This is a genomic window from Pseudomonas sp. rhizo66, from assembly GCF_031931925.1.
Taxonomy (GTDB): Bacteria; Pseudomonadota; Gammaproteobacteria; order Pseudomonadales; family Pseudomonadaceae; genus Aquipseudomonas.
In genome coordinates this window covers 1-98,833 of record NZ_JAUJWZ010000023.1, presented here as the reverse complement: position 1 = coordinate 98,833, position 98,833 = coordinate 1, and the positions used below count along the sequence as shown (strand labels likewise).

Below are 98,833 nucleotides of genomic sequence, written 5' to 3'. Positions count from 1 at the left end.
TGGTGGCGTACACAGATTTTGCTCACGCTACGAAACCTGTGGGAGCTGGCTTGCCAGCGATGACAATTGCACAAGCGCCGGACATCTCCTTAATTAACGCACCGCCTCAAACAACCCCGTCGCGCCCATCCCGCCGCCCACGCACATGGTGACGATGCCATAGCGCAGATTACGCCGCTGCAGCTCACGCACCAGATGCCCGACCTGCCGCGATCCGGTCATACCGAACGGGTGCCCAATGGAAATCGAGCCGCCATTGACGTTGTATTTCTCGTTGTCGATCTCTAGCCGATCCCGGCTGTACAGGCACTGCGACGCGAACGCCTCGTTCAGCTCCCACAGATCGATATCCGCCACTTGCAAGCCCTTCGCCTTGAGCAGTTTCGGCACCGAAAATACCGGGCCGATACCCATCTCGTCAGGCTCGCAACCGGCCACGGTGAAACCGCGGAAAAACGCTTTCGGCTTGAGGCCCAGTTGCAAGGCTTTCTCCAGGCTCATCACCAGCGTCATCGACGCACCGTCGGACAGTTGCGACGAGTTGCCCGCCGTCACCGAGCCATCCTCGGCAAAAACCGGTTTCAAACCGGCGAGGCTGTCATAGGTGGTGTCCGGGCGGTTGCAGTCGTCGCGATCAACTACACCGTCGAGAACCTGCACTTCGCCGGTGTTTTTGTCCTCGACGCGATACTTCACCGCCATCGGCACGATTTCATCGTTGAACAGCCCGGCAGCCTGCGCCTGGGCGGTGCGAATCTGGCTCTGCAATGAATAGCGATCCTGCGCTTCCCGGCTCACGCCATAACGCCGCGCAACCACTTCGGCGGTCTGACCCATCGTGTAATAGATGCCCGGCGTCTGTTGTTTGAGCAGCGGGTTGATCAGGTGATCGGTGTTGACGCTTTTCATCGTCAGGCTGATCGACTCGACACCGCCGGCCACGATGATGTCGCTGCAACCCGAGGCGATCTGGTTGGCGGCAATCGCAATCGCCTGCAAACCTGACGAGCAGAAACGGTTGAGGGTCATGCCGGCGGTGCCGGTGCCCAGGCGCGACAGCACCGCGACGTTGCGGCCGATGTTGTAGCCCTGCGCGCCTTCGTTGGAGCCAGCGCCGACGATGCAGTCTTCAACGCTGGCGGGGTCGATGTCATTGCGCTCAAGCAGCGCATTGACGCAATGGGCCGCCATGTCATCCGGACGGGTCTGGTTGAACTTGCCGCGAAAGGATTTGGCCAGGCCAGTCCGTACGCTGTCGACGATCACCACTTCACGCATGGCATACCTCATTGTTGTTGTCGGTTGAGAGTGGACCGAGCATAAGTCCACCTCATTACCGACCGCGACAATCATTCACCCCGCGTATGCGGGTCCATCGGTTCAGTCCTTGTGTTTTTTTGCGCGCTTGTCGGATTTCTCGAAGGCCTCCTCCAGTGCACGGTTGATCGTGCGCAACACCTTCACCCGGGCCCAGCGTTTGTCATTGGCCTCGATCAGCGTCCATGGCGAGATCTCCGAGCTGGTGCGGTCGACCATATCGCCGACGGCAGCGCGATAGGCGTCCCACTTGTCGCGGTTGCGCCAGTCGTCTTCGGTGATCTTGAAGCGTTTGAAGGGGATCGCTTCGCGCGCCTGGAAACGCTCCATCTGCGTGTCTTTATCAATGGCCAGCCAGAACTTGACGACGATCACCCCGGCGTCGGCCAGTTGCTCTTCGAAATCGTTGATCTCGCCGTAGGCGCGCAGCCAGTCGGCCGGCGCGCAAAAGCCCTCGACCCGCTCTACCAGCACCCGGCCGTACCAGGACCGGTCGAACACGGTGAACTTGCCGCGCGCCGGAATGTGCCGCCAGAAGCGCCACAAGTACGGTTGCGCCCGCTCTTCTTCAGTCGGCGCGGCAATCGGCACGATGTTGTATTGACGCGGATCGAGCGCCGCCGCGACCCGGCGGATCGCCCCGCCCTTGCCAGCGGCATCGTTGCCTTCGAACACCGCCACCAACGCGTGGCGGCGCATGCGTTTGTCGCGCATCAGCCCGGACAAGCGCGCCTGCTCGGTGATCAGTTGTTCTTCGTAATCTTTCTTCTCCAGGCGCTGGCTCAGGTCGAGGCTGTCGAGCAGGTTCAAATGATCGACCGGCGTGCCCAACGGCGCGGCGCTGACATCGTGTGGATACACGTCCGGGCGTTTCAGCGCATTCTGCAAACCCTCGAGGAGAATCTTGCCAACCGCCAGACTGCGGTAGTTGGCGTCGGCGCCTTCGATCACATGCCACGGCGCGTAATCACGACTGGTACGGCGCAGCACGCGCTCGCCGTATTTGACGAACTTGTCGTAGGTCTGCGATTGCTGCCAGTCCAGCGGGCTGATGCGCCAGCTGTGCAACGGGTCATCAGCCAGCGCCTTGAGCCGCGCTTTCATCTGTTTCTTGGACAGGTGGAACCAGAACTTGAAGATCAGCGCGCCTTCATCGCAGAGCATCTTTTCCAGACGTTCGGCACCGGCAATCGCCTGATCCAGACGCGGATCCTTGAACAAGCCATGCACCCGCCCCTGCAGCATCTGGCTGTACCAGTTACCAAAGAAAATGCCCATGCGCCCCTTGGCCGGGAGCATTCGCCAGTAGCGCCACGCTGGCGGCCGCGACAACTCTTCATCGGTCTGCTGATCGAAGGTGCGCACCTCGATCAGGCGCGGGTCCATCCACTCGTTGAGCAACTTGACCGTCTCGCCCTTGCCCGCGCCTTCAATGCCGTTGATCAGGATGATCACCGGGAAACGCTTCTGCTGCTGCAATTCGAACTGAGCCTCAAGCAAGGCTTCACGCAATGCCGGGACGGCCGCATCAAAGGTGTCTTTGTCGATGGCGTGACCGATTTCAGCGGATTCAAACATGGGACGGCTCCTTCCAGGATTCAGCAAGACTAGCGGATTGGGCACAGCAGCGGCGCAGAAATTCCCGCGGGTGGCGGATTGTCCGTGAGTCACCGCACACAAGCCTTGCCATGGATCAAGCAGCCCCTGCGCGATCGGCTAGAATGGCGGCCTTGTCGTTGCCGAGCCTGCCATGAAACCTGTATTGCCCCACGCCCAACTCGACTGGGATGACCACGGACGCCCGCGCTCGCGAGTCTTCGATGACGTGTATTTTTCCGACCAGTCGGGGCTGGAAGAAACCCGTTATGTGTTCCTCGAACAGAACCGCCTGGCCGAGCGTTTTGCCGCGCTGCCGGCGAGTGGGCGACTGGTCATCGGCGAAACCGGTTTTGGCACCGGACTGAATTTTCTCTGTGCCTGGCAGTTGTTCGAGCAACACGCCGTGGCGGGTGCGCGCCTGCATTTCGTCAGCGTCGAAAAATACCCGCTGAGCCCCGCCGACCTGAAACGTGCCTTGGCCCTGTGGCCGGAACTCAAGCCACTGGCCGATCAATTGCTGACGCATTACGTGGCGATCCACGCAGGCTTTCAGCGCATCACCCTGGCCAACGGCCGCGTGACGCTGACGCTGTTGATCGGCGATGCACTGGAGCAGTTACCGCAGCTCGACGCGCAGATTGACGCGTGGTTTCTCGACGGCTTCGCCCCGGCGAAAAACCCCGACATGTGGACCGCTGAACTGTTTGTCGAACTGGCGCGACTGGCAGCGCCCGGCTCGACCATCAGCACCTTCACCAGCACCGGTTGGGTACGGCGTCTGCTCAATGCCGCCGGGTTCAAAATGAAGCGCACGCCGGGCATTGGTCACAAGTGGGAAATCCTCCGGGGCGAATTTCTCGGCTGGCCGGCGGAAGTTGCCCCGCCAGTGCCGGACAAGCCGTGGTTCGCGCGTCCTGCGCCGATCGCCACTGAGCGGCGTGCGCTGGTGATCGGTGCCGGTCTGGCCGGATGTGCCACGGCGTCCAGTCTGGCCGCACGCGGCTGGCAGGTCACTTTGCTGGAGCGCCATGAAACCGTGGCTCAAGAAGCCTCGGGCAACCCGCAGGGCGTGCTGTACCTGAAATTGTCTGCCCACGGCACGGCGTTGTCGCAACTGATCGTCAGCGGTTTCGGTTACACCCGGCGCCTGCTGGAAACCTTGCAACGCGGCACCGACTGGGGCGACTGCGGCGTGTTGCAACTGGCGTTCAATGCCAAGGAAGCCGAGCGTCACGCGCAATTGGCCGAAGCTTTCCCGCAAGACCTGTTGCAGTGGCTTGATCAGCCCGAGGCGCAGGCCCGTGCCGGGGTCGGCGTGGCTCATGGCGGTTTGTATTATCCCGAAGGCGGTTGGGTGCATCCGCCGGCGTTGTGTCAGGCGCAAGCGGCGCAACTGAAGATCGAACTGCTCAACCATTGCCAAGCGCTGCAACTGCGCAAAGTCGATGACCAGTGGCAAGCCCTCGACGGTGAGCGCTTGCTCGCCAGCGCGCCGGTCGTGGTGCTGGCCGGTGCCGCCGACATCAAATGTTTTGCACAGAGCGCCGAATTGCCGCTCAAGCGCATTCGCGGGCAGATCACCCGTCTGGCCGAAACCGCAGAAAGCCAGGCGCTGGCCACGGTGGTCTGCGCCGAAGGCTACGTCGCCCCTGCCCGTCTGGGCGAACACACCCTCGGCGCCAGTTTCGATTTCAACAGCGATGACCTGACCCCGACCATAGCGGAACACGTGGGTAATCTGGCAATGCTCGAAGAGATTTCCAGCGACCTGGTCACACGCCTGCACATCAGCGAACAGCCTGTCGAAAACCTGCAGGGCCGCGCAGCCTTTCGCTGCACCAGCCCTGACTATTTGCCGATTGTCGGACCGCTCGCCGACCGCGAAGCGTTCCTCGACACCTACTCGGTGCTGAGCAAAGACGCCCGCCAAGTGCCGGACATCGCCTGCCCTTGGCTGGACGGTTTATACGTCAACAGCGGCCACGGCTCACGCGGACTGATCACCGCGCCGCTGTCAGGCGAACTGCTTGCCGCGTGGCTGGACAACGAGCCGCTGCCGCTGCCACGCAGTGTCGCCGAAGCCTGTCACCCCAACCGCTTTGCGTTACGTCGGTTGATTCGCGGCAAGTGATCGCTCACACCTCGGGCAGCACACAAAGGCCCAGATCCACCTGGCGGATGGCATCGTTGGTCAGACGCCGGGTGATCGCCGCTTCCGCCTGTTCCCGTTCGAGCTTGATGGCGTCCATCTGGCTCAGGTAGTCGGCCGAACTGAGCTTGGTCGCCTCTTCGAATACAGCATTGAGCTTTGGCGAATAGATTGCGTCAACCCTGGCGAACTGGCGGGCAAATGTACGCTTCAGATAATCGCTCCAGAACGACTGGCGCTGCATGAATTCAAGCCATGCGGAGGACAACTCAGCCGTTGTGACCTGACTCTTGGCAACGTCCAGATCTGCCTCGGTTACCCCCGCCAAAGACCCGAAACGCATGTTGCGCGGCTGGCCCGGCAGGTCCAGGGCGTCGGCCAGTCCGATGCGAAAAGCGAGGCTGACCTCCAGCGGATCGGTTTTCAGATCCCTGGCTGCATATTCCCGGGCTATCCGGTTCAGTTGTTCGAGGCGAAACAGACCGCGCCCCAGTTCGAGTAACGGCTTGGCAGTGGGGATCTGGCCATCGGCGAGGTTAGTCACTTTGTCGACTTCCACGGCCACTTCAAGATGGCTGAAATTGACCGCTGCGTTGTCTGTGCAATGGATTGGATTGGCGGACAGCTCCAGCAACTGGTCACACAGACTGGCATCGCCATGCGCCGCCTCCAGCACCGACCACACCCGGCGCTGCATGTCCGCGTTGATCTTCTCCGAGTCAGCGGTGTTGCCCAACTCCGCCAGCAGGCGAAACAGCCCCTCCGCGCGTGGCTCCTCCTTGAACGCTGTCCAGATCCGGTTGCGTCGCTCCCAGTCCGCGCCAGCACCTTGCTCGAACCAGAGCTCGCGCGCCGATTGCTCGTCCAGGCGCGCCTGATCGTCGGCCAGAAAGCCCATGCCGATACCGACATTGCCAAGGTAGTTTTCCAGATGCGTTTGACTGGCTGGCGACAGCGGATTGCCGCGCAAGTTGAGCGCCTGACTGAAACGCCGCGTGGTCTTGAACAGCCACTGGGGCAGGTCCCTGATCTGGTTTCGACGCAAATCCACCCATTCCAGATTCACCGGATACGCAAGCCCGCCGGGCAACTCGGTAAGGCCGGTTTCGGCCAGTTGCAGACGTTTGAGGTCGAACATCTTGCCAACATTCGGCGTGGCGCCCAGCGGATTGCCGTTCAGGTCCAGGTACTTCAACGTGCGCAAACCGCTCAGCTTCGCCAGCGTCGCCTCGGTCAAGCGGATCTGGTTACCGGCCAGGCTCAGCCGGGTCAGGTTGGGCATGTGTGACAACACCTCGGGCAGGCGGGTCATGTGGTTGCCGCCCAGTTCCAGTGTCTTGAGCTGCTTGAACGACTTGAGGAAATAAACCATGTCGTCACCTTGCTGCATGTTCTTCATCGACAAGTCGTGGATGTGCTCGAAATTCAGCCCCGGCGGTAGCGTCGGCAACGGGCCGACGTGTATGCCGTCCAGGTTCAGTGCGTAAATCACTTTGCCGCCAGTGCCCTTGCGCCAGAAAAGCCGGCGAAACCCGCCCTCGATTTGCTCGGCCACGGCTTTGCGGCTGTAGCGCACCTCCTGCAATTCTTTACGCGCCGCCGCCCTCGCGACTTTATCGTCGGCGTGTGCCGAGTCCACTTGAGCCAGCTTGTCAGCCAGCGCTTTCATGGCGGTTTGATCTTCACTCCAGGTGCGCAGCGCTTCCCGCAGGTTCTGCAGATCCTGGCGCAACGCTTTGACCCGAGTCGCGCGACTCAGCGGGTCATGGCCCAACTGTTCGATCAGCTCAACGGCCTGTGCCTGGCTCAAACGTGGATAGAGTTTTTTCACCTTGCGCAGCAAGGCCCGTGGATGGGCGGCGGCAGGCGGCTGATCGCCCTGAACGCAGTCCGCTTCAATGACCGGCGGCTTACGGCCGGTGAGAATCCGCCCACTCTCCTCATGTGCCTGCACTGCCGTGTCGAGCAGTTTTTTGCGTAAGCGAGCTGCGTCGGCATCCACCGGTTCAGAAAAACCAACTGCGACCCGCTGGCGCGCTGGCAGCGCTTTGAGCACTGCTTGATACAGGCTGTCTGGCCCGGCGGCCACCCGGCCAAGCAACTTGCCGTCACCGTCAAACACTTCATAGCCAGTGCTTGATTTGACCAGCGTGCCGGTATGCAACGGGGCCGCGGTTTCATCGCCAATAGCTTCCAGTATCGGACCGGTAAGCGACTTTTCGCGCACGGTCAGCCGTATACGCGCATCCCAACCACTCAAGCGAGGCAGCAGCCGAATCGCCAGTTTTTCGGTATCGGCGTTGGCGATCGACGGCAGGTGAAACCCGGTCAGCGCGCGATCCAGACGCAGGTTGCCCAAGGCCACAGCGACCTTTTGCGCGAGCCTCAGCGGCACTCGTCCGGTTGTGCGCAACTGTACGCGCTCGACAGTTGGCGCTTGGTCGATCAGGGTTTGGCCCAGACGTGCCGGTATGTCCGGATAGACTTGGCGCAATTTCCCCACGTCGTCGAGGTCACTCTGGTCATATCGCTGATACATGCGTTCGAACGTAGCGCGATGATCAGCCTTGAGCGCAGCACCAAGTTTTTTCGCCAGTGTGGGGCCTTCGAGATTGCGCGCGGTTTTGCCACCCAGCAATGCGTCGACTTCGCGCTGATACAGGCCGTCGATCACGGTTTGCAGCAGTTTTCCATCAGCCAGGTGATCAGTGCTGACCACCACCCTCAGGGTTTCGCCCGGCGTGCGCTTGGCGGGATAGGTCGCGGTGATCGCACCCTCGCCATCGGTGACTTCGATGTAATGATCCGTCGGCCAGCCGGGCAATGTCGGCAGCCCGTGCAACTGCTCTTCGACCGGTTGGCCGGCAGGGGTTTCGCCGCGTTCAAGCGCACTGACCAGACCGCGCAGCTGCTTTTCAAGCCGGGCACGCTCGATGACGTCGCGCATTCGGGCCGGCAGCGGCAGGTTGTCGGCAAAAGCGCGATGCACCTGTTCATGTGAAGTAGCGCTGAGCTGGCGAAAGGTGTCCAGCTCCAGATCGCCGAACTCACTCAGGCGCGGGTCCATGCGTTTGAGGGTATAACCCATGCTGCCCCAAGCGTCGGCATCCTCGTGGGGCATTCGCCAGCCACCCTCGACGTGCTGCTGCAGTGTGGGGGCATACGCTTGCGGCCGCGCGGGATGCTCAAGACGCCAACCAGTGGCCGCAGAGTCGTACGGACCGGAAAGGATCCGGTTGTCGACACGACCGACATGCTTGTCACCGACCGGATAAAGCTCCGTAGCCCCCTCCTCCAGGGTCACGCCGGCTGGCAGTCGATGCTCAAAGGGCGCCAGATCAGGGTTCCACAGGCGCGGTTGGCCCGCCCGATTGCGGATGGCCGTGAATTGTGCAAAAAAATCCGGGTGCGAACGCAACAGCTTTCTGCCGAGCGCGCCCAACGCTTTTTGTCCCCCGGCAAACGCCGCCATCCCCGCGATGTTTTCCACCACACTGAACAGGTGCGACAGCGCTTGCTGGTGATCGCCACGGCGCCAATCCTCGACACCTTCATAGACCTCGCCGAGCAGTTGTCCCACGGCAACGCCCATCATCAATTGCCCGAGCACCGGCACGAAGAGCCCGGCCACTGAGGCCACGGTCACGCCCAGTTCGAGGAAATCCAGCAGTCTTTTGCGGCGCGCGTCCTCCTCGATATCGTCGGTCGGTACCGCCAGTTTGCGCGCGTCGAGCTGCAGCTTGCCGACGTGGCTCTGCACCATGAACTCGAACAGCGCCACGCTGATCGGCCACTGCCGGATGTGCCCCAGATCGGCGCTCTCGGCGAGGGTCTTGAAGAAGTCGGCCCTGGCGTCCTGATCCAGGCTGTTGGCAAAAAAGCCTTGGTAGCTTTTCACCTGCAATTGCTGCGCAAGGTGTCGCTGGAACGCGGTGAAACTCGAGTATTCATACAAGGGGCGCTCGGGTTCGCCGGGCATGTAGACCATGCACCATTGATTCGGGTACAGCTCCACCGAACGGACGGAAAACACCACCACGCCCCAGACGCAGCTGTCGAGCACTTCAATGCCCTGCATGATCAATGCGCGTTTGCCGTACTTCAGCGTTTTCTCTGACACACTGCCGTCGGCGTCGAGCAAGCCCTGTACCGTTTGCAAACCTGCCGGAGTGATATGCCCTTTGAGCGCCGCCAACTGTGCGTCCAGTTGCAGTTCATGCTTTTTCATCGCGGCGACGTGGCGGGTCATGGGGCTGGTCGCCACGACCTTGCCGTCATCTTCCCTGAGCCCGAACACCGCCTGGAAATGCGCCTGATACTGTTTGCCCAGATCCAGCTTGCGGCACAGCTTTGCGAACGCCGCCGGGGTCAATCCGTCGACGCCGGCCGCAGCACTCTTGATCCGCACCACACTGCCGTCGGGGAACCCGTCAGCCTCCTCCTCGCCAGCGCTGAAGTTCTGCATCGCCGCCTGCAACAGCGTTTGCGTAGCGTTTTCGACGGTTTCGATACCGGCTTGATCGACAGACGCCGGTTCGCAGCCACAATCGGCCCCCGGCACACTCAGCAGGTCCTGCTCGACGTTGTAAACCGCCGGCCATTTGAGGTTCAGGGCCTCCGTGAGCTTGTCGATGCAAAACGCCGACAAGGGTTTCAGCGCGGCCAGGTCTTTCTCGACAGTCTCTTGCAAAGTGATCAGGTCGCGCGAAGCCTGATCGAGCACGGCCAGCGTGGCGGGAGAGGCCTTGAGCAAATAAGCCGGCAGATTTTTTTGCAAGACTTCGGCGGTATCGAGGTCGCCCGTGGCGTCGAGCAGCGTGCTCAGGATCGCCTCTGGGGTGAGCTGTTTTTTCGGTGCTTCGATTGCCATCTGCAATAGTCCTTTATTGCGGGATCGGACCATTGACCTTATCGCTGCGCCGCCAGGCTCAACAACTCGAAAACCTGATCAAAACCCGGCAAAGCAACCAGTTTTCTCATCATTCAGATAACGTGTTACCGCCTTTTGCCAAAGGGCGGTACAGGGTTATACGACCCGATCAAAAAACCTTCACGGAACACCCTTGATCAAGAACAACTCATGTGTGCCACCACCACCGGAGCCTGCAAACGTTTCATGTTCTGTGATGACCTGCCAGCCGCCTTATAACTTATCGTTCTAAAACTCCACTTACCGACACGGGTCAGTTTCTGAGTACCCGCCCTTCTGGCGAGGTATGCCTTGACCCCTCCCCAACGGAAAAACCGGTAAGGACTTTATGTGCGGATTAGCTGGCGAGTTACGTTTTGATCAACAACCTGCAGACCTTGCAGCGATCGAGAGAATCACCCATCACCTGGCCCCTCGCGGCCCCGACGCGTGGGGTTTCCATGCCCAAGGGCCGATTGCCCTGGGCCACCGTCGCCTGAAAATCATGGACCTGTCGGACGGCTCGGCGCAGCCGATGATCGACAGCCAGTTGGGCTTGTCCCTGGCCTTCAACGGCGCGATCTACAACTTCCCGGAATTGCGTGCCGAACTTGAAGCGCTGGGCTATGCCTTCTACTCCGGTGGCGACACCGAAGTGCTGCTCAAGGGCTACCACGCTTGGGGCGAAGCCCTGCTGCCGAAGCTCAACGGCATGTTCGCTTTTGCCATTTGGGAACGTGACGCCAAACGCCTGTTCATCGCTCGCGACCGTCTCGGCGTGAAGCCGCTGTACCTATCGCGCACCGGCCAGCGCCTACGCTTTGCCTCGGCGTTGCCGGCGCTGCTCAAGGGCGGTGACATCAACCCGATCCTCGATCCGGTGGCGCTCAATCACTACCTGAATTTCCATGCGGTGGTCCCGGCACCGCGCACTCTGCTGGCCGGCATCGAAAAACTGCCACCGGCGACCTGGATGCGCGTTGAAGCCGATGGCACCACCGAGCAGAAAACCTGGTGGACTCTGCCCTACGGCCCACACGACGACGAGAAAAACCTGACGCTGGACGACTGGGTCGACCGCGTCCTCGACAGCACCCGCGAAGCGGTGGCGATTCGTCAACGGGCCGCCGTGGATGTCGGTGTACTGCTCTCCGGCGGTGTCGATTCGAGCATGCTCGTCGGTCTGTTGCGTGAAGTCGGCGTCGACAACCTTTCGACCTTTTCCATCGGTTTTCAGGATGCCGGTGGCGAACGCGGTGACGAGTTTCAGTATTCCGATCTGATCGCCAAGCACTACGGCACTCAGCATCATCAACTGCGCATCGACGAGAAAGAAATCATCGAGCAACTGCCCGCCGCATTCCGCGCGATGAGCGAGCCGATGGTCAGCCATGACTGCATCGCCTTCTACCTGCTGTCGCGCGAAGTGGCCAAGCACTGCAAGGTTGTGCAGAGCGGTCAGGGTGCTGACGAATTGTTCGCCGGTTATCACTGGTACCCGCAAGTCGACGGCGCGGCCGATCCGTATGCGGCGTATCGCAATGCGTTTTTCGACCGCAGCTACGACGACTACGCCGCCACCGTGCAGCCGAAATGGCTGACCGCGAACGATGCAGCCGGTGACTTCGTGAAAGAACACTTCGCCCAACCCGGCGCCGATGCCGCAGTGGACAAAGCCTTGCGTCTGGACAGCACGGTGATGCTGGTCGATGACCCGGTCAAACGCGTCGACAACATGACCATGGCCTGGGGCCTGGAGGCGCGCACGCCGTTTCTTGACTATCGACTGGTGGAACTCTCGGCCCGCGTACCGGGCCAATTCAAGCTGCCTGACGGCGGCAAACAAGTGCTGAAAGAAGCCGCGCGTCGAGTGATTCCAAGTGAAGTGATCGACCGCAAAAAAGGCTACTTCCCGGTGCCGGGCCTCAAGCACTTGCAGGGCGACACGCTGAACTGGGTACGCGAACTGCTGCTCGATCCAAGTCAGGATCGCGGCCTGTTCAACCCGGCCATGCTCGACAAATTGCTGACCGATCCGCAAGGCCAACTGACGCCGTTGCGTGGTTCGAAACTGTGGCAACTGGCTGCCCTGAACCTGTGGCTCAGTGAACAAGGAATCTGATTGATGAAACCCCACGCCACGGCCATCAACCAACGCCTGCTACGCGGTCAGACACCGTCCTATGAACGCTTGCAGGCGCGTCTGGCCGAAGACGGCAGCACGCTGGCCGCCGACCCGATTGCCGTACATTGCGGCTGGGGCCGGTTGCTGATCGGCCACACTTTTCCCGACCCGGCATCGCTGGCGCAGGAGTTGCTCAAAGAGCAGCCCGGCGAGCGCGACATCGCGTTGTACGTCGCTGCGCCGCAGCAGATTCTCGGCCTGGAACCGACGCAACTGTTTCTCGACCCGTCCGATACCCTGCGCCTGTGGTTCAGCGATTACCGGCAAGCCACCCGCGTGTTTCGCGGCTTTCGTATCCGCCGCGCACAAAGCGAGGCGGACTGGCAGGCGATCAATCAGTTGTACCAGGCACGCGGCATGCTGCCGATCGATGCCACGCGCCTGACCCCGCATCATCAGGGCGGCCCGGTGTACTGGCTGGCCGAAGATGAAGACAGCGGCGCGGTGATCGGCAGCGTCATGGGCCTGAACCATCAAAAGGCTTTCAACGACCCGGAAAACGGCAGCAGCCTGTGGTGCCTGGCGGTTGATCCGCAATGCTCGCGCCCGGGTGTCGGTGAAGTGCTGGTGCGGCACCTGATCGAGCACTTCATGAGTCGCGGCCTGAGCTATCTCGACCTGTCGGTGTTGCACGACAACCGTCAGGCGAAAAACCTTTACGCCAAGCTCGGTTTCCGCAATCTGTCGACCTTTGCCATCAAGCGCAAGAACGGCATCAATCAACCGCTGTTTCTCGGCCCGGGGCCGGAGGCGCAGTTCAATCCCTATGCGCGAATCATCGTTGAAGAAGCCCATCGACGCGGCATCGACGTGCAGGTGGATGACGCCGATGCAGGGCTGTTCACCCTCAGCCATGGCGGACGCCGCGTGCGTTGCCGCGAATCGTTGAGCGACCTGACCAGCGCGATCAGCATGAGCCTGTGCCAGGACAAAAGCCTGACGCACAAAGTGCTCAAAGGCGCCGGATTGAACCTGCCCTCGCAGCAACTGGCTGGCAATGCCGACGACAACCTGGCCTTCCTCGACGAGCACCAACGGGTGGTGGTCAAGCCGCTCGACGGTGAGCAGGGCCAAGGCGTGGCGGTGGATTTGCAGAGCATCGAAGAAGTGCAGCAAGCCATCGAAACGGCGAAGCAATTTGACAGCCGCGTGCTGCTGGAAAGCTTCCACGAAGGGCTTGATCTGCGGATTCTGGTGATTGGCTTTGAAGTAGTGGCTGCGGCGATTCGCAAACCGGCGGAAGTGGTCGGCGATGGCCAGCATTCGGTGGGCGCGTTGATCGAGGCACAGAGTCGGCGTCGGCAAGCGGCCACCAGTGGCGAGAGCAAGATCCCGCTGGATCACGAAACCCAGCGCTCCCTGCACGCGGCCGGTTATGACTACAGCAGCATTCTGCCGGCCGGCGAGCACCTGTTTGTGCGGCGTACGGCGAATCTGCACACCGGCGGCACGCTGGAAGATGTCACCGCAATCCTGCACCCGACGTTGGTCGATGCAGCGGTACGGGCGGCGCGGGCGCTGGACATTCCGATGGTCGGCCTCGACTTGATGGTGCCGGCGGCGGATCAGCCCGATTACGTGTTTATCGAGGCCAACGAACGTGCCGGTCTGGCCAACCATGAGCCGCAGCCGACGGCGGAGCGGTTTGTCGATTTGTTGTTTCCGCACAGTCAGCCGGTTGTCTCTTGATTCTCTAGAGACTGAACCGACGCCATCGCTGGCAAGCCAGCTCCCACAAGTTTTGCGATACACACAAAAACTGTGGGAGCTGGCTTGCCAGCGATGAGGCCCGATCAAGCAACACAAAACTTTCCTCATCGAAACCATCGGTGTGCTCAACCCATCAGGAGTTTCCATGACCACGCAAATCCCCGAACCGGATCTCAACTACCTGCAAAAAGTCTTGCTGGAAATGCTCGCCATTCCCAGCCCCACCGGGTTCACCGACACCATCGTGCGTTACGTCGCCGAGCGTCTGGAAGAACTCGGCATCCCCTTTGAAATGACCCGGCGCGGCACCATTCGCGCCACGCTCAAGGGCAAGAAGAACAGCCCCGACCGCGCGGTCTCGGCGCACCTCGACACCATCGGCGCGGCGGTCCGTGCGATCAAGGACAACGGCCGCCTGACCCTCGCCCCGGTCGGCTGCTGGTCGAGCCGTTTTGCCGAGGGCAGCCGTGTCAGCCTGTTCACCGATAACGGCGTGATTCGCGGCAGTGTCTTGCCGTTGATGGCCTCCGGGCATGCCTTCAACACTGCCGTCGATGAAATGCCGATCAGTTGGGATCACGTTGAACTGCGTCTGGACGCCTACTGTGCGACGAAGGCTGACTGCGACTCGCTGGGCATCAGCATCGGTGACGTGGTCGCCTTCGATCCGCTGCCGGAGTTCACCGAAAGCGGCCACATCAGCGCCCGCCACCTCGATGACAAGGCCGGGGTTGCGGCGCTGCTTGCGGCACTCAAAGCCATCGTCGACAGCGGTCAGGAACTGATGATCGACTGCCATCCACTGTTCACCATCACCGAAGAAACCGGCAGCGGCGCGGCGGCAGCCTTGCCGTGGGACGTCAGCGAATTCGTCGGCATCGACATCGCGCCGGTTGCTCCCGGCCAGCACTCCAGCGAACACGCGGTGAGTGTGGCGATGCAGGATTCCGGCGGCCCTTACGACTATCACCTGTCGCGACATTTGCTGCGTCTGGCCGGTGAAAACGAACTGCCGGTGCGCCGCGACCTGTTCCGTTATTACTTCAGCGATGCGCATTCGGCGGTAACCGCCGGCCACGATATCCGCACCGCCCTGCTCGCCTTTGGCTGCGATGCAACCCATGGTTACGAGCGCACGCACATCGACAGTCTGGCGGCACTCAGTCGCTTGCTGGGGGCTTACATCTTGAGTCCGCCGGTGTTCGCCAGCGATGCGGCGCCGGCGAATGCCTCGCTGGATCGCTTCAGTCATCAGATTGAACATGACACGCAGATGGAGAGTGATACGCGGGTGCCGTCGGTGGACAGTCTGGTGGGGCAGCGTTCCGACAGTTAATCCGGGTTTTGTAATGACAGGACTGGCCCCATCGCTGGCAAGCCAGCTCCCACAGTATTGGGGTGCCACACAACATTTGTGTGCACCGTCGATACGTGTGGGAGCTGGCTTGCCAGCGATGGGGTCGGCACAGGCGATACAAAACTGGCAGGCAAACCGCAATCGCCGTAGCATCGCGCCATTGATTCAGCCGAGGTGCCCATGCTCATTCCCCACGACCAACTTGAAGTCGACACCCTCACCCGCCTCATCGAAGATTTCGTCACCCGCGACGGGACCGACAACGGCGATGACACGCCGCTGGAAACCCGCGTGCTGCGCGTGCGTCAGGCACTGACCAAAGGCCAGGCGCTGATCGTCTTCGACCCGGAAAGCCAGCAGTGCCAGTTGATGCTCAAGCACGACGTGCCCAAGCACCTGTTCGATTGAACGCCTCAGCGCCGCTTTTCGGTGGCCTGCTTGCGCTTGATCCGGTCATAGACCTCCGAGCGATGCACATTGACCTTTTGCGGGGCTTCGACGCCAAAGCGCACGTTGGAACCGTTCACCGACAGCACGCGCAGGGAAATGTCGTCGCCGATTGAAATCAACTCACCAACGACACGGCTGAGTACAAGCATGAGATTCGTCCTTCAGGGTTAGCCAGCCCTGAAGATGCGCGGCTTGCTGCGGCTCCACAATGCGCGCCGAGCAAATCAGTTTTGCCTTACACCCTTGTTCGCGTTGAGCCGTCAGACGTTTCCCACAAACAGCCTTTAGGCAGCGGAAAAGCGTGGCCCGAACAGAATCACGCTGGCGCCGATTACGCACAGCGCCACGCCGACCCAGTCCGAACCCAATGGCCGCACGCGCTCGACCACCATCAGCCAGCCAATCGAAGCAACGATGTAGATCCCGCCGTACGCGGCATAGGCTCGCCCGGCATAGCTGGCTTCAACACGGGTCAGCAACAGGGCGAACAGGGTCAGGCTGAGCAGCGCAGGGATCACCCACAAAGCACTTTTGCCTTGGCGCAGCCACATGAAAAAGCCGAAACAACCGGCGATTTCAAACAGCGCCGCGAGAAAAAACCACAAGTAATTGAGCATTGATGCGTCTCGACAGGGTGACCATTGCGGCCACCCTAACGACGCCGTCTGCAACGGGCAAGGTCAGCCGTTGTTCTGTTTGGCTTTGGCGCGCATTTTTTCCGCCATTGAGGTCATTTCGTTGTAGAGCAGCTGCGGGTTCTTCTGCTTGATGGCCCAGGCCATGCGCCCTTGTTCGTGGGGCAGGATCATGAACTCGCCAGCGGCAACTTGCTGATAGATGTAGTCAGCGATGTCCGCCGCGGTAATCGGCGAACTTTCCAGCAACTTGCCGACCTGGGCTTTCATCGCCGGGGTCGGGCCACGGAACGAATCGAGCAAGTTGGTCTGAAAGAACGACGGGCACACCACATGCACGCCGACTTCCTGCTGCGCCAGTTCGATCAGCAAGCTTTCCGACAGGGCTACCACGCCGGCCTTGGCCACGTTGTAGTTGCTCATCGCCGGGCCTTGCATCAGTGCTGCCATGGAGGCGATGTTGATGATTTTGCCTTTGCTTTGTTCAAGCAGCGGCAGGAACGCCTTGCAACCCTTGACCACGCCCATCAGGTTGATCGCGATCTGCCAGTCCCAGTCTTCCAGCGACAGTTCACTGAAGAAACCACCCGAGGCCACACCGGCGTTGTTGACGATGATGTCGATGCCGCCGAGTTTTTCTTCGCAGGCCTGAGCGAACGCGGTGAGCTGGCTGTAATCACGCACATCGCAGCGCTGGGTAAAACCGTCGCCACCGGCCTCGCGGACCATTTTCAGGGTTTCCTGCAGGCCGGGTTCACTGACATCGGACAAGGCCAGTTGCCAGCCTTCACGCGCCCAGCGCAGCGCGATTTCGCGACCCAGGCCCGAGCCCGCACCAGTGATCATCATGCGATTTTGCATAGCAGACAGCCTTGTTGTTCCGGGGAAGATGCGCGGAGTGTAGCGAAGGATCGACGCGCGCCCACGCTCCATCAGATTGCTGAATGGAGGATCAAAAGGCCGCAGCCTGCGGCAGCTTCTGCACGCGTTCAATGTAGGAGCTGCCGCAGGCTGCGATCTTTTGATCTTGCGCTTTAAAAGAAATAAGCGAGCAATCCAAATACATTAAAAAAACATTGAATTTTCTTTCATGCGCACCGGTCGGAATTTATAAGCCGTCTGGAATTACTTAGTCTCCAGTCGCCCTTGAATACCAAGACTTCTCGAACACTATCAACAAGGAAATCGACATGGGCACAATTCTAATCATTATCCTGATCCTGTTGCTGATCGGTGGTCTGCCGGTCTTCCCGCACTCCAGAAGTTGGGGTTATGGTCCTTCGGGCATTATCGGCGTGGTGTTGGTAGTACTGTTGGTGCTGCTGTTGCTCGGTCGGATATAACGATTCAAATGCAAAAAAAAGAGGCCCTGTTCAGGGCCTCTTTTTTATTGCGCGGATTTTACTGTCGGCAAGCGATCAATCCGGCTTGCCGTGAATGACACCGGCAGTGTTGTCCATCAGGCTCTTTGTCGCTGTTTGCAGGAACGCTTCCAGCTTGAGTTTCAACTCGGCAGTGCGCGGTGCGTCCGGAACAACCTCGGCGTGCGGATTGGCACCCAACTGGTACTGCCAGATCTTCGGCCCCATGTCCTTGTCTCTCGGCAACACCAGGATCTGGTCGGCGGTGACGATGGCGGTGGTCTGCTCGCTGCCCGACGGCTTGATCACACCGAAACCGGTGTCGCCTTCCGGCAGGTTGAGCAGGTCACGGCCCCAGCACTGATGACGCACTTCGCCACCGAGCCGGCCCATGATGGTCGGCACGATGTCGATCTGCGTGCCCACGGTGTGGTCACGGGTGCCGAACTTCTCCTGGATGCCCGGCGCGATCATCAGCATCGGCACGTTGAAGCGGCCCAGGTCCATTTCGGTGATCTGGCGCTCGTTGCCGAAACCGTGGTCGCCGACGATGACGAACAGGGTTTCCTTGAAGTACGGTTCTTTGCGCGCCTTCTCGAAGAATTGACCCAGCGCCCAGTCGGAGTAGCGCATGGCGGTCAAGTGTTCGTTGAGCGAACCGCGATCGGTCACACGTTCGACCGGCAATGGCGTCGGCAAGGCGTACGGCGTGTGGTTGGACAGGGTTTGCAGCAGTGCGTAGAACGGCTTGCCGTTTTCCCGCGCCTTGAGTTCCTGCAGGCCACGGTCAAACATGTCCTGATCGGACACACCCCAGGTCGGATCGGAGAACACCGGGTTGACGAAATCGTTACGGCCAACGAAGTTGGTCATGCCCTGGTTGCTGAAGAAGCCCGACTGGTTGTCCCAGGCGAAGTCGCCGTTGTAGACATACACATCGTCATAGTCTCGGGCGCTGAGCAACTGCGGCAGACCGGACAGCTTATGGCTGCCTTCCGGGGTCTGCATCAGGTATTCGAAACCTGGCAGGTTCGGGAAGCAGGCCATGGTCGCGAACATGCCCTGGTGGGTATGCGTGCCGTTGGAAAAGAAGCGGTCAAACAGCAGGCCTTCCTTGGACAGCTTGTCCAGGTAAGGCGTGATGTTGCCCGGCGCGCCCAACGCGCCGACCGAGTGACCGGCCATGCTTTCCATCAGGATCACGACGACGTTCTTGATCGGCAGGGTCTTGTCGGCCGGTGGCGTGTAGTCGCGGCGTACGGCGGCAATATCGGCTTCGACCAGTTTGTCGTCCGGCACCAGCAGCATATCGCGCACAACTTTCTGTGCCTGTTCCTGCGGCAGTGTGGCTTTCCAGATATTGTCGCGATCCTCGCCCATACGCGCCTTGGCGGCGCCGATCAGCGACAGCGTGCCGTTGAGGCCGAGCTGGTTGGCGAAGTTGGAGTCGGTGGTGTAGACGTCACCCCAACGCATTGGCGGGCCTTGACGCAGGGTGCCACGGGCGGAAACAACGCAGATCATCAGGCAGACCACGAACACCGCCAGACGGGTGTACCACGGCGCGACTTGGCGAGTGCTCACGCTGCCGCCGCTGAACGGGCCGCGCGGCCGGGTGGCGCGGTCGGCGCCTTTGAACGCAAGCGTCAGGATCAGCGTGCCGATCACCCACGCCAGCAGGTAGCGCACCACCGGGAAACCGTACCAGAGCATGCTCATCACGGTTTTCGGGTCTTCTTTCACGTACTGGAACACCAGACCGTTGAGGCGCTGGTGGAACTCGCGGTAGAAGTCCATCTCCATCAGGCCGAGGAACAGCGCAATGCTTGAGGCGATGGTCAGCCACAGTCTGAAGAAGCCGCGTGCGGCCATGGCGCGGGCACTGAACAGCGCCAGCACCAGCGGAATGCACACGTAAACCACCAGGCGCAGGTCGAAACGCAGGCCGTTGACGAAGGCTTCGAGGAAAGTCGAAGCCGGGGTATCGAGGATCATCTCGCGGTTGTAGACCAGCAGCGCGAGGCGCAGCACGGAAAACATCACCATCATGACCAGCGCGCAAAGCAGCGTGTAGGCCAGATGCGATTTGACGGTCGGTTGCAGCAGGCGAGCAGAAGATCGCTGCTGATTCAGGGCGTCCGGGTTTGCCATGTCGTTTTAGGACCCATTGAAAGTTGAAGTTGCAAAAAATACAGCGGCGCCATGCCCTCTATTGGTCATTCCAGACCCCGGGGCTTGCGCGGTGCGCAAATGTTGCACGATCACCCGCACCATTGCCATTGATTACTGCCCGGCCGCCAGACACTTTCATTTAGAGCGGTGGTGAACCGCGACAGCGTGCAAACAGCGCGGGCGAATTGTCAGGAACACGTTGTGAAAATTTCGTGCAGCGCATATCTGGAAACACAATATAGATACAAAACAAAACGCCCCGAATCGATCGGGGCGTTTGCTGGAACGCGAGATTACTTCTCGGCGCGTTCTTTCAAGGCTTTGAGGGTGTTGAACGGCGCATCGACGACAAACTTGTTGGCAACCATCGCCGGCACGCTGCCGCCTGGCTCAGTATGCACCTGATAGGTCACTTCGACCTGATCACCCTTGGGCACGAATTTCCAGAAACCTTTGACCTGCGTGACCCGGACAAAACCTTTCTCTTCCGGAATGTACTTCGGCAGACCTTCGAGGTTACGGGTGAGGCTGCCATCGGCGCCTTCAACGGTGGTGATGTGCAGCACCGAATCACGCGAGGTCACTGGCCACGGCGTGTTGAACTGAGTGTAGGTCCAGCTCTGATCGCCCTCGTGCTTGAGCAGCTTCTGGGACTTGCATTCGTAGATCCAGGCGCAGGCACCGGAGACGTCTTCCTGCAGGGCGCGCAGTTTGGCAATGGTGGTCTTCATCAGGGTCACACCCTGGTAGGACTTGTAATCAGAGCCCGGCACTTCGGCCAGCGAGACCTTGATGCCATCCTGTTCCTTGGCGACTTTCCAGTCCTCAGCCTGAGCGACGGACGTCGCCAGCACAGCAGTCAAACCACACAACACAGCGATACGATGCAGCGAACCCATAGTCTTGTTCCTTATTGTTGAAGTTCCGTTCGTTTGACACATTACGCCGCCGTCATTTGCTCCCACCAGCCGATCAGTTTGATCGCTTCTTCCGAGCTGCTGCCACAGACTTCGACATCCGCCGCAAAGCCGGAACAGACGGCCGGGCGTTCAGGGCGGCCGAAAATGCTGCACAGGTTTTCGACCGAGAGTTGCACGCAACGTTCGCCGGCGGGTTTGCCATCAGGCATGCCGGGAATGGGCGAACTGATGGATGGGGCAATGCAGCAAGCGCCACAGCCTTCACGGCATTTCATGACGAACGTTTCCTCGCGACGGGCGATGTGTAAAAGGGACGCGGAACAGAGTAACCGCTAAAACGGCTGTTTCAAATTCCTCAACCGGGGTTTTTAGCGATAACTGAATGTGACTGACCAGTCTCCGACAAAGCGTCTGCTCTGCGGGTCACGGACGGTTTGGATTTACTGCTTGAATTCGAAATCCAGCGCCGCACCTTCGACTTCGCGGCGCTCTTCATTGCGCAGTTGCAACTGCATTTCATTGCTGAGCAGTCGGCCGTTGAGCTGGAAGCCGTTGTTCTTCTCACCAAACATCTGCGGCAGGATCGCCTCACGCTTGGGCAACTCGACCGTGCCCTGGGGCTTCAACTCCTCGACCATGTCCTTGGGCAGGCTCAGATCGAGTTTGGCCGACGGTAACCTGGTTTTTACCACTTCGCTGGCGGGTTTGGATTTGGAGGCGACTGGCTTGCGTTTCTTGATGACTTTTTGCTGGGTTTTCTTCGCGGGAGCTGCCTTCTGCGCTGGCGTGGTTTTTTTCGCCGGGCTCGTCGCCGCTGGTTTTTCCTGAACCGCAGCGGCCACGACACCAGGCGCATGACCGATCATCAGCAAACCCAGCAAAACCCAAGCGGCAGGAAAAATCGCTTTCATGGACCCAACGACACTAACGGCAGAGGGCCATATGCTCGCTTGTTGAACGCCACAAGACAAGCATCACCCACCGCTTGTTCAGAATCCGCCAGCGGTTTCCTGACACAGTTGTGTCGCCAGCAGACCGAGCGTCATCAACGCCCGCTCCGCCTCGCGGTTCCACGGAATCCCGCAATTGAGGCGGATACAGTGGTTGAACTGCTCGGTATTACTGAAGATCAGCCCCGGCGCAATGCTGATGCCCTGCTGCAACGCGCGCACATGCAATTCCTGGGTGTTCACCCTCCCCGGCAAGCTCACCCAAAGGATGAAACCGCCCGTGGGCCGGGTCATCTGCGTGCCTTCAGGGAAGTACTGCTGCACCGCCAACTGGAACGCGCTGAGGTTTTTCCGGTATTCCTGGCGGATGTACCGTAAATGCCGGTCATAACCGCCGTTTTCCAGATAAGCGGCAATCGCCATCTGCGTCACGCTGCACGCCGAATGGGTGCTGAAGGTCTGCAAGCGCTGGATTTCCTGCTGATACTTGCCCGCGATCATCCAGCCGATGCGCACACCGGGTGACAAGGTTTTGGAGAAACTCGAACAGTAGATCACCCGATCCAGTCGGTCATAAGCCTTGAGCGCTTTGGTTTTGCCTTGCTCGAACATCAGTTCGCCATAGATATCATCTTCGACAATCTGAATATCGAAATCCGAAGCCAAGCGCAGCAACTGCTTCTGCCGCTCTTCGGGCATGGTGCCGCCCAGCGGATTGCTCAGGCGCGTGGTCAGCACCAGCGCTTTGATCGACCATTGGTTGGCGGCGAGTTGCAGGGCTTCCAGGCTCATGCCGGTGGCAGGATCGCTAGGAATTTCGATGACTTTCAAGCCGAGAAGATCGGCCAATTGCAGCAGACCGTAATAGGTCGGCGACTCCGCGGCGATCAGATCGCCCGGGCGGGTCAGCACACGCAACGACATCTGCAAGGCATCGACACAACCGTGGGTGATCACCACTTCCGAAGGATCGACCACCACACCGGCATCGCGCATGCGGATCGCCACTTGCCGGCGCAGCGGTTCAAAACCGGGGCTGAACATGTAGCTGAAGGCGCGTGGACTATGGAAACGGGTGACCTTGGCCAGTTGCTGATGCAGTGCGCGCACCGGCAAGTAATCGACACTCGGTACGGCGGCACCGAGCGGGAACACACCCTCACGGCGCGATTCGACCAGAACCTGTTGAATGATGCTGCTGCGCGTGACCAGACCGGGACGTTCAACCCGGGCAATGTCCGGCGTCGGCGCGGTCAGCGCAGGCGTTTGGTGTACGTAATAACCAGACTGCGGACGTGCGCGGATCAAGCCTTGGTCTTCGAGATTGGCGTAAGCCTGCAACACCGTCGCATGGCTGACGTTGAGCTGCGAACTCATCTTGCGCACCGAAGGCACGCGCTCCCCCGGTTGATAGACACCACGGCGGATGTCTTCGGCCAGTTGCTGAGCAATACGTTGGTAGAGCAAGAGATTGGTCATGACGCAGCACTCGATTTCACGGGCATTTTATTCTTGTGTGAAACAATACCGGAACAGTTTAGAAGTGTACTGGGACAGTTGCCACATTACTCGACCATACAGTGCGGTGTCTGCCCCCGACTGTACGGATTTGCGAGCCATTCGACAGACGTAAAAAAGCCCGGCACTGCATGACAGGCCGGGCTTTCCAGAGACGCCAGCCTCAGCGGGCGGCGCCGAGCTGGCCTTTTTCATCGGAGAAGACAATTTCCACGCGACGGTTCTGTGCCCGTCCGCGCTCGGAAGCGTTGGCATCCACCGGGTATTCGTCGCCGTAGCCTTCGACCTGAATGCGCTTGTCGTCGATGCCCAGATCCATCAGCACATCCGCCACCGATTGGGCGCGATCACGGGACAGCTTGAGGTTTTCCTGTTTGCCGCCGGTGCTGTCGGTGTAGCCCTCGATGCGCACCACGCGTTTCGGGTTCAGTTGCAGGAACTGGACAATTTTCAGCACCACGCGGTTGGCCGAGTTTTTCAGCTCTGCTTCACCGGTGTCGAACAGCACGTCACCGAGGGTCATCACCAGACCGCGATCGGTCTGCGTGGTGGCCAACGCAACGATCTGTTCTTCGAGCCATTTACCCTGCTGCTGCACGCTCAGCAGTTTCGATTCACGCAGTGCCAGTTGCAGACGCTGACGTTCCAGTTCGAGCTTGGCTGCACGCTCTTCGTTGAGCATCTGATTGGTATGCTCACGGGCGATTTCGCTATAACGCTGGCTCAAGTAGGCGTAATGCACCACGTCCGAGCCGCTGCCCCAATAGGTCGACAGGCGATCGGCACGGGCCAGGGACTCACCGGCGCGGATCACGTCTTTCGGCGCGATGCGCAGCACGTTGGAGTCTTCCTTGACCTTCTGGAAGTCGGCGCTGGCTTCTTGCAAAGCCGATTCGCTGTGTTGACCGGCGCAGCCGTAGAGGCCGACGCAACCGGCGAGCAGCACACCGCCGAGGACTTTTGACTTGAGGCTCATCGGGCATCTCCCAGTTGCTTGCGCAGACGGACGATGCGGGTGTTGAGCACATTCACCTGTTCTTCACTTTTTTGCGTCAGCACTTTGGCTTCGGCCAGACGGGCATCCAGCTCGGCCTGTTCCGAACGCATACGCGCGTTGCGGTAGGACTCGTCAGCCATGTTGCCTTTGGCGCGGTTGTACTTGGTTTCGGCCAGTTTCATTTCCGGCACTTCGTCGGCGGTGGCGCCAACAGCCTTGGCCTGGGTGATGGCTTGCTCGGTCAGGCGCATTTGTTCATTGGGTGCCGGATCGGTCGCGCAACCGGCCAGGGCCAGAACGGCCACAGCCGCGAAAAAAGGTCGAATACTCACTAAGAATCCCTACTGTTTTGGGGCACTGACAGGTTGTGGCGGCTGTTGCTGCTGCGCCTTCCAGCGCTCGATATTGCGTTGCAGCGCGGCTTCCGTCAGTCCGGACGCGGGCAATTCTGTCATCTTTTTGGCCAACTGTCCGCGCAACCACGGATCGTTGCATGCCGAGTTATGCGAAACCGCGAGAAACAACCCCGGCCGGTCGACGGGTTGTTCGAATACCAGCAGGTCATTGGCCATGCCCAGCGCCTGCGCGGCGGCCATGCCCGAGTAGCGGCCGGCGAGTACATATTCCACTTCGCCCAAGAGCAATTTCTGTAGCGCTTGAGTGAGGTTGGCTGTCCGGATCAGGGTCAGATTCTGCTCGGCGAAAGTGCCGAATGCCTGGGTCATACGAGACTTTTCCGACAAAGCCCCGCTGTGGCCGTGCAGGTCTTTGGCCTCGCTGTAGACCAGCGTCGAGCCTTTGCGCGTCCACACCAGATAATCGTTTTCCAGTAGCGGCGGATGGATGTAGTCGAGGTTTTCCAGTTCATTGAGGGTCAGCGGCGCATCGGCGAGCATGTCCATGCGTCCGCTGCGCACTTCATCAAGGGCTTGCGAGCGTTTGCCGGCGTAGAGCAATTCGACCTTTATGCCGAGGTCTTTGGCGACTTGTTGCAACAGGTCAGCGCTGGCGCCGATCAGTTGCTTGGGGTTTTGCGGGTCTTGCCACAGGTACGGCGGCGCATCCGGGCTGCCGGTGACGACGAGGCGCTCGCACTTGCCAGCGGCCAAGGCCAAACCTGGCAACAGGGCCAATCCCAACAACCATCCGCAGCGCAGATCCATGGCAACACGCTCCCACTCAAATCCGAGACAAAAAAAAGCCCGACCAACAGGCCGGGCTCTTTATAAGTGAAGCAGCTGGATTAGACCAGCTTCTCCAGCTCAGGGACGGCTTCGAACAGATCCGCCACGAGACCGTAATCGGCCACCTGGAAGATCGGTGCTTCTTCGTCCTTGTTGATCGCAACGATCACTTTGGAGTCTTTCATACCGGCCAGGTGCTGGATCGCGCCGGAGATACCGACGGCGATGTACAGCTGTGGAGCAACGATCTTGCCGGTCTGACCGACCTGCATGTCGTTGGGTACGAAACCTGCGTCGACCGCGGCGCGCGAAGCACCGACGGCAGCGCCGAGCTTGTCGGCCAGGGCGTACAGGTGTTTGAAGTTGTCGCCGTTCTGCATGCCGCGGCCGCCGGAAACGACGATCTTGGCAGCGGTCAGTTCCGGACGATCGGACTTGGCCAGTTCTTCGTTGACGAAGCTGGAAGTGCCGGCGTTGTGCGCAGCAGCAACGGCTTCAACGGCAGCCGAACCACCTTCAGCAGCAACCGGGTCGAAACCGGTGGCACGCACGGTGATCACTTTGATAGCAGCGGTCGACTGTACGGTAGCGATGGCGTTACCGGCGTAGATCGGACGCTTGAACGTGTCAGCGCTTTCGACCGAGATGATTTCGGAGATCTGGTCAACGTCCAGCTGCGCGGCAACGCGCGGCAGGATGTTTTTGCCGTTGGAGGTCGCGGCAGCCAGAATGTGGCTGTAGCCAGCGCCCAGCTCTGCTACCAGCGGAGCAACGTTTTCCGGCAGCTGATGCGCGTAAGCGGCGTTGTCAGCGTTCAGGACTTTGCTCACACCAGCGATTTTCGCAGCGGCTTCAGCCACGGCGCCAGCGCCTTGACCAGCAACCAGAACGTGGATGTCGCCGCCGATTTTGGCAGCAGCAGCCACGGTGTTCAGCGTGGCCGGGGCCAGCACTTTGTTGTCGTGTTCAGCGATTACCAAGATAGTCATTTTTAGATTACCTTCGCTTCGTTTTTCAGTTTCTCGACCAGTTCAGCCACCGACTTGACCTTGATGCCTGCGCTGCGTGCAGCCGGCGCTTCGACTTTCAGGGTCTTGTTGGTGGAGGCGGTGGAAACGCCCAAAGCGTCCGGAGTCAGCACTTCGAGAGGCTTCTTCTTGGCTTTCATGATGTTTGGCAGGGACGCGTAGCGCGGCTCGTTCAAACGCAGGTCGGTGGTGACGATCGCTGGCAGTTTCAGGGAAACGGTCTGCGCGCCGCCGTCGATTTCGCGAGTCACGGCAACGCTGTCGCCGGAGACTTCGACTTTCGAGGCGAATGTGCCCTGACCGTAGCCGCTCAGTGCCGCGAGCATCTGGCCGGTCTGGTTGTTGTCGCTGTCGATCGCTTGCTTGCCGAGGATCACCAGCTGCGGCTGTTCCTTGTCGACCACAGCCTTGAGCAGCTTGGCCACGGCGAGCGAGGTCAGATCTTCAGCGGATTCGACGAGGATGGCACGGTCGGCACCCAGAGCCAGTGCGGTACGCAGCTGTTCCTGAGCGGTGGTCGGGCCGATGGAGACGACGACGATTTCAGTCGCAACACCTTTCTCTTTCAGGCGTACGGCTTCTTCCACTGCGATTTCGCAGAACGGGTTCATCGACATCTTGACGTTGGCGAGATCGACGCCGGAATTGTCCGCCTTGACGCGAACCTTGACGTTGTAATCCACAACGCGTTTGACAGCTACAAGAACCTTCATGGATTCCTCGTTACTCTCCGGTGAAAAGAAAGTCGCCTAGGCGAACCTGGCGGTTGATGCTCATCAGGCTAAAGGGCACCTCTAAAAACGCCGACTCGGGGGTCAGGTGTTGCACGGTGTGAAAACCTGCGACCGTTCGTCAGTGGTGACCAACCAGTCATGGATCTTCACGCGGTGTAAACTGCGCGCCGGACCTGCGCTGCGCATCACCTTCTACTGCCTGTGCCCTGTCTTTAGACGTGCTCTTGAAACCGCCAGTCTGCCTACGACGAGCGCAAAACCGCCCGTATCTTGACCGGAACGCCTATTCCGGTCAATACAGCAAAATGACCATTCATAAGCCGCGCTTCTTTGATTTCTCTGGGCTGGAGCCGATTCAAACAAACGTTTGTATTGGACGCTCAGAGTGGTGTAGATATAATGCGCCGCCTAGAGAGAAAGGTCGGTCTCCAATATTCCCCTTGACGTTAACGTAAAGGAATAGCGGATGCGACATCAAACCTCCAAATTAGAAAAAAAAACTGTTGAGCCTTGAGTAGGAGATAGCCTGTGGAACGCGAATACATGGAATTCGACGTGGTCATCGTCGGTGCCGGCCCCGCTGGCCTGTCCGCCGCCTGCCGTCTGAAGCAGAAGGCCGCCGAAGCCGGTAAGGAAATCAGCGTCTGCGTGGTCGAAAAAGGCTCCGAAGTCGGCGCACACATCCTTTCCGGTGCCGTGTTCGAACCACGCGCTCTGAACGAACTGTTCCCGGACTGGAAAGAACTCGGCGCCCCGCTGAACACCCCGGTCACCCGCGACGATATTTTCGTCCTGAAAAACGCCGACAGCGCGCAAAAGATTCCTGACTTCTTTGTGCCCAAGACCATGCACAACGAAGGCAACTACATTATTTCCCTCGGCAACCTGTGCCGCTGGCTGGCCCAGCAGGCCGAGAACCTTGGCGTAGAAATCTATCCGGGCTTCGCCGCTCAGGAAGCACTGATCGACGAGCAAGGCGTGGTGCGCGGGATCATCACCGGTGATCTGGGCGTCGACCGCGAAGGCAACCCGAAAGAAGGCCTGTACACCCCGGGCATGGAATTGCGTGGCAAGTACACGCTGTTCGCCGAAGGCTGCCGGGGCCACATCGGCAAACAACTGATCAAACGCTACAACCTGGACAGCGATGCCGACGCCCAGCACTACGGCATCGGCCTGAAAGAAATCTGGGAAATCGACCCGGCCAAACATCAGCCAGGCCTGGTAGTCCACACCGCCGGCTGGCCGCTGGACATCATGGGCACCGAAAACACCGGTGGCTCGTTCCTTTATCACCTGGAAAACAACCAGGTGGTGGTTGGTCTGATCGTTGACCTGTCCTACAGCAACACCTACCTGTCGCCGTTCGACGAGTTCCAGCGCCTCAAGCATCACCCGGTGCTGGCCCAGTACCTGGAAGGCGGCAAGCGTGTCAGCTACGGCGCTCGCGCCATCTGCAAAGGCGGCCTGAACTCGCTGCCGAAAATGGTTTTCAAGGGTGGCGCGCTGATCGGTTGCGACCTCGGCACCCTGAACTTCGCCAAGATCAAAGGCAGCCACACCGCGATGAAGTCCGGCATGCTCGCCGCAGAATCGGTGGCTGACGCACTGTTCGCGGAAAAGGACGGCACTGAAGAACTGACCACTTACGTCGACGCGTTCAAGAAGAGCTGGCTCTACGACGAACTGTTCGCCAGCCGCAACTTCGGCCCGGCGATCCACAAGTTCGGCGCCATCGTCGGCGGCGGTTTCAACTGGCTGGACCAGAACATCTTCGGCGGCAAACTGCCGTTCACCCTGCACGACACCAAGCCGGATTACGCCTGCCTCAAGCTCGCGGCCGACTGCAAGAAGATCGACTATCCGAAGCCGGACGGCAAACTCAGCTTCGACAAACTCAGCTCGGTGTTCATCTCCGGTACCAACCACGAAGAAGAGCAGCCGTGCCACCTGAAGCTGACCGACCCGAGCATCCCGATCAGCAAGAACCTGCCGCTGTACGACGAACCGGCTCAGCGCTACTGCCCGGCCGGCGTGTACGAAGTGATCACCAAGGAAGACGGCGAAAAACGCTTCCAGATCAACGCCCAGAACTGCGTGCACTGCAAGACCTGTGACATCAAGGACCCTTCGCAGAACATCACCTGGGTGACGCCGGAAGGCGCTGGCGGTCCGACTTACCCGAATATGTAAGTCGAACCGCTGAACATCAAGGCTCCCGAATCGGGGGCCTTTTTGTTGCCCAAAATTTACTGCATCACTTGACTCCCTGTGGGAGCTGGCTTGCCAGCGATGGCGGTGGATCAGGTGACATCTATGTTGAATGTGCCGGCCTCATCGCTGGCAAGCCAGCTCCCACAGGGATTGTGAAAATCCTCAGGCAGCGCGCTCGTCACCCGGGCTACGCTCGAAGTAGCGTTTGTACTCGCGGCTGAACTGCGACGTACTCTGATACCCTACCCGATGCGCGACCTGCGCCACCCCCAGACCTTCAGCCACCAACAACGTCTGCGCTTTCAACAACCGTAAACGCTTCAAATACTGCACTGGCGACAACAACGTGCTGCGTTTGAAATGCTCATGAAAGGTCGACACGCTCATGTTCGCGCAACTCGCCAGGGTCTCGACATTCAACGGCTCGGTGTAATGCGCATGCAGATGACTGATCGACGCCGCCACCCGTGCGAACTGCCCCTGTTGCTCAACCAATGCCCGCAATACATCGGCCTGTGGTCCGCGCAAGGCGACGAACAACAACTCGCGCACCCGCGCCGGCCCCAGAATCTGACACTCCAGCGGATCATGCAGGCAACTGAGCAAGCGCTCGACACAGCCGCGCATGCCATCGTCAAGCACCACCGAGGTCATCGACTCCGGCGTCTGCGCAGGGATATGCCGGCCCGGCGCCAGCCCCATGGCCAACACCAGTTCACCGAGCAACACCCGATCAATCGCCACCGAAACACCGAGCAACGGCGCATCCGGCAAGGCAAAGGTCTCGCACTCGAACGGCACCGGCAGTGCCTGAATCAGATAGTGCCCGGCGCCGTACTCCATGGTGCGCGGCCCGAGAAACGCCAGTTTGCTGCCCTGGGCGATGATCATCAGGCTCGGCTCATAAATGTGCGGTCCACGGGCAACGTCGCAACTGGCACGCAAAATCTGCACGCCGGGCAGCCCGGTCTGGCTGTAACCATCGCGCAGCGCCAGCGGTTCGATCAGCGAAACCAGCCGGGCATTGGCATCAAGATGACGGGTCAATTGCATCGAATTGTTCTTCACAAAAAAACACGAAAATAAGGGATGAAAGCATCATCGCAGATCCTTTTGCCAATGCGACCGATCAAACCTGCATGCCGGAGGATTAGGCATGAGACCCGGAGAAATCGTCATGGCCGGAGCGACAGTCGGCGCCCAGAATGCGCCGCCTCACTTGTTCCTGCTTTTGCGAGGTTTCATATGTACACCGCTATCGGTTATGCCGCCCAATCGGCCACCACTCCCCTCGCCCCGATGAAATTCGAACGCCGCAGTCCTCGTGCCGACGACGTAGCGATCGAGATTCTGTATTGCGGCGTCTGCCACTCCGACATCCACCAGGCGCGCAATGAATGGGGCATCGCTGTTTACCCCTTGATGCCGGGCCACGAGATCGTCGGAAAAGTCACCGCCGTCGGTGCGAATGTCACCCAACACAAAGTAGGCGATCTGGTCGGAGTTGGCTGTATGGTCGACTCGTGCCGCACCTGCGCCGCCTGCCAGCAGAACCTTGAGCAGTACTGCCTCGAAGGCCCGACCATGACCTACGCCACCCCGGATCGGGTCGATGGCAGCAACACCATGGGCGGTTATTCGGACAGCATCGTCGTCAGCGAGCACTTCGTCGTGCGCATTCCGGAGAAACTCGACCTGGCCAGCGCCGCGCCGATCCTCTGCGCCGGCATCACCACCTATTCGCCGCTCAAGCACTATGGCGTCAAGGCCGGCGACAAGGTCGGGATTCTCGGCATGGGCGGCCTCGGCCACATGGGCATCAAGTTCGCCAAGGCGATGGGTGCGGAAGTCACGCTGTTCACCCGCTCGGCGAGCAAGGCTGAAGAAGGTCGTCGTCAGGGCGCCGATCATGTAATCGTCTCCACCGACGCCGAGCAGATGGCCGCCGCCGCAGGCCGGTTCGACTTCCTGCTCGACACCATTCCGGTGCAGCACGACCTCAACCCGTACCTGCAAACCCTGCGCTTTGATGGCGTGCATATTCTGGTGGGGCTGATCGAACCGATCGACCCGCCGGTGCACGCCGCCAACCTGGTGCTGGGCCGCCGCGTACTGGCCGGTTCGTTGATCGGTGGCATTGCCGAAACCCAGGAAGTGCTGGATTTCTGCGCCGAGCACAACATCACCTGCGACATCGAAATGCTCGACATCCGCCAGATCAACGAGGCTTACGCGCGCATGATCGCCGGCGACGTGAAATACCGTTTCGTGATCGACATGGCGACGCTCAAGGTTTAAACCTTTAAACCCAGTTCCGCCGAGAGCCGGGCTGTGACCCCTTTGATCAGAGGAATCAGCTCGGCCATTTTTTCCAGCGGCATGTACGGCACGGTGCTGGCGATACTGATCGCCGCCACGATGCCCTTGCTCGCATCCCGAATCGGCGCCGCCACGCAGCGGATCGACGGTTCGTTGTCCTCCAGATCGAAGGCGTAGCCACCGGCGACGTACTCGGTCATGCGCTGCTCCAGCTGTTCCCAGGACTGCTGGGGATGCTGCGGCCAGAACTGACTTTTCCCACCCGCCGGCAGACTGATGTCGTACAGCCGTTGCCAATCTTTCGGCGAATCATCGAGCATCAACGCCTTGCCAATCCCGGTGCGTGCCAGCGGCATGCGATGGCCGACCCGCGAACGCATTTCCGGGCCGTTGCGCCCTGGGTTCTTCAGCAGATACAGCACTTCATCGCCTTCGCGAATGCCCAAGTGCACGGTGTCACCGGTCAACGCTGACAACTCGTCCAGATACGGCCCGGCCAAGGTCACCAGCGGCAACTCTTCGCGGGCCTGAAAACCCAGCTCGATCAGCTTCGGCCCGAGCAGATAACCGACTTGCGGTACCACGCGCAGATAGCGCTCGTCGACCAGGCAACTGGCCAGACGATGGGTGGTGCTGCGCGTGGTGCCGATCAGCCGGGCAATCTCCTTGAGATCGCGGGCGCCACTGGCCACCGCTTGCACCACACCGAGGCCGCGCAACAGCGTCTGCGTGCCGGTGGGCGCGGCGTCCTTGGTTTTTTCCGGAGCGTCTTCCTGCATATCCAGCCTTTTACCGTTGAGCGAGGGAACGGGCGGCATTATGGTCGCCCGACGCAGACCACTACAACTCGATACGCTCGACCTTGCCGACCAGCAACACGTAGGACAAGGCACCGATCAATGCGAGAACCGCGATGTAGGTGATCGCCGGCGCGAACGAATCGCCGCTGGCAAGGAAACCGATAACGATCGGCGTGGCAATCGCCGACAGGTTGCCGATGAAGTTGAACACCCCGCCGGTCAACCCCAACAATCGCGCCGGCGCCAGCGTCGAGACCAGCGACCACGTGATGGAGGCCAGACCGTTGCCGAAAAATGCCAGCGCCAGAAAGGCAATCACCAGCGGCGTCGACTCAACGAAGTTGGCGCCGATGATCGAAGTGGAAATCAGCAAGCCGCCAATGATCGGCAGCTTGCGCGCAAAGCCGACGGTGTAGCCGCGACGAATCAGGAAGTCGGAAAAGAACCCCGAACACAGCACACCAATGAACGCGGCGAGAAACGGTAGCGACGCCAACAGGCCGGACTTGATGAAGTCCATGCCGCGATATTTCACCAAGTAGGTCGGGAACCAGGTGAGGAAAAACCACAGCGTCGAGTTCAGGCAGAACTGACCGAGGTAGATGCCCCACAACTTGCGTTTGGTCAGGACGATGCCGAGATCGGTCCAACTGAACTTGGCTTTGACCTTGGCCGTCTCCTGCTGAATATCGACCAGACCACCGCCCTCGCGGATCAGGTCGATTTCTGCCTCGTTGGCGCCTTTGAAATCCCGTGGCTCGCGATACACCGCGTACCAGATCGCCGCCCAGAGAATGCCGACCGCGCCAGTGACGACGAACACCATGTGCCAGCCGAACTCATGCTGCAGCCAAGCCAGAACCGGCGTAAGGAATGCCAGACCGACGAACTGCCCTGAGGTGTAGAAACCGATCGCGGTAGCGCGTTCACGCTCGGGGAACCAGGTCGTCACCACGCGGCTGTTGATTGGATAAGCCGGTGCTTCCAGCGCGCCGACCGCCATGCGCAGCACGAACAGCGCAATGAAACTGGCGGCGAAACCGAGCATCACCGTCGCCAGCGACCACAGCAGCAACGCAACGCTATACAGAATGCGCGGCGGCACACGATCCACCAGCCAACCGCCGGGGATCTGCATGGCGGCGTAGGTCCAGCCGAATGCGGAGAAGATCAGACCGACGTGAATCGGATCGATGCCCAGCTCACTGGTCAGCGCCGGTGCGGCAATCGACAGGTTGCTGCGGTCGAGGTAGTTGATGACCACGGTGATAAACAGCAACACCATGATGAAAAACCGCTTACGGCTGGGCGTGACTAAAGACGCCTGCCCGGTGAGGGTTTGCGGTTGCATGGGGAGAGCCTCTTTTTATGTTTATTGAGGTCGGCCTGAGGCCTGCACTGCACTCTGTCTGATCGTTCCCACGCTCCGCGTGGGAATGCAGCCCGGGAAGCTACGCGTCCCAAAAGCGGACGCAGAGCGTCCATAGAGGCATTCCCACGCAGAGCGTGGGAACGATCTCATTGGGTGAATCAGAAGGGACTCACCACTCGGCAAAACTGCCATCGGCATGGCGCCAGATCGGGTTGCGCCAGCGGTGGCCGACTGCCGCACGCTCGATCACGTATTCCTCGTTGATCTCGATGCCCAACCCCGGGCCGTTGGGGATCTTCACGAAGCCTTTGTCATAATCGAAGACCCGCGGATCCTTGACGTAATCGAGCAAGTCATTGCTCTCGTTGTAATGGATGCCCAGGCTTTGCTCCTGGATAAACGCGTTGTAACAAGCCGCGTCCAGTTGCAGACACGCCGCCAGCGCAATCGGCCCCAGCGGGCAATGCAGCGCCAGCGCGACGTCGTAGGCTTCGGCCATGTTGGCGATCTTGCGGGTTTCGGTGATGCCGCCCGCATGGGAGGCATCGGGCTGGATGATGTCGACGTAGCCTTCGCTCAACACCCGTTTAAAGTCCCAACGCGAGAACAGCCGCTCACCGAGGGCAATCGGCGTGCTGGTCAACGGCGCCAGCTCTTTCAAGGCTTCATAGTTTTCGCTGAGCACCGGTTCTTCGATAAACATCAGTTTGTACGGATCGAGTTCCTTCATCAGCACCTTGGCCATTGGCTTGTGCACGCGGCCGTGGAAGTCGACGCCGATGCCGACGTTCGGCCCGACCGCGTCACGCACCGCAGCAACGTTGGCCAGGGCCAGATCGACTTTCTCGAAGGTGTCGAGGAACTGCAGCTCTTCGGTGCCGTTCATTTTCACTGCGGTAAAACCACGGCTCACCGCCTCTTTCGCCGCACGGGCGGTGTCGGCCGGACGGTCGCCGCCGATCCACGAATACACGCGAATTTTGTCGCGCACCTGGCCGCCAAGCAGATCACTGACCGAAACGCCAAGGGCCTTGCCCTTGATGTCCCACAGCGCCTGATCGATACCGGCCAGCGCGCTCATGTGGATCGCGCCGCCACGGTAGAAACCGCCGCGATAGAGCACGGTCCAGATGTCCTCGATATTGCGTGGGTCTTTGCCGATCAAGTAGTCGGACAATTCTTCAACGGCAGCCGCGACGGTGTGCGCGCGCCCTTCAACCACGGGTTCGCCCCAACCGGTCACGCCTTCGTCGGTTTCGACCTTGAGGAAGCACCAGCGCGGCGGGACGATGAAGGTGGTGAGTTTGGTGATTTTCATCTTTTTGTCTCTCTTGTAGATGCAGCGCTCGCAGCGCCAAAAGTCTTAGCGAAGCGCTTTCCAGGCGGCCACGTAGGCCTTGGCATTCACGGCCACTTGTTCTGGCGTCATGCCCGGTTTGAAAAGGCCGGAACCGAGACCGAAACCTTTTACGCCGGCATCGATAAACGCCTGCATGTTGTCCGGGGTGATACCGCCGACCGGCGCCAGCACTGTCCCGGATGGCAACACCGCGAGCCAGGCTTTGACGACCGCCGGGCCCATCTGCTCGGCCGGGAACAACTTAAGAATGTCCGCGCCCTCCGCCAGCGCCGCGAAGGCTTCGGTCGGCGTCGCGACGCCCGGCGACAGAAATAGCCCCGCCGCTTTCGCCGCTCGCAATACCCTGGCGTCGCTGTGCGGCATGACGATCACTTGGCCGCCGGCTTCTTTCACCAACTCGACCTGCTCCGGGGTCAACACCGTACCGGCACCGATCAGGCAATCGGCGGGCAAAGTCTTGCGCAGGATGCGGATACTTTCGTACGGCGAAGGGGAATTGAGCGGTACTTCGATGACGCGAAATCCGGCCGCATACAGGACTTCTCCGACAGCGGCGGCTTCCTGCGGATGCAGGCCACGCAGGATCGCGATCAGACCGTTTTGTGCCAATGCTTGCTTGAGCATGTCAGGCCTCCAGTCAGGGTTAACGGGATGAGGAATCAATCAGTCCGGCAGCCAGCGCCAGTTGCCACAGACCACGCTCGGTGGCCTGTTCGGCCAGCGTCACGTTGGCGAAACCACAGGCATCGAGGCCGCGGCTGTAGCGCGCACAGAGTTGCGCGTTGCCGATAAGGATGATCGAAGGGAGATTCGTGTTGTTGCGACGACGTCGCTGAACCGTGGCGAGCGCCGCCAGTTCATGGCCGATCATCAGGCCGGACAGATAATCCGCCTGCGCCGTCGGGCCGAGTTCGCCGGTCAGGCCCAGGGTCCGCGCGCTGAACAAGGTCGAAAGCACACCCAACTCGCCCTCCGCCGATTGTGCAATCTGCAAACCTCGGTCGAACGCCTGACTGTCGAATGTCGCACTGTGTTGTTGGGTACGACCGAGAATGCTGTGTTCGCTGAGCACGGCGAATACTTCGCCGGTCATGAACGTGTCGAAATGGGTGATGCAGCCATCGACCACCTCCACCCATTTCGAATGGCTACCGGGCAGTCCGATCAGCAGATCATTGCCCGCCTCGACCGGCAGATTCTGCAGCACGCCAAGCACTTGGGTTTCTTCGCCGCGCATCACATTCGGCAGACGCGAACGCTGGATCACGCCCGGCACGATATGCACCACGGTGCCGCGCAGGCTGACAACTGTTTGTAAGGAGTTTCCGAGATTGGCGACGTTCGCCGGCGTCTCGCAGTAGGCCGCTTCACGCCAGCCCTGCGCACTGCCGACCATACCGCAGGCAATCACCGGCAGATTTGGTTGCGCATCGAGCCAGTCGCCGCACGCCTCGTCGAACGCCAGTTCAAAACCATCGGCGCATTCGCGACCATTGATGATTCGCGGGGTCTTGGGCAACTGCATGATCCCGGACGACAGCGCGCGCTGCTCCAGCACCACACCGCCCGCCGCGAGTTTGTAAGCACGTAATGAGGTCGTACCCCAGTCGAGCGCGATCAATTGCGCCAGCATCGCTTCACCTGTTTTGTTTTTGGCAGTGAGTGCGACGGACTATAGACCTCCCAGACGGAAAATCTCAATATGTAATTTTACATCCCATATTTTGGGATTATCAAATCTACTCATCCTCCTCGAACAGATCCGTGATTCACCGTTATCAATATCACTACTGACGCTCTATCGCCTGAACGAATACACTGGCAGGAATATTCATCGATTTTGAGTAATACGGACCGTAAGCGTACGCAGCAGTCCTGAACTTACATGCCACGACCTGACGCGCGCTCAATACCATCAACAGTTGTTTTTTATTGAAGTACGTACTCAGCGTTCCACCGTCCGGTGTATGCACCGCAGAGACCTCAGCCGAATACACATATGGCCCCGCAGCAGATTCATTTAATACCGCGACGACCTCCCCTTCGAGATACCGGGTCAGGTCCTGTTTTGTTTCGAAGAAGCCACTCTCATCCAATGAACAGATCAAGGCATTGCCGACCTGATGTTGGCCGGCATTGATCTCGAAGAATCGCAACAGATCAGTCATTGAACTGAAGCGAACATCCAGAAGAGCACTGTCTCCAGGCTTGGTAACAGAAACAAATTCAATTTCGGTCGCTGGTAATGGCACTCTTTTTGCGCACGAAGTACACAAACAAAGAACTAGAATTGCAAGCAACACTCGCATGTCAAGACTCCAGATATTTGATCATTTTTTCAGCGATGAGATCACATGCGGACTGTTCGCCAAGAATCCTCGCCTTGAACATTACGCCTGCATCTTCGTGGTTGGTGTCTACCGCTTTATTGATATCAGGACCCGAGCTCATGACCCAGCGTTCTCCCATCTCGGCGACATCATCGGACTGATTGGGTTTCGCCGGTGCAGCCAATATATTGATCCAGTACTCTGCACCAGGCTTCGGGGTGGTGGCGTAAATGTCTGAAATCAGCCAGACACCCAGTCCGCCGCCCACTGGATCAAGCGTGACCAAGGACTTAACCGTAAATCCCTGTTCTTTGAGTATGGCTGCCAGATGAGCGCCGTTCCATCCTCCCAGACTGTGACCGACGATACTTATATAAATTGATTTATCACCTTTCAGATAACTCAGCACATACTTTTCTATGTCTTTCTTGCCGCGCACATCCTTATAACTAAGGTACACCGACTTTATTTTTCCAATTTGCGCGTCGCTGAATTTTTTAGGCAATAAAATCTGCGCACTGGTTACGTTACCGTGAGGTGGTTGATCTTGATAATACGGTTCCTTGTCTCCAGCACCGCCGATGAAAAACACGACGATTTTTTTGATTTTGATTGCCACAGCTTTTACAGTCTGGTCGGTTTTGCAAGTCAACTCATGACTCACCACCTCGTTTTTGCAATCTTTGAGTGCAGGGTTTGCGACTTCCATTTCGATCACTCTACAAACAGTTTTATAGTTTCGGCCAAATGAGAGCTGACCATATGAGTAAAGCCCTGCTCATTGGTGATCCCATGTTCCATGCTGCCATCGCCCCGTTGAATCACATAGGGATGATCGGGCACAGGCTCGCCAGTTGCTTCATTAACCACTTGCAACCTGTCCGTAAAATGCACCGGCATCGGCAACAACCCGCTAAAAGCCGCCCCGCCGCCACTCTGGCCAATAATTACCGTCCCCGACCCACCAACCACGACATTGCCGTGGCCTCCGGTGCTATCGAGCGTGGCCGCGTTCAGGCCGTTGATGAATACGGTGCCGGAAACCGCTCCGGTAATCGGACTGCCGCACGCCGATTTATCGGTCATGCGCGCGGCGGCGAGGCCGTCGAAGAAGACGTTCGGCGAGCCGGAGGCAATCGGGTTGGTGCCATGGCCTGGCAATGGGCAGGCGGTCGGGTCGGTGACGCGGGCGGCGGGTTTACCACTCAATTCAAAGCTCCTTGCTTCAGAGATTCCGGATGCGGCTGATGGATATCGATGTCGGTCGCGGCGAAGCGCCAGCGGTTGTCGACGGGGTCGAACAATGCGTGGCAATGCTCACGGCTGTCGGGTGATGCGGCGGTTTGCAGGTGCCGCCAGGCTTCGTCGGTTTGCCAGGCCAGTTCGGCCGGCGAGGCGTCGTCGAGTTCGTTGAGCCAGGCGTTGTAGTTGCGCAGGTGATTACGCTCGTAAGTCGATTGCAGCAGTTCGGCCATTTGCGTGCCGAGGTCGAGATGATGCCGGGCCGTCCACTCGCCGATCTCGGAATAGACGTACCAGCCCATCGGCATCAACCCGCCGTCCTTGAGCAGCGAATGCCCGGCAGGGGCGACGAAACCGCAACAGACGTGCAGCATCAGCCAGCCTTGATGGGCGTCGATAAACGCCGTCGGATCGAAGGTGCGCAGCGGTATCACACGGTACTCGGCGAGCCCGGCGCTGCGGATCATCAACTCGGCATCAAGGCGTGACACGAACGCGCGAATGGCGCTGCCGCCCGTGCGATTTGTCATGCACAGAATGTCGACCGGTTGACGCTGGGGGTTGTCGCTCAAGCCTGAGTTTTTCACCAGGCCATACAGACGCATTGACGCCCGTAGTCCGCTCAACGCTGGTCACTCATTGACGCAGCGAAGGCTCCACAGGCGTGGAGAAGTTGTGCCAGAGGCATTACAGGTGTCGTCCGTGAGCGCGCAAAAATGGCGCGTAGAATGCCGGACTAGAGCGTTGGCGACAATCGAATCAGCATGGCAATGCCATCATTGTGGTCAGCCCTCGGCAAACTCACGCAACACCTTGCCGTCCATGCGATAGCGCACCCACTCCTCCTGTGGTTGTGCGCCGAGGGATTTGTAGAACTCGATCGCCGGGGTATTCCACTCCAGCACGCTCCATTCGAAGCGACCGCAATCATTGTCGCAGGCGATTTTTGCCAAGTGCCGCAACAAGGTTTTGCCGGCACCGCCGCCGCGTTGATCCGGGGTGATGTAGAGGTCTTCGAGGTACAGGCAGTTGCTGCCCAGCCAGGTCGAATAGCTGAAGAAGAACACCGCGAAACCGATCGGCACGCCGTCGCGCAGGCAGATCAGGCCGTGGGCGGTAGCGCCTTCGCCGAACAGGCTGCGCTCGATGTCGGTCACGTTGGCGATGACTTCGTGGCGGGCCTTTTCGAAATCGGCGAGTTCAGTGATGAAGGCGAGGATTTGCGGAGCATCGCTGGGGGTCGCCGGGCGGATGTCGATCGTCATGGACGGGCCTTGTCGGAAAAGGAAAACGCCATACTAAGGTGGTGAGCGGCGCTCGTCACATGGCAAAACACACACTACCCTGCGTCATGTTGCAAACACTGCTCCCACGGGGACCTCGACAATCTGAAAGGATGCTTATGAACTTAGAGAGTTTTACGCCCCTGGAGGCACTCGCGTCAGCTCTGTTGCCACACGCACTGGAACCGTCCGACGACGGCGCTCATGACCTCGCCCACCTCCAGCGTGTCTGGCATAACGTGCGTACGCTGCATGCAGAAGAAGGCGGTGATCTGCAGGTGCTGCTCGCCGCCGTGCTCCTGCACGACTGCGTAGCCGTCGAAAAGAACTCACCGCTGCGCGCACAAGCCTCGCGTCTGGCAGCGGAGAAGGCTTCGGCAGTACTGGCCACGCTGGGCTGGCCAGACGAAAAAATCAGCGCCGCGTTTCATGCCATCGAAGCCCACAGCTTTTCCGCCAACATGACCCCGCGCACCCTCGAAGCGAAAATCGTCCAGGACGCCGACCGTCTCGACTCACTGGGCATGCTTGGTGTTGCTCGTACGTTCTACGTCGCCGGACGCATGGGCTCGGCGCTGTACGACCCGCAGGATCCCGAAGCGAAACAACGCGATTACGATGACACGCGTTATTGCCTCGATCATTTCCAGACCAAACTGCTGCACCTCGCCGACGGTTTCCAGACCGCCGCAGGCCAGCGTCTGGCGCAAGTCCGTCATCAACGCCTGAAGGGTTTCATGGAGCAGTTCAAGGAGGAGATCGGCCTCGCCTGAGGCTCCTGTGGTTCGACCGTTCGTCGTTCATCAGGCACCAATCCGCTCAGAGGGCAGACCAACAACAGGTAAGGATTCCAATCACTGGAGACGCCCTATGATCCCGTCAAGGTTGACCGCTTTCGTATTCAGCGCCCTGCTCTGTCCTGCAGTTTTCGCCGCATCCACCACCGCTGCGGGCACCGGCCCTACCGATCCGACCCCTCCGCGCGCCCCCGCCATCAACAGTGCTCCCGGTATGAATACCGATGGCTCGGGCGTGCCGTTGATCAATCAGCCGCCCGCCACCGGTACTGATCCGCGCACTCAGGGCAGTGACCCGGGTCGTCAGGGCGGCATGAACACCCCTGACTCCCCCGCCACACCTGACAACGCCGGGCCCGGCGTTGGCTCTAAAACCACCACCGGTGGTTCGGGCTCCGAAGGATCCGGTCAGTAGTTCGCCGACGCGAGCGTCCTATTCAATCCAATGAAGAGGTAACCATGAACGTCGATAAAAACCTGGAAAAAGAAGTCCTCACCCGCCTGCTGCATGCCCATCCAAGTGGCCTGGGCAAGGAGGTGCTGGACAATTACCGGGGCGAGAAAGTCGTGGCCAGCGCCCTCGCCGCCTTGCAGGATCGCGGACTGATTCATCACGGTCATGTGACCTGCAATGAAGCCGGCGAACATTCGTTGAACCTGCCGATCAAGCTCAGTGCCGCTGGCGTTGAAGCGGCGCGCAAGCTGGATCTGCAGTAGTCCTGAGGCCGCTCGCTGCCGACGCGGCGAGCGGCCAATTCAAGTTTTGACTTGATGCTGATGGCCTCATCGCTGGCAAGCCAGCTCCCACAGGAACCGGGGTGAACACCAATGTGTGTTCACCACAAAAACCTGTGGGAGCTGGCTTGCCAGCGATGGCGGTAGATCAGGCGCCGCTGGACTCTCGGATAAAAGCATCCACCTCAGCCGCCCCAGGCGAAGTAGCCGGCCCCCAGCGCGTCACCGCCAGCGCCGCTGCCGCATTCGCCCGCCGCGCTGCTTCATGGGCAGACAGGCCCTGCGCCAACCCTGCGACAAACACGCCAGCATGAGCATCACCGGCGCCGTTGCTGTCCACGGCTTTCACGACAAACCCCGGCACATGTCGACGCTCGCCGGCCTGATGAATCCAGCAGCCCTGCGGCCCATCGCGAACCACCATCAGCACCTCTCTGGATAGATGCTCAGCGAGACGATCCAGCGCCGCACCAATGCCCTCAGCCCCGGTAAACCGCAGCGCTTCGACGCTGTTGCTGGTCCACACATCAATGCGCGGCAACAGCGCCTGCATCATCGGCGAATCCGGCGATTCCACTAAAGGGCCCGGATCGAACACCACGTTGATCGACTCCGGCAATGCCAATGTCCAGTCGAGCAACGCCTGCGCCTTGCCTTCGTGCAACAGGCTGTAGCCACTGAGATAAACGTAATCGCCCGCCTCGGCGGCAACGCTGTTCAGATCCTCTTCGGTCACCTCACCTTCAGCGCCGATATAGGAAATGAAACTGCGCTCGGCCGACGCATCGGTCAGCGCGACACACAACCCCGTGTCACGCTGCGCAGGTTCGCGAATACCGATGTGAATGCCTTCGTCATTCATCGCCTGACGCGCCAGATCACCGAAACGCCCGCTGCCATGCCGGCCGAGATATACCACCGGCAGGCCGTTACGCACTGCCGCCGCCATCACGTTGAACCCGCCACCCGCTTCAAAACCGGCCGACTGCGCCAGCACATCACCGCCAACCTGCGGCAGTTTATCCACGGCCATGACCAGGTCGATGATGACCTGGCCGGTGTGCAACATCTTAGGCATGAGCATTCTCGGCTTGCGCGGCGCGGCGGTCTTTCGCTCCGCCGAGGACCAAGTAAATGCCACCTGCCACGACGAAGGTCACGATCCAGCCGAGGCCGTTGTGGCCCAGCCACGAGTCGGACAAGAAGCCTTTGAACCAGACGTTTTCAGCGGTGGTGCCGATGGTGGTGAAGCTGAAGCCCAAGACGATGGCAATCGCCCACGCACCGAATGCGCGCCATTCGATACCGCCGTGATACCAGTAGGCACTGCTCGGGCTGACGTCGAGCAGGTCTTGCGGGCTGTAGTAGTGACGGTGGATCAGGTCGACGACGAAGATCCCGACCCACGCGGTGATCGGCACCGCCAGCAGGGAAATGAAGGTGATGAACGGGCCGTAGAAGCTATCGGCGATCAGCATGAAGTAGATCGAACCGGCGAAGATCGCGACGATATCGACCACCACCGCATAAACGCGCTTGACCTTGAGGCCGAGGGTCAGCGTGGTCAGACCGGCGGAATACACCGACAGGTTATTCGACAGCAACAGGCCACCGAACGCGGTGATCAGGTACGGCACGGCCATCCACGTCGGCAGCATGTCGCGAATCGCCACGATCGGGTCAGTCGCCGATGCGAGGTCGTTGTTGCCCACCGACAGCAAGCCGCCGAGGGTGATCAGCAGCACCAGCGGAATGCCCGCGCCGAACGCAGCGGACGCAACCAGTCGCACAGCCTTGACGCTGCGATGCTGATAGCGCGACATGTCGGCGCCAGCGTTGGCCCAGCCGATCCCGGTGCCGGCAGCCATGGTGCCGATCCCGATGATCATCGCGCTGATCGGTGCTGGCGTAGCGTTGAACACCGCGCTCCAGTCGATGGTCGCGCAAAGGAAACCACCGACGAGGATGTTCAGCGCGCCGAACACGTAAGTCGCCCACTTCTGGATCACCAGCAGGGTCGCGTGGCCGAGGCCGGACACCGAGAGGGTCAGCAGGACGAAAATCGCGATGAAGATCAGCGTGAGTATCGGCGCACTTTTCGCTTCCACTGGCGAGCCGAACAGGATCGAGCACAGCGACAGCAATACGAATGCAGCGGTGGTGGTGTTGACCGTTTCCCAACCCAGACGCGACATCAGCGAGACCAGCGTCGGGCCGATATTGCCGCGCACGCCGAAGATCGCCCGCGACAAGGTCAGGCTCGGCGCGCGGCCCCGGCGGCCGGCAATCGAGATGATCCCGACCACTGCGAACGAACCAGCGGCGCCGATGATCGCGACGATGATTGCCTGCCAGATCGCCAGCCCGCGGAACGCCACCAGTGTGGCGCCCAGCGGCAGGCCGAGGATGGAAATATTGGCCGCGAACCAGACCCAGAACAGTTGCAGCGGATGCCCGTTGCACTCGGCTTCCGGCACCGGTTCGATGCCGCGGGTTTCCAGTTGCCCGGCGCTTTGCCCGGCGTTTGATGAACTCATGAAGGTGCTCCTGTTTGCCTTTTTTGTGGTTGTGGCAATGATGCAAAACGACAAGACGTCCCGGCCGTCCTCGGCCTGTCTGCGCGATCCATTGCGGGTGAATGACTCAAAAATCGTGGCGCGCCTATCGCTGGCAAGCCAGCTCCCACAGGGATCAGGGTGTACACAAATGTGTGGTCACAGCAAAAACCTGTGGGAGCTGGCTTGCCAGCGATGGCGTCAGTTCAATCAGCGCAAGACCAACAGCCCCTGCACCAACGGTTCCAGCTCCAAATGATTAACGGCCTTGACCGTCTCGATCATCTCGACAGGCCAGCTCTCAAGACCCAGGCAGGCCCCGAGCATGGCGCCGAGAATCGCCGCGATGGTGTCGGTGTCACCGCCAAGACTGGCGGCCATGCATAGCGCATCAAACGCGCTCATCTCACCGACGGCCACTTGCTGCGCCAGGGCGAACGAGACCACCACCGACTCCTGCGAAGCCACCGAAGTGCCGATCACGTCGTAGAGCAGATCCGCCAGCAAAGCCTTGTCGCTATCGACGCTGATGGTGCGCGCCCAACTGATTCGCGAGGCAATGCGCCCACCGGCCACCCAGTGCCCGTGCGCCTCGGCTTGCTGCGCGATGTGCTGACCAAGGTTCAACGCCTCGCCCAGGTCCATGCCATTGATGCCGGCGGACACTACCGCTGCCACCGCCGCCGCACTGGCAATCCCCAACGTGGTGTTGTGGGTGACCTGGCAGGCCTGAACCACCGCCGCGATAAACCGCTGAGGGTCGGCAACATCCGCCGCGATGCCCACCGGGGTGATGCGCATCGCCGCGCCATTGGTGGTGCCGTAGCGTCCGGCCTCTTCTGGCGAATGGCCGGCGAGGATCATTTCGATGGCGCGCTTGGTCGACGGCCCGAGCAAGTCCTGCGAGCCCTTGGCCTGCATTTCGGCTTCCCACTCGATCAAGCGTTGCGCGAGGATCGCCGGTTCGATGCGGCCCTTGCCTTCGACCAGCAGCTCGCCGACCAGAATCGCCTGTTCGGTGTCGTCAGTGATCGAGCCTTTGGGCATGTTCGCGGCAATCGGTTGCAAGGGGCCTGCGTCCTGCAGATCGGTGATTGTGCCGAAGCGGGTCTTGATGGTTTCGCGGTTCAGCGATTGTGTCGGCATGCCCAGCGCATCACCGAGGGCCAGGCCATAGAAAGCGCCGAGGGCACGGTTGAGCGCGGTCATTTCGATTCTCCGAATTGCAGGTGCAGACGGAAATGCACCGGGTCGAGCAGGCTTTCGACCAGCTCCATGAAGCGGTTCTGGCGGTCGTAGGTGGTGCGCAACGCTTTGAGAAAAACAGTGCCGACCGGGCGGCCGAGCAGTTCGGCGTCTTCGGCATTCAACGGTTCGGCGCCGATCCATTGATCGCCGCGCTCGCCGATGTAGCCGTAGGCGGCCAGGGTGATGGTCAGGGAGTTATCGATCAGACCGACACGCGGCAGGCTTTCCAGGCCGCCGGTCGCTGGCATCAAAGAGCGTTCGAGGGATACCAAAGTGCCGTCGTTGGAGCGCCGACGACGGTCGAGGGTAATGAATTGGTCAGTGCCGAACCGCGAGAGCAGATCGGGCCGGGTCACGGCTTCCAGACGCAGCACTTCGGTGTTGATCAGCGCACCGCTGTCGGCCAGCGCCTGCGCCCAGCCGCTTCGCTGGTCGAGCGCCACACCGTCGAAGGTGACGATGGAGCCGACGCCGCTTTGCGTGGCGATGTAATTGCGCCGTTTCAGTTCGGCCAGCGCTTCGCGCAACGTGCCACGGCTGACTTGGAATTCTTGAGCCAACTGATGCTCGCCGGGCAACAGAAAACCGTCCTCCATGAGGCCGCTTTCGATGCGTCGGACGAGCTCGTCGACCACCCGTTGTTTCTTGTCAAATCGTACCTGTCTAATCATGTACAAATTGATACCCGAAACGGGTGCGGGCGGGCAAGGAATATTTCGGAGTTCGGACAGAAGGCGGGAGAATCAAAAGCCCCTCACCCTAGCCCTCTCCCGGCGGGAGAGGGGACTGAATGGGGGATGCTCAAGAGGTACGCCGACCTGAAAGTGCTTCGCCGAATCCACAATCGACCCGAAAGTGCTTTTCCGAATCCATAGTCGACGAGAACTTTCAGGTCGACGGATTGCGCAAGACACCTCGGTCGGCTCCCTCTCCCTTTGGGAGAGGGCTGGGGTGAGGGGCTCTTGATCTTAGCGCTGCTTCAGACGGTCGATGACCACGGCCAGCAAAAGGATCGAACCACGGATAACGTATTGGTAGAAGGTATCAATGTTCTTCAGGTTCATCGCGTTCTCGATGATCGCCAGAATCAACACCCCGGCAATCACATGCCGAATCATGCCGATCCCGCCGCTCAGCGACACCCCGCCCAGCACGCAAGCCGAGATCACGGTCAGTTCGAAACCCTGACCAATCATCGGCTGCCCCGAGGTCATCCGCGACGCCAGTATCACCCCGGCCAACGCACCAATCACACCGTGCACGGCAAAGATAATGATCTTGGTCCGGTCAACGTTCACACCCGCGAGCAACGCCGCTTCCTGGTTGCCACCGATGGCCATGGTGTTGCGCCCGTAGGTGGTGTAATTCAACAGCCAGCCAAAAAACAGGAAGCAAACAATGGTGATCAGAATCGGCACCGGCACACCGAACAACTGGCCATTGCCGAAGACGAAGAACGATTCCTGCGACACGCCCACTGCTTTGCCGTTGGCAAAAATGTAAGCCAGACCACGGACGATCTGCATGGTCGCCAACGTGGTGATCAAGGCATTGACGCGCAACTTGGCAATCACGATGCCGTTGATCAACCCGACAATCAGGCCCATCACCAGCGCCGCGCTGACACCGAGAAAAACGCTGTTGGTGTCGCGCATCACTACTGCCGCGACCACGCCGGCGCAGGCAATCACCGAGCCCACCGACAAGTCGAAGTGCCCCGACGCCAGGCAATACAACATCGTGCACGCGGCAATCCCGGTGGTGGAAATCGCCAGGCCCAGGCCACGCATGTTCAGCGGCGAAAGGAAGTTGTCGATCAGCAGCGTGCAGGCAATGAAGATGCCGATCGCCGCCAGCAGCATGACCCAGTCATCGAGGAAGCGACGCATGTCCAAAGGCTTGCGTGCGGTCGGCAGGGTTTCGTTTTGGGTTGTCATCATAGTCACCTCTCAGTTCGCCACGCCGTCAGCGCGGTGGCGCGGCAAAGCCAGTTGCAGCAGGTTGGATTCATTGGCCTGGTCGCGGCCGATTTCGCCGCGCAGGGCGCCTTCGCAGAGCACCAGAATGCGGTCGGAAATGCCCATCACTTCCATCAGATCGCTGGACACCACGATCACCGAAATGCCGTCGGCGGCAAGGTTATGGATGATCTGGTAGATCTCCGCTTTGGCGCCGATGTCGATGCCGCGCGTCGGTTCGTCAAGCAGCAAAACTTTCATCGGCATCGACAGCCAGCGACCGAGAATGGCCTTCTGCTGGTTGCCGCCGGAAAGGAACTTGATCTGCTGGCCGGCGTGCGGGGTTTTCACTTTCAGCGCTTTGATCTGTTTGTCGGCGTTGCCCTTTTCCCACAGACCGCGAATCAGGCAACCGAGGCCCGAATGGGCGCCGCGCGCACTGATGTTGATGTTCTCGGCAACGCTGGCCAGCGGGATAATGCCTTCCTTCTTGCGATCCTCCGGGCACAGCAGAATGCCCGCAGCAATCGCGTCGCGCGGTGAGCGTAATTTCAGTTCATGGCCACGCAGTTCAAGGCGTCCGGCGGTGTTGCGCTCCAGCCCACTGAGCAGGCGAAACAGCTCGGTGCGCCCTGCCCCGACCAGTCCGAACAGGCCAAGGATTTCACCTTTGTGCGCTTCGAAACTGATTGGCTCGCGCAGCCCCGGGCCAAGCAAACCGTCGACCTTCAGCGCGACGGCGCCGCGTGGACGATGGCGATAATCGTAGATGTCCTGAATGTCGCGACCGACCATGCAGGTCACCAGTTGATCGTGGGTCAACTGGCTCATGTCGTCGAAGGTGCGCACGTAGCGCCCGTCCTTGAACACCGTCACGGCGTCGCAGATGCGGAACACTTCTTCCATGCGGTGCGAGACGTAGAGCACGACTTTGCCCTCATCACGCAGACGGCCGATGATCGCCATCAAACGGTCGATTTCTCGAGCCGAAAGGCTGCTGGTCGGTTCGTCGAAAGCGATGACGTGAGCCCCGCGCGACAACGCTTTGGCGATTTCCACCAGTTGCCGCTGGCCGAGGGACAAGCGTCCGACCTTGGTTTGCGGATCGATTTCGTCGGCCAGGCCTTTCAGGCAATTCAGCGCTTGCTGGCGCAGCACGCCGCGATTGATCAAACCGAAACTGGCCGGCAGATGGCCGAGAAACAGGTTCTCGGCGACGGTCATTTCCGGCACCAGATGCAGCTCCTGGTGAATCACCGCGACGCCGCTGCCGATGCTGTCGGCGGTCGACTTGAACGCCATGGTCTGCTCGCCGATCTGCAACTCGCCGCTGCTCGGGATGTAAGCGCCACCGAGGATTTTCAGCAGGGTCGATTTACCGGCGCCGTTCTCGCCCATCAAGGCATGAACCTGCCCCGGATGCGCAACGAAACTGATGGCGTCCAGCGCCTTCACGCCGGGAAAGGTTTTGCCGATCCCGTTGAAGCGCAGGCTGCCGCTGGCGCTGTGTTGTTGTGTTTGTACTTGCGCGTGCATAAAGCCACCTCTTCACACCGAAAAACGGCCCGGCTGCCCGGGCCGTCGCTGCATCAGTTCCACAAGCCGATTTTTTCCAGCTCTTGCTTGAAGTTCTCGCGGGTGATCAGGGTGACGTCGTCCATCGCGGTGTACTTCGGCGGTTCTTTGCCGGTGGTGACCCACTCGTACATCATCTCGGCAGTCTTGTAGCCTTCGATGTGCGGGCTTGGCAGCATCGAGCCAAAGAAACCACTGTTAGGCTTTTTCAGTTCGCCGATGGCGTCGGTGCCGTTGATGCCGATGCCGATCACGTTGGCCGCCGCAAAACCGGCGGCTTCGGTGGCGCGTACGCCGCCGAGCACGGTGTTGTCGTTCATGCCGCCGATGATCAGGTTTTTTGCGCCGCTCGGCAGTTTCACCAGTGCCGAGTTGGTCGCGTCCATGCTGCCCGGTACGTCGAGGGTTTTCAGCGCGGCGAAGAGGATGTGATCCTTCGGCATGCCGGCGTCTTCGAGGGATTTCACCGAGCCGTCGGTGCGTTTCTTGCCGGTGTCGAGTTCGTTGTAGGTGTTGACCACCGCGTAGGTGTCTTTCCAGTCCCAGTTACGCTTCTTCGCTTCGGCGACCATAGCGCTGCCCTGCTTCTGGCCAACTTCGAACGCGGCCATGCCGAGGTACGGCACGTCTTCCATGAACTTGCCGTTGGCGTCGACGAAACGGTCATCGACGGCAATCACTTTCAGGTCATTGAGTTTGGCCTTGGCCATGATCGCCGGGCCGAGCGACACGTCCGGCGGGCAAATCACGAAGCCCTTGGCACCGTTGGCGGCGAGGCTGTCGATCGCCGACAGGGTTTTCTCACCGTCCGGCACGGCAATCTTGATCAATTCAAAGCCCTTGTCCTTGGCGGCTTTCTCGGCGAAGGCCCACTCGGTCTGGAACCACGGTTCTTCAGCCTGCTTGACCAGAAAACCGATTTTCACGGTGTCGGCAGCGAGCAGCGCACTGCTCAGGCTGAACGCGGTGACCGCCAGGGCGGTACTGCACAGGGTACGAATCCCGAAACGACGTTTCATAAGCTGACTCCTTGTTATTTTTTTTGAGCAATGTTTGAAAAGCGTTAAAGCGTGTTCTCAGTGAAGCGGTTTGAAAATAGTCATATCGTATGATGATTGGATTTCAAGCGTAGTTCAGCGCTCGAAATCTATTTATTCAGTCGTGGTACATCACCGAGCGGCCACCATCGATGGTGATACACGAGGCATTGATGAACGGCGCTTCATCACTGGCCAGAAACACCGCCGTCATCGCCACTTCAAGCGGCTGACCGATGCGTTTCGGCGGGTGCAGATCAAACGCGCGCTGACGCTCGGCACGCGGGTCGGCAAAACCGTTCCAGTAGTCGACGTTCAACTGTGTCTCGATATAACCCGGGGCGATGGCGTTGACGCGAATGCCCTTCGCGGCGTACTCGATACCGAGCGCGCGGGTCAGGCCGAGCAAACCGTGCTTGGCCACCGGGTACGGGAAGCAGCCGGGAATGATGTGGCTGGAATGGGTCGAGGCGATATTGATAATGCTGCCGACGCCCTGCTCGATCATCTGCGGCAGCACTGCCTTGCAGCCGAACCAGGCGCCATCCAGATCAATGGCGAAGCAGCGGCGCCAGTCTTCCTCGGTCATTGCCAGCGGATCACGGAACACGTTGACCCCGGCGCAGTTGACCAGCACATCGATGCGCCCGTGCAGTTCAACGGCGCGCTTGGCCATGGCCTGCAGATCTGGCTGATTTGAGACATCCACCTTCAGTGCTTGCACGTCACAGCCTTGCTCACGCCAGTGCGCGGCAACCTGTTCGACTTTTTCGGCCTGGATATCGCTGATCAACAGTTTCGCTTGCTGCGAGGCGCAGGCAGCGACGATGGCTTCACCGATGCCTTGCGCGGCACCGGTCAGCAGCACGACCTTGTTTTTCAGACGCTCGCCCTTCGGCGGTGCGGGCACCGGCGGCAGGGAAAGAGGTTCAGCCATGGATCAGGACTCCTGTTTCGCAAGCGCAAAAAAACCGGGCATCTGCCGATGTCCGGTCTGGAAGGCGGTTGGAACGAAACAGGCAGGCGCGGCCGACAGCTTGGGGCCGTTGCGAGACGCGGACTCCACACGGGAGTGCGATAGACATTCGCTGCATCACTTCACCTGTTTTGTTCTTTTTAAGTGTGAGTGCGTGTTACTGCTGGAGCCGACTATAAACCCGACCGCCGAATAATCTCAATATATAATTTTGCATCCCATATTTTGGGATTTAGCCCGCAAACCGCGTACAGAGTTTTCCTGCGACATCCACGCGCATCGACAGCACCGCGCCATCCAATGGATGGTTGTGCGGACTCTTGGCGCTGGTGACGTACAGGGTTTTCAGGTCTTCACCGCCGAACACACAACTGGTAGGACGGCTGACCGGCAGATCGATCCTGCGGTCGACCTTGCCGTCAGGCGTCATGCGCAGCAGGCAGCTGCCGTCCCAGCGGGCATTCCACACATAGCCTTCGGCATCCATCGCCGAACCGTCCGGGCCACCATTCTGATCAGGGCCGTACCAGGGAGTGGCCACATCAAGGCTGCCGTCGGCGTGAATAAAATAGCGATACAGCGTGTCATCGAGACTGTCACCGAACAGAACTGTGGTGCCGTCATCGCTCCACAGCAACGTGTTGGGAATGCCCAGGCCGCGCAGCAACGGCGTGACACGTTGATCCGGATCGATGCGGAACAGGCCACCGGAGCGCTGGGTGATCGGCAGATCCTCGCCCTGCTCGCCGATGTTGTTTTGCATGGTGCCGAGCCACAGTCGCCCCTGAGCATCGCAACGCGCTTCGTTGGGGCGATTGCCCGGTTGCGGGTCGGCGACGCAGAACAGCGTCAGGCGTGGTTCGAGGCCCGGGGAGTCGAGATCGAGGCGGTAGACGCCGCTGCTCAGGGTCACCAAGGCGTCGCCGCTGGCGCAAGGGATGAACGCGGAGACGTGCTCAGGCATCTGCCAGATCTGTACGTTCTGGCCGATCAAGCGCAGGGCCTGTTTGCCAGCGATATCGACCCAGTACAACGCCTGGGTCGGCGCATCCCAGAACGGGCCTTCGCCGAGTCGGGCGCGGTGTTGGGTCAGGGCGGTCCACGTCATATCAACTCCTCGGATCTTGTTGTTATTTAATGTGGGAGCGAGCCTGCTCGCGAAAGCGTCGTGTCAGTCGATGCATGATTTACCTGATACACAGCCTTCGCGAGCAGGCTCGCTCCCACAGGGGATCTCGTTATATTCAGCTCACTTTTTTGTCGGCCATGACTTTCGGGTAAAAGCGTTTGATCGCCAGGTCTGCGTTGTCGATCAAGGTCATGCACGCCCACACGCCGCGCGCGGAATCGCGGGCGGCGATGGCGTCGGCCATGTCCTTGTGGATCGGCAAGGTGCGGCGCAGTTCATCCGGATCGGCCGCAGAAACCTCGAACGACACGGCCAGCAACGCACCGAGGGCCGGAACCATTTGTTCGATGAATTGATTGTGGCTGGCGGCGAGGATGCATTCGTGGAAGACCTGATCGGCGCGGTTGTAATCGATGCCGCTGTCGACCGCGCGCTCAAGGGCGTTATAGGCCAGTTGCACCGCTTCAATCTGCTCCAGAGTCGCGCGCTCGCAAGCCCAGCGCACGGCCATCGGTTCGATGGTACGGCGCAGGTCGAGCAAGTCATCGACGAAATTTTCCGGCAGGCCGTTGCGCGACAGCCAACCGACCACTTGCGGATCGAACAGGTTCCAGCGCCTTACCGGCAGCACGCGAGTGCCGACTTTCGGCCCGACTTCGAGCATGCCTTTGGCGACGAGGGTTTTGATTGCTTCGCGAATGACCGTGCGACTGACACCGAGCTGTTCGCCCAGATCGGCCTCGACCTTGATGGTCTGCCCCGGCTTGACCTGGCCAGCGGCAATCCAGCTGCCCAGCCAGTCGACCGTGGATGCGTGAAAGCTGCTGGACATGAACACCTCAAAGCGGATCGCAATGGGTGATCAAGCTAATCATCATACGATTGACAGTCAATCAGGATTTTAAGGTGATCCACAAAAACAACGTGGGAGCGAGCCTGCTCGCGAAGGCGGTGTATCAGTCACCCTAAGTATTGACTGACATACCGCCTTCGCGAGCAGGCTCGCTCCCACAGGGATTTGTGTTTACGGTTCCAGGCCGATGCGGAAGAATTCGCCGCCGCTCCACACCCCGAGCCAGCGCTGGCCATCGATTTCACGACTGACCGCCAGCTCCACCAGTTGATAGAACACATTGCGGTGAATCAGCGCTTCAAGGTTGGTGCGCACATGCACGTAAGGCGCCGGCTCTTGGGTCGTCGGATCGATCTCGACCCGGATCGGATGTTCCGGCCCAGCCTCGGCGGTTTCCTCGACGTTGGTAGTGAAGCGCAACAGCTGCGTCTCCCCCTCGCCTTCAACCTCGACTGCAATCGCCACAAACGGCGCGTCGTCGACCTTGATCCCGACCTTCTCGACCGGGGTGATCAGGAAATAATCATCGCCGTCGCGGCGGATGATCGTGGAGAACAATTTGACCATCGGCTTGCGCCCGATCGGCGTGCCCAGGTAATACCAGGTGCCGTCGCGGGCGATGCGCATATCGATGTCGCCGCAGAAGTCCGGGTTCCACAAGTGCACTGGCGGCAAGCCTTTGGATTTGGGGATCTGTCCCAACAGGTCATTGGCTTTTTGCGGGCCACTCATGGCGTTCTCCTTGAATTATTGGTCGCCGACTCCCAACAGGCTGCGCGCATACTGGGCCAGCGGCGGGCCGATCAGGTCTTCGGGCTTGCTGTCGTGGAACGTCAGTAAACCGCCACGACTCTTGATCCGTGCAGTATCAATCAAATACTGGGTGCTGGTCTCGATCAACATGATCTGAATTACGCCGCCATCGATGCCGAGACGATCCACGGCTTCCTGATCAAGCCACTCATCGGAGTTGCCAATGCGGTCATCAGCCTTGGCAAAGCGCGTGTACAGCAGATAGTGCGCGCCGGCATCACGAGCTTCGCCCATCGCCTGATCGAGGCCTTCCGGCGCGCGGGCGCGGCGGACCATCGGGAAGTACTCGACGAAGCCTTTGAAGGCTTCTTCGGCGACCACGTTAGGGCGCGGGTAGGAACCGCCCGGCGGCGCAAACGCGCCCTGCGCAATGTAGATGAACGAGTCCGGCTGAATGCGGAAATTGTTCACGCGGCGGCTGTCGCTGTGATCCAGCAAGCCCGCGTCGCTCATCTGGTAGCGAGTGCCTTCGGCCATATCGCTGACAGTCATACAGCCGCCAAGCGCCAAAACGGCCAGCAGCAAAACCAGGCTACGCATCCTATTCCTCCAGAGGCCGGTGACGGAAAACCGGCGAATGGCCGTTGGATGCAGCTTTTGCGCCAGCTCTGGTTGTTCGTTGATGGTTAGATCGTATTCGCGAGCAGGCTCGCTCCCACAAGTGGAACGCATTCCAAGGGTGGGAGCGAGCCTGCTCGCGAAAAAGAGTTTTCAGCCGCCGATAATCTTCATGACGGTGGCACCGCCCGAGAACGCCACCTCCTGCTTGTCGCCCAGCGCTTTGACCAGCAAACGCTGGAGCGCCGGCAACGCCTGATGGCGTGGCTTGTCGAGCAGATCGCCGACATAGTGGCGGTTGCTGGACGACAGGCAGCCATGCAGCCAACCGGTCGACGACAGGCGCAAGCGCGAGCAGGTCCGGCAGAACGGCACGCTTTCGTTAGCGATCACACCAAAGTTGCCCAGGCCGGGAATCGCGTAGCGCACGGCAGTGGCATCTACAGGAGCGTCGGTTTGTGCGTACTCATATCGTTCGCCAATCAGTGCCAGCAATTGCTGCAGGCTGACGAACTGTTGCAGGAAGGCATTGGAGTCCTTGGCCAGATGGCCCATGCGCATCAGCTCGATGAAACGCAGTTCATAACCGCGTTCAAGGCAGTAATCGAGCAACGGCATCACCTGGTCGAGGTTCTGCCCGCGCAACGGCACCATGTTGACCTTGATCTTCATCCCCGCCGCTTTCGCCTGATCCATGCCATCGAGCACCGTGGCCAGATCGCCGCCACGGGCGATGCTGCGGAAAGCACCAGCGTCGAGGGTATCGAGGGACACGTTGATCCGGCGCAGACCGGCATCCACCAACAGCGGCAGTTTTTTTGCGAGGAGTTGACCGTTGGTGGTCAGGCTGATGTCTTCCAGGCCCATCTTGCCGACAGCGGTCATGAACGATTCGAGTTTGGGGCTGACCAGCGGCTCGCCGCCAGTGATGCGCAGCCGTTCGATGCCGGCGGCTTCGATCAGATACGCCACGCCACGGGCCATGGCTTCGGCCGACAGTTCATCCTGCGCAGCCACCAACCGCTTGCCGTTGGGCACGCAGTAGGTACACGCGTAATTGCAGGCTGAAGTCAGACTGATCCGCAAATTGCGAAAACGCCTGCCTTGACGGTCAACGATCATGATCACTCCGGCGATAGAAAATCGAGCCGCTAAAACTTGACTCACAAATCAAGTTTTAGCAAGCCCTATGCCTGAGTATATTCCTGCGTTACTGCGTCATGTAGGGAAATCATGGCACAATAAGGCTGCTGAATGGCTCAGCTGCTTGGCGTTTCCGGGTCGCGCTTGCGCTTGTTGCCCATGCGCACGCCGATGTCCATCAGAAACTGGAAGAAACCTTCCTGGTCTTCCAGCACATTGCTCCAGAACGGCGAGTGATACAGCGCCACAGCGCCATGCACCAGCGCCCAGGATGCGCAGTAGTGGAAGTATGGCGGCACGTCTTCGAGCTTGCCTTCGCTGATGCGGCCCTTGATCAGCAGGGTCAGGCGTTCGAAGTTCGAGGCACGGATCTTGTGCAGCTCCTCGACCATTTCCGGTACCTGATTGCCTTTGACGACCTTCTCTTCGAGACGGTCGAACAGGCGATAACGCTGCGGGTCGCGCATGCGGAATTCGAAGTAGGCGCGGGACAGCGCCTCCTTGTCCTTGTCGACATCGGCCGAATGCAGCAGCTCGTTCAAATCGCGCTCGTAATCGAGCATCAGGCGCAGATAGATCTCGGCCTTGGATTTGAAGTGCTTGTAGATCGTGCCTTTGCCGATACCCACGGCATCAGCAATCATCTCGACGGTGACACTGTCTTCACCTTGTTCGAGGAACAGCTTGAGCGCGGTATCGAGAATTTCTTGCTCGCGGCGACGAAACTCACGGACCTTACGAGGTTCTTTGTGCATAAGAAAAGGTCTGAAGGGTCAAAATTCGAAGCCGCGTATTATGCCTAACTTGCGCAAAAATGCACGGATCATCCGACCATATCTGTGTTTCATGTTCATTTTGAGAACGTTTTGGACGCAATGAGAACTCAACTGAAGCAAACGTATTCCAAATTTGTTTAAAAACCCCGACCGGCTAACTGGACTGCACGCCAGACTGATCAATACTTGAACTGTCGGGCGACATCTCCCCCAAGTGTCGCGCCGATAAAGGTACCAAGGGACCGCGTGCCTTTGTTTTACTCCTAATGGTCTTAACCCGGATTCACCCCCCAGAACCCGGGTTTTTTTTGCCTGCGATTTAACGCTTGGCCCAGCTACCTGCACATCACAACTGTAGGAGCTGCCGCAGGCTGCGATCTTTTGCCTTTGCCTGTCAAAATCAAGATCAAAAGATCGCAGCCTTCGGCAGCTCCTACACCGCAGATTTAACGGAGGCCAGCGGAAACAGACGCTTGAAATTCTCGGTGGTCTGCTCGGCGAAACGCTCGTAGTTTTCACCACGCAACATCGCCAGGAATTCCGCCACTTCGCGCACGTACTGCGGCAGGTTCGGCTTGCCGCGATAAGGGATTGGCGCCAGATACGGGGAATCGGTTTCCACCAGCAAACGATCCGCCGGTACTTTGCTCGCCACGTCGCGCAAGGCGTCGGCATTGCGGAACGTAACAATGCCCGACAGGGAAATGTAATAACCCATGTCCAGTGCAGCCTTGGCCATGTCCCAGTCTTCAGTGAAGCAATGCAGCACACCGGCCTGAGGCAACGCCGCTTCACGCAGCAACTCAAGGGTGTCGGCACGCGCGCCACGGGTGTGGATGATCACTGGCTTGCCAGTCTGCTGCGCCGCTTGCAGGTGCAGACGGAAGGACGCCTGTTGCAGCTCGGCGGCTTCTGGTTCGTAGTGATAGTCGAGGCCGGTTTCGCCGATCGCCACCACTTTCGGGTGATTGAGCTCGTGCAACAACCAGTCCAGCGCCGGTGCAGCACCGGGTTGCACATCAAGCGGATGCACGCCGACCGAACAATCGACATCGTCATAACGCTCAGCCAGAGCTTTGACGTCGGCGGCGTTGTCGGCACTCACGCCGATGCACAAGAAGTGCCCTACTCCGCGCCCACGGGCCGCATCCAGTGCAGCATCCAGCGAACCGTCATGGGCGGCGAGGTCGAGGCGATCAAGGTGACAATGGGAATCTACAAGCATAAAAAGACGGCTACTTACATCGTATGAGTGGGACGGTCGGATTTCAGCGCTCCGGCCAGATGGGTTTCGATGCGACTGCGCGCCGTGTTGTCGCCATCGTTGAACTGTACGCCGACACCGGCAGCGCGATTGCCTTGCGCCCCTTTGGGGGTGATCCACGCGACCTTGCCGGCCACCGGGATCTTCTCGGCCTCATCCATCAGGTTGAGCAGCATGAAGACCTCATCGCCCAACCGGTAACTCTTGTTGGTCGGGATGAACAAGCCACCGTTCTTGATGAACGGCATGTACGCGGCGTAGAGCACCGACTTGTCCTTGATGGTCAGGGACAAAATGCCGTTTCGCGGCCCGGGGCTGACGGGTTCATTCATGTTGACCTCCACTGCTGATGTTCAGAGTCTAGGTACACATTCTTATCTTTGAGCAGGCAATCCCGCCCATTGCACCAACAATGCTTCCAGCAGCAAGGCCGGATTGAGGTTGGCCTTGCTCAGGACTTTCTGGCGCTGGGCGAGAATCCAGTCCTGAATCTCCAGGACTTTGCCTTGCGCGCTTTTCTGCGCAAGGTATTGCACGACTTTGCGCATGTCGGTCAGACCGAGCCCTGCTTCATCCTGAGTCAACTGATAACGCAGGATCAGGCTCGACCAATCGCAGAACCAGTCAAACAGACGCAGCATCGGAATGCTTTTCCATTCTTCGGCCAATTGCGTCGGTGATTGCTGTTGCTTGAGCAACTTCTTCACGCCTTCGACCACTTGCGCGCGCTGTTCACGCACGCCCTGAGATTGCAGACTGACTGCCATCAACGGCGAGCCGGCTGCCAGCGTCAGCAATTCGACGCGCTCCTCTTCGGAGCAATCGGGCAACGCCTGGGCCAGCCATTGCAGGCTCATCGCCTCGCCCGGCAACGGACAGGCCTGCTGCACGCAACGGCTCTTGATCGTCGGCAGCAACCGGCTGGTCTGGTGGCTGACCAACAGCAACACGGTATCGCCGGACGGTTCTTCAAGGCTCTTGAGCAAGGCGTTGGCGGCGTTGATGTTCATCGACTCGACCGGCTCGATCAGCACCACTTTGCGTCCACCCAACTGCGCAGTCTGCACCACGAAGCTGACCAGATCGCGGACCTGATCGACCTTGATCGCCTTGTCGGCTTCTTCCGGCTCGAGAATGTAATTATCCGGGTGGCTGCCGGCCTTGAGCAGCAGGCAGGATTTGCACTCGCCGCAGGCTTCCGGCGTCGGCCGCTGGCACAGCAGACTCGCCATCAAGCGTTCGGCCAATGCACGTTTGCCGATGCCGGCCGGGCCATGCAGCAGATAGGCGTGGGCGTGCTGTTTACGCCCGGCCAGTTGCTGCCAGAGACTGTCCTGCCATGGATAGGCCTCAGCCACGGGCCAGCTCCAGCAAGTTCGGCAACAAGGTATCCAGCGATTGTTGAACCTTGGCCAATGGCTGACCGGCATCGATGCGCACATAGCGCGCGGGATCGGCTTCGGCGCGTTTCAGAAACGCATTGCGCACTGCCTCGAAAAACGCCCGACCCTCCAGCTCGAAACGATCCAGACGGCCACGGGCACTGGCGCGAGCCAGGCCGATCTCCACCGGCAGATCAAAAATCAGCGTCAGATCCGGACGCAGATCGCCCTGCACAAAAGTTTCCAGCGTGGCGATGCGCTCCAGCGACAAACCGCGACCGCCACCCTGATAGGCGTAAGTCGAATCGGTGAAGCGATCACACAGCACCACCGCACCACGGTTCAGCGCCGGACGGATCACTTCAGCCAAGTGCTGAGCGCGCGCGGCGAATACCAGCAAGAGCTCGGCGTCCGGGTTCATGACCTCGTCGGCCGGCGCCAGCAGCACATCGCGAATCCGCTCGGCCAATGGCGTACCACCCGGCTCACGGGTCAGCACCACCTCGATACCGGCGGCGCGCAGGCGCTCGGCAAGGTATTCGCGGTTAGTGCTTTTGCCGGCGCCTTCCGGGCCTTCCAGGGTAATAAACAAGCCAGTCACAGGCAGTCCTTAATCAACGTCATTGCGTGTTTTGGGGGGCAGCAGCTTCGGGAGCCGGCGCAGGCTCCTGAGGCGGAACTTGCGGCAACGATTCCGGGGCGGTATCCGGAGATGCAGCGGGAATCGCCTCCTCGGCAGCCGGACCGGCTTCAGGCGATGTCGTCGGCGCCGGGCTGGAACGGTAATCGGCACGGCGCTTGAGCTGGTACTCACGCACCGCATTATTGTGCGCATCCAGATCATCGGAGAACACATGGCTGCCATCGCCACGTGCAACGAAGTACAGGCTGGTGCCATCCACCGGGTTCAGCGCCGCGTGAATCGCTTCGCGCCCGACCATCGCAATCGGTGTCGGTGGCAGGCCGGGAATTACGTAGGTGTTGTAAGGCGTCGGCTCTTTCAAATGCGCGCGAGTCAGTTTGCCGTTATAGCGATCGCCCAGACCGTAGATGACGGTCGGGTCGGTTTGCAGTTGCATGCCCAAGGCCATGCGGCGCACGAAGACACCGGCAATCTGCCCCCGCTCCTGCGGCACACCGGTTTCCTTCTCGACCAGCGAGGCCATGATCAGCGCTTGATAGGGTTCGGTGTACGGTACATCGGCAGAACGACTTTCCCACTCTTTCGCCAGCACTTCATCAAGACGATCAAAGGCTTTCTTCAGCAGTTCGGCATCGGACATGCCACGCACAAAGCGGTAAGTGTCGGGGAAGAAACGGCCTTCCGGGAACAAGCCCTTATGACCAATCTTCGCCATGACGTCGCTGTCGCTCAAACCGTTGAGGGTCTGCTCGATCTTGTCATCCTTGGCCAACGCCGCGCGCACTTGATGGAAATTCCAGCCCTCGACCAGTGTCAGGCTGTACTGGACCACTTCACCGCGCTTCCACAAATCGATCAGACCGTTGACGGTCATGCCCGGCTGCATGCGGTATTCGCCGCTGTGGATCGGCGTACCGGCGAGGTTGAAGCGCCAATAGACGCGCAACCAGAATGCGTCATTGATGACGCCATCGGTTTCGAGGGAAAGGAATGTACGGGTCGGGGTGGAGCCTTTCGGCACATCCAGCAGTTCTTCCTGCGTGATGTTCAGAGGCTGTTCCAGTGCGCTGTGAATCTTCCAGGCGCTGGCGCCCATCAACAGCCCTGCCAGAACCAGTCCGGTTTCCAGCAGCAGCAAAAGTTTACGTCTCACAAATCAGGCATCCAGTAGGGCGCGGGCAATGGTTTGCAGTTTACGGGTGAGCGGGCCAACCGGCCAGCTCAGTGCAGCACAGGCGCGTACCGGCCAGACGCCATACACGCTGTTGCAGACAAACACTTCATCGGCCCATTGCAGCTGTTCGAGGCTGATGTCAGCGATCTGCGTGGGAATGGCCAGTGACTCAGCCTGAAACAATATTTCGGCGCGCATCACACCGGCGACGCCACAACGCTTCAGATCCGGCGTGATCAACACACCGTCACGAACGATGAACAGGTTGCTGAACACCCCTTCTATCACGCGCCCCACCTGATCCAGCATCAAGCCTTCGGCATGCTCGCTGTCCTGCCATTCGGCACGGGCGATGACTTGTTCCAGTCGATTGAGGTGTTTGAGTCCAGCCAGTAAAGGCTGTTTGGCCAGGCGCGTGTTGCAGGGAAACAGGCGAACGCCTTGTTCAGCATGCACAGCAGGATAAGCCGCAGGAGGGTTGCCTTGCAGAATGCGTCGGCCAGGCGCCGCCGGATCAGGCGCATAACCGCGCAAACCGTCGCCACGGGTGAGGATGAGCTTAAGCACGCCCTCGCCCATTGCTGCCGCATAGCTGAGCAGCTCATGGCGAATCAGCTCGATATCGGCGGCGATGGCCAGACGCGAGCAGCCATCGGCCAATCGCGTCAGATGCCGATCCAACAGGATCGGCTGACCACCACGCACGGCGATGGTCTCGAACAGACCGTCGCCGTAAGCCAGGCCGCGATCTTTCAGCGACAGAGCGTCAGCCGGTTGACCGTCGACCCAGCTGTCCATCAGCCTGCGAACCGACGGAACGCCAAGGTGCCGTTGGTGCCGCCAAAACCGAAGGAGTTGGACAGCACGACATCGATGTCCATGTTGCGCGCGGTGTGCGCCACGAAATCGAGGTCGCAACCTTCGTCCGGCTCATCAAGGTTGATGGTCGGCGGTGCGACCTGACTATTGATCGCCAACACGCTGAAGATCGCTTCGACGGCGCCCGCCGCACCCAACAGGTGACCGGTCATGGACTTGGTCGAGCTCACGGCGAGTTTGTAGGCGTGATCACCGAACACAGTCTTGATCGCATTGGCTTCGGCGAGGTCGCCGGCCGGAGTCGAAGTACCGTGAGCGTTGATGTACTGCACTTGATCGACGTTGATCTTCGCATCGCGCAGCGCATTAGTGATGCAGCGTGCGGCACCGGCGCCGTCGGCTGGTGGCGAGGTCATATGGAACGCATCGCCGCTGGTACCGAACCCGATCAGCTCGGCATAGATAGTCGCGCCACGCGCCTTGGCGTGCTCCAGTTCTTCGAGAACCAGTGCACCGGCACCGTCAGACAGGACGAAGCCGTCACGGCCCTTGTCCCATGGACGGCTGGCGCGGGTCGGTTCATCGTTGCGGGTCGACAGTGCACGGGACGCGCCGAAGCCGCCCATGCCCAGACCGCACGCGGCCATTTCGGCACCGCCGGCAATCATCACGTCGGCTTCGTCGTACATGATGTTGCGCGCCGCCATGCCTATGCAGTGCGTACCGGTGGTACATGCAGTAGCGATGGCGTAGTTAGGCCCCTGTGCACCCAGGTGGATGGACAGGAAACCGGAAATCATATTGATGATCGAGCCTGGTACGAAGAATGGCGAGATTCGACGCGGGCCCGTCTCATGCAGGGTACGGCTGGTTTCTTCGATGTTGGTCAGACCGCCGATCCCCGAACCCATGGCCACGCCAATGCGTTCACGGTTGGCGTCGGTGACTTCCAGACCAGCGTTGCGTACGGCTTGAAAGCCGGCAGCGAGACCGTACTGAATGAACAGGTCGAGCTTGCGCGCTTCCTTGACCGACAGGTATTCCTCGACATTGAAGCCCTTTACCGAGCCGCCAAAGCGGGTGGAATAGGCAGAAAGGTCGGTGTGTTCGATCAGACCAATGCCACTGCGGCCAGCCAGAATGCCCTGCCAACTGCTCGGCACATCCGTGCCCAGTGGCGACAACATACCCATACCGGTGACTACGACGCGTCTACGCGACACAGCACTCTCCTTTTTCAAATGACGATTTTGCATCAGGCCTAAAGAAAAAACCGCACGCCATGATGGCAGTGCGGTTTTTCCATGACAGCAAACAACGATTACAAACTATTACGCCTGGTGGCTAGTAACGTAGTCGATTGCAGCTTGTACAGTAGTGATCTTTTCAGCTTCTTCGTCAGGGATTTCGGTCTCGAATTCCTCTTCCAGAGCCATCACCAGCTCAACGGTGTCAAGGGAGTCGGCACCCAGGTCTTCTACGAAGGAAGCTTTGTTGACCACTTCTTCTTCTTTAACACCCAGTTGCTCGGCAACGATTTTCTTGACGCGCTCTTCGATGGTGCTCATACCTTGTTTTCACTCCTAATGGACAAATTCAGGCAGCTGGCCAGTGGGTAAGTGTATAGAAAGACTTTTCAGTTTTTCAACTGAAAGCTTCACTCCTCAAACCCTGCAGCCCTCTGCCTATAAATAGATTGCAGCTTTATAACGGATTTTAGACAGCTCGTATGACATTTTTTTGAAGCAATCCGTCACATTTTACTTACATGTACATCCCACCGTTCACCGGGATTGTAGCCCCGGTGACGTATGCCGCACCGTCGGATGCAAGAAAAGCGACCACAGACGCGATCTCTTGAGCTTGCCCCAGACGACCCAGCGGAATCTGCGTCTGCAAGGCTTCACGCTGTGCTTCAGGCAGCTCGCGCGTCATATCGGTGTCGATAAACCCTGGGGTTACCGAGTTGACCGTAATCGAACGCGAACCAACTTCACGCGCCATTGCACGGCTGAAACCTTCCAGACCGGCCTTGGCGGCTGCATAGTTTACTTGGCCTGCGTTGCCCATGGCACCCACCACCGAGCCAATACTGATAATTCGGCCCCAGCGCGCCTTGGTCATACCGCGCAGAACGCCCTTGGACAGGCGGAATAGACTGTTCAGGTTGGTATCGATCACGTCGTACCACTCATCGTCTTTCATGCGCATCATCAGGTTATCGCGGGTGATGCCGGCATTATTGACCAGGATCGCCACTGGCGCACCGAACTTCTCCTGAATGCTTGCCAGCACAGCGCTGACCGATTCATCGCTAGTTACGTTAAGCTCAAGGCCAGTGCCCTGAATACCGTTTTCCTTCAGGGTCGCGGCAATGCGCTCGGCGCCCGAAGCGGAGGTCGCGGTGCCAACAACGATGGCGCCCTGACGACCCAGTTCCAGCGCGATGGCCTGGCCAATGCCACGGCTTGCACCGGTGACCAGTGCAACTTTACCTTGCAGACTCATGCAAGTTTCTCCTGATTCAGGCTTGCGCTGCGCGAGCGGCAGCGAAAGCATCTGGGGTATTGAGGTTGGAAGTCGCCACGCCTTCAGCGCAACGTTTGTTCAGACCGGCCAGCACTTTGCCCGGGCCGCATTCGACCAGATTGGTCGCACCTTTGGCAGCGAGAGTCTGTACCGACTCGACCCAGCGTACTGGCTTGTACAGTTGTTCGAGCAGATCACGCTTGAGGGTTTCCAGATCGGCCGGCACTTGCGCACTGACGTTCTGTACCACCGGGATCTGCGGCGCCTGCCAGTCGATGGCGGCGATGGATTCGGCAAAGCGCTCGGCCGCCGGACGCATCAGTTCGCAGTGCGACGGCACGCTCACCGGCAGCGGCATGGCACGCTTGGCGCCACGCGCCTTGCAGCCTTCGATGGCGCGCTCGACGGCAGCCTTGGCACCGGCAATGACCACTTGGCCCGGCGAGTTGAAGTTGACCGCGCTGACCACTTCACCTTGCGCCGCTTCGGCGCAGGCAGCCAGCACATCAGCATCTTCCAGACCGAGGATGGCAGCCATGCCGCCCTGCCCGGCCGGAACCGCTTCCTGCATCAACTGACCACGGCGCTCAACGAGCTTCACCGCTTCAGCCAGTGTCAGGCTGCCAGCAGCGACCAGCGCGCTGTATTCACCCAAGCTGTGACCGGCAACAAAGGCCGGACGTGCACCACCTTCCGCCAGCCACAGACGCCACAGGGCGACCGAAGCGGTCAGAATGGCCGGTTGGGTTTTATCGGTTTGATTGAGCAGCTCTTCCGGGCCCTGCTGGGTCAGCGCCCACAGGTCATAGCCCAGAGCCTCAGAGGCTTCTTTGAAAGTTTCGAGGATCAACGGATATTCCGCGCCCAGCTCGGCCAGCATGCCGAGGGACTGCGAACCCTGTCCTGGAAAGACGAATGCGAGGGAAGCAGACATGTAACAAGCCCCTAATGATCTTGTCGTCGAAAAATGACGCCCCGCTTGGGGACGCAAGAAACTGACAGTTGGATGGCCCTTTGAACCGGGCGGTCACATTTAAGCATTGTCCGACGAAAACGCCTAAGACAACAAATCCTCCAGACGACCGTGGAGGCGCTCGGGGAGGTTCTCCTGAATCTCGATCAGCGCTCGCGAAATAGCACTCTGAAAGCCCTGAACCCCGGCCGAACCATGGCTTTTCACCACGATACCCTGCAAGCCGAGAAAGCTTGCGCCGTTATGTCGCGCCGGCGCCAGATCGGCCTGCAAACGCTTCATCAGCGGCAACGCCAAAGCCCCCACGACACGGGAAGCGAGATTTTGTTTGAACAGCGCTTCGATACGCGCAGCAATCATAGTGGCCAGCCCTTCACTGGACTTGAGCAGGATGTTGCCAACGAAACCATCACACACCACGACGTCAGCCTCGCCACGATACAAACCGTCGCCTTCGATAAAGCCGATGTAATTGATGCCACGGGCAGCCTGCAACAGCGTTGCGGCCAGTTTGACCTGCTGATTGCCCTTGATGTCTTCGGTGCCGATGTTCAGCAACGCGACACGCGGGCGATGGATACCCAGCGTCTGCGCCGCCACCGAGCCCATCACCGCAAACTGCAGCAAATGCTCGGCACTGCAATCGACGTTGGCGCCCAGGTCGAGCAACTGGCAATAACCCTTCTGCGTCGGAATAGCCGCCACCATCGCCGGCCGATCGATACCGGGCAGCGTTTTCAGCACAAACCGCGACAACGCCATCAACGCACCGGTATTGCCGGCACTGACACACGCTTGCGCCTTGCCATCACGGACCAGTTCAAGGGCGACACGCATCGACGAGTCCGGCTTGCCACGCAAGGCCTGGGTCGGTTTCTCGTCCATGGTGATGACTTCGCTGGCCGGGACAATCGTCAGGCGCGCGCGATCGGCAACCGACTGGCCGTTGATCAATTCTTCAAGAAGGGAGGGTTGACCGACAAGGGTCAGATGCAGCGAGGGCGTAGCAGAAAGGCAAGCAAGGCTGGCCTGAACAATGCTGCGGGGACCGAAGTCCCCGCCCATTGCGTCAATCGCGATGACTTGAGCGGACAAGTGATTACTCGTCAGCGCCCTTGTCGATCACTTTACGGCCACGGTATACGCCTTCTGGCGATACATGGTGACGCAGGTGAACTTCACCAGTGGTTTTTTCTACAGACAGAGTGCTAGCCTCGAGAGCGTCGTGCGAACGGCGCATGTCACGGGCAGAGCGGGATTTTTTGTTCTGCTGAACAGCCATAATTGATTAACTCCTAAACGTTTGGGTCACGCTTTAACTGCGCCAATACACTGAACGGGTTGGACCGCGTTACCTCGTCCTCGCTCGGTTCGGGCTCATCTGCTCCCGCCGGCTGCTGGCATTCTTCCGGATGATGAGCAGGCACAATGGGCAAGGCGAGCAGAAGCTCCTCCTCGATCAGTGACTGCAGATCCAATGGATCTTCGCCCAGTTCCAGCACGTCATAACCTTTCGGTAACGACTGGGTATTCGCACCCTCCTTCACAACAGCGTAACTGCATTCGCTGTGGATCGGCAGGGTGACCAGCTCAAGACAACGCTGGCAAACCATTTTGACTTCGGTGTCGATAAAGCTGTGGATCACCACAGATTTACGTTCATCTCGTTCAAAAACGAATTTCGCCTGCACCGTACCGACATCGTCGGAAAGCGGGTCGCAGAGTCTCTTCAAATCGGCCAGCAGCAGTTCACCTTGAAGGGTGGTGCCACGGTCAGCCAATTTGCGCGGGTCAACGTGAGGTGGAATCGGGTCATTCAACATAGGCGCAGCATTATAGGGATGCACCCACCCATGTCAAAGGAAATTGTGCCCTGTCCGTCACTTGCGTGCCTCCGCTAGAATTCGCACCTGCCTCAGGAGACGCGAATGCTGCCTTTATTACTCGCTTCAAGCTCGACCTATCGTCGGGAATTGCTCGCCCGCCTGCACTTGCCGTTCGTCTGCAGCTCGCCGGATATCGATGAAAGTCATCGCCCGGGCGAATCAGCAATCGAACTGGTCAAACGCCTCGCCGAACAAAAAGCCCGGGCACTGGCTGACAGCCACCCCGCTCATCTGATTATCGGCTCGGACCAGGTTGCCGTGCTCGGCGAACAGATCATCGGCAAGCCGCACACCTTCGAGAAGGCACGCGAACAACTGCTGGCGGCTAGCGGCGCCAGCGTGACCTTCCTGACAGGCCTGGCGCTGCTCAATAGCCAGAGCGGCGAATGCCAGGTCGACTGCGTGCCGTTTACCGTGCACATGCGCACACTGGATCAAGCGAGCATCGAACGCTACTTGCGTATCGAACAGCCGTACGACTGCGCAGGCAGCTTCAAGGCTGAAGGCCTGGGTGTGAGCCTGTTTAAGTCCACCGAAGGCCCTGACGCCACCAGCCTGATCGGCTTGCCGCTGATTCGCCTGATCGACATGTTGCTGGCTGAGGGTGTGCAGATCCCATAAAGCAAAAAGATCGCAGCCTGCGGCAACTCCTACACCGATCACTGTAGGAACTGCCGCAGGCTGCGATCTTTTGATCTTTACAACGAATCAGCGCAACGAAGGCCCGTGGAAACCCATCCACATCGCCAACTGCTCAGCCACGCTGGCACCGAGCTTTTTCGAAAAGCGATCAAACGGCGACTCTTGAACGGTGAAGTCCACCAACTCTTTCTCGCCAATCACATCACGCGCCACCGAACTGGCGTTGCCCAGACCATCGATCAAGCCCAGCGACAGCGCCTGCTCGCCTGACCAGACCAGCCCGGAGAACAACTCCGGATGTTCTTTGTCTTTCAGGCGATCGCCACGACCTTGCTTGACGCTGTTGATGAACTGCTTGTGCGTCGTGTCCAGCACCGTTTGCCAGAATGCCGTTTCATCAGGCTTCTGCGGCTGAAACGGATCGAGGAACGATTTGTGCTCGCCGGAGGTGTACGTACGACGCTCGACACCCAGCTTCTCCATGGTGCCGACAAAGCCGTAACCGGCCGCTGTTACACCAATCGAGCCAACCAGACTCGCCTTGTCGGCGTAGATCTGATCCGCCGCGCTGGCGATGTAGTAAGCACCGGACGCCCCCAGGTCGGAAATCACCGCATACAGCTTGATCTCCGGATGCAGGCCGCGCAGACGCTTGATTTCGTCATAGACATAACCCGACTGCACCGGACTACCGCCCGGACTGTTGATACGCAGGATAACGCCCTTGACCTTCTTGTCCTCGAACGCCGCCCGCAGACTGCCGACGATATTATCTGCACTGGCCGGCTCTTTGTCGGCGATCATGCCGGTGACGTCGATCAACGCGGTGTAATTCGGGCCGCGTGTGGCGCTCTTTTCCATGTCCATCAGCGGCGTGAACAGAATCAGCGCGACAAACAGATAAACAAACGTCAGCAGCTTGAAGAAAATCCCCCAACGCCGCGAACGACGCTGTTCCTGCACCCCGGCGAGCAGGGTCTTTTCCAACAGTTTCCAGCTTTTCTCGTCACCGCCGTCGGCACTTGCCTTGGCCGGTGCTTTCCATTCGTCGGTCATGCCATTCACCCCAGCAAAAACGTATTAAGCCTGCTTCTCCAGCCAGGCATGCAATTCGCAAAAACGGTCGATCGACAGGCGCGGCTCGAACTGCTGCAGCGACTCGATCGATTGCGCGCCATAGCTGACTGCTACCGAATCCATCCCGGCATTGCGCGCCATCAACAGATCGAAGGACGAATCGCCGACCATCAGCGCCTGCTCCGGGCGCACACCACAATGAGCGAGGATCTGTTCCAGCATCAGAGGGTGCGGCTTGCTGGCAGTTTCATCGGCGGCGCGGGTGATATCGAAATAATCTTCCCAGCCATTGGCCTTGAGCACCCGATCCAGGCCGCGACGATTCTTGCCGGTGGCCACCGCGAGGTGATAACCCTGCTCGCGAAAGGACGCCATCGACTCGACTACGCCTTCGAACAACGGTGAAGGCACAGCTTCGGCAGCGATGTAGTGATCGGCGTAATACTCGCGAAACGCGGTCATTTCGGCGTCACTGATCTCGGGATACAAGGTGCGGATCGCCTCAGGCAGGCCCAGACCGATAATGCCTTTGACAGCAAAATCATCACGCAACTCGAAACCGGAGCGCCCGGACGCCGAATGCATGGCCTCGACAATCCGGTGAATGGAGTCGGCCAGCGTGCCGTCCCAATCGAATATCAGCAGTTTGTAATCAGATGGGCGCACTCAATCGCTCCACGGTCTTGGCCCACATCTCGTCAACCGGCGCCTGCAGGGTCAGCTTGCCGCCATCAGGCAGCGGCACGGTCAGCATGTAAGCGTGCAGAAACAGACGCTTGCCGCCCAGATCGCGGATTTCCCTGGTGAAATCCTCATCGCCATACTTGCTGTCACCGGCAATGCAATGTCCAGCGTGCAGCGTGTGCACACGAATCTGGTGAGTACGGCCAGTCACAGGCTTGGCCTCGACCATGGTGGCAAAATCGCCGAAACGGCGCAGCACCTTGAACACGGTCAGGGCTTCTTTGCCCTCGTCGTTGACTTCGACCATGCGCTCACCGGAACGCAGGTTGCTCTTGAGCAACGGCGCACTGACTTGCTTGATCGAAGTCGCCCAGTTACCACGCACCAGCGCCATGTAACGCTTGTCGACGCCATCGCCACGCAGTTTCTCGTGCAAGTGGCGCAGCATGCTGCGCTTCTTGGCAATCATCAGCAGGCCGGAGGTGTCACGGTCGAGACGGTGAACCAGCTCCAGCTCCTTGGCATCGGGACGCAACTGACGAAAGGCTTCGATCACGCCAAAATTCAAACCGCTACCACCATGAACCGCAATGCCGGCGGGCTTGTTGATCACGATCAGGGCTTTGTCTTCGTAGACAATCGAGGCCTCCAGGCGCTGCAACAGGCCTTGGGCCAGCGGCACCGGTTCATCACGCTCAGGCACGCGAACCGGCGGCACGCGCACGATATCGCCGGCCTGCAGCTTGTACTCGGGCTTGATCCTGCCTTTGTTCACGCGCACTTCGCCTTTACGCAAAATGCGGTAAATCAAGGTCTTGGGCACGCCTTTGAGCCGGGCGAGGAGAAAATTGTCTATTCGTTGGCCGGCATACTCCGGCGAGACTTCAAGCAATTGAACGCCTGGAGTCGAAGGGGCAGTAGTTGTCATGCCGCGGATGATAACAATTTTTATGGAATTGAAGCACTTAATCATTGCTGCTATAGTCGCGAACGCCGCCAAAAGCGGCCTGGACAGAGGAACCACGGTCAAAAACCGGCCCTGACCAACGCAATTCACCAGGACGCGAGGCCGTCCTACGGGGCTTTCGCTACGTAACGGTGGAGTTTTCAGTTGTAACAAGCGCAGGTGACATGAGGCCTGAATTACACCGCCGAGCAGAGTTTTTACTCGCCTGGCAGGCACACATTCAAGGCCAGTTCACAAAGTGCAGTCAGCTGCAGATGACCCCGAGCGAATGTTTCGGAAACAACGCCTGAATTAGCCATGATGCGTGACCTCCCCTTTCGGAGCTCACGGTAAATGCCAACCCGCTGCGGATTCTGCGCGCGGCAGCACCCGAATTATCAGGGATACGTGTAGGGTGGAGATGCACAACCGCTGGACTGTGTAGCAATAGGCTTTATCAAGACGCTTCATCTCGTCCACAGCCGCTGGTTGATTCCTCCTCCTGACTGAGTGCTTAAGTAGCCACAGCAAGCAGGACGCGTACGTCGCTATATCGGCCCAATTGGCCGCATATCGCTGGACACGGGAATGGCCAACCACTCCCGACGCACCTGACACCGACCGTGAGAAGTCGTGTGTGCCGAACGCCGTTTCCGGCAGCCCGGAAACCGACGGTACTACATGAAAAGAATGCTGATTAACGCAACTCAACCCGAAGAGTTGCGTGTTGCACTGGTAGATGGCCAACGCCTCTACGACCTGGACATCGAATCCGGTGCACGCGAGCAGAAAAAGGCCAACATCTATAAAGGCCGCATCACTCGCATCGAACCAAGCCTTGAGGCTGCCTTTGTCGATTTCGGCTCCGAGCGCCACGGCTTCCTGCCCCTCAAAGAAATCTCCCGCGAATACTTCAAGAAAGCCCCTGAAGGCCGCGTCAACATCAAGGACGTCCTGAGCGAAGGCCAGGAAGTCATCGTTCAGGTCGAAAAAGAAGAACGTGGCAACAAGGGCGCCGCCCTGACCACCTTCATCAGCCTGGCCGGTCGTTACCTCGTGCTGATGCCGAACAACCCGCGTGCCGGCGGTATCTCCCGTCGCATCGAAGGCGAAGAACGCAATGAACTGCGTGAAGCGCTGAACGGTCTGGTTGCTCCAGCCGATATGGGTCTGATCGTGCGCACTGCCGGCCTGGGCCGCAGCAGCGAAGAAATGCAGTGGGACCTCGACTATCTGCTGCAACTCTGGACCGCCATCAAAGAAGCCTCGCTGGATCGCTCCGCGCCATTCCTGATCTACCAGGAAAGCAACGTGATCATCCGCGCCATCCGCGATTACCTGCGCCAGGACATCGGCGAAGTGCTGATCGACAGCGTTGAAGCCCAGGACGAAGCCCTGACCTTCATTCGCCAGGTGATGCCGCAGTACGCCAGCAAGATCAAGCTGTACGAAGACAGCGTTCCGCTGTTCAACCGTTTCCAGATCGAAAGCCAGATCGAGACCGCTTTCCAGCGCGTCGTTGAACTGCCTTCCGGCGGCTCCATCGTGATCGATCCGACCGAAGCCCTGGTGTCCATCGACATCAACTCGGCGCGCGCCACCAAAGGCAGCGACATCGAAGAAACCGCTCTGCAGACCAACCTTGAAGCCGCCGAAGAAATCGCCCGTCAGTTGCGCCTGCGCGACATCGGCGGCCTGATCGTCATCGACTTCATCGACATGACCCCTGCCAAGAACCAGCGCGCCGTGGAAGAAAAAGTCCGCGAATGCCTGGAAGCCGACCGCGCTCGCGTGCAGATTGGCCGCATCTCGCGCTTCGGCCTGCTGGAAATGTCCCGTCAGCGCCTGCGTCCATCCCTGGGCGAAAGCAGCGGCATCGTCTGCCCGCGTTGCAATGGCACCGGCATCATCCGTGACGTTGAATCGCTGTCGCTGGCGATCCTGCGCCTGATCGAAGAAGAAGCCCTGAAAGACCGCACTGCCGAAGTGCGCGCCCAGGTGCCGATCCCGGTCGCCGCGTTCCTGCTCAACGAAAAACGTAACTCGATCACCAAGATCGAACTGCGCACCCGTGCTCGCATCGTCATTCTGCCGAACGATCACCTCGAAACGCCGCACTTCGAAGTTCAGCGTTTGCGTGACGACAGCCCGGAAGCCGCGACCAACCAGTCGAGCTACGAAATCGCCGCTGCCGCTGCCGAAGTCGAAGAAGTCCAGCCAGCCGCGGCGACCCGCACCCTGGTTCGCCAGGAAGCAGCCGTTAAAACTGCACCGGCCCGTGCCAACGCTCCGGTTCCGACCGAAGCCGCTGCACCTGCCGCTCCGGCTCCGGCTCCGGTTGCCGCGCCAGAGCCAAGCCTGTTCAAAGGTCTGGTGAAATCGCTGGTCAGCCTGTTCGCCACCAAAGAAGAGCCAGCCGCGCCGGTTGTGGTTGAAAAACCAGCTGCCGAGCGTCCGGCCCGCAACGAAGAGCGTCGCAACGGTCGTCAGCAGAGCCGCAACCGTAACGGTCGCCGCGATGAAGAACGCAAGCCGCGCGAAGAACGTGCTCCGCGTGAAGAACGCGCCCCACGTGAGCCGCGCGAAGAGCGTCAGCCACGTGAAGCCCGTGAAATCCGCGAGCCTCGCGAAGCCCGCACCGAAGCACCGGTAGCCCGCGAAGAACGCGCACCACGCGCTCCGCGTGAAGAACGTGCTCCGCGTGCACCGCGCGAAGACCGCAAGCCACGAGGCGAGCGTGAAGAGCGTGTACGTGAACTGCGTGAGCCACTGGACGCCGTTCCAGCCGCTGCAGCCGCCGTTGCCGTCACTGCTGAAGAGCGTCCAGCCCGTCAGCCACGTGAAGAGCGCGCACCGCGTCCGCCGCGTGAAGAACGTCAACCGCGCGCCGAACAGGCCGCTGCTGCCGTCGCTGAAGAAGAAGTGAACAGCAACGAAGAGCAACTGCCGGAAGACGGTTCGGAGAACGCCGAAGGCGATCGTCCACGTCGTCGCTCCCGCGGTCAGCGTCGTCGCAGCAACCGTCGTGAGCGTCAGCGTGATGCCAACGGCAACGTGATCGAAGGCTCGGAAGAATCCGAAGCCGGCGAGAACACTGAAGCGCCAGACTCTGCCGGCCTGGCTGTGACCGCCGCTGTTGCCAGCAGCGTGATCAGTGCACCGGCCGAAGCACAAGCCCACGAGCAAGCTGAGCGCGCTACCGCGGCTGTTCAGGAAACCGCTCCAGTAGAAGCGCCGGTTGTTGAAGCAACCACGCCAGTCGAAGTGGTTGCTGCTCCGGAAGTCGAAGTGGCACCGGTTCAGGAGACCCTGCCTCAGGTTGAGCCAGCGCCAGTTGTGGCTGCCGAGCCGGTGGTTGAAACCGTCGCAGAAACCGTGACCGAAACCGTGCGTGAAGTTCGCGAAGAGCAGACCGCTTTCAACTGGGTTGCCGAGCCGGCTGTTGCCGAAACGCCAACGCCAGTGGTTGAAGCGCCGGTTGTCGAAGCGCCAGTGTTCGAACACGCCAAGGCTGCCGAGCCAGTGGTCGCCGCTGAACCAGCGCCTGCCGTTCAAGCTCCGGTTGTCGAAGCGCCAGTGGTTGCAGAGGCTCCGGCCCCGGTCGTTGAAGCACCGGCTCCGGTCAGCGCTCTGACGCCAAGCGGCCGCGCACCAAACGACCCACGTGAAGTGCGTCGTCGCAAGCGTGAAGAAGAGCGCCTGCAGAAGGAAGCCGAACTGGCGGCCGCTGCTGCGCCAGTCGCTGCCGAGCCAGCCGTGGTTGCTGAAGTGGTCGAGGCAGCTCCTGCTCCGGTGACTGAAGAAGCTGTGGTTGAGTCGGTAATTGCTGAAGCACCACGCTCGGTTCAGGACGCGGTCGAGCAACACCAAGAGGCCGAGGAAAAAGAGCACGAGCCTAAACCACTCGTGTAATTCCCGAAGCCGTTAAAAAGCCCCGCCCGGTGAAACCGGGCGGGGCTTTTTTATGTCTCGATTTTTGTGGTGGACTCTAGATCCCCCCCCCTCACCCCAGCCCTCTCCCCAAGGGGGCGAGGGGGAAGGGAGCACATCGGGGGATTTTCCAGACCTGAGTTCGACTGAAAACTTACAGGTCGATGCATAAAGCCCAAACACCTCGGTCAGTCCCCTCTCCCTCTGGGAGAGGGTTCCAAGGAATTCACACAGACCTCAAGACGCGGTAAAAACCAAAGCCTCAGGCACATCGATGTCCCACAGAACGCCTGGATCATCGACGGCAATCTCCACCACCCTGCCCTGCGTGAACAACGGCCTGGCCCCGCGATCGCCACTCAATGCCTGCAACCCCGGACCAAACAAACGCCCAAACCCCACCGGATGACCAAACTCGCCCTCCTGCACCGGCACGCTCACCGCATCATCGTCAATGGCCGCAACCACCCGCTCAATACTCGACGGCAAGATAAACGGCATATCCCCCAGCACAATCAACCAGCCATCCGCCTCCGGGCATGCCGCGACGCCCGCAGCAATGCTGTCACCCATACCGGTCGATTCAATCGAGACCACGTCACAGCCATACGCCTGCGCCATGCGCATCGCCTGCGGCCGCGCTTCGGTCGTCACCAGCACGCGCTTGTCGAGACTGGCCGGAAGATTCACCAGCACCTGCTCAATCACCGAACGCACCGCACCATCACGCCCGACGCAGTCCGCCAGCAACTTGTCCTTATCGGCACCCGCCACTTGGCGAAAGCGGCTGCCCTCGCCCGCCGCCAGCACAATCACTGCAATGGAACGGCTCATGCGTCCTCCAGAGTTTTCTTCTGCTTCAATTCCACGCCGTTCTTGATCGCGACGATCTCCGCCAACAACGACAAGGCAATTTCTGCCGGTGAATGACTGCCGATGTGCAAACCGATCGGCCCGTGCAGTCGAGCAATCGCCTCTACCGACAAGCCTAGCTGAGCCAGGTTCTCCCGGCGTTTCTGACTGTTGACCCGCGAGCCGAGCGCCCCCACATAGAAAGCAGGTGAATCCAGCGCCGTGAGCAATGCCATGTCATCCAGACGCGGATCATGAGTCAGCGCGACAATCGCCGTGCGCTCATCGGTCTGAATGCTCAACACCGCGTCATCCGGCATGCCCGGGACGAAGCGACCGTGGTGTTCCTCCCAGCCGTAGACAAACTCGGTGCGCGGATCGCAGATCAGCACTTCGAAATCCAGCAGCCGCGCCATGTCGGCGACGTAGCGCGATAACTGCCCGGCGCCGATCAACAGCAAGCGCCAGCGTGGGCCGTAGATTGCGCGCAGGGTTTTGCCGTCGAACGCCAGCGAATCGGCTTTGCTCGCCGCCATCAAAACCACTTCACCGGTTTCGATGTTCAGCTCACGGGCAACGATTTCGTGTGCTTCGCAACGCGTGAGCAACTCGGCAACCCACGCGGGATCGCCGACCCGCTCTTCGGTCAGGCGCAGCGTGCCACCGCAAGGCAAGCCGAAGCGCGCGGCCTCCTCGCGTGTGACGCCATAGGTGATCAACTGCACGGGCGGCCCATCGGTGGCGATGCGCCCGTCGTGCAGGCGGGCGATCAAATCATCCTCGACGCACCCGCCCGACACCGAACCGATCACCACGCCATCTTCACGCAAGGCGAGCATGGCACCGGGCGCGCGGGGCGCGGTACCCCAGGTCTGCACCACGCTGAACAGCACCACCCGCTGTCCGGCGCGGCGCCATTCGAGGACGCTGCGCAAGACATTAAGGTCGACGCTGTCCATTACGCCTCGGCCTTCTGCCAGCCCTGCAACTGGTAACGCACCGGCAGATTGCGGATGCGCTTGCCGGTGGCGGCGAAGATCGCGTTACACAAGGCCGGGGCAATCGGTGGCACGCCCGGTTCGCCGACACCGCCCAAGGGCACATCGCCCGGCGGCGTCACCAGATGCACGGCAACTTCCTTCGGCGCCAGCGACATGCGCGCCACTTCATACATATGGAAGTTGTCCTGCTGCACCTTGCCATCCTTGAAGCTGATTTCCCCCAGCACCGCATTACCGAGGCCCATCACACAAGCGCCTTCGAACTGCGAGCGAATGCGCTCAGGGTTGATCTGCGGCCCGCAATCCACGGCGATATCTGCCTTGTGCACGATCAGTGTGCCGTCGTCTTTAACCTCGACTTCGATCACCGCTGCCACATAAGTGACGAAGCTGTAATGCACTGCCAGCCCCAGACCACGGCCCTTGGGCAATTTACGGCCCCAACCGGCTGCCTTCGCAGCAGTTTCCAGCACCGCACGCATACGCCCAGTATCGATCGGATAACGCTCGGGAGATTCGCCGTAATTCCACTCTTCGCTCAGCGTGCGCGGATCGATCTGCCGATCCGGACCGAGCAGTTTGATCTGGTACTTGAGCGGATCCTCGCCGGCCTTGTGCGCCAGTTCATCGACGAAACTCTGGATGGCGAAGCCATGGGGAATGTTCGACACCGAGCGATACCAGCCGACCCGCGTGTGCACGGTCGCTTCGGGGTTCTCCAGGCGCACGTTGGGAATCGCGTAGGCCATGTTGGTGAAGCCCATGCCCAGCTCGAAAGCCGCTTCATGGTTCATGCCCGGCGCGAACAGTGCGGTGATGCTCGGTGCGACGGTGCGATGCAACCAGCCGGACGGCATGCCGTCCTTGCCCACACCTGCCTTCAGATACTCGGCGGACACGGTGTGGAAATACGAGTTATGGATGTCATCTTCACGCGTCCACTGCACCCGCACGGCTTTGCCGGGAAATTCTTTGGCGAGAATCGCTGCTTCGACGACGAAATCCGGTTTCGACTTGCGACCGAAACCACCGCCAAGCAAGGTGACATTGAAGGTAACGTTATCGAACGGCAAGCCAAGACGCTCGGCAATGCGCTCGCGGGTGACCTGCGGCGCCTGACTCGGTGCCCAGGCTTCGCAAACGCCGTCCTTGTACCGGGCGATGGCGACCATAGGTTCCATTGGCGCCTGGGCCAGATGCGGTAAATAGTAAGAAGCTTCGAGGGTACTGGCAGCACCGCTCAGGGCCTTGTCGATATCACCGGTATTGCGCACCACTTTGCCAGGCTTCAGCGACGCGGCTTCGAGTTCCTTGCGATAGGCGATCGAGTCGTAACTGGCGTTCGGGCCATCGTCCCATTCGATTTTCAACGCTTCGCGACCCTTGATCGCGGCCCAGGTGTTGCTGGCCACCACGGCCACGCCACCCAACGGCTGAAACTCCGAAGGCAGCGGACGGCTTTCGATCTGCAGCACTTTGAGCACGCCAGGGACTTTCAGCGCAGCGCTGTCATCCAGCGATTTGACCTTGCCGCCGTACACCGCCGGACGAGCGATAGTCGCGTACACCATGCCATCGAAATGCACATCGGCGCCGTACACCGCACGACCGTTGACGATGTCTGCACCGTCGATGGCTTTCGTGCCTTCTTTGCCGATGTAGCGAAACTCCGACGGCTGCTTGAGGCGCAGGCTGTCACGCGCCGGCACCGGCAACGCACTGGCGGCGGCGGCAAGTTCGCCATAGCCCAGTTCACGGCCGGACGGTTTGTGAACGATTTTATGCAACTGCGCGTGGCATTCACCCACCGGCACTTTCCACTGCGCAGCAGCAGCCTGCTCAAGCATGGTCCGTGCCGCCGCGCCGCAACGCCGCATCGGCTCATACCAATGGCGCATGCTGCGCGAACCGTCGGTGTCCTGATTACCGAAACGCACTTCATCGCCCGGCGCCTGTTGCACTTTGACCTGGGCCCAGTCGGCTTCCAGCTCATCGGCGACAACCATGGTCAGACTGGTGCGCACACCCTGACCCATCTCGGAGCGGTTGCAGACCACGGTGACGGTGCCGTCAGCGGCAATGCTCACATAGACCTTCGGATCATCGATCCAGCCGTTGGGCATGCCATCGGCGCCGAATTGCTTCGGTTTTTCCTCGGCCAACGCATCCTGCCAGCCCCAACTGGCAGCCAGCACCAGTGCGCCGGTAGCGCCGACGCCTTTGAGGAAACCGCGACGGCTGAGATTGCTCAGGGCGAAATCATTCGGCAGGCGGCTCATGCTTTGGCCTCCTTCAAATGCGTGGACGCCTGACGGATCGCCGTCTTGATCCGGTTGTAGGTGCCGCAGCGGCAAATGTTGCCGACCATGGCTTCTTCGATCTGCTCGTCGCTCGGGTTCGGGTTGGTCTTGAGCAATGCGGTGGCCGACATGATCTGCCCGCCCTGACAGAACCCGCATTGCGCTACAGCGGTGTCGAGCCAGGCTTGCTGGACCACCTGACCCACCGGGTCGGCGTGCAGGCTGTCGATGGTAGTGACGTTCTGGCCGACCACCGAACCGATCGGCGTGATGCAACTGCGCGCCGGCAAGCCATCGATATGAATGGTGCACGCGCCGCACAGGCCCATGCCGCAGCCGAATTTGGTGCCGTTATAACCGGCGACATCACGAATCGCCCACAACAGCGGCATGTCTTCAGTGACATCGAGGGGATGGTCTTGACCGTTGAGCTTCAGGGTAATCATGGGCACGCCCGCATATTTTTGGTGGTTATGGGGTCGAGCAATCTGCCGCCGTTGCATCGGCGGTGGTTCACGCAGATCGACTCAGGCTAATCAGGCTCTCTTGTGCCGACAGGAATGTCTGCGCCGGGCCTTTGGTGGAGCAAATGACGTTTATCGTTAGCTCGCTAAGTTAACCCAACATTAACGAAAAAGCCCTGCTGAGACAGGGCTTTTCAGTTACGAGCTTTCAGCTACAAGCTGCAAGTAAAAGCAGTAGCTGGCTCACGCTCAAGATTGTAGCTTGCCGCTAGAAGCTTGAAGCTCGCCGCTGCTTCAATACCGATTGGGCTCCATTTCCAGTTCGACATTGAAACGTTCGGCAATGTCTCTCTGGATGCGTTGCGCCAGATCGAGCAGTTGCAGCCCGGTTGCCGCCCCGTAGTTGACCAGTACCAACGCCTGCAACTTATGCACCCCGGCATCGGCCTCGCGGAAACCTTTCCACCCGGCCCGCTCGATCAACCAGCCGGCGGCCAGTTTCATCTGTCCGTCCGGTTGCGCGTACGCCACCAGATCCGGATGTTGCGCTTTGATCTGCGCGACGATGGCCGCCGACACCAGCGGATTCTTGAAGAAGCTGCCGGCGTTGCCCAGCACCGCCGGATCCGGCAGTTTTTCACTGCGGATGCTGCAAATCGCGCGACTGACGTCGGTCGGCGTCGGCTGCTCGATACCCTGCTCACTCAGGCGCTGACGCACCGGTCCGTATTCCAGCTGCAGATGGGCGACGCGGTCGAGCGCAAAGCGCACACGCAGAATCAGCCAACGCCCTGGCTGCTGCTTGAACAGGCTGTCGCGGTAGGCGAAGTTGCATTCTTCGAGGCTGAAATCGCGCAGTTCGCCGGTCTGGCGATCCAGCGCAGTCAGTCCGGCGAACACATCCTTGATCTCGACACCGTAGGCACCGATGTTCTGCATCGGCGCGGCGCCGACCGTGCCAGGAATCAAGCTGAGATTTTCCAGTCCGGACAAGCCCTGCGCCAGCGTGTATTGCACAAAAGGGTGCCACGGCTCGCCGGCCTCAGCCTCGATCACAACGCGACTGCCGTCCTCGCTGATCACGCGGATCCCGCGCGTCGCCATGCGCAGCACCAGTGCGGTAATGTCGGCGGTCAGCAGCAAGTTGCTGCCACCACCGATCACCAGCAACGGCACATGGTGCTCGGTGGCATACGCCAGCGCTTCACGGACATCGGCATCGCTGTGGGCTTCGGCGAACAGTTGCGCGCACACATCCACGCCAAAACTGTTGAACGGTTTCAGGGAAACCTGCGGTTGCACCTGCAAACTCATAACCGGCCCTTCACTTCGATCAACAATTGGTCACACGCGGCTTCGATCAGATCCAGCACCTGCTCGAAACCCTGGTCGCCGTCGTAATACGGATCCGGCACTTCATCGACCACACCGGCATAACGGCGCAGGAACAGGTCCAGTTCGGCCTTTCCAGTGGACGGCTGCAGCGCCTTGAGGTTGCGCAGATTACTGTTGTCCATCGCCAGGATCAGGTCGTAACTGGCGAAGTCGGCACGGCTGACCTGCTGCGCGCGTTGCGCTGACAGGTCATAGCCGCGCACTTTGGCGGCGGCCTGGCTGCGCTTGTCCGGCGGGTTGCCGACGTGCCAGTCACCGGTGCCGGCGGAGGCCACTTCGACCTGATCCGCCAGCCCCGCTTCACGCAGTTTGTGGCGCAGTACGCCTTCGGCCGTGGGCGAACGGCAAATGTTGCCCAGGCACACAAACAGAACGCGCATCAGGCCTCCAGCAGGCGACGAACGCGCTCGAGGTCTTCGGCAGTGTCGACGCCGGTCGGCGGTGCGATCAGCGCGTCGGCAACATGAATTCGCACACCGTGCCACAGGGCACGCAGTTGCTCGAGGGATTCAGTGTTTTCCAGCCAGCACGGGCCCCAGCTCACGAAGTCGTGAAGGAAACCGGCGCGATAGGCATAAATGCCAATGTGGCGACGGTATGGCACACCTTCCGGCAATTGCTCGCGGCTCTTGGCAAACGCATCGCGCGCCCACGGCAAAGTGGCACGGCTGAAGGTCAGCGCCAGACCGTTGAGGTCGCTGACAACCTTGACCACATTCGGATTGAACAGGGTGTCCACGTCTTCAATCGGTTCGGCCAGCGTGGCCATGCGCGCTTCGGTGTGGGCCGCCAGATTGGCAGCGACCTGATCGATCACGCTAGGCGGGATCAAGGGTTCATCACCTTGCACGTTGACCACGATCGCGTCGGGCTCGAGACCCAGTTTCGCCGCGACTTCGGCCAGACGATCGGTGCCGGAATTGTGATCTTCACGGGTCAGCACCACTTCGGCACCAAAAGCCTTGCAGGCTTCAACGATGCGCGCATCGTCGGTCGCGACGACCACACGGCTGGCGCTGCTTTTGCTCGCCTGTTCCCAGACGTGCTGGATCATCGGCTTGCCGGCGATATCCAGCAGCGGTTTGCCCGGCAGACGGGTCGAGGCAAAACGCGACGGGATGACAACGGTGAAGGCAGTGGTCATTTATCCAGACGCTCGTCGGTGGTCAGGGTGCGGGCTTCGCTTTCGAGCATCACCGGGATGCCGTCGCGGATCGGGTACGCCAGACCGGCGCCCTTGCTGATCAGCTCGGTCTTGTCGGCGCTGAGCTTGAGCGGGCCTTTGCAGATCGGGCACGCGAGGATGTCGAGCAATTTGGTGTCCATGAACATTCCCTGAGTAAAGAGTTAAGGCAAAAGACGATCGGGCAGCAGGCGCATCAACTGGGTGTCGAACCAGGCCACGAAGGCCGGTGACGGCAGCGCATCGACCGCCAGATACCACCAGTCGTCAGCCGCGAAGGCACGGCACTTCACCGCGTCCTTTTCGGTCATCACCAACGGCAATGACGGTGTGAAATTCAAGGCCTGCACGCTGTATTCGGCGTGGTCGGCAAACGCATGGGGGACTGCTCGCCAGTCTAGCGCTTCGAGGGTATTGAAGAAACGTTGCGGATTGCCGATCCCGGCCACCGCGTGCACGGCCTGGCCGGCCGAAAAATGATCGAGCGACTTGCGCTCGCCGCTGCGCAGATTGACCAGCGCAGTCGGTTGCAGACGGAAAGCGAAACCGCCGTCGCGGTCCTCGCTGGCACCATTGAACAGCACACCGTCGACGCTTTGCAGGCGCTCGATCGGCTCACGCAATGGCCCTGCCGGCAAGCAGCGTTTGTTACCGAGACCGCGAGCGGCGTCGATCAGCACCAGCTCCAGATCCCGCGCCAGACGATAATGCTGCATACCGTCGTCGGAGAGGATCAGATCCAGTGGTTCACTGGCGAGCAAGGCTTTGACCGCTGCGCTGCGATCGGGGTCGATCATCAGCGGCACGCCGGTGCGCTGGACGATCAGCAACGGTTCGTCACCGGCGATGTCAGCGGTTTGCTCGGCCGCAACGCGCCACGGCAGTTGCGGTGGTTTGGCGCCGTAACCACGACTGACCACGCCGACGCGCAAACCGCTGCGCCGGCAATGTTCGATCAACCAGAGAATCATCGGCGTCTTGCCGGTGCCACCGACGGTGATGTTGCCGACCACAATCAGCGGCACGGACGGCTGATAGATTTCACCCTGACCGGCGAGAAAGCGCTGGCGCTTACCCACCACCACGCGGCGATACAGCATTTCCAGCGGCCGCAACAGCGTCAGGGCCGGGTGCCCCTGATACCACGCGGCGAGCAAGCGATCGGACAGGCTCATCAGGATTTGGGCGCCGCCTCGACCGTGGTCATGCGCAGATGGCTGAAACCGAGCTTGCCGGCCGCGTCCATGGCGGTGATCACGGATTGATGCTGAGTCTTGCCATCAGCACTGATCGACAACGGCATGTTGGTGTCGCCGTTGGACTCTTTCTGCATGGCTTCCATCAGGGTCGCCAGATCGTTCTTCGGCAGAATCTTGTTGTTCACCGAAAACACGCCTTCAGCGCTGATGGCGACGTCGATCTGTTTGAGCTGCTGATCTTCGGCTGGCGAGCCGCTGACCGCCTCCGGCAGATCAACCCGCAACTGGGTTTCGCGAGTGAACGTGGTGGTCACGACGAAAAACAGCAGCAGAATGAACACCACGTCGATCAGCGACGCGAGGTTGATGTCCACGGTTTCCCGCGGTTTGCGACGGAATTTCACGCGCGGCCCTCGGTCAGGTCGACATCACGATCGCCCTGCACCACTTCAACCAGTTTGATCGCTTCCTGCTCCATGCCCACCACCAGCTCATCAATACGGCGCTGCAGGAACCGGTGGAAGAACACCGCCGGAATACCGACCATCAGGCCTGCTGCGGTGGTGATCAGCGCTTTGGAAATACCGCCGGCCAACACTGAGGCATTGGTGGTCATGCCGGAGCCGGTGAACGCGCTGAAAATATCGATCATGCCCAGCACGGTGCCAAGCAGACCCAGCAGTGGCGCCATGGCGGCGATGGTGCCGAGCGCATTGATGTAACGCTCGAGCTCGTGAATGACCCGGGCGGCGGCCTCTTCGATGCATTCTTTCATGATCTCGCGACCATGCTTGGAGTTGGCCAGACCGGCGGCGAGGATTTCCCCCAGCGGCGAATTGGCGCGCAATTCCTTGAGTTTTTCTTTATTGAGCTGCTTGTCCTTGATCCACACCCAGACCTGGCCCAGCAGATGCTCGGGGGTGACGCGACTGGCGCGCAGGGTCCACAGGCGTTCGGCGACAATCGCCATGGCCGCGATGGAGCTCAGAATGATCGGCAACATCATCCAGCCGCCGGATTTGACCAATTCCCACACAGTGACAGTCCCCTCGAAAAAGTGCGCCACTTTACCATACCGATCCACGATTAAGACCCGCCGCCCCGACGACCGTGACGCCCCATTGCCCCACGTCCCGATCAGCGGGCCAGCGCGGGCGGATCACGCCAGAAACGCCGCTGATGACGCATCGTGCGTGGTGCCCTGAAGGTGCCCAGTTGCAGATGAATGGCGCCCTGCTCGGCGCTGTCGTAAATGTGCAGGCCCAGTTTGCGATAACGCGCCAGCACGGTCGGATGCGGATGGCCAAAAGAGTTGCCCTGACCTCGAGAGATCAGCACGGACTCAGGCTTCAAGACTTTGAGCAGCGCCATGGACGACGAACTGCGGCTGCCATGATGGGGCGATTGCAGCCATTGCGTCGGCACGGCCAGTGGACTGTCGAGGAGGACGCGTTCGGCGTGGGTGTCGATATCGCCAGTCAGCAGCAGGCGCTCGCCATTGGCATCGATCTGCAACACGCAGGAACGCTGATTGCTGTCGTGAGCGTCCGCCCACTGCCAGAGTTGAAAACGCACGCCGTCCCACTGCCATTGCCGGCCACTGGCGCAGGCTTCGGCGTTCAATGGCGCGGGCAGTCCCGCCGGATCGCCGCTGAGCACCTGATCGACGGTCAAACCACGGCTGATCGCCAGAGCGCCGCCAGCGTGATCGGCGTCGGCATGACTGAGCAGCATAAGATCGAGTTTTGCCACATCGAGTTTGCGCAACGCGGGCAGCACCACCCGCTCTCCGAGGTCAAAATCGCCAAAGCGCGGCCCCGCGTCGTAAAGCACCGCGTGATGACGAGTGCGAATCAGGATGGCCAGGCCTTGGCCGACGTCGAGTTGCCAGATATCGGCCAGGCCTTCATCCAGCAGCTCCCGTGGCGGCACGACCAGCAGCAACAGCAACGGCCAGCCCAGTGGACGCAGCGGCACGCCGCGCGGCAATAGCAACAACACGGTGCCGAGACTGCCAATGACCCAGGCCCAAACCGGTATCGAAGGTGCGATCCACGCCGGCCAGTGCCCGGCAATCATTGCCAGCGCACGAAACAGCCCATCGATCAAACCGCCGGCCAGCCACAGCAGGCCGGCGCCGACATAGGGAACAGGCAGCAACACCGTCCCGAGCAGCGCCGGAGGCAGCACTACCAGACTGACCCAAGGCACCGCGAGCAAATTGGCCAGCGGTCCACTGAGACTGATCGGCAGGCTCAGCACCAGCAACACCGGGCATAAGCCGATCGCGATCAACCACTGCGCTCGCGTCCAGGTCTGCCACCAGCGCCATGCACCCAAGCGGCCGCCAAAGGTAAAGATCAACACCGCCACCGCCGCAAACGAGAGCCACAGACCCGGGCGCAAACTGGCGAGCGGGTCCAGCAACAGCACAGCGTTGAACGCCAGCAGCAAAGGCCACCACGCACCAAGATGACGAAAGCGCAAACGCCATAGCAGCACCAGCCCGACCATCACACACGCGCGCTGCACCGGTACGTCGAATCCGGCGAGCAGGCCATAACCGAGCGCCGCCGCAAATGCCAGACCACAGGCCCACGGCAGCCACGGCCAGCGCAGCGGCCACCAGCCAAATCGCGCCAACCCGGCGACCAGCCCATACATCACTGCTGCCAGCAAACCAATGTGCTGACCGGAAATCACCAGCAAGTGCACGGTGCCGGTGTCCTGCAGAGTCTGCCAGTCCTCGCGACTGAGCCCCGAACCGTCGCCCAGCACCAACGCGGCCAATGCGCCGTTTCGCCCCTGCGCATCCACGCTCAGCAAGCGCTGGCGAATGCTGTCGCGCCAGGCCCAGCGCGCTTCGCTCAAGCGCTGGCCGTCCTTGATCGTGCCGGTGGCGCCAATGCGTTGCGCCAGCAGCCACGCCTCGTAGTCGAACGCATCTGGATTACGCAAGCCAGCGGGGAGCTTGAGCTTGACCGCCAAACGCCAGCGTTCGCCACTGTTGACCGGTGGCCCGGCGTACCAGGCGAGCCGCATCAGCGATGGCAGTTTTTCGTGACGTGAGTGCGCATCGGCCAATTCGAAGCGCACCACACCGTCACTGTTCTGCGGCAAACCGACGACCCGCCCTTCAACCCAGCGGGTTTCGCCATCCAGCCCGGCCGGCAAACGGTCAGTCAACGCCCATTGCGCACCGACACTGGCCCACGTGAAGCCAAACAGCAAAAACGCCAGCGGATAGCTGCGAAACGGCAGCAGCATCAACGCCACGACCGGCAACAACAGCATCAACCAGACCGGCGGTAATGCCGGCATAAAAACCGCGACCAGCAGACCGACTGCGAGCGCCATCATCCCTGTGCGCATAAGCCCGTCCTTGAGAGTCCCGTACTTAGGCATAGCGGGTGTCAGGCACGAGCGTCGTCAACAATTGTCACAAAGTCTGAATGGGCGCTTCGTAGAATCCAGACATACTTGCCGCCTTAACCGACCGAGAAGCCTTATGCCCCGGCGCTTATTCAAACGTTACATGCCCGACCCGACGAGCATCAGGGAACATAAATCCTTACGCTTTCTCGGCAAGTTGCTGCATGACCCGAACCTCTGGCACCTCAATCGTCACTCAGTCGCGCGGGCGATGGCGGTCGGTCTGTTCGCCGCGTTCCTGCCGATTCCGGCGCAGATGCTGGTGGCGGCCGCCCTTGCCGTCATGGTGCGCGGGAACATGCCGATTGCGGTCAGCCTGGTGTGGCTGACCAACCCGATCACCATGCCGGCGGTGTTCTTCTGCACCTATCAGGCCGGGGCGTTTTTGATGGATGTGCCCGCCCGGCATCTACCGGACGAGTTGACCTGGGAGTGGATCAGCGGCGAGTTGTCGACGTTATGGCAGCCGTTTCTGCTCGGTTCGGTGGTGGTGGGACTGATACTCGGCGCCCTCGCCTACTGCATTGTGATGATGTATTGGCGCTGGTGGGTGGCGCGGCAATGGGCGCGGCGCAAGAAGAGTCGTATGCGCTGAACGCAAAACGGCCTCCGCAGTGGGAGGCCGTTTTGATTTGTGGCGTCTGCATTCGCGAGCAGGCTCGCTCCCACAGGAGATCTTCAGCACAACATAGATCCAATGTGGGAGCGAGCCTGCTCGCGAAGAAATCGACGCGGTTCCGGATCAGGTACGCATCCCGCGCCCACTCACCAGCAACCGCGCACAACCGAGATACAGCACAACGGTCGCCACCAGCATGAAGGTGATCGCAATGCCGATCTTGATATCCGACACGCCCAGAATGCCGTAGCGGAAGGCGTTGACCATGTGCAGCACCGGGTTGGCGAGCGACACGGTTTGCCAGAACGGTGGCAGCAGCGTAATCGAGTAGAACACCCCGCCCAGGTACGTCAGCGGCGTCAGCACAAACGTCGGGATGATCGAAATATCATCGAAGTTGCGCGCAAACACCGCGTTGATGAAGCCGAGCAGCGAGAAGATCGTCGCCGTCAGCACCACCACGAGGATGGTCACGCCGAGGTGATGCACCTGCAAATGGGTGAAGAACAGCGACAGAATGGTCACGATCACGCCAACCATCAGACCACGCAACACACCGCCGATGGTGAAGCCGATCAGAATCGTGTGCGGCGACACCGGCGACACCATCAACTCTTCGATGGAGCGCTGGAACTTGCTGCCGAAGAAACTCGAAACCACGTTGCCGTAGGAGTTGGTGATCACCGACATCATGATCAGCCCCGGCACGATGTACTCCATGTAAGTGAAGCCACCCATGTCGCCGATCTGCCGACCGATCAGGTTACCGAAGATCACAAAGTACAGAACCATGGTGATCGCCGGCGGCAGCAGCGTCTGCGGCCAGATCCGCGTGAAGCGTTTGACCTCACGGTAAACGATGGTCTGCAGGGCGACGAGGTTGGGACGGAATTCGGAACTCATACCGCCACCTTCGACAGATTTTTCTCCACCAGGGACACGAACAGCTCCTCGAGGCGATTGGTTTTGTTACGCAGGCTCAGCACTTCAATGTTCTGCTGCGCCAACTGGGTGAACAACGCCGTGATGCCCATGGATTTGTCGACCTGGACTTCCAGGGTGTGGCTGTCGATCAACCGGGCCGGGTAGCCGAGCAATTGCGGTGCGGCGTTCAAGTCGTTTTTCAGGTCCAGCAGGAAGGTTTCCACGTGCAACTGCCCCAGCAATTGTTTCATGCTGGTGTTCTCGACGATGGTGCCGTGGTCAATGATGCCGATGTTGCGGCACAACTGCTCAGCCTCTTCCAGATAGTGCGTGGTGAGGATGATGGTGATGCCTTTCTGGTTCAGTTCAGTGAGGAACGTCCACATCGAACGGCGCAGCTCGATGTCGACGCCCGCAGTCGGTTCGTCGAGGATCAGCAAACGCGGTTCGTGCACCAGCGCACGGGCGATCATCAAGCGCCGCTTCATGCCGCCGGACAACGAACGCGACGGCACATCGCGCTTGTCCCACAGGCCGAGCTGGGTCAGGTACTGCTCGGCGCGTTCCTTGGCGATCTTCGCCGGAATGCCGTAGTAACCGGCCTGGGTCACGACGATGTCGAAAGTCTTTTCGAACTGGTTGAAGTTGAATTCCTGGGGCACCACGCCGATCGAGCGCTTGAGCGCTGCCGGGTTTTTGTCCAGGTCATGGCCGAAGATATTCACCGTGCCGCTGGTCTTGTTCACCAGGGTCGAGAGAATGCCGATGGTCGTGGATTTGCCGGCACCGTTAGGGCCGAGCAAGGCGAAAAAGTCACCTTCGGCGACGTCCAGATCGATACCACTCAAGGCCTGGAACCCGTTGCCGTAGGTTTTGGTTAGCTGCCGGATGGACAGAGCGGAACTCATATCGGATTTACGCACCAAGAAGGGAAGAAAGGGATACATAAGGGCGGGCGGCGAGGGAAACAACCGCAGCACCCGAGCGCAATGGTGCTTGCCGCCGCCGCACAAGTACAGTCAAGTGTGTCGATAGTAAGTATTAAGTCAACGCGGTCATGACCGCTTTCCGGTAAGCCGGACGCTGCTTCAAGCGCTCGTACCAGGCTTGCAGATGCGCTTGTGGCGAGCGTTCGATGGGCATCTCGAACCAGGCATAAATGAAACTGCCCAGCGGAATATCGCCCATGCCGATTTCTTGTCCGGAGAGATAAGGCTGACTGGCCAGGGCATGGTCGGCCATGCTCAACAGCTCATTGCATTCCTTGATCGCGGCATTGATCGCGGCCCAGTCCTGCTTGTCCGCCGGGGTGCGCAATACGCCCCAGAACACAGTGCGGAACGGACCGGCAAAACTTGAAGTGGTCCAGTCCATCCATTTGTCAGCGATGGCGCGCGCTTGCGGATCCGCCGGATACCAGTGGCTGCCGGGCGCATGTCTGGCCAGCAGATAGCGAACGATGGCGTTGGACTCCCACAGCACAAAACCGTCGTCTTCGATCACCGGTACCCGGCCGTTCGGGTTCATCGCCCGATACTCAGGTGTGTCGACCACGCCGAATGCGCCGCCGGCATCGATCGCCTCGTAGGCCAGGCCGAGCTCTTCAGCCGCCCACAATGGCTTCCTCACATTCGATGAGTTTTTCCGTCCCCAGATCTTCAGCATGACCGCCTCCTTTCAAATGAGTGGGCAGGCAGCATACGCCGGATCAGGTACGGCTCAAATCACTCTGCATATCGCCCAACAATTGCGGCTGCTGATCAGTGAACAGGTGCGGATAGCACTTTTGCAGATGCTCGAAGAAGAACATTTCCGGCACATCGGCGAATTGACCGTGGTCGACCAGATACTCCATCAACTGCGCGCCGTCACGATTGAACGGATGGAACACGCTGTCATTGACCCCGTCGAACTCCAGCGGCGCGACGTTGAACAATTCGCAAAGCTTCTGATTGAACGCCGGCGTGGCCTTGACCCAGCGATCATTCAAAAAGAACTCGGTGTAGCCGTGCATGGCGAACATGTCGCTTTTCAATAATTCGAGCAGACGCGGGGTCGACAGATGATTTTTCACGTCGGCCAGGCCAATCCGCGCCGCGATCCCGCAATGCCGTGCACAACCGGCGAGCAGCGTGGCTTTCGGCACGCAATAACTCTCCCCCGTCGCCAACGCATAGCTGCCACGCAAGGTCTGTGGATCGCGGCTGAAGGTGTAGGGGTTGTAACGCACCGCTTCACGCACGGCGTAATAAAGACTGATCGCCTGCTTGAGCGGATCGCGGCTGGCACCCCGATGTTGTTCGGCGAACTCCACCACCGCCGGGTGGTCACTATCGATGAAGCGGCCGGGGCTCAGATACTCGTGCATGACGACAATCTCCTGGGTGAACCCCGAGTCTAGCGACAGCGTCAGCACAGAGATAACGACGTTTCGGCCAAACTTGGACGCAAAGACGCGGGATCAGCGAACGATTTCCCACACGTGTTGCCCACCGAACCTACGAAAACCATCCGGGGTTTCCCACGATTTCAATCACCTTGGTCTGACCACCCGGTTTTACAGATGCCGTCTAAGCTCTGGAGGGTCGATTTGCCTTGGTTCACGGAGGACTGAATATGCTGTTGTTGTGGATACTGGTTTTGATCGTTGGCGTGGCGTATCTCGCCCACCGGCGTACTGCCCCGCTGCCCGCGTTGGGCATCGTGGCTGTCTACCTGCTGGCGATGGGTATTTTCAGTCACGCGCCGGGCTGGTTATTGCTGGTGTTCTGGGTGCTGCTGGCGGCGGTCGCTGCACCGCTGCTGCTGCCTGATCTGCGCCGCAAGCATTTCACTGCGCCGCTGTTCAACTGGTTCCAGAAAACCCTGCCACCCATGTCTCAGACCGAACGCGACGCGATCGACGCTGGTACCGTCTGGTGGGATGGCGAGCTGTTCAGCGGCCGCCCGGACTGGGACAAACTGCTGGCCTATCCCAAGGTGCAATTGAGCGAAGAAGAACAGGCGTTCATCGACGGCCCGACAGAGGAGCTTTGCGCGATGGTCACTGACTGGCAGATCGGCCAGTCGATGGACCTGCCGCCGGAAGCCTGGGCGCACATCAAGGAACACGGTTTCTTCGCCCTGATCATCCCGAAAGAATTTGGCGGCAAGGGCTTCTCGGCTTACGCCCACTCGCAAGTGGCGATGAAACTCGCCACCCGTAGCGGTGACCTCGCCTCCACCGTGATGGTGCCGAACTCCCTCGGCCCGGCCGAACTGCTGCTGCATTACGGCACCGACGAACAACGCAATCACTACCTGCCGCGCCTGGCCCGTGGCGATGACATTCCGTGCTTTGCCCTTACCGGCCCGCTCGCCGGTTCCGATGCCGGTGCGATGCCCGACACCGGGATCATCTGCAAAGGCCAATGGGAAGGTCAGGAAGTCATCGGCCTGCGCCTGAACTGGGAAAAACGCTACATCACCCTCGGCCCGGTCGCGACTCTCCTCGGCCTGGCTTTCAAGGCCTACGACCCTGAGCATCTGCTGGGTGACAAGGAAGACCTTGGCATCAGCCTCGCTTTGATTCCGACCGATACCCCCGGCGTGGAAATCGGTCGTCGTCACCTGCCACTCGGCGCTGCATTCATGAACGGCCCGAACTCGGGCAAAGATGTATTTATCCCGCTGGACTTTCTCATCGGCGGTCAGGAGATGCTCGGCAAGGGCTGGATGATGCTGATGAACTGCCTGTCGGTCGGCCGTTCGATCTCGTTGCCGGCAGTCGGCACTGGCGCGGCCAAGTTCACCAGCCTGGTGACCGGTCAGTACGCGCAGATTCGTGAACAGTTCAACGTACCGCTGTCGGCCTTCGAAGGTATTCAGGAAGCCATGGCGCGCATCGGCGGCAACGCGTGGATGATGGACGCGGCGCGGATGCTCACCGCCAACGCAGTGGATCTGGGCGAGAAACCATCGGTGCTCTCGGCGATTCTCAAGTATCACCTCACCGAACGCGGACGCGAATGCATCAGCCACGCGATGGATGTGCACGGTGGCAAGGCGATCATCATGGGCCCGAACAACTACCTCGGGCGCAGTTGGAACGGCGCGCCGATCTTCATCACCGTGGAAGGTGCGAACATCCTCTCGCGCAACCTGATGATCTTCGGTCAGGGTGCGATTCGTTGCCATCCATTCGTGCTGAAGGAAATGGCCCTCGCCGGGCGTGAGGACAAGGATCAGGCGCTGAAAGAGTTCGATGGCCTGTTGCTCAAACACATCGGTTTTGCCGTGAGCAATGCGGCCAGCACGCTGGTGTTGAACCTCGGTTTCGGCCACTTCGAACATGCGCCGGGCGACAAGATCAGCCAAGGCTACTTCCGCGCACTCAACCGCCAGGCCGCGGCGTTTGCCATGCTTGCCGACTTCAGCATGATGCTGCTGGGCGGCGAACTGAAACGTCGCGAGCGTCTGTCGGCGCGTCTGGGTGACGTGTTGAGCAACCTGTATCTGGCCTCCGCCGCGCTCAAGCGTTATCACGATCTGGACTCGCCGGCGTACATGGAGCCGCTGTTCCGTTGGGCGATGGAAGAAAGCCTCGACCAATCGGAACGGGCGCTGGATGAATTGCTGCGCAACTTCCCGAACAAGGTATTCGGCTGCCTGCTGCGAGCCATCGTGTTCCCGTTCGGTCGTCGTCACAAAGGTCCGTCGGACAAACTCGGTGCCGAAGTGGCAGGCATCATTGGTCGCGCCAAGGGTGATCCAGCCCTGGAAGAGTTGCTTGCCGGTTGCTATCGCCCGCAATCGGCGGACGATGCGGTCGGCGCATTGCAACACGCCAGCGATCTGCTGAATGCCGCGCAGCCGTTGCACAAAAAACTGCACACGTCGCTGAAAAGCGGTCAGGTCAAACCGGTCGCGGGCGAACACGCCATTGATGCGGCGCTGGAGGCCGGGGTGTTGCAACCGGGAGAAGCGCAGTGCCTGCGCGATGCCGAAGCCGCACGACGCCGGGTGATCGACGTCGACGACTTTGACAAAGAGGAACTGAAACTGGCAGAGGGCAAAGTCCGCTGATCCTGACAACCATGTCCAAGAGGGCGCAGGGGCTTTATACTCCCGCGCCCGTTTTGCTCTTGAGGACTTATCTCGTGTCCAACGTCGTTGCCGATCATCTTGTTTTGCTCGACCACCTGCGCAGTATCCTGGTCGCCGTAGGTGAGGCCGAACAGGTTCCCGAAGAAAGCCATGCCTTGTTCCTGGAGCGCTTCGACGAACTGCTGGCATCGCTGCCGATCGATCCGATCGAAAGCCAGTACCTGGGCCAGGACATCCTGACTCAAGTGATCACCCGTTATCCGCAAATCGCCCACCTGATCCCTCGGGATCTGCTGTGGTTCTTCGCCGGTGACTGTCTGCACTACCTGTCCGATGAAGAAATCGACCTGTATCAGGCACTGGAAGAACGTCGCTACGAAGCTGAACAGAACGATGAACCGTTCGACTGGAATCAGGAAAAACAGCTGCTGGCGATGTCCGCTCAGGACAGCAAGCACTGATTTAACAGTGGGTTGAAGATCAAAAGATCGCAGCCTTCGGCAGCTCCTACAGTGGACTCACGCAATCCCCTGTAGGAGCTGCCGAAGGCTGCGATCTTTTGCTTTGCGCTACAACAACCCTTCGCTTTCGGGCAATTCATACGCCATCGCGGCGTTGCTCTCCCCCACCGATTTGCCCGGTTTGCTCAAGGTTGGCTCTTTTTCCAGACACTCCACCAGATAGTCGATAAACACCCGCAACTTGGGTGGCAGATAGCGTGTCGGCGAGTGCAGCAACCACAGTCCGCCATGATAGGAAGCGAGGAACGTCCAGTCCGGCAACACCTGCACCACCAACTTTTGCTCAAGCGCGTAACGGGCGGTGAAATACGGCAGGCTGCCGATGCCGATGTGCTGCAACACCGCGCCCAGCCGCACGCCGGTGTGATTGGCGGCATAACGACCGCGGACACCCACTGTTACTACCTTACTGCCCTTCTTGAATTTCCAGCGCGCATCGCTCGGGGTTTCCCCCAAATAAATACAACTGTGATTGAGCAGATCATGCGGGTGAGTCGGTGTGCCGTGCTCGGCCAGGTATTGCGGCGTGGCACAGAGCAAGTGGTCGATGGTCAGCAACTGCCGGCCGACCAGCCCGGCCGGTGGTCGATCGGTGATGCGAATGGCCAGGTCGACATGGTCGTCGATCAGATCGACCTGACGGTCTTCCAGCAACAACTCCACATCAACCTTGGGGTAACGCCTTAGAAATTCGGGCATGTGCGGATGAATCACGAAGCGCCCTACCGCTTTCGGCACGCTGACGCGCACCAGTCCTTCCGCTTCATGGGTGAACTGACCGCTGATTTCCATCACCGACTTGGCCGCGCTGACCATCTCCTGGCAGCGTTTGAACACCTCTTCGCCGCCGTCACTCAAGCGCAGCTTGCGGGTAGTGCGCTGCAGCAGTCGCGTGGCCAGGGCCTTCTCCAGCCGAGAAATACTGCGACTCACCGCCGATGGCGATGAACCCAGTTGCCTAGCCGCTTCAGAGAAGCTGCCGGTCTCCACGACCTTGACGAAAATCGCCATTTCACCGAGCAGCGGTAGCGGCAGATTGATGCTCACAGCGCACAAGTCCTTTGATGTTTGAACGGATTATCACGTTATTGCACGATTCATATAATAAAAAAAGAAACTTTAATAAGGGCATGGAATATGACGCTTCGCCTCTTTTTCCATAGTGATGACCTCAAGGCCAATGTGGAAGTCCTCGACTGCACGCCCCAGGAGAACGAATTCGCCGTGGTCATGCGCGCCACACTGTTTCACCCGCAAGGCGGTGGCCAGCCTTGTGATACCGGCTGGATCGGCGAAAGCCAGGTATTGCGTGTAGTGCAGGAGCCGGAGCGGATCATTCATTTTGTTGACCGGCCGGTGGAGCTGGGCATGACCTGCATCCGCATCGACGAGCAGCGCCGTCGCTTCAACACGCGCATGCATTCAGCCGGCCACCTGATCGGGCATTTCGTTCAGGCCATGGGTTGGATGCCGATTAAGGCACATCACTGGCCAGATGAAGGTCGCGTGCAATTCAAGCCCGGCGATGCCGCGCAGGAAGTCGACGCCGAGGCTGTTCAACACGGCATCGAGCAGTGGATCGAGCACGACCTGCCCCGCCTTACCTCGCTCCGCGAAGGTGCGCGAGAAATCGGTTTTGGTGACCTGCCCGCCTATGGCTGCGGCGGCACCCATGTACGTAGCCTGAAGGAACTGGGCACAGTCACGATCGCGGCCCTTTCGCAGAAGAAAGGCACGCTATCCGTCCACTACAACGTGGATTGAGCATTTCGGACGCTGCCTCACGCAGCGTCCAACGCTGGGGAACCGCATTCGCAGGTTCCGTTGACTATCGATAGATGGACCTAAAAAAATGATGCTAGACGTCGAGCGTCTCGATGAGACGTGCATAAAAAAACTGGCCAACGAAGAAGTCCTCGCCATCCGCCTCAAAGGCTTTTTGCCTGAGCCGCTGGCCATTCAGATTGGCGACAAGATTCTCGCTCCGGGCTTCGAGGGTTACATCAACGCGCCAAGTATCGGCCGCATCGGCATGGCTTTTTATGAGGCGGAAAACCAGCCGCTGCTGATCGAAGACTACTTCGAACGCGCCACCAGCAATATCGCGGAACTGCGCAATCGCTGCGCGCCTTACTCTTCACCGATCGACACCTTGCGCTGCATGCTCGACGAATCCTGGCCGGCCGGCGCACATCTGGAAAATCTCTACGGTCGAAAAATGTATGTCGGTCTTTCGCGAGTGGTGAAGCCAGGCGTGTGCTTCCTCGCCCATCACGACATCTTCGCCAAGGACGCCCCGGACAGTTTCCAGGCCCGCAGCCTGGAAGCGCAGTTCGCCTGCAACGTCTATCTGAACATGCCGACCGAGGGCGGTGCATTGCAGATGTGGGACGACGACATCACCCCGGATCAATTCGACGAGATGCGCGGTGACAGTTACGGCATCGAACCGGCCCTGCTCGGCCCACCCGCGCTGGAAGTCCGACCGCAACCCGGCGATTTCATCATGTTCAATTCGCGACGCATGCACTCGGTGACCCCGGGCGTGGCCGATCCGCGCTTGAGCCTTTCCTTTTTTGTCGGCTATCGCGGCAATGCTTCACCCCTGACCTACTGGAGCTGAGATGTATTCGAATTATCTGGGCGAGTTTCTGGCGCTGGCTACCATTCACTTTCTGGCCGTGGTTGCTCCCGGCCCGGACTTTGCGGTCACTATTCGCCAAAGCGTACGGTTCGGCCGGTTGGTAGGAATCTGCACGGCGCTGGGTATTGGCGCGGGGATTTCCGTGCACGTGCTGTACACGCTGCTTGGTGTGGGCGCGCTGATGCACACCACGCCGTGGTTGCTGACCGTTGCCAAAGTGATTGGCGGTGCCTACATCCTCTATCTGGGTGTCAGCCTGCTGCGCAGCAAACCCAAATCGGCCATTGAAGGTGAGAAAGCTGCGGACGAGCCTGTGGCCGAACAAACTCTGTTCAAAGCGTTCAGCACCGGTTTTCTGACCAATGCGACCAACCCCAAGGCCACGCTGTTTTTCCTGGCGATTTTCACCACGATCATCAGCGCCAGCACGCCCCTGCAGATCCAGGCCTTTTACGGGCTATGGATGTGCTTTGTGAATGCGCTGTGGTTTGTTGTGGTCGCGCTGTTTTTCTCGAGCAGTCGGGTTCGCTTGCTGTTCATGCGCATGGGCCATTGGTTTGAGCGCACCATGGGCGTTGTGCTGATTCTGTTTGCTGGCCGACTGATGCTGTCCTGGTAAGCAGACACAAAACACAAAAGGCCCGCCGAATCGCTTCGACGGGCCTTTTTCTTTATGACTGATGAAACAACCACAAATCACGCACATACAAAAACGCCGCTCTATTGAGCGGCGTTTTTGTGAAATTGGAGCGGGAAACGAGACTCGAACTCGCGACCCCGACCTTGGCAAGGTCGTGCTCTACCAACTGAGCTATTCCCGCAATGGCGTCCCCTAGGGGACTCGAACCCCTGTTACCGCCGTGAAAGGGCGGTGTCCTAGGCCACTAGACGAAGGGGACACAGGCTACAACTTTCACTCAATAAAAACGCCGCTCACTGAGCGGCGTTTTTAGAATTTGGAGCGGGAAACGAGACTCGAACTCGCGACCCCGACCTTGGCAAGGTCGTGCTCTACCAACTGAGCTATTCCCGCAAATGGCGTCCCCTAGGGGACTCGAACCCCTGTTACCGCCGTGAAAGGGCGGTGTCCTAGGCCACTAGACGAAGGGGACACGCTACCCGGAACACATGGTGTGTGTTTCGGTGTCCAGATCCGCATCCGAAGAATTGGTTCTGGTTTCACTCAGCACCGCCCGAAAGCACTGCTGTTTAAAATTGGAGCGGGAAACGAGACTCGAACTCGCGACCCCGACCTTGGCAAGGTCGTGCTCTACCAACTGAGCTATTCCCGCATTGGCGTCCCCTAGGGGACTCGAACCCCTGTTACCGCCGTGAAAGGGCGGTGTCCTAGGCCACTAGACGAAGGGGACACACTACAACATTCACTCCCTGCCGCGCTTCGCTGTGTGCTTTACGCTGCAAGTGGCGCGCATTCTATGGATGGATTGAGGGGTCGTCAACCCCTTGATATAAATTTATTTAAATCAATGACTTCGACCTGCTTTACGGCGGCAACCGGGCTTTTCCGTCGCCCGACGATTGACGCCTATATTCCGCCACTCGCCAAGACGCTATAGTCCACCCACAGTGATGGCAATCTGCACATGCAGCGCCAGCATTCATATAAGCAGCGTGCGGCCGATACAGATTGAACCTGCCGATCCAACTCGTCGAGCGGCGCTAGGCGGCTAAATGCCCAGCCACTACACTCGCATGCGAACCCTATAAAGAGGTCTTACCGGTGACACCACTCATGATCACCCTGCTAGTCGTAGCCGGGATCGCAATTCTGATCGCCATTGGCTACATGAACCATGTGGTGGAAAACAACAAACTGGAGAAGGCCCGCACCAAGGTCGAACTCAATGACCGCCTGCGCCGTTGTGGCGAACTGACCGAAACCTTTCCCGGCCAGTTCATGACCCCGGCACTCAAGCTGCTGCTGACCCGTCTGGAATTGAACGTCTGCCAGCGCCTGCTGAACCTGGAAAAAACCAGCGCCACTACCAAGGCACGCATCACCGAACTGAGCGCCCTGGTCGCCCAAGGCGAATCGATCCCGGTCAACAACCCACCGGCTCCGATCCTGACCGAAGCCAAGGCCAAAGACGTGCGCTTCCTGCTCGAAGCCCTCCACGGCCAGATCACCCGCGCCGCCCACGACGGTTTCCTGCCGCCGAACGAAGCCAAACACTGGATCCGCGAAGTCCGCCACATTCTGGTACTGCTGCACATCGAATTCTTCAACAACCTCGGCCAACAGTCCCTGCAACAAAACCAGCCCGGCCAGGCCCGCCTCGCCTTCGAACGCGGCGTGCAATACCTGCGCAAACAGCAGGACCCGCAGATGTACGCCGAACAACTGCAATACCTGGAAAAACTGCTGGCCCGCGCCAACGCCCAGGTAATGGACAAGATCGCACCGGTTGAAGGTGAAGAGAACCAACTGACCGCCGGCCTCAAAGATGTAGAGGCAGATGCGGACTGGAAGAAGAAAGTGATTTACGACTGATTGCAGAGATTGAAAGAGAAGCCACCGAGAGGTGGCTTTTTTGTGGCTCGCGGGAGGGAACTGGAAACCCGGTGGATGCAAGACCGGTATCGCGAAAAATGGGACTGAGTACATCCGAGAGAGGATTGGTCGGCTGTCAGGCCGCCTTCGCGAGCAAGCTCGCTCCCACAGAAAAGCAAAAACAAAAGCAAAAACCACAACCACAACCACCTCGCCCCGCTTCGCTTCTCACCACTCAACAGGATGAGCGTTAGCTCGGCTGCAGCTCTTGATCTTGATCTGAAAGCCCGTCGGCAGGCTGAGTGGAGGGGTTGATCCGGGGGTGGGAGCGCAGCGACCGTTCGACGAAGTCGAACACATCGAGAGGAGGTGCAGCGAAGCAAACCGGAGACGATGCCCCCGGATCAATCCCGGAGCGAAGGAACCCCGAGCCCCAGCGAGCGGGCCGAACGTCAGGGCGCAGACCTTTTGGTTACTTTTGAGGCGTTCGGTGCCAAAAGTAACC

The 98,833-nt window shown here is 59.8% G+C and carries 94 protein-coding genes and 6 tRNA genes; 20 read left to right on the top strand and 80 right to left on the bottom strand.

Features of this window, described 5'->3' with window-relative positions:
* Window positions 1–93 precede the first annotated feature (93 nt).
* Window positions 94–1,278, bottom strand: a complete 1,185-nt coding sequence (locus tag QZR14_RS24330) for a thiolase family protein (RefSeq protein ID WP_250606014.1) — start codon at window positions 1,276–1,278, stop codon at window positions 94–96.
* 102 nt (window positions 1,279–1,380) lie between these two features.
* On the bottom strand, window positions 1,381–2,895 hold the full coding sequence (gene pap, locus QZR14_RS24325; protein WP_250606013.1) for a polyphosphate:AMP phosphotransferase: 1,515 nt from the start codon (window positions 2,893–2,895) through the stop codon (window positions 1,381–1,383).
* A gap of 172 nt (window positions 2,896–3,067) precedes the next feature.
* Between pap and mnmC the strand changes: the two genes are divergently transcribed.
* A complete protein-coding gene (gene mnmC / locus QZR14_RS24320) occupies window positions 3,068–5,047 on the top strand; it encodes a bifunctional tRNA (5-methylaminomethyl-2-thiouridine)(34)-methyltransferase MnmD/FAD-dependent 5-carboxymethylaminomethyl-2-thiouridine(34) oxidoreductase MnmC (protein ID WP_311997946.1) in 1,980 nt (659 codons plus the stop codon).
* Window positions 5,048–5,051: 4 nt separating this feature from the next.
* Here mnmC and QZR14_RS24315 read toward each other — a convergent pair whose 3' ends face one another.
* Entirely contained in the window at window positions 5,052–9,935 is a 4,884-nt protein-coding gene (locus tag QZR14_RS24315) for an NEL-type E3 ubiquitin ligase domain-containing protein (RefSeq protein WP_311997945.1), read from the bottom strand.
* Between the two features lie 388 nt (window positions 9,936–10,323).
* Between QZR14_RS24315 and QZR14_RS24310 the strand changes: the two genes are divergently transcribed.
* From QZR14_RS24310 to QZR14_RS24295, 4 genes are all read left to right on the top strand, one after another.
* Window positions 10,324–12,096 carry an N-acetylglutaminylglutamine amidotransferase gene (locus QZR14_RS24310; protein ID WP_250606010.1) on the top strand — a complete coding sequence of 591 codons (1,773 nt, stop codon included), beginning with the start codon at window positions 10,324–10,326 and terminating at the stop codon, window positions 12,094–12,096.
* Between the two features lie 3 nt (window positions 12,097–12,099).
* The gene (gene ngg / locus QZR14_RS24305) at window positions 12,100–13,848 is read left to right on the top strand and encodes an N-acetylglutaminylglutamine synthetase (protein ID WP_311997944.1); all 1,749 of its coding nucleotides are present in this window, start codon (window positions 12,100–12,102) and stop codon (window positions 13,846–13,848) included.
* 166 nt (window positions 13,849–14,014) lie between these two features.
* Window positions 14,015–15,205, top strand: coding sequence for an osmoprotectant NAGGN system M42 family peptidase (locus QZR14_RS24300; protein ID WP_077574040.1), 1,191 nt, complete (start codon window positions 14,015–14,017; stop codon window positions 15,203–15,205).
* A gap of 201 nt (window positions 15,206–15,406) precedes the next feature.
* Window positions 15,407–15,634, top strand: a complete 228-nt coding sequence (locus QZR14_RS24295; protein WP_311997943.1) for a YheU family protein — start codon at window positions 15,407–15,409, stop codon at window positions 15,632–15,634.
* 5 nt (window positions 15,635–15,639) lie between these two features.
* Here QZR14_RS24295 and csrA read toward each other — a convergent pair whose 3' ends face one another.
* From csrA to QZR14_RS24280, 3 genes are all read right to left on the bottom strand, one after another.
* Complete coding sequence (gene csrA / locus QZR14_RS24290) at window positions 15,640–15,825, bottom strand: carbon storage regulator CsrA (RefSeq protein WP_311997942.1); 186 nt, start codon at window positions 15,823–15,825, stop codon at window positions 15,640–15,642.
* Window positions 15,826–15,960: 135 nt separating this feature from the next.
* Entirely contained in the window at window positions 15,961–16,293 is a 333-nt protein-coding gene (locus QZR14_RS24285; protein ID WP_311997941.1) for a YnfA family protein, read from the bottom strand.
* Between the two features lie 63 nt (window positions 16,294–16,356).
* Window positions 16,357–17,172 carry an SDR family oxidoreductase gene (locus QZR14_RS24280; protein ID WP_095120542.1) on the bottom strand — a complete coding sequence of 272 codons (816 nt, stop codon included), beginning with the start codon at window positions 17,170–17,172 and terminating at the stop codon, window positions 16,357–16,359.
* A 323-nt stretch (window positions 17,173–17,495) separates the two neighbouring features.
* On the opposite strand from QZR14_RS24280, the gene QZR14_RS24275 reads away from it, so the two are divergent.
* Window positions 17,496–17,654: a DUF3309 family protein gene (locus QZR14_RS24275; RefSeq protein ID WP_169432680.1), complete on the top strand. Its 159-nt coding sequence runs from the start codon at window positions 17,496–17,498 to the stop codon at window positions 17,652–17,654.
* Between the two features lie 75 nt (window positions 17,655–17,729).
* Here the strand turns inward: QZR14_RS24275 and QZR14_RS24270 are convergent, their stop codons facing one another.
* From QZR14_RS24270 to QZR14_RS24225, 10 genes are all read right to left on the bottom strand, one after another.
* Window positions 17,730–19,823, bottom strand: coding sequence for an LTA synthase family protein (locus QZR14_RS24270; RefSeq protein WP_311997940.1), 2,094 nt, complete (start codon window positions 19,821–19,823; stop codon window positions 17,730–17,732).
* A 314-nt stretch (window positions 19,824–20,137) separates the two neighbouring features.
* On the bottom strand, window positions 20,138–20,743 hold the full coding sequence (locus QZR14_RS24265) for an START domain-containing protein (RefSeq protein WP_103305645.1): 606 nt from the start codon (window positions 20,741–20,743) through the stop codon (window positions 20,138–20,140).
* Window positions 20,744–20,784: 41 nt separating this feature from the next.
* On the bottom strand, window positions 20,785–21,039 hold the full coding sequence (locus tag QZR14_RS24260) for a YkgJ family cysteine cluster protein (protein ID WP_102899999.1): 255 nt from the start codon (window positions 21,037–21,039) through the stop codon (window positions 20,785–20,787).
* 165 nt (window positions 21,040–21,204) lie between these two features.
* Window positions 21,205–21,675, bottom strand: coding sequence for a translation initiation factor 2 (locus tag QZR14_RS24255; protein WP_250606002.1), 471 nt, complete (start codon window positions 21,673–21,675; stop codon window positions 21,205–21,207).
* Window positions 21,676–21,753: 78 nt separating this feature from the next.
* The gene (locus QZR14_RS24250) at window positions 21,754–23,193 is read right to left on the bottom strand and encodes an aminotransferase-like domain-containing protein (protein WP_016985994.1); all 1,440 of its coding nucleotides are present in this window, start codon (window positions 23,191–23,193) and stop codon (window positions 21,754–21,756) included.
* A 202-nt stretch (window positions 23,194–23,395) separates the two neighbouring features.
* On the bottom strand, window positions 23,396–24,208 hold the full coding sequence (locus QZR14_RS24245) for an OmpA family protein (RefSeq protein ID WP_311997939.1): 813 nt from the start codon (window positions 24,206–24,208) through the stop codon (window positions 23,396–23,398).
* The gene (locus tag QZR14_RS24240; RefSeq protein WP_250606000.1) at window positions 24,205–24,561 is read right to left on the bottom strand and encodes a DUF4398 domain-containing protein; all 357 of its coding nucleotides are present in this window, start codon (window positions 24,559–24,561) and stop codon (window positions 24,205–24,207) included. The genes QZR14_RS24245 and QZR14_RS24240 overlap by 4 nt, the downstream gene beginning before the upstream one ends.
* Window positions 24,562–24,570: 9 nt before the next feature.
* A complete protein-coding gene (locus QZR14_RS24235; RefSeq protein WP_250605999.1) occupies window positions 24,571–25,392 on the bottom strand; it encodes a substrate-binding periplasmic protein in 822 nt (273 codons plus the stop codon).
* An 80-nt stretch (window positions 25,393–25,472) separates the two neighbouring features.
* Entirely contained in the window at window positions 25,473–26,402 is a 930-nt protein-coding gene (locus tag QZR14_RS24230) for an electron transfer flavoprotein subunit alpha/FixB family protein (RefSeq protein ID WP_311997938.1), read from the bottom strand.
* A gap of 2 nt (window positions 26,403–26,404) precedes the next feature.
* A complete protein-coding gene (locus QZR14_RS24225; protein ID WP_007908338.1) occupies window positions 26,405–27,154 on the bottom strand; it encodes an electron transfer flavoprotein subunit beta/FixA family protein in 750 nt (249 codons plus the stop codon).
* Window positions 27,155–27,703: 549 nt separating this feature from the next.
* Here QZR14_RS24225 and QZR14_RS24220 point away from each other — a divergent pair.
* Window positions 27,704–29,368, top strand: a complete 1,665-nt coding sequence (locus QZR14_RS24220; protein WP_250605997.1) for an electron transfer flavoprotein-ubiquinone oxidoreductase — start codon at window positions 27,704–27,706, stop codon at window positions 29,366–29,368.
* Between the two features lie 183 nt (window positions 29,369–29,551).
* On the opposite strand, the gene QZR14_RS24215 is transcribed toward QZR14_RS24220, so the two are convergent.
* A complete protein-coding gene (locus QZR14_RS24215) occupies window positions 29,552–30,442 on the bottom strand; it encodes an AraC family transcriptional regulator (RefSeq protein ID WP_090288604.1) in 891 nt (296 codons plus the stop codon).
* Between the two features lie 192 nt (window positions 30,443–30,634).
* On the opposite strand from QZR14_RS24215, the gene QZR14_RS24210 reads away from it, so the two are divergent.
* Window positions 30,635–31,687: an NAD(P)-dependent alcohol dehydrogenase gene (locus QZR14_RS24210; protein ID WP_183785949.1), complete on the top strand. Its 1,053-nt coding sequence runs from the start codon at window positions 30,635–30,637 to the stop codon at window positions 31,685–31,687.
* Here the strand turns inward: QZR14_RS24210 and QZR14_RS24205 are convergent.
* The 10 genes from QZR14_RS24205 to QZR14_RS24160 form a co-directional block, all read right to left on the bottom strand.
* Complete coding sequence (locus QZR14_RS24205; protein ID WP_034155326.1) at window positions 31,684–32,487, bottom strand: IclR family transcriptional regulator; 804 nt, start codon at window positions 32,485–32,487, stop codon at window positions 31,684–31,686. The genes QZR14_RS24210 and QZR14_RS24205 overlap by 4 nt on opposite strands.
* A gap of 61 nt (window positions 32,488–32,548) precedes the next feature.
* On the bottom strand, window positions 32,549–33,859 hold the full coding sequence (locus QZR14_RS24200; RefSeq protein WP_311997937.1) for an MFS transporter: 1,311 nt from the start codon (window positions 33,857–33,859) through the stop codon (window positions 32,549–32,551).
* A 190-nt stretch (window positions 33,860–34,049) separates the two neighbouring features.
* Window positions 34,050–35,198 carry a galactonate dehydratase gene (dgoD, locus tag QZR14_RS24195; RefSeq protein WP_007908327.1) on the bottom strand — a complete coding sequence of 383 codons (1,149 nt, stop codon included), beginning with the start codon at window positions 35,196–35,198 and terminating at the stop codon, window positions 34,050–34,052.
* Between the two features lie 45 nt (window positions 35,199–35,243).
* Window positions 35,244–35,864, bottom strand: coding sequence for a 2-dehydro-3-deoxy-6-phosphogalactonate aldolase (locus QZR14_RS24190; protein ID WP_311997936.1), 621 nt, complete (start codon window positions 35,862–35,864; stop codon window positions 35,244–35,246).
* 19 nt (window positions 35,865–35,883) lie between these two features.
* Window positions 35,884–36,873: a 2-dehydro-3-deoxygalactonokinase gene (locus QZR14_RS24185; RefSeq protein ID WP_311997935.1), complete on the bottom strand. Its 990-nt coding sequence runs from the start codon at window positions 36,871–36,873 to the stop codon at window positions 35,884–35,886.
* Between the two features lie 154 nt (window positions 36,874–37,027).
* A complete protein-coding gene (locus QZR14_RS24180; RefSeq protein ID WP_311997934.1) occupies window positions 37,028–37,549 on the bottom strand; it encodes a hypothetical protein in 522 nt (173 codons plus the stop codon).
* A gap of 1 nt (window position 37,550) precedes the next feature.
* Complete coding sequence (locus QZR14_RS24175; protein WP_311997933.1) at window positions 37,551–38,279, bottom strand: alpha/beta hydrolase; 729 nt, start codon at window positions 38,277–38,279, stop codon at window positions 37,551–37,553.
* A gap of 5 nt (window positions 38,280–38,284) precedes the next feature.
* Window positions 38,285–38,779, bottom strand: a complete 495-nt coding sequence (locus QZR14_RS24170) for a PAAR domain-containing protein (RefSeq protein ID WP_093435374.1) — start codon at window positions 38,777–38,779, stop codon at window positions 38,285–38,287.
* On the bottom strand, window positions 38,776–39,438 hold the full coding sequence (locus QZR14_RS24165; protein WP_250605993.1) for a hypothetical protein: 663 nt from the start codon (window positions 39,436–39,438) through the stop codon (window positions 38,776–38,778). Before QZR14_RS24165 ends, QZR14_RS24170 begins: the two co-directional genes overlap by 4 nt.
* 159 nt (window positions 39,439–39,597) lie before the next feature.
* Complete coding sequence (locus QZR14_RS24160; protein ID WP_250605992.1) at window positions 39,598–40,077, bottom strand: GNAT family N-acetyltransferase; 480 nt, start codon at window positions 40,075–40,077, stop codon at window positions 39,598–39,600.
* A 137-nt stretch (window positions 40,078–40,214) separates the two neighbouring features.
* Between QZR14_RS24160 and QZR14_RS24155 the strand changes: the two genes are divergently transcribed.
* The 3 genes from QZR14_RS24155 (at window position 40,215) to QZR14_RS24145 (ending at window position 41,609) form a co-directional block, all read left to right on the top strand.
* Window positions 40,215–40,868 carry an HD domain-containing protein gene (locus QZR14_RS24155; protein ID WP_311997932.1) on the top strand — a complete coding sequence of 218 codons (654 nt, stop codon included), beginning with the start codon at window positions 40,215–40,217 and terminating at the stop codon, window positions 40,866–40,868.
* Window positions 40,869–40,965: 97 nt separating this feature from the next.
* Window positions 40,966–41,307 (top strand): hypothetical protein, encoded by a 342-nt coding sequence (locus QZR14_RS24150; protein WP_311997931.1) that lies wholly within the window; start codon window positions 40,966–40,968, stop codon window positions 41,305–41,307.
* A gap of 44 nt (window positions 41,308–41,351) precedes the next feature.
* Window positions 41,352–41,609 (top strand): hypothetical protein, encoded by a 258-nt coding sequence (locus QZR14_RS24145; RefSeq protein ID WP_016986009.1) that lies wholly within the window; start codon window positions 41,352–41,354, stop codon window positions 41,607–41,609.
* Window positions 41,610–41,775: 166 nt separating this feature from the next.
* Here the strand turns inward: QZR14_RS24145 and QZR14_RS24140 are convergent, their stop codons facing one another.
* The 27 genes from QZR14_RS24140 to QZR14_RS24010 form a co-directional block, all read right to left on the bottom strand.
* Entirely contained in the window at window positions 41,776–42,705 is a 930-nt protein-coding gene (locus QZR14_RS24140) for a PfkB family carbohydrate kinase (RefSeq protein WP_311997930.1), read from the bottom strand.
* Entirely contained in the window at window positions 42,698–44,164 is a 1,467-nt protein-coding gene (locus QZR14_RS24135) for a purine-cytosine permease family protein (protein ID WP_250605989.1), read from the bottom strand. Before QZR14_RS24135 ends, QZR14_RS24140 begins: the two co-directional genes overlap by 8 nt.
* A gap of 228 nt (window positions 44,165–44,392) precedes the next feature.
* Entirely contained in the window at window positions 44,393–45,391 is a 999-nt protein-coding gene (locus tag QZR14_RS24130) for an ADP-ribosylglycohydrolase family protein (protein WP_250605988.1), read from the bottom strand.
* On the bottom strand, window positions 45,388–46,101 hold the full coding sequence (locus tag QZR14_RS24125) for a GntR family transcriptional regulator (RefSeq protein WP_250605987.1): 714 nt from the start codon (window positions 46,099–46,101) through the stop codon (window positions 45,388–45,390). Before QZR14_RS24125 ends, QZR14_RS24130 begins: the two co-directional genes overlap by 4 nt.
* A gap of 297 nt (window positions 46,102–46,398) precedes the next feature.
* Window positions 46,399–47,367, bottom strand: coding sequence for an L-arabinose ABC transporter permease AraH (araH, locus tag QZR14_RS24120; protein WP_034155398.1), 969 nt, complete (start codon window positions 47,365–47,367; stop codon window positions 46,399–46,401).
* Between the two features lie 12 nt (window positions 47,368–47,379).
* Window positions 47,380–48,924, bottom strand: coding sequence for an L-arabinose ABC transporter ATP-binding protein AraG (gene araG / locus QZR14_RS24115; protein ID WP_311997929.1), 1,545 nt, complete (start codon window positions 48,922–48,924; stop codon window positions 47,380–47,382).
* A gap of 53 nt (window positions 48,925–48,977) precedes the next feature.
* Window positions 48,978–49,982, bottom strand: a complete 1,005-nt coding sequence (locus QZR14_RS24110; protein ID WP_311997928.1) for a substrate-binding domain-containing protein — start codon at window positions 49,980–49,982, stop codon at window positions 48,978–48,980.
* A 136-nt stretch (window positions 49,983–50,118) separates the two neighbouring features.
* Window positions 50,119–50,937, bottom strand: a complete 819-nt coding sequence (locus QZR14_RS24105; protein ID WP_250605985.1) for an SDR family oxidoreductase — start codon at window positions 50,935–50,937, stop codon at window positions 50,119–50,121.
* 271 nt (window positions 50,938–51,208) lie between these two features.
* Complete coding sequence (locus QZR14_RS24100) at window positions 51,209–52,084, bottom strand: SMP-30/gluconolactonase/LRE family protein (protein WP_311997927.1); 876 nt, start codon at window positions 52,082–52,084, stop codon at window positions 51,209–51,211.
* A 136-nt stretch (window positions 52,085–52,220) separates the two neighbouring features.
* Window positions 52,221–52,937 (bottom strand): FadR/GntR family transcriptional regulator, encoded by a 717-nt coding sequence (locus tag QZR14_RS24095; RefSeq protein ID WP_311997926.1) that lies wholly within the window; start codon window positions 52,935–52,937, stop codon window positions 52,221–52,223.
* Between the two features lie 192 nt (window positions 52,938–53,129).
* Window positions 53,130–53,690 carry a DUF1285 domain-containing protein gene (locus tag QZR14_RS24090; RefSeq protein WP_311997925.1) on the bottom strand — a complete coding sequence of 187 codons (561 nt, stop codon included), beginning with the start codon at window positions 53,688–53,690 and terminating at the stop codon, window positions 53,130–53,132.
* Window positions 53,691–53,705: 15 nt separating this feature from the next.
* The gene (locus QZR14_RS24085; RefSeq protein ID WP_064120365.1) at window positions 53,706–54,311 is read right to left on the bottom strand and encodes a DUF4823 domain-containing protein; all 606 of its coding nucleotides are present in this window, start codon (window positions 54,309–54,311) and stop codon (window positions 53,706–53,708) included.
* 171 nt (window positions 54,312–54,482) lie between these two features.
* Window positions 54,483–55,451, bottom strand: a complete 969-nt coding sequence (locus tag QZR14_RS24080) for a GTP 3',8-cyclase MoaA (protein ID WP_250605981.1) — start codon at window positions 55,449–55,451, stop codon at window positions 54,483–54,485.
* A gap of 137 nt (window positions 55,452–55,588) precedes the next feature.
* Window positions 55,589–56,227, bottom strand: coding sequence for a TetR/AcrR family transcriptional regulator (locus QZR14_RS24075; protein ID WP_007950805.1), 639 nt, complete (start codon window positions 56,225–56,227; stop codon window positions 55,589–55,591).
* A gap of 454 nt (window positions 56,228–56,681) precedes the next feature.
* Window positions 56,682–57,473, bottom strand: a complete 792-nt coding sequence (locus QZR14_RS24070) for a TatD family hydrolase (protein WP_250605980.1) — start codon at window positions 57,471–57,473, stop codon at window positions 56,682–56,684.
* A gap of 14 nt (window positions 57,474–57,487) precedes the next feature.
* The gene (locus QZR14_RS24065; RefSeq protein WP_007908272.1) at window positions 57,488–57,844 is read right to left on the bottom strand and encodes a PilZ domain-containing protein; all 357 of its coding nucleotides are present in this window, start codon (window positions 57,842–57,844) and stop codon (window positions 57,488–57,490) included.
* Between the two features lie 42 nt (window positions 57,845–57,886).
* Window positions 57,887–58,870 carry a DNA polymerase III subunit delta' gene (locus QZR14_RS24060; protein ID WP_311997924.1) on the bottom strand — a complete coding sequence of 328 codons (984 nt, stop codon included), beginning with the start codon at window positions 58,868–58,870 and terminating at the stop codon, window positions 57,887–57,889.
* Window positions 58,863–59,495: a dTMP kinase gene (tmk, locus tag QZR14_RS24055; RefSeq protein ID WP_122597220.1), complete on the bottom strand. Its 633-nt coding sequence runs from the start codon at window positions 59,493–59,495 to the stop codon at window positions 58,863–58,865. Before tmk ends, QZR14_RS24060 begins: the two co-directional genes overlap by 8 nt.
* Before the next feature lie 19 nt (window positions 59,496–59,514).
* A complete protein-coding gene (mltG, locus tag QZR14_RS24050; RefSeq protein ID WP_311997923.1) occupies window positions 59,515–60,690 on the bottom strand; it encodes an endolytic transglycosylase MltG in 1,176 nt (391 codons plus the stop codon).
* A gap of 3 nt (window positions 60,691–60,693) precedes the next feature.
* On the bottom strand, window positions 60,694–61,509 hold the full coding sequence (pabC, locus tag QZR14_RS24045) for an aminodeoxychorismate lyase (protein WP_250605977.1): 816 nt from the start codon (window positions 61,507–61,509) through the stop codon (window positions 60,694–60,696).
* On the bottom strand, window positions 61,509–62,753 hold the full coding sequence (fabF, locus tag QZR14_RS24040; RefSeq protein WP_101156232.1) for a beta-ketoacyl-ACP synthase II: 1,245 nt from the start codon (window positions 62,751–62,753) through the stop codon (window positions 61,509–61,511). Before fabF ends, pabC begins: the two co-directional genes overlap by 1 nt.
* A gap of 108 nt (window positions 62,754–62,861) precedes the next feature.
* On the bottom strand, window positions 62,862–63,098 hold the full coding sequence (gene acpP / locus QZR14_RS24035; protein ID WP_311997922.1) for an acyl carrier protein: 237 nt from the start codon (window positions 63,096–63,098) through the stop codon (window positions 62,862–62,864).
* A 196-nt stretch (window positions 63,099–63,294) separates the two neighbouring features.
* The gene (gene fabG / locus QZR14_RS24030; protein ID WP_311997921.1) at window positions 63,295–64,038 is read right to left on the bottom strand and encodes a 3-oxoacyl-ACP reductase FabG; all 744 of its coding nucleotides are present in this window, start codon (window positions 64,036–64,038) and stop codon (window positions 63,295–63,297) included.
* A gap of 16 nt (window positions 64,039–64,054) precedes the next feature.
* Entirely contained in the window at window positions 64,055–64,993 is a 939-nt protein-coding gene (fabD, locus tag QZR14_RS24025; protein ID WP_311997920.1) for an ACP S-malonyltransferase, read from the bottom strand.
* 123 nt (window positions 64,994–65,116) lie between these two features.
* Window positions 65,117–66,127, bottom strand: coding sequence for a phosphate acyltransferase PlsX (gene plsX / locus QZR14_RS24020; RefSeq protein WP_311997919.1), 1,011 nt, complete (start codon window positions 66,125–66,127; stop codon window positions 65,117–65,119).
* A gap of 4 nt (window positions 66,128–66,131) precedes the next feature.
* Complete coding sequence (rpmF, locus tag QZR14_RS24015; RefSeq protein ID WP_003179396.1) at window positions 66,132–66,314, bottom strand: 50S ribosomal protein L32; 183 nt, start codon at window positions 66,312–66,314, stop codon at window positions 66,132–66,134.
* 13 nt (window positions 66,315–66,327) lie between these two features.
* A complete protein-coding gene (locus tag QZR14_RS24010) occupies window positions 66,328–66,855 on the bottom strand; it encodes a YceD family protein (RefSeq protein WP_003204262.1) in 528 nt (175 codons plus the stop codon).
* A gap of 105 nt (window positions 66,856–66,960) precedes the next feature.
* Between QZR14_RS24010 and QZR14_RS24005 the strand changes: the two genes are divergently transcribed.
* Window positions 66,961–67,539: a Maf family protein gene (locus QZR14_RS24005; RefSeq protein WP_311997917.1), complete on the top strand. Its 579-nt coding sequence runs from the start codon at window positions 66,961–66,963 to the stop codon at window positions 67,537–67,539.
* Window positions 67,540–67,626: 87 nt separating this feature from the next.
* Here the strand turns inward: QZR14_RS24005 and sppA are convergent, their stop codons facing one another.
* The 3 genes from sppA to rluC are packed head-to-tail and all read right to left on the bottom strand — an operon-like array spanning window position 67,627 to window position 70,249.
* A complete protein-coding gene (gene sppA / locus QZR14_RS24000) occupies window positions 67,627–68,616 on the bottom strand; it encodes a signal peptide peptidase SppA (RefSeq protein WP_311997916.1) in 990 nt (329 codons plus the stop codon).
* Between the two features lie 24 nt (window positions 68,617–68,640).
* Window positions 68,641–69,303, bottom strand: a complete 663-nt coding sequence (locus tag QZR14_RS23995) for an HAD-IA family hydrolase (protein WP_311997915.1) — start codon at window positions 69,301–69,303, stop codon at window positions 68,641–68,643.
* Window positions 69,290–70,249 carry a 23S rRNA pseudouridine(955/2504/2580) synthase RluC gene (gene rluC, locus QZR14_RS23990; protein ID WP_250605972.1) on the bottom strand — a complete coding sequence of 320 codons (960 nt, stop codon included), beginning with the start codon at window positions 70,247–70,249 and terminating at the stop codon, window positions 69,290–69,292. The genes QZR14_RS23995 and rluC overlap by 14 nt, the downstream gene beginning before the upstream one ends.
* 699 nt (window positions 70,250–70,948) lie before the next feature.
* On the opposite strand from rluC, the gene rne reads away from it, so the two are divergent.
* Window positions 70,949–74,179, top strand: coding sequence for a ribonuclease E (rne, locus tag QZR14_RS23985; RefSeq protein WP_311997914.1), 3,231 nt, complete (start codon window positions 70,949–70,951; stop codon window positions 74,177–74,179).
* A gap of 255 nt (window positions 74,180–74,434) precedes the next feature.
* On the opposite strand, the gene QZR14_RS23980 is transcribed toward rne, so the two are convergent.
* The 12 genes from QZR14_RS23980 to QZR14_RS23925 all read right to left on the bottom strand — a co-directional run bounded on the left by QZR14_RS23980 (window position 74,435) and on the right by QZR14_RS23925 (window position 85,963).
* Window positions 74,435–75,031 (bottom strand): nucleotidyltransferase family protein, encoded by a 597-nt coding sequence (locus QZR14_RS23980; protein ID WP_311997913.1) that lies wholly within the window; start codon window positions 75,029–75,031, stop codon window positions 74,435–74,437.
* Window positions 75,028–76,008 (bottom strand): XdhC family protein, encoded by a 981-nt coding sequence (locus QZR14_RS23975; protein ID WP_250605969.1) that lies wholly within the window; start codon window positions 76,006–76,008, stop codon window positions 75,028–75,030. Before QZR14_RS23975 ends, QZR14_RS23980 begins: the two co-directional genes overlap by 4 nt.
* On the bottom strand, window positions 76,008–78,329 hold the full coding sequence (locus tag QZR14_RS23970; RefSeq protein WP_311997912.1) for a xanthine dehydrogenase family protein molybdopterin-binding subunit: 2,322 nt from the start codon (window positions 78,327–78,329) through the stop codon (window positions 76,008–76,010). Before QZR14_RS23970 ends, QZR14_RS23975 begins: the two co-directional genes overlap by 1 nt.
* Window positions 78,326–78,796 carry a (2Fe-2S)-binding protein gene (locus QZR14_RS23965; protein WP_311997911.1) on the bottom strand — a complete coding sequence of 157 codons (471 nt, stop codon included), beginning with the start codon at window positions 78,794–78,796 and terminating at the stop codon, window positions 78,326–78,328. Before QZR14_RS23965 ends, QZR14_RS23970 begins: the two co-directional genes overlap by 4 nt.
* Before the next feature lie 312 nt (window positions 78,797–79,108).
* The gene (gene murB / locus QZR14_RS23960; RefSeq protein ID WP_250605967.1) at window positions 79,109–80,128 is read right to left on the bottom strand and encodes a UDP-N-acetylmuramate dehydrogenase; all 1,020 of its coding nucleotides are present in this window, start codon (window positions 80,126–80,128) and stop codon (window positions 79,109–79,111) included.
* A complete protein-coding gene (locus QZR14_RS23955) occupies window positions 80,125–80,589 on the bottom strand; it encodes a low molecular weight protein-tyrosine-phosphatase (protein ID WP_016986041.1) in 465 nt (154 codons plus the stop codon). Before QZR14_RS23955 ends, murB begins: the two co-directional genes overlap by 4 nt.
* On the bottom strand, window positions 80,589–81,353 hold the full coding sequence (gene kdsB / locus QZR14_RS23950; protein WP_123453267.1) for a 3-deoxy-manno-octulosonate cytidylyltransferase: 765 nt from the start codon (window positions 81,351–81,353) through the stop codon (window positions 80,589–80,591). The genes QZR14_RS23955 and kdsB overlap by 1 nt, the downstream gene beginning before the upstream one ends.
* A complete protein-coding gene (locus tag QZR14_RS23945; protein ID WP_003174668.1) occupies window positions 81,350–81,535 on the bottom strand; it encodes a Trm112 family protein in 186 nt (61 codons plus the stop codon). Before QZR14_RS23945 ends, kdsB begins: the two co-directional genes overlap by 4 nt.
* 21 nt (window positions 81,536–81,556) lie before the next feature.
* A complete protein-coding gene (gene lpxK / locus QZR14_RS23940; protein ID WP_311997910.1) occupies window positions 81,557–82,567 on the bottom strand; it encodes a tetraacyldisaccharide 4'-kinase in 1,011 nt (336 codons plus the stop codon).
* The gene (locus QZR14_RS23935; RefSeq protein ID WP_095188604.1) at window positions 82,567–82,995 is read right to left on the bottom strand and encodes an ExbD/TolR family protein; all 429 of its coding nucleotides are present in this window, start codon (window positions 82,993–82,995) and stop codon (window positions 82,567–82,569) included. Before QZR14_RS23935 ends, lpxK begins: the two co-directional genes overlap by 1 nt.
* The gene (locus QZR14_RS23930) at window positions 82,992–83,627 is read right to left on the bottom strand and encodes a MotA/TolQ/ExbB proton channel family protein (protein ID WP_178113639.1); all 636 of its coding nucleotides are present in this window, start codon (window positions 83,625–83,627) and stop codon (window positions 82,992–82,994) included. Before QZR14_RS23930 ends, QZR14_RS23935 begins: the two co-directional genes overlap by 4 nt.
* 101 nt (window positions 83,628–83,728) lie before the next feature.
* Window positions 83,729–85,963, bottom strand: a complete 2,235-nt coding sequence (locus QZR14_RS23925) for a DNA internalization-related competence protein ComEC/Rec2 (protein ID WP_311997909.1) — start codon at window positions 85,961–85,963, stop codon at window positions 83,729–83,731.
* A gap of 136 nt (window positions 85,964–86,099) precedes the next feature.
* Here QZR14_RS23925 and QZR14_RS23920 point away from each other — a divergent pair, with 136 nt between their 5' ends.
* Window positions 86,100–86,618, top strand: a complete 519-nt coding sequence (locus QZR14_RS23920; RefSeq protein ID WP_250605964.1) for a DUF2062 domain-containing protein — start codon at window positions 86,100–86,102, stop codon at window positions 86,616–86,618.
* Between the two features lie 147 nt (window positions 86,619–86,765).
* Here QZR14_RS23920 and QZR14_RS23915 read toward each other — a convergent pair whose 3' ends face one another.
* The 4 genes from QZR14_RS23915 to QZR14_RS23900 all read right to left on the bottom strand — a co-directional run bounded on the left by QZR14_RS23915 (window position 86,766) and on the right by QZR14_RS23900 (window position 89,934).
* Window positions 86,766–87,545: an ABC transporter permease gene (locus QZR14_RS23915; protein WP_008087860.1), complete on the bottom strand. Its 780-nt coding sequence runs from the start codon at window positions 87,543–87,545 to the stop codon at window positions 86,766–86,768.
* Complete coding sequence (locus tag QZR14_RS23910) at window positions 87,542–88,474, bottom strand: ABC transporter ATP-binding protein (protein WP_250605963.1); 933 nt, start codon at window positions 88,472–88,474, stop codon at window positions 87,542–87,544. The genes QZR14_RS23915 and QZR14_RS23910 overlap by 4 nt, the downstream gene beginning before the upstream one ends.
* A 133-nt stretch (window positions 88,475–88,607) precedes the next feature.
* Window positions 88,608–89,231, bottom strand: coding sequence for a glutathione S-transferase family protein (locus QZR14_RS23905; RefSeq protein WP_311997908.1), 624 nt, complete (start codon window positions 89,229–89,231; stop codon window positions 88,608–88,610).
* A 43-nt stretch (window positions 89,232–89,274) separates the two neighbouring features.
* A complete protein-coding gene (locus QZR14_RS23900; protein ID WP_250605961.1) occupies window positions 89,275–89,934 on the bottom strand; it encodes a transglutaminase-like domain-containing protein in 660 nt (219 codons plus the stop codon).
* Window positions 89,935–90,182: 248 nt separating this feature from the next.
* Here QZR14_RS23900 and QZR14_RS23895 point away from each other — a divergent pair, with 248 nt between their 5' ends.
* Together QZR14_RS23895 and QZR14_RS23890 are read left to right on the top strand one after the other, a co-directional pair.
* Window positions 90,183–92,630: an acyl-CoA dehydrogenase gene (locus QZR14_RS23895; protein WP_311997907.1), complete on the top strand. Its 2,448-nt coding sequence runs from the start codon at window positions 90,183–90,185 to the stop codon at window positions 92,628–92,630.
* A gap of 74 nt (window positions 92,631–92,704) precedes the next feature.
* On the top strand, window positions 92,705–93,112 hold the full coding sequence (locus QZR14_RS23890) for a PA2817 family protein (RefSeq protein WP_007967565.1): 408 nt from the start codon (window positions 92,705–92,707) through the stop codon (window positions 93,110–93,112).
* Between the two features lie 108 nt (window positions 93,113–93,220).
* Here the strand turns inward: QZR14_RS23890 and QZR14_RS23885 are convergent, their stop codons facing one another.
* Complete coding sequence (locus tag QZR14_RS23885) at window positions 93,221–94,219, bottom strand: LysR family transcriptional regulator (protein ID WP_311997906.1); 999 nt, start codon at window positions 94,217–94,219, stop codon at window positions 93,221–93,223.
* 90 nt (window positions 94,220–94,309) lie between these two features.
* Between QZR14_RS23885 and QZR14_RS23880 the strand changes: the two genes are divergently transcribed.
* The 3 genes from QZR14_RS23880 (at window position 94,310) to QZR14_RS23870 (ending at window position 96,435) form a co-directional block, all read left to right on the top strand.
* Window positions 94,310–94,936 carry an alanyl-tRNA editing protein gene (locus QZR14_RS23880; protein WP_311997905.1) on the top strand — a complete coding sequence of 209 codons (627 nt, stop codon included), beginning with the start codon at window positions 94,310–94,312 and terminating at the stop codon, window positions 94,934–94,936.
* 88 nt (window positions 94,937–95,024) lie between these two features.
* Window positions 95,025–95,795 (top strand): 2OG-Fe(II) oxygenase, encoded by a 771-nt coding sequence (locus QZR14_RS23875; protein ID WP_095048633.1) that lies wholly within the window; start codon window positions 95,025–95,027, stop codon window positions 95,793–95,795.
* 1 nt (window position 95,796) lies between these two features.
* The gene (locus tag QZR14_RS23870; RefSeq protein WP_311997904.1) at window positions 95,797–96,435 is read left to right on the top strand and encodes a LysE family translocator; all 639 of its coding nucleotides are present in this window, start codon (window positions 95,797–95,799) and stop codon (window positions 96,433–96,435) included.
* A gap of 126 nt (window positions 96,436–96,561) precedes the next feature.
* Here QZR14_RS23870 and QZR14_RS23865 read toward each other — a convergent pair.
* The 6 genes from QZR14_RS23865 to QZR14_RS23840 form a co-directional block, all read right to left on the bottom strand.
* Window positions 96,562–96,637: transfer RNA gene (locus QZR14_RS23865), tRNA-Gly, on the bottom strand.
* Window positions 96,638–96,639: 2 nt separating this feature from the next.
* Window positions 96,640–96,715 (bottom strand) — tRNA-Glu (locus QZR14_RS23860).
* Window positions 96,716–96,773: 58 nt separating this feature from the next.
* Window positions 96,774–96,849, bottom strand: a tRNA-Gly gene (locus tag QZR14_RS23855).
* Window positions 96,850–96,852: 3 nt separating this feature from the next.
* A tRNA-Glu gene (locus QZR14_RS23850) sits at window positions 96,853–96,928 on the bottom strand.
* Between the two features lie 104 nt (window positions 96,929–97,032).
* Window positions 97,033–97,108: transfer RNA gene (locus tag QZR14_RS23845), tRNA-Gly, on the bottom strand.
* Between the two features lie 2 nt (window positions 97,109–97,110).
* Window positions 97,111–97,186: transfer RNA gene (locus QZR14_RS23840), tRNA-Glu, on the bottom strand.
* A 383-nt stretch (window positions 97,187–97,569) separates the two neighbouring features.
* On the opposite strand from QZR14_RS23840, the gene QZR14_RS23835 reads away from it, so the two are divergent.
* Window positions 97,570–98,328, top strand: coding sequence for a hypothetical protein (locus tag QZR14_RS23835; RefSeq protein ID WP_176471267.1), 759 nt, complete (start codon window positions 97,570–97,572; stop codon window positions 98,326–98,328).
* Window positions 98,329–98,833: the final 505 nt, after the last annotated feature.

Coding starts and splice junctions, on each gene's coding strand:
- QZR14_RS23895 (WP_311997907.1), top strand. CDS start 90,183: ATGCTGTTGTTGTGGATACTGGTTTTGATCGTTGGCGTGGCGTATCTC.
- QZR14_RS24140 (WP_311997930.1), bottom strand. CDS start 42,705: ATGCCTAAGATGTTGCACACCGGCCAGGTCATCATCGACCTGGTCATG.
- QZR14_RS24185 (WP_311997935.1), bottom strand. CDS start 36,873: ATGCTGGCGCAATTGATCGCGCTCGACTGGGGTACGACCTCATTACGT.
- QZR14_RS24255 (WP_250606002.1), bottom strand. CDS start 21,675: ATGAAAGCGATTTTTCCTGCCGCTTGGGTTTTGCTGGGTTTGCTGATG.
- QZR14_RS24285 (WP_311997941.1), bottom strand. CDS start 16,293: ATGCTCAATTACTTGTGGTTTTTTCTCGCGGCGCTGTTTGAAATCGCC.
- sppA (WP_311997916.1), bottom strand. CDS start 68,616: ATGACCGACGAATGGAAAGCACCGGCCAAGGCAAGTGCCGACGGCGGT.
- QZR14_RS23870 (WP_311997904.1), top strand. CDS start 95,797: ATGTATTCGAATTATCTGGGCGAGTTTCTGGCGCTGGCTACCATTCAC.
- QZR14_RS23835 (WP_176471267.1), top strand. CDS start 97,570: ATGATCACCCTGCTAGTCGTAGCCGGGATCGCAATTCTGATCGCCATT.
- QZR14_RS24130 (WP_250605988.1), bottom strand. CDS start 45,391: ATGACCGCGCTCAACCGTGCCCTCGGCGCTTTCTATGGCCTGGCCCTC.
- QZR14_RS23900 (WP_250605961.1), bottom strand. CDS start 89,934: ATGCACGAGTATCTGAGCCCCGGCCGCTTCATCGATAGTGACCACCCG.
- QZR14_RS24210 (WP_183785949.1), top strand. CDS start 30,635: ATGTACACCGCTATCGGTTATGCCGCCCAATCGGCCACCACTCCCCTC.
- QZR14_RS23915 (WP_008087860.1), bottom strand. CDS start 87,545: ATGAGTTCCGAATTCCGTCCCAACCTCGTCGCCCTGCAGACCATCGTT.
- rpmF (WP_003179396.1), bottom strand. CDS start 66,314: ATGGCTGTTCAGCAGAACAAAAAATCCCGCTCTGCCCGTGACATGCGC.
- QZR14_RS24100 (WP_311997927.1), bottom strand. CDS start 52,084: ATGACGTGGACCGCCCTGACCCAACACCGCGCCCGACTCGGCGAAGGC.
- QZR14_RS23880 (WP_311997905.1), top strand. CDS start 94,310: ATGACGCTTCGCCTCTTTTTCCATAGTGATGACCTCAAGGCCAATGTG.
- QZR14_RS23925 (WP_311997909.1), bottom strand. CDS start 85,963: ATGCGCACAGGGATGATGGCGCTCGCAGTCGGTCTGCTGGTCGCGGTT.
- QZR14_RS24200 (WP_311997937.1), bottom strand. CDS start 33,859: ATGCAACCGCAAACCCTCACCGGGCAGGCGTCTTTAGTCACGCCCAGC.
- QZR14_RS23905 (WP_311997908.1), bottom strand. CDS start 89,231: ATGCTGAAGATCTGGGGACGGAAAAACTCATCGAATGTGAGGAAGCCA.
- QZR14_RS24215 (WP_090288604.1), bottom strand. CDS start 30,442: ATGCAATTGACCCGTCATCTTGATGCCAATGCCCGGCTGGTTTCGCTG.
- QZR14_RS24260 (WP_102899999.1), bottom strand. CDS start 21,039: ATGAAATGCCGTGAAGGCTGTGGCGCTTGCTGCATTGCCCCATCCATC.
- araG (WP_311997929.1), bottom strand. CDS start 48,924: ATGCACGCGCAAGTACAAACACAACAACACAGCGCCAGCGGCAGCCTG.
- QZR14_RS23970 (WP_311997912.1), bottom strand. CDS start 78,329: ATGAGCCGCCTGCCGAATGATTTCGCCCTGAGCAATCTCAGCCGTCGC.
- kdsB (WP_123453267.1), bottom strand. CDS start 81,353: ATGACCACTGCCTTCACCGTTGTCATCCCGTCGCGTTTTGCCTCGACC.
- QZR14_RS24065 (WP_007908272.1), bottom strand. CDS start 57,844: ATGAATGAACCCGTCAGCCCCGGGCCGCGAAACGGCATTTTGTCCCTG.
- QZR14_RS24125 (WP_250605987.1), bottom strand. CDS start 46,101: ATGATTAGACAGGTACGATTTGACAAGAAACAACGGGTGGTCGACGAG.
- lpxK (WP_311997910.1), bottom strand. CDS start 82,567: ATGAGCCTGTCCGATCGCTTGCTCGCCGCGTGGTATCAGGGGCACCCG.
- mnmC (WP_311997946.1), top strand. CDS start 3,068: ATGAAACCTGTATTGCCCCACGCCCAACTCGACTGGGATGACCACGGA.
- QZR14_RS24070 (WP_250605980.1), bottom strand. CDS start 57,473: ATGCTTGTAGATTCCCATTGTCACCTTGATCGCCTCGACCTCGCCGCC.
- QZR14_RS23910 (WP_250605963.1), bottom strand. CDS start 88,474: ATGAGTTCCGCTCTGTCCATCCGGCAGCTAACCAAAACCTACGGCAAC.
- QZR14_RS23965 (WP_311997911.1), bottom strand. CDS start 78,796: ATGATTACCCTGAAGCTCAACGGTCAAGACCATCCCCTCGATGTCACT.
- QZR14_RS24250 (WP_016985994.1), bottom strand. CDS start 23,193: ATGACCAATCTCTTGCTCTACCAACGTATTGCTCAGCAACTGGCCGAA.
- fabG (WP_311997921.1), bottom strand. CDS start 64,038: ATGAGTCTGCAAGGTAAAGTTGCACTGGTCACCGGTGCAAGCCGTGGC.
- QZR14_RS23955 (WP_016986041.1), bottom strand. CDS start 80,589: ATGCGCGTTCTGTTTGTGTGCCTGGGCAACATTTGCCGTTCGCCCACG.
- QZR14_RS24245 (WP_311997939.1), bottom strand. CDS start 24,208: ATGAGCCTCAAGTCAAAAGTCCTCGGCGGTGTGCTGCTCGCCGGTTGC.
- QZR14_RS23875 (WP_095048633.1), top strand. CDS start 95,025: ATGATGCTAGACGTCGAGCGTCTCGATGAGACGTGCATAAAAAAACTG.
- QZR14_RS24085 (WP_064120365.1), bottom strand. CDS start 54,311: ATGCGTAGCCTGGTTTTGCTGCTGGCCGTTTTGGCGCTTGGCGGCTGT.
- QZR14_RS24175 (WP_311997933.1), bottom strand. CDS start 38,279: ATGGAAGTCGCAAACCCTGCACTCAAAGATTGCAAAAACGAGGTGGTG.
- fabD (WP_311997920.1), bottom strand. CDS start 64,993: ATGTCTGCTTCCCTCGCATTCGTCTTTCCAGGACAGGGTTCGCAGTCC.
- QZR14_RS24145 (WP_016986009.1), top strand. CDS start 41,352: ATGAACGTCGATAAAAACCTGGAAAAAGAAGTCCTCACCCGCCTGCTG.
- QZR14_RS24330 (WP_250606014.1), bottom strand. CDS start 1,278: ATGCGTGAAGTGGTGATCGTCGACAGCGTACGGACTGGCCTGGCCAAA.
- QZR14_RS24135 (WP_250605989.1), bottom strand. CDS start 44,164: ATGAGTTCATCAAACGCCGGGCAAAGCGCCGGGCAACTGGAAACCCGC.
- csrA (WP_311997942.1), bottom strand. CDS start 15,825: ATGCTTGTACTCAGCCGTGTCGTTGGTGAGTTGATTTCAATCGGCGAC.
- QZR14_RS24160 (WP_250605992.1), bottom strand. CDS start 40,077: ATGACGATCGACATCCGCCCGGCGACCCCCAGCGATGCTCCGCAAATC.
- QZR14_RS23945 (WP_003174668.1), bottom strand. CDS start 81,535: ATGGACACCAAATTGCTCGACATCCTCGCGTGCCCGATCTGCAAAGGC.
- QZR14_RS24110 (WP_311997928.1), bottom strand. CDS start 49,982: ATGAAACGTCGTTTCGGGATTCGTACCCTGTGCAGTACCGCCCTGGCG.
- QZR14_RS24075 (WP_007950805.1), bottom strand. CDS start 56,227: ATGCACAAAGAACCTCGTAAGGTCCGTGAGTTTCGTCGCCGCGAGCAA.
- QZR14_RS24150 (WP_311997931.1), top strand. CDS start 40,966: ATGATCCCGTCAAGGTTGACCGCTTTCGTATTCAGCGCCCTGCTCTGT.
- murB (WP_250605967.1), bottom strand. CDS start 80,128: ATGAGTTTGCAGGTGCAACCGCAGGTTTCCCTGAAACCGTTCAACAGT.
- QZR14_RS24205 (WP_034155326.1), bottom strand. CDS start 32,487: ATGCAGGAAGACGCTCCGGAAAAAACCAAGGACGCCGCGCCCACCGGC.
- QZR14_RS23975 (WP_250605969.1), bottom strand. CDS start 76,008: ATGGACAGCGTCGACCTTAATGTCTTGCGCAGCGTCCTCGAATGGCGC.
- QZR14_RS24300 (WP_077574040.1), top strand. CDS start 14,015: ATGACCACGCAAATCCCCGAACCGGATCTCAACTACCTGCAAAAAGTC.
- QZR14_RS24270 (WP_311997940.1), bottom strand. CDS start 19,823: ATGGCAAACCCGGACGCCCTGAATCAGCAGCGATCTTCTGCTCGCCTG.
- QZR14_RS24225 (WP_007908338.1), bottom strand. CDS start 27,154: ATGAAGGTTCTTGTAGCTGTCAAACGCGTTGTGGATTACAACGTCAAG.
- QZR14_RS24090 (WP_311997925.1), bottom strand. CDS start 53,690: ATGAGTGGCCCGCAAAAAGCCAATGACCTGTTGGGACAGATCCCCAAA.
- QZR14_RS24295 (WP_311997943.1), top strand. CDS start 15,407: ATGCTCATTCCCCACGACCAACTTGAAGTCGACACCCTCACCCGCCTC.
- QZR14_RS23920 (WP_250605964.1), top strand. CDS start 86,100: ATGCCCCGGCGCTTATTCAAACGTTACATGCCCGACCCGACGAGCATC.
- QZR14_RS24230 (WP_311997938.1), bottom strand. CDS start 26,402: ATGACTATCTTGGTAATCGCTGAACACGACAACAAAGTGCTGGCCCCG.
- QZR14_RS24265 (WP_103305645.1), bottom strand. CDS start 20,743: ATGGGTTCGCTGCATCGTATCGCTGTGTTGTGTGGTTTGACTGCTGTG.
- QZR14_RS23980 (WP_311997913.1), bottom strand. CDS start 75,031: ATGAGCCGTTCCATTGCAGTGATTGTGCTGGCGGCGGGCGAGGGCAGC.
- QZR14_RS24105 (WP_250605985.1), bottom strand. CDS start 50,937: ATGGCTGAACCTCTTTCCCTGCCGCCGGTGCCCGCACCGCCGAAGGGC.
- QZR14_RS24280 (WP_095120542.1), bottom strand. CDS start 17,172: ATGCAAAATCGCATGATGATCACTGGTGCGGGCTCGGGCCTGGGTCGC.
- pabC (WP_250605977.1), bottom strand. CDS start 61,509: ATGGACAGCTGGGTCGACGGTCAACCGGCTGACGCTCTGTCGCTGAAA.
- QZR14_RS24180 (WP_311997934.1), bottom strand. CDS start 37,549: ATGCGAGTGTTGCTTGCAATTCTAGTTCTTTGTTTGTGTACTTCGTGC.
- QZR14_RS24310 (WP_250606010.1), top strand. CDS start 10,324: ATGTGCGGATTAGCTGGCGAGTTACGTTTTGATCAACAACCTGCAGAC.
- dgoD (WP_007908327.1), bottom strand. CDS start 35,198: ATGAAAATCACCAAACTCACCACCTTCATCGTCCCGCCGCGCTGGTGC.
- QZR14_RS24095 (WP_311997926.1), bottom strand. CDS start 52,937: ATGTCCAGCAGCTTTCACGCATCCACGGTCGACTGGCTGGGCAGCTGG.
- QZR14_RS24005 (WP_311997917.1), top strand. CDS start 66,961: ATGCTGCCTTTATTACTCGCTTCAAGCTCGACCTATCGTCGGGAATTG.
- acpP (WP_311997922.1), bottom strand. CDS start 63,098: ATGAGCACCATCGAAGAGCGCGTCAAGAAAATCGTTGCCGAGCAACTG.
- ngg (WP_311997944.1), top strand. CDS start 12,100: ATGAAACCCCACGCCACGGCCATCAACCAACGCCTGCTACGCGGTCAG.
- QZR14_RS24155 (WP_311997932.1), top strand. CDS start 40,215: ATGAACTTAGAGAGTTTTACGCCCCTGGAGGCACTCGCGTCAGCTCTG.
- araH (WP_034155398.1), bottom strand. CDS start 47,367: ATGACAACCCAAAACGAAACCCTGCCGACCGCACGCAAGCCTTTGGAC.
- QZR14_RS24010 (WP_003204262.1), bottom strand. CDS start 66,855: ATGTTGAATGACCCGATTCCACCTCACGTTGACCCGCGCAAATTGGCT.
- rne (WP_311997914.1), top strand. CDS start 70,949: ATGAAAAGAATGCTGATTAACGCAACTCAACCCGAAGAGTTGCGTGTT.
- rluC (WP_250605972.1), bottom strand. CDS start 70,249: ATGACAACTACTGCCCCTTCGACTCCAGGCGTTCAATTGCTTGAAGTC.
- pap (WP_250606013.1), bottom strand. CDS start 2,895: ATGTTTGAATCCGCTGAAATCGGTCACGCCATCGACAAAGACACCTTT.
- QZR14_RS24190 (WP_311997936.1), bottom strand. CDS start 35,864: ATGCTCAAGCAAGCATTGGCACAAAACGGTCTGATCGCGATCCTGCGT.
- QZR14_RS24315 (WP_311997945.1), bottom strand. CDS start 9,935: ATGGCAATCGAAGCACCGAAAAAACAGCTCACCCCAGAGGCGATCCTG.
- QZR14_RS24235 (WP_250605999.1), bottom strand. CDS start 25,392: ATGGATCTGCGCTGCGGATGGTTGTTGGGATTGGCCCTGTTGCCAGGT.
- QZR14_RS24080 (WP_250605981.1), bottom strand. CDS start 55,451: ATGATCGTTGACCGTCAAGGCAGGCGTTTTCGCAATTTGCGGATCAGT.